The following is a 112,790-nucleotide window of genomic DNA, read 5'->3' as shown; positions in this document are numbered from 1 at the left end:
CGGTAACGACGACTCCAAGACCGTGACCAGCAACGCCGTGGTCGCCGGTCCGCCCGGACCGGTCCAGGACGCCAAGGCCGAGGCGATCGACGGTGGCAAGGTCAAGGTCTCCTGGAAGGCGCCGGCAAGCACCGCGCTCGCCATCACCAGCTACACGGTGAAGTCGAACCCGGCCGGCAACTCCTGCGAGATCCTGGCATCCGCCACGCCGCTCGAGTGCACCTTCGACTCCGCTGCGACGGGGACGAAGTACACGATCTGGGCGAACACCGCGGCTGCCGGTAGCTCCGAGGTGACCACGGACGGCGTCGGCGTCGTCCCGGGCACCAAGCCCGCCATCCCGGCGGACGTCTCGGTGATGAACGTTGCGCAGGGCCTCCGGGTCATGTGGAACGGCGTCGCCGGTGCCACCAAGTACCAGGCGATGGCCGTCGCCGGTGGCAAGTCGTTCTGGTGCGCCGCGATCGGTGCCGAGAACAAGGTCTGCACGATCCGTGGCCTGACCGGTGGCACGCAGTACACCGTGACGGTCCGGGCGGTCAAGGATGCGATCAACGGTGACTGGTCCGCCGGTGTCACAGGCACGCCTGACGCCGCGCTGCCGACCATCGTGTGGCCGGTGACCTCGCCCGCCGGTGGCGGTCTGTCGAGCAGTGGCGGCTACAACCTGTACCGCACCTCGTGGACCACCATCACCGGCTACGGCTGGAAGCCGGGCGAGTCGGTAGTCGTCTACTTCTACTCCGGCACCATGAAGGTGCGGGTGGGCGGCGCGACCGCCAAGGCGGACGGCACGTTCGCCGCGGCGATCCAGATCCCGGCCAACGCGCCCAAGGGCGGCAGTCGCGCCCTGGTCGGCGGCTGGGGCACGGACAACAAGGTCCGCTGGCAGAACGCATACATCAAGATCTGGTAATCGCACGACAGCACGGAAGCACCCCGCGGGCCTTCGGGCCGGCGGGGTGTTTCCCTGTATCCGGGTGAGTGAACAGCAAGTGGTCTTCCGTTGAGCCACCGATGGTGCCAGCCTGCTGGGAGCGTTCCACGGGTGTGCTGAGGAGAGATCGTCTTGTTGGTGTCAGGTGTTCTGCGCGCGGCCGCGGCCGTCTCGATCGCGGTGCTGGCCACCGTCCTGCCCGGCGCGCCCGCGTCCGCGGCGGCACCGCCCACAGTGGACTTCGTGGCGCTCGGCGACTCGTACGCCGCCGGGGTGGGCGCCGGGACACCGCTCGACTCCTGCCGGAACACGGCCGGGGCGTACCCGCGGCTCTGGACCGCCACCGACGCGAGCCTGGTGCGGCTCACCACTGCCACCTGCAGCGGCGGCAAGACCTCCGACGTGCTTGCCGCGGCCGCCGCGCTGACCGCGGAGACCGACCTGGTAAGCATTACGGCCGGTGCCAACGACCTGGGCGTGACCGGCGCGTTCGCCGCCTGCCTGGACCCGAACCGGGCGGCGGACTGTGCGGCGGCTCAGGCCGCGATCGAGGCGGCGCTGCAGTCCACGTTGCCGTCCGCGGTCGGTGCCGTGCTGACCGCAGTGAAGGAGCGCGCCCCGAAGGCGAAGGTGGTGCTCACCGGCTATCCGCAGCCGTTCTCGGCGACCGGGGACTGTGGCACGCCTGACATCCCGGCGGAGGTCCGCGCGCTCGGAAACCGGGTGATGGGCGGGCTGAACACGGTGCTTGCCGCGCAGGCGACGCTTGCCGGCATCGCCTACGTGGACGTCGAACCCGCGTTCGCCGGGCACGAGATCTGCGGGGCGGCGCCCTGGGTGATCGGCTTCGAGGGCCAGGCGGACGGCACGATCCTGCACCCCGGCGCGGCCGGCCAGGCCGAGGGCTATCTGCCGCTGTTCACCAGGGCGGTCGGCACGCCGCAGGACGTGTCGCAGTGGATCACGGAGCGGGACGCGCCGACGGCCTCACCGACGGCCTCGCCGGCCGGCACCGCGACGCCGCTACCGTCCGGGTCCGCGATCGCGGCGCCGCCCGCGTCAGGTGGCGGCGGTGGTGGCACGCTGCCGATCACCGGGCCGGACGTGTGGATGGCGATCCTGACCGGTGTGGCGCTTGTGTCGGCCGGCGCGGCGATCTACCTGCTGGCCCGGCGGGTGCTGGCGACAGCCAAGTAGGTCCACGGAGCCCCGGCGTGTCGCGCCGGGGCTTTTTCCGGCCACAAGACATCGATGATTACAACTTGACTTCGTTTAAACGCCAAACTAACGTGGGTACGGTCGCGCGGCATTTGTCGAGCTAGTCCGTTTACTGTCGGAGGTGCAACCGTGCTGCGTACCGCACGTCTCCTGGTCATCGCGCTGATCAGTGCACTGACCCTCGCCGTCGCCGCGCCCGCCAACGCCGCGGTCTGGTCGTCCACCGACCGCTGGGGCACCTGGACCAACGGCGGCTACACGCTCTACAACAACATCTGGGGCTCCGGGTACGGGCCGCAGACCATCTGGGCGAACTCGTACAGCAACTGGGGCGTCTGGGCCAACCACCCGAACACCGGCGGCATCAAGTCGTACCCGAACGCCACGAAATGGATCGGCAAGCCGGTCAGCCAGCTCGGGGCCACCACGAGCAGCTTCAACGTCACGGTCCCGACCAGCGGCGTCGCGTTCACCACGGCGTACGACATCTGGTCCTCGGACAACGCCCACGAGATCATGCTGTGGATGAACAAGTACGGCGCGGTCGGCCCGCTCGGCACCCTGCAGACCACCACCTCGGTCGGCGGCCACACCTGGCAGATCTACCGCGGGTCGAACGGGGCGAACAACGTCTACTCGTTCGTCCGCACCAGTAACACCAGCTCCGGCACCGTCGACATCCGGGCGATCGCCCAGTGGCTGCGCACGAACGGCTGGTGGGGCGACGTGACAGTGGGGAACGTCCAGTTCGGCTACGAGATCACCAGCTCGCCCGGCGGTAGGGACTTCACCACCAACTCGTTCTCCGTCACCGCGTCCTGAGTGACCGCCGCGCGCCCCACCCGCGCGGCGGCCCGTCCTTCGCTAGACGATGTCCCAGGTCAGCGGCGTGCCCTTCGGGTAAGCAGAGCGGAACGTGCGGCCCAGCACCAGGTCGATGTCGCCCGGCGGGAGCCCACCGGCCGGCCGGATCGACCTGACGTTGTCCCGGGTCACCGCCTCGCCAGCCGCCACGTCCTCGACCACGTAGAGCGACCGGCGGAAGCGCAGGCCCTCCTCCTCGGACTGGTCCGCGCCGATCCGCGGCGAACCGAGCGCCGCGTGCGCCCGCCGCGCCTCGACCACAAGCATGGCCAGCTCGGCCGGCTCCAGCGAGAACTCCGCGTCCACGCCGCCCTCGGCACGGTCGAGCGTCACGTGCTTCTCGATCACGGCCGCGCCCATCGCCACCGACGCCACCGCCACGCCGATGCCGGGCGTGTGGTCGGACAGCCCGGCCACCGTGTCGAACGCGTCCGCAAGCACCGGGATCCGCCGCAGGTTCGCCGCTTCGACCGGCGCCGGATAGGTGGCGGTGCAGCTGAGCAGGATCGGGTTGGCACAGCCGGCGCCGCGCGCGGCCCGGACCGCGGCGTCGATCTCGGCAACGCTCGCCATCCCGGTCGACATGATCAGCGGCTTGCCGGTGGACGCGGCCAGCCGGATCAGCGGCAGGTCCACCAGCTCGGACGAGGCGATCTTGTACGCCGGCGCGTTCAACTTCTCAAGCAGGTCGATCGCGGTCGGGTCGAACGGGCTGGAGAACACGGTCAGTCCCCGCTCCCGCGCCCGGTCGAAGATCGGCTCGTGCCACTCCCAGGGGGTGTGTGCGCGCTCGTACAGCCGGTAGAGGTTCTCGCCGCCCCACAGCTCATGGCCGTCGCTGATCCGGAAACGCGGCCCGTCCACGTCGATGGTGAGCGTGTCCGCCCGATACGTCTGGATCTTCAGCGCGCTCGCGCCGGCGTCCGCGATCGCGTCCACGATCCGCAGCGCGCGGTCCAGGTCGCCGTTGTGATTCCCGGACATCTCCGCGATCACGAACGGGGGGTACGCCGTGCCGATGTTCTGCTTGTCGATGCGAGTCTGGCGGACCGTCATGCGGGGTCTTCCTTTCGATAGGAGGTGGCCGTGAGCGCGTACCGCTGGACCGTCTCCGGCTCGCCGTCCACGTCACGCTGGTACTCGCTGGTGACGGTGAAGCCGAAGCGTTCGTGCAGCCTGATCACGGCCGAGTTCTTCGCCAGCGCCTCGCCGCGCAGCTCCCGGTACCCGGCGGGCCCGAACGCGTGGTCAAGCGTGGCGACCTCGGTGGCGATCCAGGTGGGCAGCAGCGCGCGACGCGCCTCCAGGCCGTCCACGTCCAGGTAGAAGCTCCAGTCCGCGCCGCCGTCCCGCTCGGCGAAGATGACCACGCCGACAGGTGTCTCCCCGGCGTGGGCGACGAGGACGTGCCGGGTGTCGTCCGCCGATACGCGCGACCACCAGGCCGCGTGCTCGTGCGGGGCGATCACGTGCGTGGTGAAGCTGGCCTTGCGGACCACGTCGTGGTTGCGCCAGGCGAGGATCATGTCCCGGTCGGCGTCCTTGGCCGGCCGGAGCGAGATGACGGGGACAGCACTCATTCATCGCCTCCAGCGCTTGTCTTCATGTGTCGCCTCCGGCGCTGCCCTCATGTGTCGCTTCCGGTGCTGGTCTCATGTGTCGCCTCCGGTGCTGGCCTCACTTGTCGCTCCCGGTGCTGGTCTCATTTGTCGCTTCCGGCGCTCGCCTCATTTGTCGCCTCCGGCGCTCGCCTCATCTGTCGCCTCCGGCGCTAGCCTCATCTGTCGCCTCCGGCGCTAGCCTCATCTGTCGCCTCCGGCGACGCGTCTAACGGTCTGGCGGGCCAGCCGGAGCGGCGCGGTGACCGCGCGGCCGACCAGGAAACTGCGCGAGCTGCGGTACCGGTGCAGGTGGCGCTCGTGCTCCCGGGTGGAGGTGCGGACCCGCTCCTCCCACCAGGCGATCTCGTCTCGCGCCTCGGCCAGCTCGCCGGCCAGCCGGTCCATCGCGCCGGTCATCGCCCGCCAGTCGCGGGCGGCAAGCGCGGTGTGCCGGGCGGTGACAGTGCCCAGCTCGCAGCGCAGCTCCTGCTCGGCCTGCTCCGGGAGCAGCCAGCGCGCGGCCTGGATCTCGCACTCGAGCGCCACGGCCGCGCGTGCGGCCTCCCGGGTCACCCGCCCGCCCGCGGCCGCGGCCAGCGACACGGTAAGGCTCTCCACGTCAAGGCTCGTCGGCCACGGGTGCGGCAGCCCGGAGGTGAGCAGCGTGACCGCGAACCCGCGCAGCGCCCGGGCCAGCGCCTCGTCCACCCCGATCGGCGTGGACAGGTGCCAGGACGGGTCAAGCAGCTCGTGCCGGGTGCCGTCGGTGAGCACGTTGTCGCAGGTGGCGAAGGCGAGCTGGCCACTTGGCGGCGAATCGGCAAGCCAGCCGGCGTACCCCCGCAGCAGTTCCCGCACCGCGGGCAGGTCGTGCGCCGCGCACGCGGCCAGCAGCAGCTCCTCAAGCAGCCGGTCCGGCGCGACCGTGCCGGTGAGCAGCTCCGGCGTGCGGGCCACCCGGCCGACCATCCGCAGTGTGGCGCCGGAGTCGGCGAACAGCCGGCGTGTCCAGCGGCCGTCCTCGGCGCGCTCGTAGGCAACAGCGGTGTCCCAGTGCGCCGCGTGCGCACCCCCGGCGATGAACGCGGACGGCAGCGGCTCGTGCGGGCGGACCGGCGCGCGCCCGGCCGCGACCACCCAGAGCGGTGCCAGCTGCGCGCCCATCCCGGAACGGAGCGCGGCCCCGGCCAGGCGGCGCGGGTCGTCGAGCAGCGGGCGGCGGCGGGTGACGGCGGAGAACGCGGCGGCGGCCTCCGCGGCCAGCAGCGGCACCGTACCGGAGGCGGCGTCCAGCTCCGGGGTGCGCGCCAGCACTGTCGGCCGGGCCGGATCCGCGAACGCCGCATAGCTCGGCGCCACGTGCAGTCCCGCCTCGCGCAGCCAGGCGACAAGCGCGGTGTGCCCGACCGGCTCGGCCGGATCCGGCGCGGGCAGCCCGCCGGCCGTGGCCAGCCGGTGCACGCCGAGCGGGTTCTCCACGCCGAGCAGCAGCGTGCCCTCGTCCGCTGTCGCGCCGATCAGCCGGTCCAGCGCGGCCTGCCAGGAGAGCGAGGTGCCGTCCGGGCTGTGCAGCAGGCCCAGTCCGCCGAGCGCGAGCACCAGGTCGTGGTCGCCGGCCGGCCGGAACGAGTCAAGACTGCCGCAGAGCACTCGGAAGCGGGAGTTGCGCTCGTGCCGCCGGGCCAGCGCCTGCGCGTCGACGAGCGAGCGGACCAGGCAGGTCACGGCCGCGCACCTGTCGGCGAGCGCGTCGACCAGCTCGGTGGTGTGCGGGCCGGCCAGCAGCACCCGGGTCGCCGGGCCGGCATAGGCGCCGGCCAGCAGGCCGAGAGCGGCGCCACCGGCGGCTCGGCCGGCATCGGAGTGCGCCATGGTCTCGCCGCCGATCAACGTCATCGTCGGCGATGGATCAAGATCTGACACGTGTCGGCCTCGGATCCGGAACGGCGTGTACGGGAACGGGGGACGCGGGCCAGCCGAGCAGCTCGCGCAGCTCGTCCGGACCGGCCAGGTGGTCGAGTCCGAGCTCGGCGCGCGCGGCCTCCCTGGCTATGCGCGGGTCGATCCGCTCGCCGTGCAGCGCGGACCACTGGCGGCGCACCCGGGCGTGACCGCCGTACCTGGGGTCCTCGCCGGTGAGTGACATCGGGTCGCCGTAGACGGCCGCCTCACACCCGGCCGCGATGCCGTGGAAGATCGCGGTGGAGAGCCGGTTGGACGCGACCCGGCGGTGTCCGCGCAGCTCGGCGAGCTGGCGGTCGAGGAACTGCGGGTCGGTGCCGCGCCACTTGAGACCGCGACGGCCGTGGCAGATGACCCGGAAGCCGGCCCGCTCGTACCGGCCGCGTACCCGCCGGTCGTCGTGGTCCTGCCAGTAGAGGCAGATCGTGACCGGCTCCGTCTCCACCGCCTTGATCGTGGCGATCAGCGCGTCGTGGTCACCGCGGACCTTCTGCTTCTCCCAGCCGTGGAACGGGTACCAGATCGTGCCGGTCCGCCGCATGTCCTGCCGGGGGACCGCCAGGGCCGGTGGCGCCAGCCGGGGCCGGCCGTCCGCGAGCACGCGCTCCGCGTGCGCGATCAGGTACGCGAACGGCGCCCCGATCACCACCGCGGGCCGCCCGGCCAGCCGCGCCCGCGCCGCAGTGGCAGTGGACCAGGCGAACGTGGGCCGGCCGGCGACCAGCCGGGTGCCCTCGCCCAGCCCGTCGCCGATGTTCCAGCCGTGCTGCAGATAGCCGGCGATCCGCGGCGGGTCCGCGTCGTCGAGCCCGCAGTACCGGGCCAGGACATGCGCGTGCCCGTAGAAGTGGTTCGCGTGGTGCACGTCAGCCCAGGACGGCCCGCAGTGCCTCGACGGCCCGCTCCTGGTCGGCGTCCGTGAGGTCGGCGAAGAGCGGGAGCGAGAGCTCCTCGCTGTAGAACCGCTCCGCGACCGGGCACATGCCGGCGCGGTAGCCGAGATCCTGGAACACCGGGTGCAGGTGGACCGGCACGTAGTTGACCTGCACGCCGACGCCGGCCGCGCGCATCCGGTCGTAGACCTCGCGCCGGCGGCCGTCCGCGATCCGTACCGGGTAGAGGTGCCACATCGGGTCGGTCCAGGCGCGCTGTACCGGCACGGTCAGGCCTGGCACGTCCGCGAGCATCTCGTTGTAGCGCGCGACGAGCCGGGCGCGCGCGGCCTTGAACTGGCCGAGCCGCCGCAGCTGGCTCAGGCCGAGCGCGCAGAGCACGTCCGGCAGCCGGTAGTTCAGGCCGAACGAGTGCACCTCGTAGTGCCAGCCGCCCTCGTCCGGCGCGCGCATTAGCTCCCGCTCGCGGACCGTGCCCTGGTTCGCGAACCGCCGGGCCCGGTCCAGTACCGCCGGGTCGGTGGCAGCGACCGCGCCGCCCTCGCAGGTGGTCAGGTTCTTGGTCGGGAAGAACGACAGCGTGGTGACGTCTGCGAGCGCGCCGACCGGCACACCCCGGTAGGACGAGCCGATCGAGTGGGCCGCGTCGCCGATCAGTGTGGCGTCCGCGCGCCGGGCGACCTTGGTCAGCGCCTCGTACTCGGCCGGGTGGCCGGCGAAGTCGACGGCGGTCACCGCCCTGGTCCGGGTGGTGACAAGCGCGTCCACCGCGGCCGCGTCCAGGTTCGCGGTCTCCTCCTCCACGTCCGCGAAGACGACAGTGGCGCCGTGAAGTGCGGCAGCGGCAGCGGTGGCGACGAACGTGATCGGCGTGGTGATCACCTCGTCGCCGGGCCGGAGACCGATGCCCGCGTACGCCACGTGCAGCGCCGCCGTGCCGGACGTGACAGCCACGCAGCCGGTGCCGCCGAGCCGCGCGCTGAGCGCCGCCTCGAACGCGCCGACCGTCGGGCCGGTGGTCAGGAAGTCGCCGCGGAGCGCGGCCGTGACGGAGGCGATGTCCTCGTCGTCGATGGACTGACGGCCGTAGGGGAGCATCACGCGCCGGCGCCGATCATGTCGCGCAGCTCGTCGATGGAGAGCCACAGGTCGTTGCTGTCGGAGCGGTAGACGAAGTCGTCCGGGACCGGCAGGCCGTCCGCAGGTGGCGTGTAACCCCAGGTGGCGATGGTCGGCTGGACCACGTACCGGTCGGGCAGGCGCAGCGTCCGGGAGGCGTCGTCCGGGGAGATCATCTCCTCGTGCAGCTTCTCGCCGGGGCGGATGCCGATCTCGTAGGTGGAGACGTCCGGCGCGACCGCGTTGGCCAGGTCGAGGATGCGCATCGACGGGATCCGCGGTACGTACAGCTCGCCGCCGTTCATCATGTCGAACGAGGTGGCGACGAACCGGACCGCCTGGTCAAGCGTGATCCAGAAGCGGGTCATCCGCTTGTCCGTGATCGGCAGGCTCCGGCCCTCCGCGTGCAGCTTCCGGAAGAACGGGACCACCGAGCCGCGGCTGCCGACCACGTTGCCGTAGCGGACCACGGCGAACCGGGTCGGGTGGCCGGCCGCGTAGTGGTTCGCGGAGATGAAGATCTTGTCGGCGGTGAGCTTGGTGGCGCCGTACATGTTGATCGGGCTGGACGCCTTGTCCGTGGAGAGCGCGACGACGCGCTTGACGCCGGTGTCGATCGCGGCCTCGACCACGTTCTGCGAGCCGTACACATTGGTGCGGACGAACTCGAACGGGTTGTACTCCGCGGTGTCCACCTGCTTCAGCGCCGCCGCGTGCACCACGTAGTCGACGCCGTGCATCGCGCGGGTGAGCCGCTCCCGGTCGCGCACGTCGCCGATGAACCAGCGCAGTCGTGGGTCGTCGCCCATCAGCTGGCGCGTCTCGTACTGCTTGAGCTCGTCGCGGGAGAACACCACGAGCCGCTTCGGGTCGAGGTGATCGAGGGCATAGCGCAGGAACGCCTTGCCCAGCGAGCCCGTACCCCCGGTGATCAGGATTGCCGACCCGGTCAGCACGCTCACGGTGAAAACCCCCTGGTACCTCGACTTTGCGGCGCTTTGCCACTCGACCTAACGACCAAGCATCTTGATCGTTCGTTGGACAGACGGAAGAAAAGCAGCAGATCCCGAAAAATCGCCGCAAAGGAGTCTTCCTTGCCACCCCTGGACCGCCTGCGTGAGGTGTTTCGCGCGTCGCTCGAGCTCCCCGCCGGCACGCCCGTCGACGACCTCGAGTACCGCGGCATCCCGACGTGGGACTCGCTGGCCCACATGGCGCTGGTCGCCGCGCTTGAGCAGGCCTTCGACGTCATGATCGACACCGAGGACGTGCTGGCGATCAGCTCGTTCGCCCAGGCCCGCAAGGTGCTGGAACGCCAGGGGGTCGACTTTGACTAGCCGGGTCGCGCTTGTCACAGGCGCCTCCCGCGGCATCGGCCGCGCCGTCGCGGACCGCCTGGCCGCGAGCGGTCACACGCTCTGCCTGCACGCCAGCCGGGCCGAGCACGTGGCCTTTCCCGGCGCGCTCGCACTCGGCGGCGACGTCGCCGACGCGGACGCCATGAAGGCGCTGGCCCGGGAGGTCTTCACCGCCCACCGCCGCCTGGACGCGCTTGTCATCAACGCGGGCACGCACGACGCCGGCATGCTCGGCGCGATGCCTGCCGCATCAGTCGAACGTCTCTTCGCCGTCAACGCGACAGGCGCCGCGCACACGCTGCAGGCCTGCCTCAGCCTGCTCCGCCGCGGCGACCGCCCGGCAGTCGTGCTGGTCTCTTCCATCATGGGTACGGCCGGTGCGGCCGGGCAGGCCGTCTACGGCGCCACCAAGGCCGCCGTCGCCGGGCTGGCCCGCGCCGCCGCCAAGGAACTCGGCCCGCTCGGCATCCGGGTCAACGCGGTCGCGCCCGGCTTCGTCGACACCGACATGCTCGCCACGCTTGACGAGGCGCAGCGCAAGGAACGGATCGCGGCCACCGCGCTCGGCCGGCTCGGCACCGCGAACGACGTCGCCGCGGCCGTCACGTTCCTGCTCGGCCCGGACGCGGACTTCATCACCGGCCAGGTGCTCGGCGTGGACGGCGGGCTGTCGGTATGAAGCTGACCGACTCCGAGCGGCGTACCGTGCCGGCCCAGGCCGCCGGCTCGGCCGCCACCGGGCTCTCCGACGCGGACGCGGTCACGCTGCCGCACCCGGGCGCCGCGCTTGTCGACCCGATCGCCGGCCGGGAACTGAGCGGCGCCGCGCTGCTCGCCGCCGTCGACGCGGCCGCCGACAGGTACGCGGACCTGCCCGCCGGGCCGGTGCTCGCGCTCACCGCCACCGACATCGACTCGGTGGTCCGCTACCTCGGCGCGGTGCAGGCCCGCCGGCCGGTCGCGCTGATCGACGCCGGGCTGCCCGCGGAGACGATCGGGGACCTGGTCGACCGCTACCGGCCCGGCGTGGTGACCGGAATCGGCGACCGGGATCAGGACCGGCTCACGGCGTACCAGCGAAAAGACTGTGATGTTCTGGGGCCGCTGTGGGCGGGACCCGGCGGCGCCGAGACCCACCCGGACCTGGCCCTGCTGCTGGCCACGTCCGGCTCGACAGGCAACCCGCGGCTGGTACGGCTCTCCCGGGCGGCGCTGTTCCGCAACGTCGCGTCGGTGGTCGCGGCGCTCGGCATCGACGCCACCGAGACCACTGTCACGAGCCTGCCGCTGTTCTACACCTACGGCCTGATGGTGCTCAACACGCACCTCGCGGCCGGCGGAACCGTGCTGCTCGACCCGCGCGGGCTGCTCGACGCCGGGTTCTGGCGCACCGCGGCCGACCGGCGGATCACGTCGCTGGCCACCGTGCCCTACCAGTGCGAGATGCTGCGCCGGATCGGGTTCGACCCGCAGACCGTGCCCACGCTTCGCACGCTCACCCAGGCCGGGGGACGGCTGCGAAGCGACCTGGTGGTCGACTTCAGCGCCCGGATGCGGACCGCCGGCGGCGAACTGATCGTCATGTACGGCCAGACCGAGGCCGGGCGGATGGCGGTGCTCCCGCCCGGGTGCCTGCCCGACGCGGCCGAGTCGGCCGGCGCCGCCATCCCCGGCGGCGCGTTCCTTGTCGACTCGCCGGACGCGGACGGAACCGGTGAGATCGTCTACACCGGCCCCAACGTGATGATGGGGTACGCGGACTCCGCGGCCGACCTGGTGCGGGGCGACGACCTGGCCGGCGTGCTCTCCACCGGCGACGTCGGCCGCGTCGACGATCGCGGGCTGCTGTTCCTCAGCGGCCGGATCAAGCGGTTCAGCAAGGTCTTCGGCGTCCGCCTCAACCTCGACGACGTGGAGCGGATGCTCGCCGGCCGCGGCCCGGTCGCAGCCGTCAGCGGCGACGATCGCGTCGTCGTCTACGCCGAGGCCGCCGACGACGACCTGCGCACAGTCATCCGCCACGACCTGGTCAAGCGAACCGGCCTGCACTCCACGGGTTTCGACATCCGCGCCATCGACGCGCTCCCGCTCCTGCCGAACGGGAAGATCGACTATCGGTCGCTGAGCGGGCTCGAACGCTGAGGCCCGGCCGTCTGGCGGATCTCGCCGGGGATCCGCCAGGCAGGACCGCTTGGCTTCTGACTCTGCTGGCCTTTCGCGTACGGCGGTCCGGGCCTGACGATGGGCTGAGATAAAGGCCAGGAGTGTGGCGGATCGGTCCGGTCGGTCGGCGGTCTCGTGGCCTGCGGGGCAGCACGGCCATCGTCTGAGCGGTGGCTGGTCAGGGCTGCTGTGGCCTGGGTGGTCGCAAGGGCCGGCATCGAAGCAGCGAGCGTGGTGGGAGGGCCGGGCGGTCTCGGCCCGACTGGTCTCGAGGCTGGCACCGAAGCCCGAAGCGTGCCGGAGGCCAGTCGACTGTGGCTGTCGTGCGTCGCCGTGCCAGGGCACGGCGGTTCGGGTGCTCTACGCCGAGATCGGTTCATCGTTCGGGATGAGGCGTCCATCTGACGGGATGCAAGATCCTTGCGGCCCTGGTGGCCCTTATTGCGCTCGGATAAGGGCCACCAGCGCCGCAAGGATCTTGACGTGGGTCTTACCGGCGCTTCGGCCCCAGAATGAACGTGCTGGGCAGTGCCTATATGGGGAAATATCGGGCGTCAGTGCCTGCTGTCAGCGCGAGTCGCAGGCTCTCAACAGCTGAACCCGGAGGGCGGCACCCGTTCGGGAACCTACTGCTCACCGCATAGCACCAGGTCGATCCTTCAGGGTTTGCGACGGCCCGCCGAACTTGATTGGCGTAACGCTGAGCCACACCGCACAGCGAACGCCAACCGAGAGGCACGCATCTTGCGCAACCTGGTCCGCTCCGCCGCCCTGACCGCCGTCGCCGCCGTGATCGTGATCGGTGGCACCGCCACCGCCGCGACCGCCGCCGTGACCCCGGCCACCACGCTGGAGACCCAGGTCGTCGCACACACCAACGCCGAGCGCGCCAAGGCCGGCTGCAAGACGCTGGTCGTCTCCCCTGGCCTGACCAAGGCCGCCCGCGGCCACTCCAGCGACATGGCCAAGTTCAACTACTTCTCCCACACCGGCCGCAACGGCTCCACCTTCACCCAGCGCGTCAAGTCCGCCGGCTACGCCCCCGCCGTGGGCGAGAACATCGCCTGGGGCTACGCGGGCACCACCGGTGTGATGACCGGCTGGATGAACAGCCCCGGCCACCGCAAGAACATCCTCAACTGCAAGGCCGCCAAGATCGGCGTCGGCGTCGCCCGCGACGCCAAGGGCACCATCTACTGGACCCAGGAATTCGGCGGCAAGTAAAGACTTCCCTCACCCCCCGTTGAGCTAGGGATCGGCGTCCTCGGACACCGATCCCTAGCTCTGTTTCCGGGTCAGAGCAGCGCGGCGATCTCCGCGCGCAACGAGGCGAGCCGGCCGGCTGCGCGCTCGCGGGCCGCGGGGACCGGGGCGTCGCCGACCGGCTCGACGACCTCCAGGTACGCCTTGAGCTTCGGCTCGGTGCCGGAGGGGCGGACCACCACGCGGCTCGAGGCGGTACGGAGGATCAGCACGTCCGAGGCCGGGAGCAGGTCCTCCGCGCTGGTCAGCGGCTCGCCGAGCAGGCCGGCCGGGGTGTCGGCACGCAGGGCGGCCATCATGGCGGCGATCTCCGAGAGGTCCTCGACGCGGACCGAGTGCTGGTCGGTGGCGTAGACGCCGAACTCGGCGGCCAGCTCGTCGAGGCGGTCGGCCAGGGTGCGGCCCTCGCGCTTGAGCTGAAGCGCCAGGCCGGCGGTGAGCAGCGCGGCGGTGATGCCGTCCTTGTCGCGGACCAGGCTCGGCGCCACGCAGTAGCCGAGCGCCTCCTCGTAGCCGAAGGACAGGTCGCCGCCTGTCGCCCGGACGATCCATTTGAAGCCGGTAAGCGTCTCGTCGTAGGCGCGTCCGCGGGCCGCGCAGAGCGCCCTGAGCAGCGACGACGAGACGATCGTGGTGGCGAACAGGCCGTCGGTTCCGGCCCGGATGAGCGCGTCCGCGAGCAGGACGCCCAGCTCATCACCGCGCAGCATGCGCCACTCGCCGCCGGCCGGGATCGCGACGGCGCACCGGTCCGCGTCCGGGTCGTTCGCGATCGCCAGGTCGGCGCCGATTGAGCCGGCCAGTGCGAGCAGCAGGTCGGTGGCGCCCGGCTCCTCCGGGTTCGGGAAGGCGACGGTCGGGAAGTCCGGATCCGGGGCGGCCTGCTCGGCCACGACGGCGGGGGCGGCGAAACCGGCGGCCCGGAACGCGGCGGCCAGCACCGTGCCGCCGACGCCGTGCATCGGGGTGTAGGCGACAGTCAGCTCGGGTGAGCCGGCGGCCACCTGGGCTGCCGCGGCCACGTAGGCGTCGACGATCTCGCTGCCGAGCACCGAGCCGGCCGGGCCGAGCGGGACCTCCCGGAGTGGGCCGACCGCCCGGATCGCCGCCGAGATCTCCTCGTCCGCGGGCGGCACGATCTGCGCGCCGCCGCCGAGCGGGCCGCCCAGCTCCTCACCCAGGTAGACCTTGTAGCCGTTGTCCTGCGGCGGGTTGTGGCTGGCGGTGACCATCACGCCGGCACAGGCGCCGAGGGTACGGACCGCGAACGCGAGCACCGGCGTGGGCAGCGGTTCGGGCAGCAGGAACGCGGTGAGGCCGGCACCGGTGGCGACCTGCGCGGTGCGTTCGGCGAACGCCCGGGAGCCGTGCCGCGCGTCGTACCCGATGACGAGTGGGCCTGTGGGGTTCTGTGCGGTGAGCCAGCGGACCAGGCCGGCGGCGGCGCCTGTGACGACCGCGAGGTTCATCCCGTTCGGCCCGGCGCGCAGGGGGCCGCGCAGGCCGGCGGTACCGAACGTGAGCGGGCCGGAGAAGCGGCCGGCCAGCTCGGCGGGGTCGTCGAGCACGCGGCGCAGCTCATCCTGGGAGACCGGGTCCGGGTCGTCCGCGATCCATGCCTCGGCCTGTGCGATCAGTGACTCCGCGTGCGTGCTCATTGAGTCTTGATAGCACGACGCCGGGACCTGATGATCAGGTCCCGGCGTCGGAGGAGGCCGGTCCTAGGACTCGGTGACCTTGAAGCTGGGCACCAGCTGGTCGAAGATCGGCCGGCTCTCGGCGAACTGCGAGTCGAGCGTGGTCAGGTTGAACGAGTAGGCCTTGCCGCTGACCACCACGAAACGCCGTATGCCGTGCCGGGCGGTCTCGCCGGTCCCGCAGGTGTATTCGACGTCGATCGCCTCCTGGCCGGAGACCTCCGCCGGGCCGCGCGCGATCTGCGTGTACGGCGCGGCGCAGGCGCTCGGCGTGTTCTGCAGATAGTTCTCGGAGGCGTCGACGTACTTCACCAGGCCGTTCTTCGCGCCCTCGATGAGGATGCGCAGCCGGCGACCCTTGTCGTCAGGGTCGGTGAAGTCGACGTAGGCCTTCGCGGAGTCGGCCGTGTCCCAGCCCGCGGGGAACTGCACGCTGACGCCGCGATCCGAGTACGGCTCGGACGAGACGGTCGGCACCGGCGGCGCGGTGGTGGGCGGCGGGGCCTCCGCGGTCGGCGTCTCCGCCTTCTTCTCGCCACCACCCAGGTTGAACAGCACCACGACAAGGATCAGCACGGCTGCGGTGCCGGCCGCGGCCAGCGCCTGCGTGCGGCGCGGCCACGACTTGACCGTGTCCACCGCCTGGTTGCCGACCCGCTTGGCCGAGCCGAGCGCGCCGCCGCCGGCGCTACCCGCGGGCGCGCCGTACGAGGTGCCGTAGGACCCGGACTGCGCGCCGCCGTACTGGCCGGGCTGCTGCTGACCACCGAAGACCCGGCCGCCCGGCATCGACGGCATCGGGCCGGTCGGCGCCATGCCGGGGTTGCCCTGGTGCCCCGGATGTCCGCCGTGCGGCGGGATTGGCGCGGTGTTGTCGTTCTGCGGCTGCCAGGGCGCGCCCATCGGCGGCGGCCCGAACCCGGCCGGTGAGACCGGGGCCGCGCCGGGCTGCTCGCCGGACTGGATCTGCCGGAGTCGGTCGGTAAGCGACTCGCCTGGCGCAAGCATGGCCGGGCCGCCGATCGCGCCGCTCGGCATCGGCTTCGGCGGCAGCGTCGCGGCGGGCGGCTGCGGTGCGCCGGGCGTCTGCCGGGGGCGCTGGGCCGGTACCACCGAGTACGGATCGGTACCCATGTGCGGCGGCACGTTGCTTGCCAGCGGACCGGACAGCAGCTCACGCAGCAGACGGCGGGCGGTGGCGACGTCCATCCGCCGGTCCGGGTCCTTTTCCAGGAGCCCGAGAAGCACGTTCGCCAGGGAGCCGGCGCGGACCGGCTGGAGCGGCGGGTCCTCGACGACCGAGTGCATGGTCTCGATCGGGTCGCCCTTGTCGAACGGCGGCCGGCCCTCGACAGCGGTGAAGAGCGTCACACCGAGCGAGAACAGGTCGCTCGGCGGGCCGAACGCCTGGCCCATCGCGCGCTCCGGCGAGATGAAGTGCGGCGAGCCGAGCACCATGCCGGGCGTGGTGAGCTGCACGTCCGTGGGCATCCGGGCGACGCCGAAGTCGGTGAGCACGCAGCGGCCGTCCGCGGCGATCAGCACGTTCGCCGGCTTCACGTCGCGGTGCAGCACGCCGGCCGCGTGTGCGACCTCGAGCGCGCCGAGCAGCGCGATGCCGATCTTGGCGACCGCGCGCGGCGCCAGCGGGCCGTCCTCGATGATCATGTCGGCCAGGCTGCGCGCGTCGAGCAGCTCCATCACGATCCACGGGCGGCCGCCCTCGTGGACGACGTCGTAGACCTGGACGACCGCGGGGTGCTGGAGGGCCGCGGCCGCGCGTGCCTCGCGCAGCGTCCGCTCGTACATCTGGTCCCGGTCGCTCGGGGCGAGCCCCGGCGGCAGGATGACCTCCTTGACCGCGACGTCGCGGCGCAGCAGCGTGTCGGCCGCGCGCCACACTGTGCCCATGCCGCCGTGGCCCACCGCGGTGCGCAGGCTGTACCTGCCGCCGATTGTCGCGCCGGGCACGGCGCGGCCTCCGGTCGGGCCGACAGAAGGGCTGTTCCACGTCGGAATCTGTGTCACTGGAAATGCCGCCCGGGGGAGTCGAGGGCTGGAACCAACCCCCCTATCTTGCGGGGTGGCTCGCCGTGAGGAAAGGTGCGGGGTACCAACTCTGTGCCAACTCGACCGAGTGTGTCCGTCGGGTGGCGTTCGGTCTATATTTTGTCGCGCTCGGGCAACGATGCCGAAACATCCTGAGCGATTTTCCGTACCCATCGATGGTGTTCCGGGTCATACGATCCTTTGATGAGGGATCGTTCAGGAGAGTCGGGTTTTCCGATCAAGCCGGTGTACGACGAGGGCGACCTCCCGCCCGCTCTGGCCGACCGCCTCGGCGCTCCCGGAGCGTATCCGTACACCCGCGGTGTGTATCCGACCATGTACACACAGCGACCGTGGACCATGCGCCAGTACGCCGGGTTCGGCACCGCCGCGGAGTCCAACGCCCGCTACCACCAGCTGCTCAAGGCCGGGACGATGGGCCTGTCGGTGGCATTCGACCTGCCCACCCAGATGGGGTACGACTCCGACGAGCCGATCGCGCACGGCGAGGTCGGCAAGGTCGGCGTGGCCATCGACTCGATCGACGACATGCGACTCCTCTTCGACGGCATTCCGCTGGACAAGGTCTCCACGTCCATGACGATCAACGCGCCGGGCTCCGTCCTGCTACTGCTGTATCAGCTGGTGGCGGAGGAGAACGGGATTCCCGGCGCGGCGCTCGGCGGCACGATCCAGAACGACATCCTGAAGGAGTACATCGCCCGCGGCACCTACATCTACCCGCCGAAACCCTCGTTGCGCCTGGTCGCGGACACGTTCGCGTATTGCCGCAAGGAGACGCCGCGGTGGAACACCATCTCCATCTCCGGCTACCACATGGCGGAGGCGGGCGCGACTCCCGTGCAGGAGGTCGCGTTCACGCTTGCGAACGGCGTGGAGTACGTCCGGGTCGCGATCGAGGCAGGCCTGGCCGTCGACGACTTCGCACCCCGGCTGTCGTTCTTCTTCGTGGCCCGCACCACGCTGCTTGAGGAGGTGGCGAAGTTCCGCGCGGCCCGGAAGATCTGGGCCGGCCTGATGCGGGACGAATTCGGCGCCACCGATCCCAAATCGCTGATGCTTCGCTTCCACACCCAGACCGCGGGCGTGCAGCTCACCGCGCAGCAGCCGGAGGTGAACCTGGTCCGGGTGGCGGTGCAGGCGCTCGGCGCGGTGCTCGGCGGCACCCAGTCGCTGCACACCAACTCGTACGACGAGGCGATCGCGCTGCCCACCGAGAAGGCGGCCCGGCTCGCGCTGCGGACCCAGCAGGTGCTCGCCTACGAGACCGACCTGACCGCGACCGTGGACCCGTTCGCCGGCTCGTACGTGGTGGAGGCGATGACCGACGAGGTGGAGCGCGGCGCCCGCGAGCTGATCGACAGGGTCTTCGCGTTCGGCTCCGCCACCCAGGCGATCGAGGCCGGCTTCCAGAAGCGGGAGATCGAGACGTCCGCGTACCGGAACGCCCAGGAGATCGACTCGGGCGAGCGCGTGGTGGTCGGCGTGAACAGGTTCGCGATCGACGTCGAGGAGCCGTACGAGCCGCTGCGGGTCGACCCCGCGATCGAGGACGGCCAGGTGGCGCGACTGGCACGGCTCAAGGCGGAGCGGGACGGCGACGCGGTTACCGCAGCGCTGGCCACGCTGCGTGACGCCGCGGCCGGGACGGAGAACGTGCTCTACCCGATGCGGGAGGCGCTGCGCGCCCGCGCGACAGTGGGTGAGGTCTGCCATGCGCTGCGCGACGTCTGGGGCACGTACCGCCCGTCCGAGACGTTCTGACCGAGATTCGATCACTCGATCGAGTGGAGCTCGCCGATCGCGGTCCACCGTGTGGGCTTGTCCGCATGGGGTACCAAGGAACGGGCGCCAATCCATCGGCAAACCCCGGTAATGACCCCTTGACCAGGGGTAACTTTGATCCCAACAACCGCAGGCCGTCCGGTGTATGCGGGAACCGCCCGAAGTGCACTCGTGTCCCGCAACGTCGTTACGCGTTGTAGAAAGGGAGGTGGCGAGTGCCTGCTCATGACCATGACGCAGACGGCGCCCCACCGACCCTTAAGCGTCATTACCAGCGCTTTCGTGACGCACCGCGACTCGACTACTACCGTAACGAGGTTGCGCAGCGTCACCACGAGAGGTCTAGGCTGTCCGAATCAACATCCATCCCCATCAACAGTGATCGAGAATCCGACGTGACGAGTGCGTTGACGCTGCCGAGCGGCGAAATGACGTCGTCCTGGCCCGATACTCCACCCGGGGCCGACCCCCTGCCCGGTCAACTCGACCGGTGGCTCGCGTCGCGCGGGGCCGAACTGGTAGCCGTACGTAGGCACATCCACGCCCACCCGGAACTGTCCTACAACGAGTTCGAGACCGCGGCGCTCATCGCGCGCGAACTCGCCGGGGCCGGCCTGAAGCCGCGGTTCCTGCCCAAGGGCAACGGCGTGATCTGTGACATCGGCACCGGCGACCGGGTGATCGCGTTCCGGGCCGACCTCGACGCGCTGCCGATCCAGGACACGAAGGACGTGTCGTACCGGTCCACGGTCGACGGCGTGATGCACGCCTGCGGCCACGACGTGCACACCACGATCCTGCTCGGCCTCGGCCTCGCGCTGGCCAAGCTGGACGAGGAGGGCCAGCTGCCCGGCCGCGTCCGGCTGCTGTTCCAGCCCGCCGAGGAGCAGATCCCGTCCGGCGCGCCGCACGTGATCGCGGCCGGCGGACTCAAGGACGTGGCCGCGGTCTTCGCGTTGCACTGCTACCCGCAGCTCCCGGCCGGCCTGGTCGGCGTCCGCTCCGGCCCGTTCACGGCCGCCGCGGACACGATCGAGGTGCAGCTGCGCGGCGCCGGCGGGCACACCGCCCGCCCGCACCTGACCACGGACCTGGTGCACGCGCTGGGCCGGGTCATCGTGGACGTGCCCGCGCTTCTCGACCGGCGGATGGACGCGCGGGCCGGCGTCTCGATGGTCTGGGGCACCGTGCGCGCCGGCGAGGCGTACAACGCGATCCCGGCCGAGGGCTACGCCAAGGGCACCATCCGCATCCTCAGCCGTGAGGCCTGGCGGGAGGCGCCCGAGCTGGTCACCGCCCTGATCAAGAGCGTGGTGGCGGCGACCGGCGCGGAGGCCGACGTGGTCTACACCCGCGGCGTGCCCCCGGTGATCAACGACCGGATGACGTCCGCGGTCATCGCGGCCGCGGCCGCCGCCGCACTCGGCCCGGACCGGGTCGTCGAGGCCGAGATCAGCATGGGCGGCGAGGACTTCGCGTTCTACCTGGAACAGGTCCCCGGCACCATGATCCGCCTCGGCACCAGCACCCCCGGCTCCGAGGTCCGCCGCGACATCCACCAGGCCGGCTTCGACGTGGACGAGCGCGCCATCGGATACGGCATCCGGGTGATGGCGCACACGGCCCTTGCCGCGCTGGCCAGCGCCGCCTTCTAAATCAAGATCATTTGAGGGTACGACAGCGGCCTTCCACCCCCAGGGCGGAGGGCCGCTGCCCGGTGCGTTCCTCTCCGGCCGTGCTCGCGTGCCGTGCCGTGCTCGCGTGCCGTGCTCGCGTGCCGCGCTCCCGTGCCGCGCTCCCGTGCCGTGCCGTGCTCGCCTGCTGTGCTCGCCGGCGGTGGCGGTGGCGCTGCCGGTGGCCGGCCGCCACCGTCCACCGTCTCGCGGTGGACGCGGTTACGGTGCCGACGCCGGAGGTGCTGTGGTGACCGGGACTGACGCGCGGCGGCGGCGCAGACGACGCCAGAACAGCACCAGCGCCGTCACCGGGAGGCCGAGCACGACCACCCAGGGCAGCAGCACGCCGACCACGGTCAGCAGCACCACCCCGAACGCCAGGAACGCGTCCCAGCCGTTGCGCAGGCCGGCCAGGAAGCCGGTGCCGTCCTCGCGCTCGGGGGCCGGCGCGCTGTCCTGCAGCAGCTCGACCGTGAGAGTGGAGAGTGCGGCCAGGTCCTTCAGCCGGTCCCGCTTCGCCTCAAGCGAGGCCAGGTCGGCCTCCCGGCGGGCCAGCTCGTTCTCAAGCGAGACCAGGTCGTTGAGCGTCTTCGCCTGCTCAAGCAGCTTTCGGGCGCTCTCCACCTGTGCGCGCTGGCCGGTGATCCGCGAGTCCAGGTCGATGACCTCCTCGGTCACGTCCTGCGCGTCGATCTTCCGGCTCTCCTGCTCGCCGAGCGCGGCGACCTTGTCCACTGTGGCGGCGAACGCGTCCCGCGGGATCCGCAGCGTGATGGTGGCCCGCTGGTAGGGCACATCGTCGTAGTTGACGTCGCTGGAGCGGGCGTCCGACCCGACGAACCCGCCCGCGGCCTCGGCCAGCCGGATCGTCTCCTCGGCGCGCGCGTCCACGTCCGCGACGCGGACCGTCAGCGAGCCGGTGTAGATCACCTCCCGGTTGATCACCGGGGCCCCGCCACCCGTGCCGGTCGCGGGCTGAGCGGTATCGACGCCGGCGCCGGCGTCCTTCGCGGCCTTTCCCTCCGGCAGCGCCGGGGCCACCGCGGGTGCACCGCCGGCGCTGCTGGCCGGGCTGTCGGAGCTGTCCGCACCGCACCCGGTGAGGACCAGGGTGAGCGCCAGACCGGTGACGCCGAGAGTGGCGAGCGCGCGTTGTCGTCGTACCGTGGCCATGGTCTTCCGGTCCCCTCGTGAAGTCGCACCGCGCGGCGCGTCGGTGACCGGTCAGACGCATCGGGCGGATCAACCGGTTCCACCGGGGAACGTTCGGTAGCGTCACGGTTCGGCCACGACGCCACAGGAGGCGCTCATGCGGATCACCAAGTTCACCCACGCGTGCGTGCGGCTGGAACGGGACGAGTCGGTCCTGGTCATCGATCCGGGTTCGTTCAGTGAACGCGGTGCGCTGGACGGTGCGGACGCGATCCTGCTCACCCACGAGCACATCGACCACGCGGAGCCGGAGCGGATCGCGGAGATCGTCAAGGAGCGCGGCATCCCGGTCTTCGCGCACCCCGGCGTGGCGGCCGCGCTGCCGGAGATCACCAGCCTGATCACCACGGTGCAGCCCGGCGAGTCGATCGAGGCGGCTGGCTTCGCGGTGAGCGCGCACGGCGGCGCGCACCAGATCATCCACCCGGACATCCCGCGCGTGCCGAACCTGGCCTGGCTGGTCACCGCGGACGACACGAACGTCTACCACCCGGGCGACTCGTTCGCGATCCCGGACGGCGTCGACGTCGACACGCTCTTCCTGCCGATCTCCGGCCCGTGGATGCGGATGGCCGAGGCCGTCGACTTCGCCCGTGAGATCAACCCGAGGCGCGCGTTCGCGCTTCATGAGGCGCTGCTCAGTGACATCGGCATCGCCGTCGTCGGCCGGAACATGGAGCGGCTGCTCGACTGCGAGTACACCCGGCTGCAGCCCGGGACGACCGTGTCGTGACGGTCGGCGCGGCGCTGCTCCGGCAGCTGTACTGCGCGCCCCCGGACGGCTTCACGGCCGCCCGGGACGCGGCCGTGGCGGAGGCACGCGCCCGGGGCGACGCGGCCGCGGCAAAGGAGATCGCCGCACTACGCAAGCCCACGATCGCGGCCTGGCTTGTCAACCTGCTGGCCATCCGCCGCCCGGAGCTGCTGGCCGACCTGGCCGCGCTGGCCGGCGAGATGCGCGTGGCCCAGCGGGAACTGCGCGGCGCCGAGCTGCGGGAGCTGTCCGCGCAACGCCGCCGGGTGGTGGCGTCGCTCGTCGCCGAGGCGCGGGCACTTGCCGCCGCGTCCGGCGCCGAGGCCGCGAAGCTGCCGCTCGGCGAGGTGGAGGACACGCTCAACGCGGCGCTCTCGGACGAGGGGATCGCGACGTCGGTGCGGTCCGGGCGGCTGCTGCGGCCGGTGACGTACGCGGGCTTCGGCGAGGTACCCCGCCCTCGCCTGCGCCTGGTCACGGCGGACGCCGATGACACCGAGGAGCGCCCTGCGAAGCCGGGCCGTGCGACACGGCCGGGTGCGGGTGAGGCTCGCCCCCCACAGAGGGCGGAGCTCAGCCGTCGCGCGGAGGACGCGGAGCCCACTCGTCGCGCGGGGGATGGGGAGCCCAGCCGTCGCGCCGAGGGCGGGGAGCCCACTCGTCGCGCGGGGGATGGGGAGCCCACTCGTCGCGCCGAGGACGCGGAGCCCAGCCGTCGCGCCGAGGACGCGGAGCCCAGCCGTCGCGCCGAGGACGCGGAGCCCAGCCGTCGCGCCGAGGACGCGGAGCCCACCCGTCGCGCCGAGGATGCGGAGCCCACCCGTAGCGCCGAGGACGCGGAGATCACCCGCCTGGCACGGGAGGCGGAACGTGCCCGCCGCGGGCTGGAACGCGCCGAACGGGAGGCGTTCCGCGACCGCGAGCGGGCGGGCGGGGACCTCACCGCCGCCGAGGAGGACGAGCGGGCAGCTGTCGCCGCGGTCGCGGACCTGTCCGCGCGGATCGCCGCGCTCCAGGCCGAGCGCGGCGAGGCGGAGCAGGAGGCCGGTCGCCGCAAGCTCGCCCGCAAGGCCGCGGAACGGGCCGCGGTCGCCGCCCGGCGCCGGCACGGTGATGCCGCAGCCGCGTTGGAAGCGCTCCCACCTGCGCGGAAGCGGAGCCCGGGGGAGGGCGGCACTGCCGAGAATGGACCGTTCGTCGAGCCTGCGGCGCCGTTCGCCGAAACCGTGACGCGGAAAGGTGCGGCGCGCCGGGGCAGGGCTGACCGTGACGGCGTGCCCAAGGCAGAATCGGGCGCGTGACCCCCGACCAGGCGGCGGCAGCCGCGAAGGCGCATGTGCTGCGTCTCGGCGGGGCGTTCGCGGAGGATCCGCTGACGTTGCAGCGTGCACGGCGGCTGGGACTGTCCGGCTGGGCCTATTACGTGGCCGCGCGCGGCGGCGCGCTCGGCGACGTCCGGGCGGACACGGTCGCGGCCGCGCTGGGCTTCATAGCGCCGGACGCGGTCTCGGACGGGTGGGATGCCGCAGTGATGGTGCTGCCGCCGTCCAGGATCGCGGCGGAGCACCTGATCGAGTGCGCGCGGTGGGGTGCGGAGCGGCTGTCCACGTTTCCCCGCCTGGCCCGGCTGACCGAGCTGTGTCAGCGGGTGGTGCTTGCGGCGGAGCCGGCGGGGCTGCCGCTGTTCGCCGCGTGGCGGGCGATGCCGCTGCCTGAGCACGCGCCGGGCGGGCGGGCGGCGATCCTGCTGCACCTGCTGCGCGAGCACCGGAACGCGGCACACCTACTGGCGGCCCGGGTCAGCGGCCTGAGCCCGCTGGAGGCGGTGATCGCCGGGCCGGAGGGCGAGGCGGGCGCGGTGGCCTACGGGTGGCAGCCGCCGTACCCGAAGGTGCCGCCGCTGGTCAGGCGGCGGCTGTGGGCGGACTCGGTGACCGACCGAATAGCCGGCCAGGCCTACGAGGTGCTCACGCTTACGGAGCGGGCCGAGCTGCTCGGCCTGCTGACCTCCGTCACCGCCCTCGTCTGGCCCGAGGACTGAGCCGGACGCGCCCAGGGACCGAGCCGGACCAGCCCAAGGACCGAGCCGGACCAGCCCAGAGGACTGAGCCGAGGACCAGCCCGGATCAGCCCGAGGACTGACCCGAGCTGACACGGGCCGCTACTCCGGTTTGGCCGTACGCGTCGGCCGGGCCCGGAGGTCGTCGACGTAGTCGTCCGGGGCGCCGGCGGCCTGGGCCGCGTTGGCGATCTCGGTGAGGTACCACGAGGTCGGGAGGCCGCCCTCGTATCCGTTGAGGACGTAGACCCACGCGGTCACCTCGCCCTCGAGCGTGGCGACGCGCACGGTCAGCTTCCGGTATGTGCCGGAGTTCACCCCCTCGACCTCATCGAGTTGGGCGGCGTCGAACTCGTCGACGTCGTAGAGGGCCACGAACACGCGGTCGCCTGGCGACTCCACTACCGTGGTGACGGCCCCCTCCCAACCGAGGACGTCCTCCCCGGCAAAGGTCAGCCGCCACCCCTCCAGCCACCCGACCCCGATCATGGGCGAGTGCGGAGCGTAAGCATGCATGCGGGCTGGGTCGAGGTTTGAGCCATACGCGGCGTAATGACGCACGGCGATGACGATAGCCGGACCGACGGTTGGGGGAGAATATGACCGAGCGTGTCGTATCTGGTTTACGGGGAAAAATCAGATCGTGTTTGGGAGGAAAGGCATGAACGTAGGGGCTGGGGCGGGGCGAATCGTCATCATCGGTGGCGGTCCGGCCGGATATGAGGCGGCACTTGTCGCTGCGCAGCTGGGCGCCGAGGTGACGGTGGTCGAGCAGGACGGTGCGGGCGGGGCCTGCGTGCTGTTCGACTGCGTGCCGTCGAAGACCTTCATCGCCAGCTCGGGGGTGGTCACGGCGTTCCGGGACACCGAGGAGTTCGGCATCGACTCGGACGGCCTGGAGGCGGTCACCGTCGACGCGCCCGCGGTGCACGGCCGGGTGAAGCGGCTGGCGCTTGCGCAGTCGTCTGACATCCACGAAAAGCTGATCAAGGCGGGTGTGACAATGGTGTCCGGCCGCGCGCGTCTCGGCGACGACACGCTGGGTCACACCCACCGCGTGCTGATCACGCCGGATACTGGTGACGCTGAGTATTCAATTGACGCCAGAACTGTGCTGATCGCGACGGGTGCGACGCCGCGTCAGCTCGAGTCCGCGATGCCGGACGGCGAGCGCATCCTGACCTGGCGGGAGATCTACGACCTGCCGGAGCTGCCGGAGCACCTGGTCGTGATCGGCTCCGGCGTGACCGGCGCGGAGTTCGCAAGCGCCTACCTGGCGATGGGGGTCACCGTGACGCTTGTCTCCAGCCGGGACCGGGTGATGCCGCACGAGGACGCGGACGCGGCGATGGCGATCGAGCGGGTGTTCCGTTCCCGTGGCATGAACATCCTGAACAACTCGCGCGCCGAGTCGGTGGTCCGCGGCGGCGACGGCGTGAAGGTGACGCTTGCCGACGGCCGGGAGGTCTTCGGCTCGCACGCGCTGATGGCGGTCGGCTCGATCCCGAACACCCAGGAGCTTGGCCTGGCCGAGTACGGCGTCGAGGTGTCCAAGGGCGGCTACGTCACGGTGGACCGCACGTCCCGCACCAACGTCCCCGGCATCTACGCGGCCGGCGACTGCACAGGCGTGCTGCCGCTTGCGAGCGTGGCCGCCATGCAGGGCCGGATCGCGATGTGGCACGCGCTCGGCGACGCGGTCCGCCCGCTGCGCCTGCGTACCGTCGCGGCGAACGTGTTCACCGATCCGGAGCTGGCCACGGTCGGCATCTCGCAGGACGAGGCGGATTCCGGCAAGGTCTCGGTCCGCCAGGTGATGCTGCCGCTGAACGGCAACGCGCGCGCCAAGATGGACGATCTGCACGACGGCTTCGTGAAGATGTTCTGCCGGCCGAGCGGGCACATCATCGGCGGCGTGGTGGTGGCGCCGAAGGCAAGCGAGCTGATCCAGCAGATCGCGGTGGCGGTGGAGAACAACCTGACCGTGGACCAGATCGCGCAGACGATCACGATCTACCCGTCGCTGTCCGGTTCGGTGGCGGAGGCCGCGCGCCAGCTCATGCTTCACGATCTGGAGTAGTTGATCTATGCGATGACTCACCGGGGCGAATCGTCCACATTTGGCGTTCAGGTCGCCGTGTGGCGCGTACCGTGGAGGGGCCTTTGACATCGGGTCCCCCGTTCTCGATGTCGGGCGTCGGTGTCACCCGCCGGCCGAAGCGATGCAGGTCGGCGGCGCGTGGCGCCGGGGCCGCCGGCAGGTCCCGTGCCGGCGGCCCGCGCATGCGCCGCACGCTGCGAGAAAGCGGACGCCGATCCAAGATCCGTAATGCGTACGCAATGAGATCGGCGTAATTTTCACCCCATGGCGGACCTGTTCGAGGACTACCGACTCGGACCCGGGTGGGACGAGATGTTCGGCGCGCCCGGTCTGGCCCGGGAGATCTACGAGGCGCTGCACGGCACGCTGCAGCCGCTGTCCAGCGCCGAACTGGGCATTCGCGCCGACGTGCTCGCGCGCGCGTTCCTCGACCAGGGCATCACGTTCGCGCTGAAGGGCGTGGAGCGGCCGTTCCCGCTCGACATCGTGCCGCGGATCATCGCGAACGCGGAGTGGACCGCGGTCTCGGCCGGTGTGGCCCAGCGCATCCGCGCGCTCGAGGCGTTCCTGGCCGACGTCTACGGACCCGGCCAGGTCCTGAAGGACGGCGTGGTGCCGCGCCGGGTCGTGATGACCTCCGGCAACTTCCACCGGGCCGCCTTCGGGATCACCCCGCACAACGGGGTACGCATCCACGTCGCCGGCGTCGATCTGATCCGCGACGAGCAGGGCACGTTCCGGGTGCTCGAGGACAACGTCCGCATCCCGTCCGGCGTGAGTTACGTGATGGAGAACCGGCGTGCGATGGCGCACGTGCTGCCGGAGGTGTTCGCGGCCACCCGGGTCTGCCCTGTCGACTCGTACCCCGGACAGCTCTTGAAGGCTCTTCGGGCCGCCGCCCCGGTCGGGATCAACGATCCGACTGTGGTGGTGCTGACGCCCGGCGTGCACAACTCGGCGTATTTCGAGCACACGCTGCTGGCCCGGGAGATGGGCGTCGAACTTGTCGAGGGCCGGGACCTGATCTGCGTCGGCAACGAGGTCGCGATGCGGACCACCGCCGGTGAGCAGCGGGTCGACGTGATCTACCGCCGGGTCGACGACGAGTTCCTGGACCCGGTGCAGTTCCGGGCCGACTCGGTGCTGGGCGTGGCCGGGCTGATCAACGCGGCCCGCGCCGGCCGGGTCACCATCGCGAACGCGGTCGGCAACGGCGTGGCGGACGACAAGCTGCTCTACACCTACGTCCCGGAGCTGATCCGCTACTACCTGAACGAGGAGCCGCTGCTCCCCAACGTGGACACCTACCGGCTTGAGGAGCCGGACGCGCTCGCCCACGTGATCGACCGCCTCGACCAGCTGGTGATCAAGCCGGTCGACGGCGCGGGTGGCGCGGGCATCGTGATCGGCTCGCAGGCCACGGACGAGGAGCTGGCCGCGGTCCGGGAACGGATCCTGGCCGACCCGCGCGGCTGGATCGCGCAGCGCGAGGTGAAGCTCTCCATGGTCCCCACGCTCGTCGGCAACCGGCTGCGCGGCCGGCACGTGGACCTACGCCCGTTCGCGGTCAACGACGGCGACAAGATCTGGGTGCTGCCCGGCGGCCTGACCCGGGTGGCGCTGCCGGAGGGCGCGCTTGTGGTCAACTCCAGCCAGGGCGGCGGCTCGAAGGACACCTGGATCCTGGCCGCGGAGCAGTCTCCGCCGGCGGCTCCGCCGGTGCTTGAGCCCGTCGCCCCGGAGCCCGAGCTGGCGGAGCTGCACGACGGCATCGCGCCCGACCCCGGGCCCGGCGCGGACCTCACAAGCGTGCAGGCCCAGCAGGAGCAGCAGCAACAGCAGGGGAGCAGTGCCGGATGCTGAGCCGGATCGCCGAGTCGCTCTACTGGATCGGCCGGTACGTCGAGCGCGCCGAGGACACGGCCCGCATCCTCGACGTCCACCTGCACCGCATGCTCGCCGACCCGTGGATCGACGAGCAGACCGCCTGCCGGTCGCTGCTCACCGTGATGGGCCTGCCCGGCGTCGAGCCGCCCTACTCGTCCGCCCGGATGGTCGGCCTGCTCGGCCTGGACCAGCGCAATCCCAGCGCGGTCACCGGCGCGCTCGCCGCCGCCCGGGAGAACGCGCGCGGCGCCCGCGAGGCGATCTCCGCCGAGATGTGGGAGTGCCTGAACGCGACCTGGCACGGCCTGCCGGACGCGCGCCGCCGGGTCGAGCAGCAGGGCGTGCACGCGTTCTTCCGCTGGGTCCGCGAGCGCTGTTCGGTGATGGCCGGCCTGACCGACGCGACAATGAGCCGCGACGAGGGCTGGCTGTTCCTGGTGCTGGGCCGCAGCGTGGAGCGGGTCGACATGACGTCCCGGCTGCTCTCCACGCACGTCGGTGCCGGCGGCAGCATCCCGTCCTGGCTGACGCTGCTGCGGTCGTGCGGCGCGTGGGAGACGTTCCTGCGCACCTACCGCGGCTCGCTCGACGACCGTCACGCCGCCGAGTTCCTGCTGCTGGACCGGCTCTTCCCGCGGTCGGTCTTCGCGGCGCTGGCCACCGCGGAGTCCTGCCTGCGCGACCTGGAGCCGGAGCCGGGGCGGGCCGGCGTCGCCACTGACGCGCAGCGCATCGTCGGCCGGGCCCGCACCAACCTTGAGTTCCGCGGGCCGGACGAGCTGCTCGGCGACCTCGGCACCGTGCTGGCCGGGCTGCAGCGCACCTGCTCGCAGGTGAACGGCGCGGTCTCCACCAGGTACTTCCGCCAGACCAGCGCGGTCAGCTGGGTCAGCGAGGTGACGGTCTGATGGTCGACTCCTGGCGACTCAAGATCAAGCACCGGACCGGCTTCACGTACGCCGGGAAGGTCCGTTCCTCGTACAACGAGGCCCGGATGTCCCCGCGGAACGAGGCCCGCCAAGCCGTGCTCGACGCGCGCGTGGAGGTGTGGCCGCCGGCCCGCACGCACCGCTACGAGGACTACTGGGGCACTGTCGTCACCGCGTTCGACGTGCACTCCCCGCACGACAACCTGCAGGTTACGGCGACCGCCACGGTCGAGACGCTGCCGGCCGGCGACCTGCTGGCCACGCACGAGGGCCTCTCCTGGGACGACCTGGCCGTGCCGGACACTGTGGACCGCTGGCACGAGCTGCTGGTGGCCACGCCGCGTACCGCGCTCGACGAGGAGCTGACCGCGCTGGCGAAGGAGATCGGCGGCACGCACGCCACCCCGCACGCGGCCGCGCTCGCGCTCTGCGAGCGGATCCGGCAGGACGTCACCTACGAGACCGGCGCGACAGGCGTGCAGACCGACGCGATCCAGGCGTGGCAGCAGCGCAAGGGCGTCTGCCAGGACATCAGCCACCTGGTCGTGGGCCTGCTCCGGGCGACCGGCACACCCGCGCGGTACGTCTCCGGCTACCTGCACCCGGCGCCGAACGCGGGCATCGGGGAGAGCGTCGCGGGTCAGAGCCACGCCTGGGTGGAGTGGTGGGTGGGGCGCTGGACCGCGTTCGACCCGACAAACGGCGTCCCGGTCGGGGAACGGCACGTGGTGGTCGGGCGCGGGCGGGACTACGGCGACGTGTCACCGCTGAAGGGGATCTTCTCCGGGCCGGCGAACACCGGCCAGGAGGTCGAGGTCACGCTAACCCGGCTGCGGTAGGACATCGGAGAGGGTACGATCGACGCCATGCGACACAGCCAGCTGACGACGACGCCGGGTTCTCCCCGGCGGCGACCGTCTCTGCGCTGACCGCAGTTCGACGCACGCAAGCCCCGGGGCGGTTCGCTCCGGGGCTTCGTTTGTCTCTCCCTCGGAAGCGGGCGGTCCCATCCGTACCCCCGAAGGAGATGTTGTGATGTCGGATCACCGCAAGCTGGGCCGTGAGCTGGAGTTCTTCGCCACCGACCCGATGGCCGGCGCCGGTCTGCCGCTGTGGCTGCCGGACGGCGCGGCCGCACGCCACGCGGTCGAGGAGTACCTGCGCGAGGAGGAGCGCCGCGCCGGGTACAAGCATGTGCACTCGCCGCCCGTCGGTAAGAAGGAGATGTACCTGACCAGCGGGCATCTGCCGCACTACGCGGACGACATGTTCCCGGTGATGGCGCTCTCCTCCTCGCCTGACGACGAGTTCGTGCTGAGACCGTCGGCCTGTCCACACCACGCGCTGATCTACAGGTCGCGCGGCCGGTCCTACCGGGAGTTGCCGCTGCGGATCGCGGAGCTGGGCGGCATGTACCGGTCCGAGCGGTCCGGCGTGCTCGGCGGGCTGAGCCGGGTACGCGGCATGCAGCTCAACGACGCACACGTCTTCGTGCCGCTGGAGCTGGTGGCGCACGAGATCGATCTGGTGCTGCGCATGATCGACAGGGCGCACGCGGCGCTCGGCGTGAAACCGGCGGGCTTCCGGCTGTCGCTGCGCGGCTCCGGCCCGAAGTACGTCGGCGACGCCGCGATGTGGGACCGGGCCGAGGGCATCCTGCGCGACGTGCTGCTCTCGTCCGGCCGCGCGTTCGTGGAGGAGCCGGGCGAGGCCGCGTTCTACGGACCGAAGATCGACATCCAGGTGCAGGACGCGGGCGGCCGGGAGATGACCCTCTCCACCGTGCAGGTCGACTTCCATCAGCCCGCCCGGTTCAATCTGGACTATGTGGACTCGGCAGGCGAACGCCAGCGGCCCGTGATGATCCACCGGAGCCTGGTGGGGAGCATGGAACGGTTGTTCGCCTACCTGATCGAGGTGCACGACGGCGCGTTCCCGTTCTGGTACGCGCCGCGTCAGCTGGAGGTGCTGCCGATCTCGGCCGGGCAGGAGGACGCGGCGCACGAGTTCGCCCGCGCGGCAGTCCTCGCCGGGCTGCGCGCCGAGGTGGTGTCCGAGGGCTCGGTGGGCTCCCGGGTACGCCGGGCCGCGCAGCACCGGGTCTCCTACGCCGCGATCATCGGACCGGCGGAGGCGGAGTCCGGCCAGGTCTCACTGCGCCCGCGCAACGCACCGGGCCTCGCCCCGATGCCTGCGGACGCGGCGCTGCGCCGTCTCCGCGACGAGGCCGACCCGCATCGATACGGCGTGTAGGCCCTCGGCCGGTGCCGCGCGGGAGTGGAAGGGAGGAGCCCTGGGCGACGACCGGTGCCCGCGGGAGCATGCGGGCCGCAACCACCCGCAGAGCGGGAAAGTCCGCTCCTGAGCTCTTGCTTGTCGCCTGCCAAGGGTTGCCGGAGGGGGATCTGATCCCCCTCCGGCAGTGCTCAGGTGACGGCGCGGCGGGCGAAGCCGACCAGGCCGGTGGTGGTGAAGAGCGCGCCGAAGCCGAGCAGCGCCAGCAGCGAGATCCACGGCGCGATGTGCGGCACCTCCGGCACCGCCGCCGCCCGGACCCCCTCGGACAGGTAGGTCAGCGGGTTGAACAGCGTCACCACCTGGAACCAGGCCATCGAGTCGAGCGACTTCCACGGGTACTGGGTCGCGCCGGTGAACATCAACGGCGTCAGGATCACCGCGAACATGATGCTGATCCGGGACGGCTGCACCACGGTCCCGAGCGTGAGCCCGATCGCCGCACCCACCCAGGAGCCGAGAAGCAGAGCAACGACCATCAGCGGTACGCCGTCGGCGTTCCAGGACACCGTGCCGAGTACCAGGAACCCGATCGGGAACATGATCACGACGGAGACCAGCGACCGCAGCACCGCGAGCACCATCTTCTCCACCGCGACCGCCCAGGTCGGCAGCGGCGCGAGCAGCCGGTCCTCGATCTCCTTGGTGAACGAGAACTCCATCACCAGCGGCAGCGCCACTGTCTGCAACGCGGTGAGGAACGCGGTGAGCGCCACGATGCCGGGCAGCAGCAGGTGGGAGTACTCCTCCGAGACGAAGCCGCCGGCGTTGAGCACCTTCGCGAAGACGAAGAGCATGAAGAGCGGCTGCAACGCGGTCTGGGCCAGGAACACCCAGATCTCCTTGCCGGTGACGAACAGGTCCCGCCAGAGGATCGCGGTAAACGCGCTGATCGCGGACGGGCGCGGCGGGGCGGATTCCAGGGTCGCGGTCATCGCAGCCCCCTTCCGGTCAGGTCGATGAACACGTCTTCCAGGCTCGGGTCGCCGAGCTGCACGTTCGCAAGCGTGGCGCCGCGCGCGTCGAGCACGGAGACCACCGGGCCGAGCAGCGCGGCGGCGGCGCGGTCCAGGTAGAGGCGGACCGTCACCTCGGCGCCGTCGGCCGCGGGCATCGCCGGCATTGTCGGGGGCGGGCCGCCGCGGGCCGCCATCATCGCCAGCGCGGCCGCCGGGATCGCCGGCCCGGCGCTGCTGACCCGCTCGCCGCGGGCCACGCCGTCCACGTCGGTGAGCGCCGCGATCAGCTTGTCCGCGTCGTCGCCGGGCGCGGGCGTGACTGTCAGCTCCAGCACGGCCTGGCCGGAGAGCCGCCGGGTCAGCGCGCCCGGCGTGTCGAGCGCGAGCAGCTTGCCGTGGTCGACGATGCCGACCCGGTCCGACATCTCCGCGGCCTCGTCCATGTCGTGCGTGGTCAGCACGATTGTCACGCCGCGGTCGCGCATCTCCCGCACCCGCTCCCACAGGAAGATCCGGGACTGCGGGTCGAGGCCTGTGGTCGGCTCGTCAAGGAACAGCACCGTCGGCTCGTGCATCATCGACCGCGCGATCATGAGCCGTTGCGTCATGCCGCCCGAGTAGAAGTCGATCTTCTTGTCCGCGGCCTCGGTCAGCCCGAACTGGTCGAGCAGCTCGTCCGCGCGCGCGTTCCGGTACGCCCTGGAGAACCCGTGGTACGCCGCGTGGAACCGCAGGTTCTGCCGGGGGGTGAGCGACCGGTCCAGGTTGCTGCGCTGCGGCACCACCGCGAACGCGCTGCGCGCCCGGACGCCGTCCCGGATCACGTCGCGGCCGGCCACTGTGGCGCTGCCGCTGGTCGCCTTGACCCGGGTGGTCAGGACGCCGATCGTCGTCGACTTGCCGGCACCGTTCGGCCCGAGCAGGCCGAAGATCTCGCCGGGCGCCACCTCGAAGCTGAGCCCGTCGACCGCGTTGACCGGCGCCTTCGGGTACCGCTTGACGAGCTCTTTCACCTCAACTGCTGGTGAGTTCACGTGGATCCTCCATGGTGGAGATCAGCTCCATCAGAAATTGTCGGACGATGGCGGCCTTCGCCGGATCGGCGTCGACCGAGGTGAGCGGCTGGGTGAGCGTGCGGACCTCCTGCACCTTCGCGATCGCCGCCTGGCCGGACTCGGTGATGACCAGCCGGATCGCACGACGGTCAGCCGGGTCCGGCTGCCGCCGCACGTGGCCCGACTTCTCAAGCGTGTCGACGATGCCGGTGAGCGTGGCCGGCTTGAAGAAGCACCGCTCCGCCAACTCCCGGTGGCCGAGATCGCCGTTCGCGTCGAGCACCGTCAGCACGGCGACGCCCGCGGGCGTCAGGTTGTGGTGGGTGGCCAGGTAGTTGCCCCACCGCTGCTGGGCGAGCCGTCCGGAGAGGACGAGCAGGCTGCCGAGCGGGGCCTCGTGCAGTCGTGAGGTGTCCACGCCATGACGTTAGCTCCCTGATAGTTAGGTGCCAAATGAATTAGCGAACTTGTCAGTGACAAGATGCTCGCCGCTGTGCATCTTGTCAACGTCAAGTTAGGGTGTCGGGGTGAAGGCCTACCACCATGGAGACCTACGGCGGGCGCTGCTCGACGCCGCGGTCGACGTGCTCGGCGAGTCCGGCCCGGCCGCGCTCAGCCTGCGGGAACTGGCCCGCCGGGCCGGGGTCTCGCACGCCGCGCCGGCGCATCACTTCCGGGACAGGGCGGGGCTGCTGACGGCGGTGGCGATCGACGGATACCGGCTGCTGGCGACCGAGCTGGCGGAGACGCGCGTCCGGACCGGATCGTTCCGGGAGATGGTGGTGGCCTATGTCGAGTTCGCGGTCCGGCACCGGGCGCACTTCGAGGTGATGTTCAGCCCGGACGTACTGCGGTCGGACGATGCCGAGCTGGCCACGGTACGCGCAAAGCTGGCGAACGCGTTCGACGCGGCGGCGCGCGACCTGCCGGACGCTCCTGCGGTGCGTGACCTGCCGGAGGCTTCCGCTGCGGACGGAGGGCTGGCCGGCTGGTCCACTGCACAGGGGGTCGCCACCCTCTGGTTGGCCGGTGCGCTTCCGCGCGGCTCGGGCCGCGCCCCCGGGGCCATCGCCCGCGCCGTGCTGTCGGCTCTTGATACCCGTTGAGCGGTCTTCCGGCCCGCGTTCTCGGCTCGCTGAGTCGTTCCTCAGTGTGCTGAGTCCTCCCTCAGGCTCCTGAGCTAAACCTCAGCAGTAGCTGAATCTGTACTCAGCCGTGACGCTGATCGGCCCCTCAGCTCGCGCTGAGTCCTCCCTCAACCGCGGCGTCGCGGCCCGCCGAGGCCGGCCGACGCCGTGCCGCTGAGCCTCCCGGCCCGTGCCGAGCGGTCTCCCTGTCCGCGCCGCAGAGCCTCCCTGCCCGTGCCGAGAGGGCCTCCTGCCCGTGCCCGAGCGGTACAAGACTCAGTCCTTGATCGTGCAGACCACTCCGCCGGCCGCGACAGTCCCGCCGACGGTGGCCGTCATGTCAGTGATGGTGCCTGATTTGTGGGCGTTGAGCGGCTGCTCCATCTTCATCGCTTCAAGCACCACAATCAGGTCGCCCTCCGACACGGTGTCGCCCTCGTTCGCCACGATCTTGACGATCGTGCCCTGCATCGGCGACACCAGCGCGTCCCCACCGGCGGCCGTCGCGGCGCCCCGTCCCCCGGTGCGGCGGGTGGACGAACGGCTGTTCCGGGCGCCACCGTCGCCCGAGGCGCCGAGCCCGCCGGGGGAGCCGAATCCACCGGAAGCACCGAGCCCGCCGGGCAGGCTGACCTCCAGCCGTTTGCCGCCCACCTCGACCACGATCGTCTCGCGCGGCGTCTCCGCCTCCGCGGCCCCGCCGCCGGTGAACGCGGGCACCTCACCTGACCACTCGGTCTCGATCCATCGGGTGTGGACGGTGAACGGCTCGGCGGTGAACGCGGGATCGCGGACCACCAGCCTGTGGAACGGCAGCGCCGTCGCCATCCCCTCGACGATCATCTCGTCGAGCGCGCGCCGGGCCCGTTCCAGCGCCTCGGCCCGGGTCTCGCCGACGATGATCACCTTGGCCAGCAGCGAGTCGAAGGCGCCGCCGACCACTGTTCCCGACGAGATTCCGGCGTCCACCCGGACACCCGGGCCGGCCGGCAGGACCAGCGTGGTGACGGTGCCGGGCGCGGGCAGGAAGCCGCGGCCCGGGTCCTCACCGTTGATCCGGAACTCTATGGCGTGGCCGCGCGGGACCGGGTCCGCGGTGAAGCGCAGCCGCTCGCCGTCAGCGATCCGGAACTGCTCGCGCACCAGGTCGATGCCGGACGTCTCCTCGGTCACCGGGTGCTCGACCTGGAGGCGCGTGTTGACCTCAAGGAACGAGACCGTGCCGTCCTGGCCGACCAGGTATTCAACAGTGCCCGCGCCGTGGTAGCCGGCCTCGCGGCAGATCGCCTTGGCGGACTCGTGGATCTGGGTGCGCTGCGCGTCGGTGAGGAACGGTGCCGGCGCCTCCTCGACGAGTTTCTGGTGGCGGCGCTGCAGCGAGCAGTCCCGGGTGCCGACCACGACGACGTTCCCGTGCGTGTCCGCGAGGACCTGCGCCTCGACGTGCCGCGGCTGGTCCAGGTACCGCTCGACGAAGCACTCGCCCCGGCCGAACGCGGCGATCGCCTCCCGGGTGGCGGACTCGAACAGCGCCGGGATCTCCTCCCGGGTGCGGGCGACCTTGAGTCCGCGCCCGCCGCCGCCGAACGCCGCCTTGATCGCGACCGGCAGCCCGTGCTCGTCGGCGAACGCGATGACCTCGTCCGGCCCGGCGACCGGATCGGGGGTGCCGGGCACGAGCGGCGCGCCGGCCCGCTGTGCGAGGTGCCGGGCGGTGACCTTGTCGCCGAGGTCGCGGATCGCCTGCGGGGTCGGGCCGATCCAGGTGAGGCCCGCGTCGAGCACCGCCTGGGCGAAGTCCGCGTTCTCGGACAGGAACCCGTATCCGGGGTGTACCGCGTCCGCGCCGGACCGCGCCGCCTGGTCCAGCAGCTTGCCGATGTGCAGGTAGGTGTCCGCCGGGGTGTCGCCGCCGAGCGCGTAGGCCTCGTCCGCCAGCCGGGCGTGCGGCGCGTCCCGGTCGGAGTCCGCGTAGACCGCGACGCTTGCCAGGCCCGCGTCCCGGCAGGCGCGGACGACCCGGACGGCGATCTCGCCGCGATTGGCGATCAGAACCTTTCGCACGGCACGCTCCTGCTCACCCCGCCGGTAAGTTACTGACCGGGAGTTTAGCGTCCACGGGATCGATCCTGTGGACTAGTCAAACTTGTTTATTACGCTTCTTGGTGTGTCTACCACCCGCCTGATGATCCTCGGCCTGGTCCGCTGGGCCCAGCCCGTCCACGGGTACGACGTCCGCCGCGAGCTTCTCAGCTGGAGCGCCGACCGATGGGCGAACGTGCAGCCCGGCTCGATCTACCACGCGCTTCGCAAGCTGACCGAGGAAGGCCTGCTCCGCGAGGTGGCGACGGAGCAGGTCGGCGCGCGGCCGGCCCGCACCACCTACGAGATCACGCCGAAGGGCGAGGAGGAGTTCCAGGGCCTGCTGCGCGGTGCCTGGTGGTCGGTGGAGGGCTCGGTCGACCCGTTCTTCGCCGCGTTCTCCTTCCTGCCCGCGCTGCCCCGCGACGAGGCGGCCGCCGCGCTGCGCAACCGGGCCCGGATGCTGCGCGCGAACACCGAGAGCCTGCAGGCCGCGATGGACTCCGGCTGGATGAGCGAGACCTCCGGCAAGCCACCGCACGTGGCCTGGATGTGGCAGTTGCAGATGGCCCGCGCGGAGGGGGAGATCGCCTGGTGCGAGCGGATCGCGGCGCTTGTGGAGAGTGGCAGCAGCTATCTGCCGGCGTCCATGCCGTGGCCGGAGGGATGGCAGGGGTTCGCCGAGGACATTGAGTAATAATCAAGCTTGATTAGCCAAGCTATATCGCGTTAGCCTGAGCGCGCGCCCGACCGGGGCGCGCGCTCGTACCGATGCTGCTTGGGGGAGTTGAGCGGGGACATGATCGAGACAAAGGGCTTGCGGAAGTCGTTCCGCAGCCGCCGGGGAACTGTGGACGCCGTGCGCGGCGTCGACCTCTACGTGGAGGCCGGCGAGATCTACGGCTTCCTGGGCCCGAACGGGGCCGGCAAGACCACGATGCTGCGCATGCTTGCCACGCTGATCACGCCGGACGGGGGACAGGCGACGATCGCCGGCGCGGACCTGATCAAGTCTCCGGGCGACGTCCGCAGGCGGATCGGATACGTGGCCCAGGGCGGCAGCACGAGCGACGGCAGCATCGCCCGCCAGGAGCTGGTGCTCCAGTCCCGGTTCTACGGCGTCGGCAAGGCCGAGTCCCGCCGCCGCGCCGACGCTGCGGTCGACGCGTTCCAGCTGGGCGAGTTCGCCGACCGGACCTGCGGGACCTACTCCGGCGGTCAGCGCCGCCGGGTCGACATCGCGCTCGGCATCATCCACCAGCCCCGGGTGGTGTTCCTCGACGAGCCGACCACCGGCCTCGACCCGCAGAGCCGCGTGCACATGTGGGACGAGATCCGCCGGCTCCGCGACCAGGGCATGACCGTGTTCGTCACCACGCACTACCTCGACGAGGCCGACGCGCTCTGCGACCGGATCTCCATCATGGACCACGGCATGCTCGTCGCCGAGGGCACGCCCGCGGAGCTGAAGCGCGAGATCGCCGGTGACGTGATCACCGTGGGCGTCGGCGGTGCCACCGAGGAGGCGGCCAAGCTGCTGACCGGTGCCCCCTACGTGACGCGGCTTGAGGAGACCGGCGACGGCCTGCGCCTCTACGTCGACGCGGGCGGCACCGCCATCCCGCAGATCATGCGCGCGCTGGACGGCGCCGGTCTCCCGCTCGGCACGATCGAGCTGCACCGGCCCAGCCTCGACGACGTGTTCCTGGAGAAGACCGGCCGATCGCTGCGGGAGAGCTGACAATGAAATTTTTCCGGGACATCTGGCTCGTCTTCCAGAACCAGCTCCGCATGCTGCTCCGCCAGCCGGTGTGGATCTTCATCAACCTGTTCCAGCCGCTCATGTTCCTGCTGCTCTTCGCGCCGCTGCTCAAGCCCGCGCTGTCCGGCGGCGGCACGATAAGCGACGCCGAGGTCTACCGCACCTTCGTGCCCGGCCTGCTCGTCATGCTTGCCATCTTCGGCGGGCTCTTCCAGGGCTTCGGCCTCATCTCCGAGCTGCGCGCCGGCGTGATCGAGCGGTCCCGGGTCACGCCGGTCAGCCGCACCGCGCTGCTGCTCGGCCGGTCCCTGCAGGACGTGGTGAGCCTGCTGGTCCAAGCCGTGATCATCACGTTGCTGGCGATGCCGTTCGGACTCCGCGTGGAGATCGGCGACCTGCTCCTGGCGTACCTCATGCTGGCTCTGATCGCCCTGATGACGTCCGCGCTCTCCTACGGCGTGGCGCTGCTGCTCAAGAGCGAGGACGCGCTGGCCCCGGTGATGAACACGCTGTCCCAGCCGCTGCTGCTGCTCTCCGGCATCCTGCTGCCGCTCACGTTCGCTCCGGTCTGGCTGCAACGCGTCGCCGACTGGAACCCGTTCTCCTGGGCCGTCGACGGCACCCGCGCGCTCTTCGCCGGCGATCCCGGCGCGCCCGAGGTCTGGCAAGGCCTGGTGATTACGCTGGTCCTGGCCGTGGCCGCCACGGTGTGGGCCGCGCGGATGTTCGCCCGCAGCATCCGCTGACCTCCTCGTACCGTGGTCCGGTGCCCCGACTCGTGCGTGACCGGACCACCTGGCTCCTCTACGTCCAGCTCGGCCTCTGGGGTTTCTTCCTCTACGGCTTCGGCCCGGTGGTGCCCCTGCTCCGCGACGAGCAGGGCACCACCGCCGCCGTGGCCGGCCTGCACAGCACCGCGCTCGCGGTCGGCGGCCTGCTCGGTGGCGCGCTCATCCCACAGCTCACCCGTCGCCTCGGCCGTCCCCGCACCATGTGGCTGGCGCTCGGCGGCCTCGCCCTCGCCACCGCAATGCTTGTCTCGTCGACCTCGCTGCCCGCCACGCTCACCGCCGCCGCCCTGGCCTCCACCGCCGGCTGGACCGCGGTCAGCTGCGCCGTAAGCGAACTCACCTCGCACCACGGCCCGGTCGCCCCCACCGCGATCACCGAGGCGAACGCGGCCGCGGTCGGTTTCGGCATGCTCGCCCCGCTGCTCATCGGCCTGAGCACCCGCCTCTGGGACACGTGGCGCCCCGGCTTCGCCACCCTGATCCTGCTGATCGCGGCAACCGCCACAGTCACGGGGGTACGCCGCCGGCCTCGCACCCCATCCCGTCACGTCCCCGACCCGGGAGCCGGCACGTCGCCCGGATCGCCGGCATCGCCAGGTCCAGCGGTCCCGTCCGGGTATGCCGTGCCGGTCGGCCCGGTGGCGTCGCCCGGGAGCGGCGGATCACCGGGCTCCGGTGTGGGCGGCGAGGCGAAGGGACCACTGCCCCGGGCGTACTGGATGGCCTGGTCGCTGCTCGGCGTCACCGGGTCGATCGAGGTGTGCCTGTCGCTGTGGGCCGCCGACGTGCTGCGCGACCACGCCGGCATGTCACCCGGCGGCGCCTCCGCCACCGTCGCCGCGATCGTCGGCGGCATGCTCGCCGGCCGGCTGGCGGGCGCCCGGATCGCGCTTCGCGTACGGCCGGTCCCGCTGCTGCTCGCCGCCCTCGGCGTCTCCGCGGCCGGTCTCGTGCTGTTCTGGAGCTCCCCGGTCGGCTGGCTCGCCGCCGCTGGCCTGATCGTGCTCGGCCTCGGCAACGCCATGCACTACCCGCTTGTCATCTCGCTCGCCATGGCCGGTGCCCCCGGCCGGTCCGACCGGGCGGCCGCCACCGCCAGCTACTCGGTCGCGATCGGCTTCGGCGCCGCCCCGCTGCTGCTCGGCTGGGTCGCTGACCAGACCGGCCCGCACCTCGCCTTTCTCCTGCTGCCCGCGCTGATCCTGGCCGCGGTGCTGATAGTGATCCGCCTGGGACGGACACTTCCGGAGCCCGTGACCTGATCGCCCTCCGCCCATCTGGCGCGCTCTCGGCGTACCCATGTGCGGTCGTGGGTTGATGTGTTCCGGTCAGCGGCGGCGGGCCAGGGTGATGCCGTCGGCCAGGGGCAGGAGCACGGCCTCGACGCGGTCGTCGGCGGCCACGATGTCGTTGAAGGCGGCGATCGCGCGGTCGGCCTCGTTGCGGGGCTCCAGCACGTAGCCGTGGCGGAGAACGTTGTCGACGATCAGGAGGCCGCCGGGACGCATGCGTGGGACCAACTCGGCCCAGTAGGCCGGGTAGCCGACCTTGTCCGCGTCGATGAAGACCAGGTCGAGGTGGGGTTCGGCCGGGAGCGTGCGCAGATTCTCCGCGGCCGGGCCGATGCGCAACTCGATCTGCTTGTCGACGCCGGCGCGCTCCCAGTAGCGGCGCGCCACAGACGTGTACTCCTCGGAGATGTCGAAGCAGATCAGCCGCCCGTCCGCCGGGAGGCCGCGCGCGATCGACAGCGACGACAGGCCGGTGAACGTGCCCACCTCCACCGCGGTGCGCGCCCCCACAAGCTTCGTCAGCAGCGTCAACAGGCTCGCCTGCTCCGGCGACACCTGCATGGTCACCTCGCCCGGGCCGAGCGCCTCGTGCGTCTCCCGGACCAGGTCACGGGAGATATCGTCGAGCGGCAGGCTGTGCGTGAGCGCGTATTCGTACAACTCGGGCGAATGTGGCAGTGTTTTGAACTCCATGCCGCCCACGCTAGAACGTATCGACGCCGGGCGCGCCTCTCAGGCCCCGTTCGGGGCGGTCCAGAAGTCGGTGATCGAGTAGCCCAGCTGCGCGAACAGGCGGCGGAGCATCGGCAGGGAGAGCCCCACCACGGTCCCGTGATCGCCCTCGATCCGCTCCACGAACGCGCCACCAAGCCCGTCGATCGTGAACGACCCGGCGACCTGGAGCGGCTCACCCGTACCCACGTAGGTCGTGATCTCCTCATCGGACAGGTCCGCGAAGTGCACCACGGTCGCCGCGACGCCCTCGGCCTCCCGCTCACCGAAAACGTCGACCAGGCTGTGACCTGTGTAAAGAGTCCCGCTGCGCCCGCGCATCGCCCGCCACCGGCGCACCGCGTCATCCGCGTCGTCCGGCTTGCCGAGGATCTCCCCGCCGAACGCCAACACCGAGTCACACCCCAGCACAAGCGTTCCCGGCTCGGTGCCCGGCAGCGTCGCATCCTCCGTCTGACGTACCCGATCCGCGACCGCCGCAGCCTTCAGCCGCGCCAGCACCAGGCACAACGCGTCCGCACTGACCGCCTCCACCGCCGACTCGTCCACCCCGCTCACGATCACCTCAGGATCGATCCCGGCGGCACGGAGGAGGGAACGGCGGGCGGGGCTCGCGGAGCCCAGCACCAGGCGGGGCCGGTTCTCGGTCAACACGGATCCATACGCTACCGGTAGTCGTCACCGCCCCCACGGACCGGGCGGGTCAGGCATAAATCGGGCAAAAGTTAAACCGGGCCGTAACGGAGCGGAATCAGACTCGCAAGATTCGCTTCGTACCGTGCTGAAGTCGGGAGGGGCTAAGTCGCCACCACCCGCCGGCCGCTGCCGGGCGCCTGGTTCAGGTCCTCGTCGAGCAGCGCCGCTTGATGTCCCGTGCTGTGGCCGTGGTGGTCGCCCGGGGTTCGCGATTCGCGGGTCCCGGGCGCAGCCGCCTTTTCGTTGGCCGTGCTTCTGTCAGCCGTATTTCTGTCAGCCGTATTTCTGTCAGGTGTCGGCGTCGCTGTGGACGCCGGGCTCGTTTCTGCGGTGTTGGCCACGCAGGCGAAAGACCAGGAGCGCGACGACCAGGGCCACGCCCAGCAGGCTGGCGACCACTGCCACCAGAATGACGGCGACCTGGCCCATGGTGTTCGGCTCCTGCGGCGGAGGATTCGGCGTGTCGCTCCCGGCCGGCTCCGCCGAAGATCCCAGCGGGGGTACGTCAGCGGTCAGCGCCGCCACTGGATCCACAATTCCGAAGCCATATTCGGGGTCGCGCCCAGGTGCCCCTTTGTCAACGGCCGTGGCCGTCATCCGGTGCACCACCTCGGCCGCCGAAAGCCCCGGATACCGACTCCACACCAAAGCCGCCACCCCAGAAACAATCGCCGCAGACCCCGACGTGCCAGTCCCGGACTGATATTTCTGACCGATCCAAGTGCTTATTAAATCGACGCCCGGGGCCGTGAGTGACAGTTTGTCTCCGGTAATAGATACGTCGGCTATTCCGCCGTTCTTGTCCGTGGCGCCTACGGCGATTACGCCGTCTAGGTAGGCCGGGAAAGCGATGATGTTTTGGGTCGGTTTATTCCCGGGGCTTGCCACGATGATGATACCTGCTGCTAATGCCTCTTCTACGGCTCTCCGGATTTCGGCATTCGGTCCGCCGCTGTTGGATAGGTTAATAACCTTGGCGCCATGCGTGACTGCCCATCTGATGCCCTTGGCAATATTGTCGGTACTTCCTTTCCCTTCCGAATCGAAAACCCTTATGGGTAGGATCTTGGCGTCCGGAGCAATTCCGGCCGCACTCTGTGTGCTGGCTCGCCCAGCGATGAGGCCCGCAATCGCTGTTCCATGTCCTTGTTCATCCTTTTGGCCATTTGATCCATCGCCGGGAAGGAAGGACGTACCTGGCAGAATGGCATCTGCAAGGTCGTGGTGTATCTCGACTCCTGAGTCGATCACCGCGACCGTGACTCCGCGGCCCGTTGCGATTTTTTGCGCTTCGTCTGCATTGAGATAGGTTAGGTGCCATTGTTGTGCGCCTCGAACTGCCTGTGGCTGAATTTGTGGTACTGCGACGAGGGTGAGCGCAATGGCGATGTGCGCTGCGCGTTTCCTCATGATTCTAGGCCGATGGCCGGACCCGGATCGATCTTGGCTGCTGGTGGATCGGTACGGATAACGGGCACCACTCCCGATTCTGCATTCCAAGGACTGTCGGCATCGCTGCCATCTTTCTTCGTAGGCCTGCCTGGCTGTGCTGCGTGCGCGGGGAAGCCGATTGGGCCGCTCGGAGTCGCTCCGGTAATGGCATTGCTAGATGCGCCGCGGATCGCGTTGACGTTGGATACTGCGCGGTTTTTCGGGGGGATGCCAAGGATTGGACCGATGTGGCCATCGTTTGAGTTTTGTGGGGCTGAGCTGAATCCATTCCCGCGTTCCGGCCGCTTGCCAATAATTGTGGGGTTTGGTACTAGGGGGTGAGGCGTGGCGGTGTCGATCGCGATTATGGGCGATCCATCAATGCCGGCCGGGCTGCTGGCGGAAACATTTTGTCCAGTCGTTCCCGCAAGAATTGGATTGACATGCTCTGTTTCAGGTCCCGGATTAGGAACTTCCGCCGGAAGTTCAATATTGACTGAGTGTGCCGGCGATGGGATCGTTGAACTTATGGCTGGAATCGAGGGAGGTCGAATGCCGGGATTGGATGGTGCGAAATCCAATCCTGACTCGTTTTACTTGGGTGGCACCTGAAGTGCTGCCGTTGCCTCAATTAGTTCCTGGCTGGTTCGGTACATCACGGCCTGTGCCAGTCGTGTCAACTCCCGCTGTCGTGCGTCCACGTCCGGCGCGCTCATCGCTATTGCCGCTCCGCCTCGGTATCCCGTGCCGCCTACCGTCTGCCGGTGGGCTTCCTCGGCTGCGATGTTCGCGGCGTATTCGGCCTGGAGGGGGTGGAGGGTGTTCTGTGCGTCGGTGACCACGCTCATCGCGGCGGAGTAGGCCGCGTAGTTGGCCACGCTGGCGTCGAGGGTGCGTTGGGCGTTGTCGATGTCGGCGTCGAAGCGTGCCAGGTAGATCGCGGCGGCGGGGCTGTGGTCGGGGTTCCAGGCGGCGGCCAGGTTCTCGCGGTAGGTGAGCATCCGGGCGATGTGCTGGGAGAGGAGTTCTGCGGTGCGGCGCCAGCCCGCGAGATGTGCGGCGTAGGCGTCCGGCGTGTGGCCGGCCACGGCGGCCCAGATCTCGGGCACGTTCTTCGCGTGCCACGGCGTTCCTGACCAGTCCGGTTGTCCGTTGTCGAGCGCCATGGTCACAGCACCACCTGGTCGTCGGAGGCGTCGGTGCGGGTGCCGGCGCCGCTGGCCTCGAGTGCTTCGAGCACGTCGCGGGTCTGTGCGAGTGAGAAGGCGTCGGCGTCCGCGTAGCGGGAGCTGACGTCGGCGGCGGCGTTGCTGAGGCGGGTGCCGCCCTCGATGTACCAGTAGACGTTGTCGGTGGCGGCCTCCGAGGCGGTCTTGTGCGCCGTCAGGAAGTGCAGCAGCTCGTCGAACCCGGGCACCGGGTGTTCCGACTCCATGTCCGCGATCACCCGGGTCGCGTACGGCGTGTAGTTCTGCTGGATCTCGTCGATCAAGCTGTGGGCGAACTGGGACATCGCCTCGATGTCGGCGTCGATGCGGCCGTAGTCGTGCAGCCAGGCCGGTCCCTGATCGTCCGCGGGTATCCCCATGAGTCCCTCCCAGCGCCGCCCGCCCCAGGGATCGAGGTTAGCCAATCGAGGCTCACTCTTGGGGGCGTCGGCAATTTGTCCGGAGGATGCGATTTCTCACATGGGATCGTTACTGATGGCTCATCTAGGCAATGCGGAGTGTTGCCACGACGGGGTGAAGCCGGGACGGGCGGAGCGGGCCCACGTCGACTCCGGGGCGGCGGCCGGGGGAGCGGATATCCGTGCCACCGCGCGTAACGCGCCCACCAGCGCCGCGATCTCCTCCGCCGTGGGCGTACCCCGGAGGATGGTGAGGTCTGGGGCACGGTCGCCGGAGTGCATTAGGCCAGACTAAGGCCAGATGCCTTGATAACAAACTGATGTACGTCTTCCTCGACGCGGGTCAATTGGTGTGATGAGGGGCGGTGCGGGTACGTTCCTCTGGATGTCTGAGCCCGAACTTATCGCCTCCCGGTACCGGCTGCTCCGGCCGCTCGGTCAGGGCGGCATGGGCCGGGTCTGGCTGGCGCGTGACGAGGTGCTGCACCGGGACGTCGCGATCAAGGAACTCGTTCCGCCGCCCGGTCTGACCATGGATGAACGCCGCGAGATGCGGGAGCGCTCCCTGCGGGAGGCCCGCGCGATCGCCCGGCTCAACAACATCAACGTCGTGCGCGTCTTCGACGTGCTGCGTACGGACGGTGACCCCTGGATCGTCATGGAGTACGTGGCGTCCAGCTCGCTCCAGGACATTCTCTCCTCGGCCGGTCCGGTGCCGCCCACGCGCGGCATCGAGATAGGGCTGGGGATGCTCAACGCGCTCCGCGCCGCGCACCGCGCCGGGGTCGTGCACCGGGACGTGAAGCCGGGCAACGTGCTGATCGGCGAGGACGGCCGGGTCGTGCTCACCGACTTCGGCCTTGCCACCGTGCCCGGTGATCCGAACGTGACGCGTACCGGCCTGGTGCTGGGCTCTCCGGCCTACATCGCGCCGGAGCGCGCCCGGGACGGGACTGCAGGCCCGCAGGCGGACCTCTGGTCGCTCGGCGCCACGCTCTACGCCGCCGTGGAGGGCCAGTCGCCGTACGCGCGCCCGTCCGCGATCGGCACGCTCGCCGCGCTCGCCACCGAGCCGCCGCCTGCCGCACGCAACGCCGGGCCGCTGCGCCCGGTGCTGACCGGCCTGTTGCGCAAGGACCCGACTGAGCGTCTCTCGGCCGAGGAGGCCGAGCGGATGCTGATGCGCGCCGCCGGCCGGAAGTCGCGCGCCCCGCTGAACCTGTGGCAGACGCCACGCCGGGTGCCCGGCGCACCCGGCACCCGTCAGTCGGACACCCAGTCGACGCCGGCCGTGCCCGCGCCACGCCCGCCGCTGACGCCAGGCCAGCGGACCTCGATCGCGCCCGCGACCGGCTCGCACCCGCCGATCTTCTCCAAGGGCCGTGCCGCCGCGGCGGAGAACAAGGCGGAGAAGAAGAAGCCGCTTGACGCGACGCGTCTGGACGGCACGCCCGTCGCGGACCGGGATGCGACCACGCGGATCGACCCGCGCGCGCTCGCGGAGACGCCGCAGCAGGACACCACCACCCGGATCACCGGCGGTCACCTGCTCGGCGGCCGGGACGCGACCGCCCGCATCGACCTGCCGCCGAGCCGTCCGAAGGGCTCGGGAGCTGCGGGAACGCCGCTTGCGGCAACCCCGGGCGCCGACGCTTCGGGCAGCGGTTCACAATCAATGACATCCGGTGGTGCGCCTCGGGCGACCTCGCCGGACGAGACCACCGTCGTGCCGCCCGCTGTCCCGGGCGCCGACGCATCGAGGCCGGGCTCCTCCAAGCCGGGCTCCGCCGAGCCGGACGCGGCCGACCCGGGTGCAGCCGGAGTCGCCTCGTCCGGCTCGGCCACCTCCCCGAGCACGGGCACCAGGGACAACCCCAGGACCAATCTTCCGGGTACGGGTCCGGGCGCGACCGGTTCGTTCCCGGTGATCAGCGGCCTCGGCGCCGTGACCTCCGGCACTGCCATCGAGCCCGCCCCGGCACCCCGGCCCGCCCCGGACACGCCTACCGACGCGGACGCCCAGACCGTCACGGACGCCCCGGCCACCACGGATGCCCCGGCCACCACCGACGGCGATGCCACCACGGTCGTCCGGAGCGCGACGGCCGAGGCCGAGACCCCGGCGGAGCCCGAGGCGGCGACCGGCGGTGAGCAGGCCGCGGCCGAGACCGGCGACGTCGAGACGCCGGCGGCCCAGGAGGCCGACTCCTCCGGCGAGGACATCGACGGCACCACTGTGATCGCCCCGGCCACCCCGGTCGCGGGCGCCACCCGTACCCCCGATGCCTCTGATGGCTCTGAGAAGCTCGACGGCAGCGACTGGGCGCGCGACGCGTGGGCGCGCACGTCCCCCGACGAGTCCGACGCCACCGCGGTGGTGCCGCAGACCCCGGGCAACCGGGCCGCGAAGCCCGGTGGACGCAAGGCGCTTGGCGCGCCGCTGGCCCGGTTCGCCAGGTCCGCGCCGCGTGAGGACGACTACGAGGACCGCACCCAGGTGGTCGCGCCGGCGGCCAGCGGTGGGTACGACGACTACGACACGCCCAAGCCGAGGTCGAAGGGCGCGTCGGACCCGCGCATATGGCTGGTGGCGCTGCTGGTGATCGCTGTGGTCGTGGCCGCATTCCTGATCGTGCCAAGGCTGCTCGGCGACGACGGGAACGAGCAGGCGGCGCCCGGCCCGACGCCGTCGCAGTCCGCCTCGCCGAGCAGCGCGCCGCTGCCGCGCCCGAGCGGCACGCCGGGCCCGGGTGTGCCGGCGCTGACCATGCCGGCCGGCTGGCACACGTACACCAGTTCGGCGGGCTGGACCGTGCCGGTGCAGGACGACTGGTCGGTGTTCGACGGCGGGACCCACGTCGAGTTCCGGGAGAACGACGGCGGCGGGCGGCTGATGCTGATCACCGCGCTCAGCAACCCCGGGCAGGACGCGAAGGCGGCGATCACCCAGGCGGAGCAGTCGCGCCGCGGGGAGTGGGAGCAGTACAGCCTGCTCCGGCTCGAGAAGGTCGACTACTTCGATAGCGGGGCGGACTGGGAGTTCGCCTACGGGCCCGAGGGCAACTACCGCAACCACGTGCTGATCAGGAACTTTGTCACGACGAAGGACCTCGGCTACCAGATCTACTGGGGTACGCCGGACAACGTGTGGGAAGAGAATCTCGCGCAGTTCAACCTGATCGTGGCGCTGTTCAAGCCGACGAAGGACTGACTTCTCGCATTCTGCATGCGTAGATCTGCCACCTGGCGGGTATCTGCATCGCACGGAGAGAGGAGGACGACGTGGGCTACTACAAGCGGCACTGCACCCGAACCGCAGTCGCGATGTGGACGATCGCCGCCACTGTTCTGACAGTGGCGAGTGCGAGCACCGCATTGCTCATCGCGCTCTCAGCGATCGTCATTGTTTCCGTGGCCGCGGTCGGGTCATGGTTCCTGCTGCACCGCGCGGTGCCGCAGCGGGCGCGCACAGTCGTGCCCGTCGGCGCACGCCGTCAGGCCTGACCGACCCGAGACACTGAAACGGCGACAGCCGGACCGAGGTCCCGCTGTCGCCGTTCGCGTCGGTGTGTGTCAGCTGCCGATGCCGAGGTCCAGGCCCAGGTCCAGGCTCAGCGAGAGCTCCAGGTCCAGGTCGAGGTCCAGATCGGCGTCGCTGTCGTTGCTCCAGCCGTCGTGGTCCCAGTCATCGTTGCTGTCGTTGTCGTCGAGCGCGTTCGCGAGCGCGTCCACGTTGTCGTCGCTGCACTCGTAGTCGTGCGCCCAGAGCCACTTCGCGACGAGCCACTTGAGCTTGTCCTCGTCGTCGGAGGACTGCGAGTAGGAGCCGGCGTGCGCCTGGCCGTGCCCGCTGCCGTGGTGTCCGTGCCCGTGGCCCCCCGCGGTCGCGGCGGTGGCGGTGCCGATTGCGAAACCGGTGAACAGAACGGACCCGGCCGCCATCACGGCGAGGCGGCGAAGCTTGGTGTTACGCATGATTTCGATTCCCCCGTGGGTGTTGACATTGTGTGAGCGTCAGCGCGGTTCCGCGTGGCAACCGGTGACACCCGCCAGGCCCGACTATGCCGTCTGCACTCGCGTCGTTGAGAAGAACGAAGAACATTCGGTGGGTACGCGAGAAGTCCGCACCTTCTTCAGGCGAAGCACGGGGTTGTCTGAGCTAGGCTCGCGAGCTGTGCCGATCGACAGCCTGACCGACCTCGGGGACCAGCTCTTCGGAGCGCAGCCGGACCCGCCATTCCTGCTCGTGTCAATCACCGCCGCGCTCGCCCTGGCCGTGGTGCTGGTGCGCGTCACCTGGCGGGTGGGGCGCAACGCGATCACCATCGCGCACGAGGGCGGGCACGCGCTCGCGGCCGTGCTCACCGGCCGCCGGCTGACCGGAATCAAACTGCACTCGGACACGTCCGGGCTGACGCTCTCGGCGGGCCGCCCGACCGGGCCGGGCATGACGTTCACGCTGCTCGCGGGCTATGTGGCGCCGTCGCTTGTGGGTCTGCTCGGCGCCTGGCTGCTCGGCGGGAACCGGATCACGCTGCTGCTCTGGATCACGGTCGCGCTGCTGCTGGCGATGCTGATCATGATCCGCAACGTGTACGGCATCGTCTCGATCCTGATCACCGGCGCGGTCGTGTTCGGCGTGTCCTGGTACGCGGAGCCGGAGGTCCAGGCCGCGTTCGCGTACACAGGCGTCTGGTTCCTGCTGATCGGCGGCGTGCGCCCGGTCTTCGAGCTGCAGTCGATGCGCAAGTGGGGCCGGATGCCGCAGTCGGACGCGGACCAGCTGCACGGCATCAGCGGCGTCCCGGCCATCTTCTGGGTCGGCGTGTTCCTGGCGGTGAACCTGGCGGCGCTTGTCGGCGGCGTACTGCTCCTGGCCGGTGCCTATCTTCCCGCCATCCCCCTGAACTAGGCGCTGTATCGAAGTGGGATGCCGGGCTGCGGCGAGGCCCAGGCGCCGCCTGGCCGCACGTCGCAAACACCCACATACAACACCGGTATGAGGGCGTCCGCGCCGCGCACCCAGGCGACCCCTGGACCGCGCCTCGCTCCGACCCCCACGTCGATACAGCGCCTAGCAGCGGGCGTGGCGCCGGCACCCTGAACTACCTTCGGGCCCGGCGGTGGCGGGCCCGAAGGAGCTTCTACAGCGGGATGTTGCCGTGCTTCTTCGGCGGCAGCGTCTCGCGTTTGGTCCGCAGCGCGCGCAGCCCGCGGATCAGGTGCGCGCGCGTCTCGGACGGTCTGATCACCGCGTCCACATAGCCGCGCTCGGCCGCCACGTACGGATTCGCAAACGTGTCCTCGTAGTCGGCGACCAGCTCCGCGCGCAGCGCCGCCGGATCGTCCGCGTCGGCCAGCTCGGACCGGTAGAGGATGTTGACCGCGCCCTGTGCGCCCATCACCGCGATCTGTGCGGACGGCCACGCCAGGTTGAGGTCCGCGCCCAGGTGCTTGGAGCCCATCACGTCGTAGGCGCCGCCGTACGCCTTGCGCGTGATCACGGTCAGCTTCGGCACGGTGGCCTCCGCGTACGCGTAGAGCAGCTTCGCGCCGCGCCTGATGATCCCGTCCCACTCCTGGCCGGTGCCGGGCAGGAAGCCGGGCACGTCCACGAGCGTGAGCACCGGCACGTTGAACGCGTCGCAGGTGCGGACGAACCGGGCTGCCTTCTCCGACGCCGCGATGTCGAGGCAGCCGGCCAGGTGCATCGGCTGGTTCGCCACCACGCCGACCGGGCGGCCCTCGACCCGGCCGAAGCCGACCACGATGTTCTGCGCGTAGAGCGGCTGCACCTCAAGGAAGTCATCGACCAGGCGCTCGACGACCTCGCGCATGTCATAGGGCTGATTCGCCGAGTCGGGGATCAGTGAGTCGAGATCGTCGTCGCCGCCGAAGTCGACTGTGGTGTCAAAAATGGGCGGATTGTCCATATTATTGGACGGCAGATAGGAGAGCAGCGCCTTCACATAGTCGATCGCGTCCTCTTCGTCGGACGCCAGATAATGCGCGTTGCCGCTCTTCGTGTTGTGCGCCCGCGCGCCGCCCAACTCCTCCATGCCGACGTCCTCACCGGTCACCGTCTTGATCACGTCCGGCCCGGTGATGAACATGTGCGAGGTCTTGTCGACCATCACTGTGAAGTCGGTGACCGCGGGGGAGTAGACGGCGCCTCCCGCGCACGGGCCCATCACGAGCGAGATCTGCGGGATCACACCTGACGCGCGCACGTTCTTGAAGAAGATCTCGCCGTACAGGCCGAGGCTGACCACACCCTCCTGGATGCGTGCGCCGCCGGAGTCGTTGATGCCGATCACCGGGCAGCCGGTCTTCATCGCCAGATCCATCACCTTGACGATCTTCTCGCCGAACACCTCGCCGAGCGAGCCGCCGAAGACCGTGAAGTCCTGCGCGAACACGCACACCTGGCGGCCGTCGACCGTGCCGTAGCCGGTGACCACGCCGTCGCCGTACGGCCGATTCTCCTGCTGGCCGAAGTTCGTCGAACGATGCCGGGCCAGCGCGTCCAGCTCCACGAACGAACCCTCGTCCAGCAGCAGCGCGATCCGTTCGCGGGCCGTCTTCTTGCCGCGTGCATGTTGCTTCTCGACCGCGCGCGCCGAGCCCGCGTGCACGGTCTCGTCGAGGCGCCGATCCAGGTCGGCCAGCCGGCCCGCGGTGGTGTGCGGATTGACGTCGGTATCGGTCACACCACGGATCGTATGACCAAAGGGAATGAGGTGTGGAGCCGAAACCCGCTCAATCGTTTGGGGGCGTACCGCCGACATCGCCCATTTCGTTACATGTGGCGTGACGATAGGGACCCCGCGGTGACGTATGACGGCGTCGCCCTCATCGCCGGCGGCCTCGCCGCTCTCATCGCGCTCAGCCTGGCAATCCGCGCCGCGACCGGCGCCTCCCGCCGTCGCGCCGAGCTCGACGACTCCCTCGGCTCACTAAGCGATGACGAGCGCATCGAGCTGGCCCGCCGCGCCGCGCAGATCCCGGCCCGTGAGCTGCCGCACCTCGCCGCCGCCGAAGCCGCCCGCCGCGCGAACACCCCACCGCGCCGCCGTGGTGGCGACGTCAACCACCCCCGCGCCGAACAACGGCGCCGCATCACCGCACCCACAATCCTCATCCCGGTGGTCTCCGAGCTCACCCAGCTCCTCCCGGCCATCGGGCGCCGTCCCCAGGGCCGGCACACGGCCTCCCGGCCGAGAACATCCACCCGAAACCAGCAGCGGTACGACGAGACGCCGCCGCCCGCCACCCCGGAGCCCCCGCTGACGACTCCCTCGGATTTCGAGCCCGCCACCGGTTCCGTCGACGGCCGCTGGGGAGAGCGCGAGCAGCGCCCCTACCCGGACGCCGGCAGCTACGGACCCGGTTCCTACGCGGCCGCCGGCTACGGGCCCGAGCCCACCGGCACCGCGCCGCGTCCCGGCGTACCCACCGCCCGGCCCGCGCTTCCGGCCGTGCCCGCACCGCCGGTGCCGCCCTCGGACCTGCGCGTGCCCCGGCGGGTCGAGGCCGGCGACCAGCCGCCGCGTCGCCCGCGCCCCTCGCCGCGTCCCGCCCCCGACGCGGCCACCCTCTCCTACTGGCCGGACGCCGGCCGCGACGACTCCGGCGCGTTCGCCGCCGCTCTGCCGGGCGCACACCCCACCGACCAGGACCAATATCGCGGGTACGACGCGGCTGGCGGATACCCGGCGCCGACTGCGGACCGGGCCGCCGCGACCAGGGCGGGCTGGCCGGCCGGCACGCCGGAACCGGTGGCCTACGAGACCGACCGCCCCTTCGCCGACGGATACGGCGTCTCCCCACGCGGCTACGGGCCGGAGGAGGACGCGGGGCCGGAGGACACTGCCGCGGACGACCACGGCTACGACGACGCGCCCCGTCGCGGCTGGTCCGCCCCCCGCGACGGAGTGGACGACCCCGCGACCGGCCGCTATGGACGGGCGGGCGAGCCCTACCGCGACGAGAACGCCCGGGACTATGCGCACGGCGGCACGCCGCAGGGCCGTGGCGGCTACGACCCCGCCCCGCAGGGCAACACGACGCCGGGTAGCAGCAGCCCTTACGGCGACGACACACCTGGGATGCGCGGCAACGCCCCAGACCCGCGCGGCGAGGGGCCCGGCGCGGGCGGCGACGGCCCCGGCTTGCGTGGCGACGGGCCCGGAGTGCGTGGCGACGGGTCCGGAGTGCGCGGTGACGGGTCCGGCTTGCGCGGTGATGCGGTGGCCGGCTACCGCGAGGCTCCGGGCGAGGGCCACGGTCCGGGCGGTTACGCCGACTACGGCCTCCAGCCCCGCGGCGACGACGGCGGCGTGCGGGAGCACAGCGAGAACACCGGTGATCAGTGGCGGCGTGGTGCGGAAGGCTCCGGTAGCGCGGACGCGGTCACCGCGGTGCGGGCCCCCTCGTTCCGCGGGGCCTGGGACTCGCCGGAAACCCGTGCGGACGACGGACGCCGGGCGGCGGGCGGGTTCGACCCCGCCCATGACCACAACGACTTCGCGGATGCAGCCCGGTGGAACGGCTCCGGCCTCGTGGATGCGGGCCGCCGGAACGGCCCCGATGTTGCGGACCCGGACCGGTGGACCGGCCCCGACGCGGTCCGGCGGAGCAGCGACGGATTCGCGGACCCGAGCCGGTGGACCAGCCCCGACTTCGCGGACGCTGGACGGCGGAGCGCCCCCGGCCTCGTCCACACCGGACACGATGCCGCGACCACGCCTGACCCGCGCGGTGGCCGGGACACCCCTGGCTCCGGCGGCGCCACCGCCTTCACCCCGGACTCGCGTTACGGCACGGCCACCGCGTTCGCGCCGGATTCGCGGTCGATGAGCGCGGCTGCGGTCATGGAGCAACCGGCGCAGCGCGGCTACCTGACCGCAGACCGGAGCCTGACCTCGCGCGACGACCGGATCGGCAGCGCGGCCGAGCAGCGGTTCGCGACGGCAGGTGAGTCGACGCCGAGCCGGGCCTTCCCGGCCGAGCCCGGCCAGGACCGGGCCGCGGTCCGGACCGAGGTCGACCAAGAACGGGCCGTGGTCCGGGAGGCCGGAAACGCCGATGCCGTGGCGAGCCGCCGGTTCACCACACCCGCGGAGTCCGCGGCCGGCCGTGCATTCCTGACCGGAGAGGAGCGGGCTCCGGGTTCGGCGAACGCCGGCATGGCGTGGGACGGCTCCTCGACCTTCCCGGGATTCGCGGCGGCCTCGGACCGGAGGGCTGCGGAGAACACGGCGAACGCCGGTAGCGCGGTGCCAGACTTCGTGCCGGGCCGGCCCGCTGCGGCCCGGGAGTTTCCGGCTGACCGGGAGTTCTCGGCTGACCGGGAGTTTGCGGCCGACCGGGGATACGCGGCGGGTCAGGAACGTCCGGCGGTCCGGGACACGATGAACGCCGACGTCACCGCGGACCACCGGTCGTCGGCGGGGCGCGAGTTCGCGGTCCGCCAGGACTTCCCAGCCGTTCAGGACCGGGGCGCGGCAGCGGCTGATGACGTCTACGGCCGCACGGCAGTCCCGGCCCGCCCGATTCCGGTGGCCGGTTACGACCTCACGCCGAGCCGGGCTCTTCCCGCCGGTCGCGACCAGAACACGCGCGGTACCGCCGGGAACGGCGCCACCATGGGCCGCGACGGCAGAACAGCGTGGAACGGCCCGGCCGGCTGGGGTGGCCCAGACGGCTGGGACAGCTCCACGGTCCAGAACGGCGCGGCAGTTCAGAGCGGGGTAACAGCTCAGAGCGGTCCGGCTGGCCGGGGCGGCATGGCTGGCCAGGGCGGCATGGCTGGCCAGGGCGGTATGGCGGGCCAGATCGACATGGCGGGCCAGAGCAGCCCGCCCGGCCGGCCGGGCGCTGGCGGCAACCGCGGTCAGGTTCCGGGGCAGGCCGGCGCGCGCGACGGCGAGGGGTTCGGCATGCGCCCCACCAACAGCGGCATGCCTCGCGCCGAGCAGCAAGGCCTCGCCCGCACCGGCGGCGGGCAGCAGCCCGGAACCCGCGCCCCGCAGCCCGCCCTCCGCCGCGTCGGCGCCCCCGCCGCACCGCCCGCGGAGGTACCGGCCGCCATGCCCAGCCGGGCCGGCCGCAAGGGCTTCGCGAACCTCGGTGACCTCGCCGAACTGGCGCGGATCGCCGCGCTCGCCGAGCGTTCCGGTTCCCGGGACACCCGCCCGCGCGACATGCAGATCCGGCCCGCCGTCTCGCTGAGCCTGCCCCGCCCGGCCGCCGCCGCGGTGGCCGCGGCCCGGCAGGACCCGCCCGCGCCGACCCCGCGCTCGACGATCTACTCCAGTCGCCACGCGGCCGGCTGAGCGCACCACCTCCAGCCACGCGGCCTGGTCCCGGGTCCGAGCCCTGGGACCAGGCCGCGTGTGGTCTTCCCGCCGGATCCCCGGCGCCGCGGGCGTCGCTGCCCGAGCTGGCGGTAAGCGCCTCCGCCGCCGCCCTTCCTACCCTGACATCCGGCAGGCACCGGCCGGCGTGCCCGGACATCCGGCAGGCACCGGCAGGCGTGCCCGGCAGGCACCGGCCGGCGTGCCAGGCGGGCATCGTCCCGTGTGGCCAGGCAGGCATCGGCCCGTGTGCCCGGCAGGCGCCGTCCCGCGTGCCCGGCAGGGCGCCGGCGCCGCGGACCGGGACAGCGCGGGTCGTAGGCTGGGCGGATGTCGTTGCCTGGGCCCGGGGGCCCGTACTCGGATCTGGGTCGCCCGCCGTTGAACGAGCGGAACCTGCGTCGCGCCCTGCTCGTCCCGGGCGCGTTGTGGCGGCGGCTGGAGATCACGGCGGAGACCGGCTCCACGAACGCGGACGTGACCGCCGCGGCCCGGGACGGCGAGCCGGAGGGGCTGGTCATCGTGGCGGAGCGGCAGGTCGCCGGCCGGGGACGGCTGGGCCGCACCTGGGAGTCACCGGCTCGGGCGGGCTTGTCGTTGAGCGTGCTGCTGCGGCCCGGTACGCCGGACGAGGCACGTGGCTGGGCCGCTGTCCCGGCCACCGCGTACGGCTGGCTGCCGCTGTTGACAGGCGTGGCGCTGAACGAGAGCGTGCGCCGGGTGACCGGCCTGGAGACCTCGCTTAAGTGGCCGAACGACCTGCTGGTCCCGGTCGGCGAGGACGAGGGGAAGACCGCGGGCATCCTGGCCGAGGGGGTGTCCGGCGCGGTCGTGGTCGGCGTGGGGCTGAACGTGAGCCTGCGGGAGAACGAGTTGCCGGACCGGCCGACCGGGCCGCCGGCCACCTCGCTGGTGTTGGCCGGCGCGCCGGACGCGGACCGGGATTCGCTGCTCAAGGCGTTTCTGCGGAGCCTCGCGGACTGGTACGCCCGATGGCGGGACACGACCGGCGACCCGGAGGCGAGCGGGCTGCGGGCGGCCTACCGGGAGAGTTGCGGCACGATCGGCCGCCGGGTGCGGGTGCTGCTTCCGGACGGCGCCGAGGTGTCGGGCTTCGTGACCGGTGTGGACGATGACGCGCGGCTGCTGGTCAGGACGCCGGGCGGGGATCGGCCGCTGGCCGCGGGAGACGTCGTTCACCTGCGCTGACACCCGTACCCCCGGGTAATGATGACCCTGCGTCCGTGAGCTGGCACGGACGCGCTAGGTTGCTGGCCAAAACGCAAGCATGGAGGTTCCAGTGGCCTTTCCGGAGGACGTGCTCACAAGTGACGAGCACGTCGTGTTGCACCTGCACCCGCATTGGAAGGCGCTGATCGGGCCGGTGTTCGTCACCGTGCTCGCGGTCGCGGCGGTCGGGGCGAGTTTCCTTCTGCCCGAGGGCTGGCTTGTCGGTCAGCTGGCGATCGTGGTGGCGGCGATTCTGCTGGCCGGGTGGCTGGCGCTGTGGCCGTTCCTGGTCTGGCGGACCACGCACTACCTGTTCACGAACGAGCGGGTGCTGCTGCAGAAGGGCGTGCTGAACCGTGACCGGCGGGACATCCCGCTGTCCCGGGTGAACGACCACTCGATGACGCAGCGGTTCTTCGAGCGTCTGCTCGGCGCCGGCACGCTGACGATCGAGTCGGCGGGTGAGCGGGGGCAGTCGGTGTTGACCGACATTCCGCAGATCGAGCAGGTGCAGACGAAGCTGTACGAGCTGGTCGAGGCGGACCGGGACAAGCACAGCCTCGGCGACGACGAGCTGCGCGAGGCGCTCAAGGACGCGAACGGCCCGAAGCCGGCCGTCTAGGCCCCGGATCGCAGCCGGAACCAGCCGCGGAACCGGAGGCGGAGCACATCCTCCTCCGGGTACCCGGCGCCGTCGAGGCGGCTCATGGTCCCTTCGAGCGTGACGGTGCCCAGTCCGGGGCGGGCGGTGGAGGGCTTGCGGGTGAGCACTTCCAGCCGCGTGCCGAGTTGATCTCCGCCGCGCACCGGGGCGAGCCAGCGCAGCTCCTCGATCCCGGGTGAGGCGTCCGCGGCCGCGCGCTGGAGCACGTGCTCGACGTACGCGCGCATGAACAGGCTTGCGGTGAACCAGCCGCTCGCGATCAACCCGCCGTACGGGCTCCGGGCGGCCAGGTCCCCGTCGACGTGGTACCACTGCGGGTCGAACCGCTCCGCGAACGTGACCATCTCGATCTCGTCGACGGCCGTCACCCCGAGGTCGAACACGAGCCCCGGGGTGAGGTCCTCGAAGAACACGTCCGCGGGCTCACCCGTGCCGGACAGGATCACCGGCGTGGATCAGTGCGTCGGGTTGGGCACAACGGTGGGGGAGTTATCCGCGGTCCGCTGCTGGGGGGCGACCGCGGTCACGCCATTTGGGCTTTTGTCGGGGTCCTCGCCGGTCTCGTCCACCACGACGATCGGGTGCTCGTGCGTGGTGTGCTCGGCCAGCTCGGCGGTGAGGTCCAGGTTCGCCATCGCGTGCGGGTCGACGTTGTCGATGTGCATGTGGTCGACCTTGCCGGCCGGCACCTTGCGGAAGACGAACGTCCGGTACGACCAGAACCGGAATATCGTGCCGAGCACCTGGCCGCCGAACTTGGCGATGTTCAGGGCGAGCAGGGTCTCCAGGCCGAGGCCGTACTTGAAGCCGGCCAGCACGCCGAGCTCGATGCCGAGGCCGATGCCGTTGAAGAAGAAGAACAGCACGTACTCGCGGCGCATGCTCGACTTCGGCCGGTCGCGGTAGGTCCAGTGCCGGTTCATCAGGTACGACGTCGTGGTCGCGATCACCGTCGCGATGACGTTCGCCTTCAGCTGCCCGCCGGGCATCACGGTGAGGATCAGGCCGTTGAAGATGGCGAAGTTGATGGCGAAGTTGGCGCCGCCGACGATGCCGAACTTGGCCGCTTCACGGAACAGCTTCTGCCACCGTTCCGGCAGCAGACGGAGAAGACGCATTCGGCCACCTTACGACAGGTTGTAGGTCGTGAACCTGGGACCGGGCGGTAGCAGTTTGATTGCGGTGCCTTTAGTCACTGTCCGTACTTTCTGCAGGTACGGGCCGTGGTGGCGCGACGGGGAAGACGAACGTCCGATAGGACCAGAACCGCACCAGTGTCCCCAGCGCCGTACCCAGGAACTGCGCAGAAAGGTAGTCGGCGGCCTCGGTGCGGAAAACCGGCCACACCGAGCCGAGTCCGTAGTGGGTCAGCGCGAGTGTGCCGAGCGCCACACCAATTCCGACCAGATTGAAGAAGAAGTAGAGGCCGTACTCGCGGACCAGTCCGGACCGCTCCCGGTGCCGCCAGGTCCAGAAGCGGTTGCCGAAGAACGCGAGCGTCGCGGCGACGGACGCGGCGATCGTCTTGGCCGTCAGCGTCTCGATGCCGAGGCCCTGCAGGCAGAACGCGTAGATGGCGAAGTCGACGATGAAGGCGGCGCCACCCACCACACCGAACTTGCCGATCTCCCGGACGAGGTGGCCGAATCTCTCCCAGAGCATCCGGACAGCGTAGTCACGCCCGGGCGTGGAGGACCCGCACCCGGCACCGTCCGCCGTTGACCTCGCTCAACTCGCCCACTCGCAACGCGCACGGCCGGCAGCGGGCCAGGTGGTGCCCGACCTTGGTCCGTTCCCGGGTGGACAGCCGGGCGCGCAGATATCCGCCGAGCCGGTCGCTCGTCCACCGGCAGTCCGCGGACGCCACCCCGGCCAGGTGCTCGCGCAGGTATCCCTGGCGCAGGCCCTCGCGGGCCCGGTGGGCGAGGACCGCGGCCGCGTTCGGCGTGAGGCCGAGCAGCGGTGCGACCTGGCTGGGCGTGGCGCCCTCCACCTCGGTCCGCCACAGCACCTCCCGCCAGCGTGCGGGGAGCTTGCGGAACGCGCGGGCCGCGTAGGACTGCTCAAGTGCGGCGAGCGTGGGGTCGGGGAAGGGTTCGCTGACGTCGTACCGCGTGAGGTCGTCGGTGAACTGCAACCGCCGGTCGCGGCGCGTGCGGTGGTAGCAGACGTGCCGGAGGGTGGTGCTCAGGTAGGCGCGGAACGCGAGCTGGGGGCCCTGGCCGGCGCGGAGCTTCTCCAGCACCTTGGCGAACGTCTCGGCGACCAGGTCGTCGACGTCCGCGGGGTCGCGGACAAGCGTGCGGGCCAGCCCGCGCGCGGCGTCGGAGTGTCGTTCCCAGAGTGTGCCGTAGGCGTCGGGGTCGCCGGCGCGGACCGCATCGAGCAGGGCCGCGTCCTCCACCGCCGATTCGATGTCCAACGGGGGCTCCGCCGCCGCGGGTGAGACAGACGAGTGATCAGTGCCCATTGCTTGCCTCCTGAAGACGGGGTTGGGGAGGTACGCCTGGGATGTCGGATGACACCGAGCTTATGGCAAAAAGTCCGGATTGTGCAGACCCGGACCGCTCCCCGGAACTTCTTGCGCAGTACTGCACGTACCACCGGAGAAATGACCGTGAATGTGCAGCTGCGCCGCCGTTTGTGCACTTCTTGACCGTGAAGTGAAGTGATATTCGCCTTGCGCTGAGGAGAACTCCCGTGACCGGCCGCGGGCGTGTTCTACGCCCGGTCCGCCGTCACGCGAGCGGCCGGCGTCGACCTGAGGAGATTCGTGATGTCAGCCCCCACCGTCACCAGGCACCCCGCACTGCTTGCCTGGGTGGAGCCGGACGAGATGAAACAGGAGCTGTACCGCGGCCGTATGCGTGGTCGTGCCATGTACGTGATCCCTTTTTGGATGGGTCCCTTGGACGCTGAGGATCCCAAATTCGCTGTCGACATCACGGACAGCGCGTACGTCGTGGCCTCCATGCGCATCATCACGCGCATGGGTTCCGCGGTCCTCCGGGCGATGGGGACGGACGCGGAGTACGTCCGCCGCGCGAGGCGCGCCCGGCTTCCCGGACCTCCCCCGTGTGACCGGATTGTGACGTTTCCGAAGCCCTCAAATAGGGATGTAAAGCGCCTAACGCCTGTCTGATGGGCGACCAGCCCTGGCGCTACTTGCCATGGTGGCTAGGCTGCGTGGTGATGAATCTGCGGGACCTCGTCTACGGGCTCTACGAGCGGCGGCTTACCGGCAAACTGGTCGGCAAGCCGGTACCTCGTCACGTGGGCGTCATTGTCGACGGCAACCGCCGGTGGGCCAAGGAGATGGGGTTCATCGACCCCAACGACGGCCACCGCGTCGGCGCCGAGCGCATCAAGCACCTGCTCGACTGGTGTGACCAGGCCGGCATCGGGCACGTCACGCTCTACCTGCTCGCCACCGACAACCTGCTCCGCCCGGCCAAGGAACTCGACCCGCTCCTCAAGATCATCGAGGCGCTCGGCACCGAGCTGGCCGAGGACGGCAACCCGTGGCGCCTGCGCATGGTCGGCGCGATGGACATCCTGCCGAGCGAGTCCGCCACGGTTCTCAAGGCCGCGGAGCAGAAGACCCGCGACCGCAGCGGCGGCGTCGAGGTCAACTTCGCGGTCGGCTACGGCGGCCGGCGCGAGATCGCGGACGCGGTCCGGTCGCTGCTCTCCGAGCACGCGAGCGCCGGTGGCACGATCGAGGAGCTGGTCGAGGTCCTCGACGTGGACCACATCGCGGAGCATCTCTACACCCGCGGCCAGCCGGACCCCGACCTGATCATCCGCACCAGCGGTGAGCAGCGCCTCTCCGGCTTCCTGCTCTGGCAGTCCGCCCAGTCCGAGTTCTACTTCTGCGATGCGAACTGGCCTGATTTCCGCCGCACCGACTTCCTGCGCGCGCTGCGGGCCTACGGCGACCGCCAACGCCGCTTCGGTACCTAAAACCTTTTAAAGCGATATTCCCGCTTCCGCGGTGGTCCGGCCCGTTTGCTCCCGCGGGCTGACGGTTCCGCCGTGTTCAGGCCACACCCCACCGCTCGGCCCAGCGGTGCTCCCCGGGCGATGAGACGCCCGGGGACTCCCGGTGGAGCTGGACGGTCAGGCGTTGGCCTGGAGGATCTTCACGGCGTCGGCGAGGAAGGCGCCCACCGCGACAGGTGAGTCGATGGTGAAGTCGGCGGCGTCGGAGACCTCCTGGCCGGTCTCGTCGGAGCTGGCCACGGCCACGCACACGCCGAGGAAGCCGGGCTCGACCGCGGTACGGGCCCGCAGCGCGTCGAACGCCTTGATGTCGGAGACGTCGTCGCCGAAGTACCACGCGCAGCCGACGGAGAGGACGGCCTCGCTGATCACGAAGCCCTTGTCCCGGTCGACAGGCGGCTTCAGCTCGATGACCTTGCGGCCGAGCTGCACCTTCAGACCGCGGCGCTCGGCCTCGGCGTGCGCCCAGGCCTCGATCTCGGCGGCGTGTTCCGGCGTCTTGCGCCAGTGCAGGGCGACGGAGAGGCGCTTGAACTCGACGAAGGTCTTGTCGCCGAGCGCATCGGTGGCGGCGGCGGCGACCTCCTCCACGACCGGGACCCAGGGCAGCGCGGCCGGCTCGGTGACCGTCTCGCCCTTGCCGTGGCTGCGCTCCAGGCCGTACAGGCCGAAGAGGTCGACCTCGGAGAGCGTGCCGAAGCGTTCGCGCAGGAACCCGACCGGGCGGGCCGAGACGATGGCGACGCGGCGGACCAGGCGGGAGAGCGCGTCGAGCGCTTCCAGCACCTCGGGGACCGGCTGGGACGCGCCCGGGTCGTCAGTGATCGGCGACAGGACGCCGTCGAAGTCGAAGAAGAGGGCGCAGTCGGCCGCGCGACTCGCGGTGGCCTGCCAGGCCTCGGTGGGGGTTATCCGGTTCGACGACACGCCGGTCAGCGTACCCGGCGGATCGCACCCCGACCGAGTGAACAGGGGCTCATTCACTGCGCCGAAAATCAGTCTTGACAGTACGTGAATGTCTTCACTCATCGCTGGCCAGCACCTACGGGGCCCGAAAACGTAACCTTCCGCATCTGGTCGTAGTCGCATTGTGCAGTTAGCGTCTTACTCACGGCACGGGGTTTTCCCGGGCCGGCCGGCCGGCCCGGACCTGCGACGGAGTGCGCCACGGGGCCCGCATCCGACCCCGTGACCTCAAGGGCCACCGGTGGATTGGCGGATTGCGGGTGGGGTTCGGGTGCACGCCCGTTCGGAGCAGGCCTGTGACGATTCGTCCAACCACTTCTCGGGCTGATCACGGTCCGACCGCCCTCCCCGTGTCCGCGTCCGCAACCGGCGTTTCCGAGCACTCGGAGACGGCCGCGGGCAGCACGGACGGGGAGCCTCCTCAGGCCCGAGTGAATTCCCAGGTCTTCGTCCTGGACACCTCGGTGCTGCTGTCCGATCCCGCGGCGTTCCACCGCTTCGCCGACCACGAGGTGGTTCTGCCACTCGTCGTGATCACGGAGCTGGAGGGCAAGCGCAGCCACCCCGAGCTGGGCTGGTTCGCGCGGCAGTCCCTGCGGCTGCTCGACGACCTGCGGATCAAGCACGGCCGGCTCGACCAGCCCATCCCCGCCAATGAGGCAGGCGGCACGTTGCGGGTCGAGCTCAACCACTCGGACGACACGATCCTGCCCCAGGGCTTCCGGAACGAGTCGAACGATGCCCGGATCCTCTCCGTCGCGCTCAATCTCGCGGCCGAGGGTCGCGTGGTCACGCTTGTCAGTAAGGACATGCCGCTGCGGGTCAAGGCCGCGTCGGTGGGTCTGGTGGCGGACGAGTACCGCCACGGCCAGGCGATGGACGCGACGTGGACCGGCATGGCCGAGCTGGAGCTGGCCGAGGAGCAGGTGCAGCAGCTCTATTCGGGCGAGGCGCTGGATCTGGACGAGGCGGCGGGCCATCCGGTGCACACAGGTCTCGTCGTGCACTCGCCGCGCGGCTCCGCGCTGGCGCGCGTGATGCACGACAAGACGGTGCGGCTGGTCCGCGGCGACCGGGAGGCGTTCGGCCTGCGGGGCCGGTCGGCGGAGCAGCGGATCGCGCTCGACCTGCTGCTTGACGAGTCGATCGGCATCGTCTCGATGGGCGGCCGAGCTGGCACGGGCAAGTCGGCGCTGGCGCTCTGCGCGGGTCTGGAAGCGACGATGGAGCGGGGTCTGCACAAGAAGGTGGTGGTCTTCCGCCCGCTCTACGCGGTCGGTGGCCAGGAGCTGGGCTACCTGCCCGGCTCGGAGGCGGAGAAGATGTCGCCCTGGGCGCAGGCGGTCTTCGACACGCTCGGCGCGGTCGTGCACGGGAACGTCATGGACGAGGTGATCGCGCGCGGCATGCTCGAGGTGCTGCCGCTTACCCACATCCGCGGCCGGAGCCTGCACGACGCGTTCGTGATCGTCGACGAGGCACAGTCGCTTGAGCGGAACGTGTTGTTGACAGTGCTCTCCCGCATCGGGCAGAACTCACGCGTTGTGCTTACCCACGACGTCGCACAGCGTGACAACCTGCGAGTGGGTCGTCACGATGGGGTCACCGCGGTGATCGAGGCGCTGAAGGGTCACCCGATCTTCGCGCACGTCACGTTGACCCGATCCGAGCGGTCACCGATTGCTGAGGTGGTCACCGACCTGCTTGAGGACATCCCACGGTAGAGGTATGAGATCAACTGAGATATGTCCAGGTCTGAAGGCTTTCTGCCTGTGCTACATCTCACAAATATCGCTGGGGATTTCGCTTAGGCCTTGCGCTGGGTGAGGGTGGTCGACGAGCGTCCGTCGAGACCCTCGCTGCCGGAGATCATTTTCCGGCCCACCCGGACCACTGTGATCCGGGTGGCAGCGGGGCCGGCTCCCTGGAGTCGGGGGCGCTCGCGGTCTGGAGTCGTCACGCTCCGTCGCCGGTCGTACAGGCCGGGCGCCGGGGTGGTGGTACTTCCCGCCGCGTCCTTGCCCCCGACGAAGGGACCCCTTCGTGAGTCCGCTGTGGAGCCGTTACGGTGTCCGCTCGGCGTCAGTCGCACTCCTGCTCACAGGCGTTGCCGGCGGCGTGTATCTGAGCCAGGACCGTGAGATTCAGCAGCAGAGCGTCTCCGCACAGGCCGAGTTCAATGCCTCGCTCGCGGAGGAGCAGTACGTCAAGAGCCGGCACGCCGAGTACACCCGGGTGCACGCTCAGGAGGTCGAGTCCGAGCGGATCGCCGCCGACAAGGCCGCCGAGGCTGCCAAGGCCGCCGCCAAGCGCGCGGCCGCCGCCGAGGAGTCCGCAAGCCGCAAGGCCGAGCGGGTCAAGGCGGAGGCAGAGGCCAAGAAGGCCGCGGAAGAGGCCGAGGCGGCCGCCAACAAGCCCAAGAACTCGGGCACCGTGGCGTTCGACGGCCCGATCCCGGCGTCGTGCAGCGAGTTCAGCGGCAACCGGGCGACCGGGTGCGCGGTCATGCTGACCCAGGGCTTCGGGATCGACCAGTTCCCGTGCCTGAACAAGCTGTGGGCGAAGGAGTCCGGCTGGAGCCACACGGCGCTGAACTCCAGCTCCGGCGCCTACGGCATCCCGCAGGCGCTCCCGGGCGGCAAGATGGCCTCCGCGGGAAGTGACTGGGAGACCAACCCGGCCACGCAGATCGAGTGGGGTCTGGGCTACATAAAGGGTCGCTACGGCACCCCGTGTGAGGCCTGGGCGCACTCGCAGAGCGTCGGCTGGTACTAGAGAACGCGTGAACGAGGGTGCACGGGCGGTTCGCCCGTGCACCCTTTCGCGTTCCCCCGAAATACGGCAGACCCGGCGCAAGCGGACTTATGCTGCACGAGATGTCGAAAAACCCAGAAAGCCACCCTCCACGGTACGGCCGGCTGCGCGCGCTCGTCGTACCCGTGCTTGTCGCCGCAGTGGTGGTCCTGGCCTCAGTCGCGGTGACTCCGGCCCACGCCGTGCGCCACGATCCCGAGGTGGTCGGTGGTGACCTGGCGAAGAACGGCCAGTTCCCGTGGATCGTGCGGATCTCAAGCGGCTGTGCCGGGACGCTCGTCGCGCCCCGGGTGGTGCTCACGGCCGCGCACTGCGCCTACAACGTGCCGGTCGAGGGCCTGGCGGTGACGGCCGGGACCGTCGACCTGGACGACACGCGGACGGCCCGCGAGGCCCGGGTGACCCGCGCGATCATCGCGCCGCGCTTCACCCAGGTGGTGCAGGGCGACGACTGGGCGATGCTCCAGCTGGACCGGAAGCTGCCGCTGCCCACCATCCCGGTCAACACTGCGCCGGGGTACGACACCGGCCGCTTCACGGTCGTCGGCTGGGGCGCCACCGGCGAGGACGAGTCGCAGCAGCGCACGCTCCGGTTCGTCGACGTTCCGTTGGTCCCGGACCGCGCCTGCGTGGCCGCGTTCCGCAAGGAGGGGTACACCTACCTGCCCGACGAGATGCTGTGCGCCGGCTACATCACCGACGGCCGGCGCGACGCCTGCTACGGCGACTCCGGCGGGCCGCTGATCCGGCGTGACGCCTACGGCGGGTGGCTGCAGGTCGGCGTGGTGAGCTGGGGGATCGGCTGCGCCCGGCCCGGCCTGGCCGGTGTCTACACCCAGCTGTCCGCGCACGCCCGTGATCTGCGGGAGGCGTTGACCCGGCTGCGCTGAGGCGCGCGCACGGCGTACCCCCGTGGGTGCATTTGTAGTGAGATTTCGGGCGCGAAGCGGCCGTTTGACCTGCGCGGACTGTGACCTGAGCCGCCGGGGTGGCGGAGTCGGCGGGCGCCTGGTAGCTAGTTGAGGTGTGAGCGACTACGCGGAGCAGGAAGCCGCCGCCCGATTCGGTACCGACGCGTTCTACGCCTCGATCGGCCGCGCCTTCGTCGCGATGTGCGCGGTGGTGCCGCTGCTCTTCGTCATCGAGGCGCTCGACGTCTTCCTCCGGCTCGGCCTCGACTACTCCCTCGGCATCCTCCCGCACCACGTGGAGGGCCTGGACGGCATCGTCTTCGCCCACTTCCTGCACGCGGACTGGGACCACCTCTACGGCAACAGCATCCCGCTGATCCTGCTCGGCACGTTCGTGCTGGCCGCGGGCGGTAAGCGGTTCATCTGGTCGACCGCGTTCATCATGGCGGTCTCCGGCGCCGGCGTGTGGTTCACCGGCAGCGGCGACACGGTGGTGGTCGGCGCGAGCGGCGTGATCTTCGGCTACCTCGGCCTGCTCTTCACCCGCGGCATCGTCGAGCGCAGCTGGTGGAACCTCGGCGTCGTCCTGCTGATCGGCCTGCTCTACGGCTATTCGCTGCTCGGCATCCTCCCCACCACCAGCTCCATCTCCTGGCAGGGCCACCTCTTCGGCCTCCTCGGCGGCGCCACCGCCGCCATCCTCTTCCGCCGTCGCCCCGCCCCCTTAGCCCCTATCGCAGACTGACCCCACGCAGCGTGCCTCACCGCTCTTAGTCTGCAGTTTCTCCGGACCCGTCGCTTGCGTGACCACGTCGTGAGGGTCGTGGCGTCGAGCCCGGAGGAGCGAAGCGACGACCAGCTAGCAGGGCAGGCCGATTAGGTCGGCGACGGTGGCGATCTGGTGGGTGAAGAAGGTGCGGCGGTCGATGACGCTGTTCAGCAGGTGGCCGAAGAGGTCGAAGCTGATCAGGCCGTAGATCTGGACCCAGCCGAGCATGGTCAGCGCTACCACGGCCGGCGGGAGGTCCGCGTTCATCACGCGGGCCAGTGCCACCATCTCCACGTCGACCGGCGGTGGAACGTCGCGGACCGGCAGGCGCGGCGTCAGACGTCCGGCAGCCGCCGCGTCCCGGATGACCGCGACCAGGGCGAGCGGCTGCCGGCTGGCCGGGCCGATCGTGTCCTGCGGCGCGACGTAGCCGGGAACAGGGCTGCCGAAGATCAGCGCGTACTCGGCGGGGCTCGCCACCGCCCAGTCCCGGGCCGCGTGGGCGATCGCGAGCAGGCGGCCGCGGTAGTCGTCCCTGTCGACTGTCGCGTCCGCGGCCTCCACTGCCTCGCCCATCGCGTTGTACGCGTCGACGATCAGCGCGGTGAGTAGTTCGTCCCGGTTGGCGAAGTACCGGTACAGCGCGGACGACACCATGCCCAGGTCGCGGGCGACCGCGCGGAGCGAGAGGTTCGCCCCGTCCGCGGCGAGGTGGCGGCGGGCGACGGACTTGATCTCGCTGATCATCTCGGCGCGGACGCGCCGGCGCAGCGACGGTGCGGTCATGGGCTCACTCTAGCCGGATCGGATTGTTCTAGAACTCTGCCAAAAGATATGGCACACTCACACAAGAGTTCTAGAACTGTGGAGGTGCCCATGACCGTCATGAGCGAGCCCGCCGGGCTCGGCCGATTCGGCGACTACGGCGGACGTTTCGTCCCGGAAAGCCTGGTCCCCGCGTGCGAGCAGGTCGAGGCCGCGTTCCGTGCGGCGTGGGCCGATCCCGGCTTCCGTGCGGAGCTGCACGAGCTGCTCACGCTCTACGCGGGCCGGCCCACCCCGGTCACGCCGGTCCGCCGGCTCTCCGCCGAGCTGGGCCTGACGCTGCTGCTCAAGCGCGAGGACCTGGCGCACACCGGCAGTCACAAGATCAATAACGTGCTCGGCCAGGCGCTGCTCGCCCGGCGGATGGGCAAGCGGCGCCTGCTCGCGGAGACCGGGGCCGGCCAGCACGGCGTGGCCGCGGCCACCGCGTCCGCGCTGCTCGGGCTGGAGTGCGTGGTCTACATGGGCGAGCGCGACATTGAGCGCCAGGCGCCGAACGTGCGCCGCATGCGGATGCTCGGCGCCACAGTCGTGCCGGTCGCCAGCGGCAGCCGGACGCTCAAGGACGCCACGAACGAGGCCATGCGCGGCTGGGTGGCGGACACGGCCGACGCCTACTACTGCATCGGCTCGGTGATGGGCCCGCACCCGTACCCGTGGATGGTCAGGGAATTTCAGCGTGTCATCGGCGACGAGGCCCGTGCGCAGGTCGACGCCGTGCCGGACCTGGTGGTCGCGTGCGTGGGCGGCGGGTCGAACGCGGCGGGCACGTTCGCCGGTTTCGTCGACACGACCGCGCGCCTGGTGGGTGTGGAGGCGGCCGGCGGCGCCGCGATGACAAACGGGACGCCGGGCGTGCTGCACGGCTTCCGCTCGATGGTGCTGCAGGACGCGCACGGGCAGATCGCCGAGGCGGAATCGATCGCGGCCGGGCTCGACTACCCGGGCATCGGGCCGGAACACGCGCACCTCGGCACGATCGGCCGGGTCGATTACGCCACGGTCGGGGACGCGGAGGTGGTCGAGGCCGTGCACCGGCTGGCCCGGACCGAGGGGATCATCCCGGCCCTGGAGTCCGCGCACGCGCTCGCCTGGATCATCCGCTCGGCCGGTGAGCTGGCCGGACAGACCGTCCTGATGACGTTGTCCGGCCGCGGCGACAAGGACCTGGAGATCTTCGAATGATTTTCACCGATAAATCCACCAAAAAGCTGCTTCCGTATGTCACAGGCGGCATCACCGACGACTGGACCGACCATCTGCGCGCCTACGCGGACAACGGCGCGGACGCGATCGAGATCGGGCTGCCCTTCTCCGACCCGATGCTTGACGGGCCGACCATCCAGGAGGCCTCGGACCGCGCGCTCGCGAACGGCGCCACGCTTGACCGCATCCTGCGTGAGCTGTCGAAGGCCCCGGTGGACGTGCCGCTGATCGTGATGACCTACGCGAACCTGGCGATCCGCGCCGGCTTCTGCGACAGGCTCGCCGACGCCGGGATCCGCGGCCTGATCGTGCCGGACGCGCCGCTCGACGAGGTCGCCCCGATCCGCACCGCGGCGAACGCGGCAGGCCTGGACCTGATCCCACTGGCCGCGCCGTCCACCACACCGGACCGGCTGCGCGCCATCGCGGCCGGCGCACAGGGCTTCGTCTACGCGGTGTCAGTGCTCGGCACCACAGGCGAGCGGACCGAGCTCGACCCGGCCGCCGGCACGCTTGCCGCCTCGGTGCGCGCACTGACCGCGCTGCCGGTCCTGATCGGCTTCGGGATCTCCACGCCCGCGCACGCGGCCGCCGCCGTCCAGCACGCGGACGGCGTGGTGGTCGCGTCCGCGCTGATGCGGCGCCTGCTCGACGGCGCGGACCCGGCCGAGCTGGGCGCGATGGTCGCCGCCTTCCGCGAGGCGATCTAATGGCCTGGTGCCGAAATATGTGACCATCGCCGCCGACTTGGCCGCGAAGATCCGTGCGGGGGAGTACGCGCCGGGCGCCGCGCTGCCACCGCAACGGGAGCTCAGCGCGGCCTACGGCGTCACGCTCGCCACGCTCCGGGCGGCGCTGGCCCGCCTGGAGTCGGACGGGCTGCTCAGCCAGCAGGCGGGGCGGGGCACGTTCGTGGCGGAGCCGGCCGCGGCGTACCAGCTGGACTCGCTGCGAAGTCTCGCGGACGACCTTCGCGAGCAGGGCCACATCGTCGGCACCGACCTGATCGGCATCGGCGTGCGCAGGGCGCCGGCCTGGGTCACCGACGCGCTCGACCTGCCGGCCGGCGAGCGGGCCACCCGGGTGGAGCGGGTCCGGTTGATCGCCGGCCGGCCCGCCCTGCACCAGGTCTCCTGGGTCCGGGCGCCGTACGGCGCCGCGCTGCTCGACGTCGACTTCGCCCGGACCTCGCTCTACCACGCGCTCGCCGACCAGGGCGTGGTCGTGCACCGCGCCCGTGAGCGGCTGCGCCCGGCACTGCTGGAGACGCCGATCGCCACGCTGTTGCGTCAGCCGGCCGGCGCGCCGGTCTTCCTCAGCGACCGGGTCACGCTCGGCCTCGACGGCGTGCCTGTGGTGATGGACCGCGCGACGATCCTCGGCACGGTCATGGAGATCCGTGCCGAGCGCGCCGCGACCGGCCTATCCCTGCGCTGGCACGTCTAGCGGGATCTGCCCGTCAAAGTTGACGGAGGAGTAGTGCGCAAGCTTCTCCAGCCGGTGGAACGAGTCGATCGTCCGGATCGTGCCGCTCTTCGACCGCATCACGATCGACTGGGTGTAGGCGCCACCCGACCGGTACGTGACGCCCTTGAGCAGGTCGCTGCTTGTCACGCCGGTCGCCACGAAGAAGCAGTTGTCGCCCTTCACCAGCTCGTCGGTGGTCAGCACCCGGTCCAGGTCGTGGCCGGCGGCAAGCGCCTTCTCCCGCTCGGCCGCGTCCTGCGGCCACAGCTTCGCCTGGATCTCGCCGCCCATGCACTTCAGCGCGCAGGCGGCGGTGATGCCCTCGGGTGTGCCGCCGATGCCCATCAGCACGTCGACCTCGGCGTTCTCCCGGGCCGCCGCGATCGCACCCGCGATGTCGCCGTCCGAGATGAACTTGATCCGGGCGCCCGCGTCGCGGACCTCCTTGACCAGGTTCGCGTGGCGGGGGCGGTCCAGGATGCAGACCTCGACGTCGGAGACGCTGCCGCCCTTGACCTTGGCGATCCGGCGCAGGTTCTCCTGGACGCCGGCCTCGATGTCGATCACGGCGGCGTACTCCGGGCCGACCGCGAGCTTCTCCATGTAGAAGACCGCGCTCGGGTCGAACATCGCGCCGCGCTCCGCGACCGCAAGCACCGCGATCGAGCCGGGCATGCCCTTGGCCATCAGCGTGGTGCCGTCGATCGGGTCGACAGCGACGTCCACCTCCGCCCCGGTCTGGTCACCGACGATCTCGCCGTTGTAGAGCATCGGGGCGTTGTCCTTCTCGCCCTCGCCGATCACCACCACCCCGCGCATCGAGATGGAGTTGATCAGCTTTCGCATGGCGTCGACGGCCGCGCCGTCCCCGCCCTCCTTGTCACCCTTGCCCACCCACCGGCCGGCGGCCATGGCGGCGGCCTCGGTGACGCGGACCAGCTCTAGGGCCAGGTTGCGGTCGAGATCCTGCGGAATATTGGCGGTCATGCGGCCTCCTCGCTACGTTGCGGAGTCGGTCGGTCGCCGTACGCTGAGCGCAGGCGCTTTCCCCGATCCTGGCATGTGCTTCCGGGTTGGTGATAGGGGCCCGGCCAGTGGCGTCGGTCGCGCCTGGGCGTGCCGAATGACACCTCACTACCCCGATCGGTCAGGATGGAGTCGTGGACGCATCCCCGTCACCCGCCCCGGCCCCCTCCGCCGAGCCCGCCCCGCAGTCGCCGGTCCCCGCGCGGCGCGAGCGGAACTGGAAGGACATGGTGCTGTCGCTGCTGGCCATCATGGTCCCGGTGGCGCTGATGGTCGGGTTCTACCGCTACGCGCTGGACGGCGAGGAACCGAAGGTCGTCGACACCGCCCCGGCGATCGCGTCCGCCCGCTCGTCCGGCGCGTTCCCGGTGCTGGAACCGGCCGGTCTGCACGAGGACTGGCGGCCCACCACCGCGCAGTTCCGCACGGTCGAGGACGGAAAGACGCTCCGCATCGGATATGTCACCCCGGCCGGCGCCGCGGTCCTGCTGATCGAGAGCACGGTCCCGGCCGAGAAGCTGCTCCCGGCCGAGCTGACCACAAGCGCCCGTCCCGGCACGATGCTCACGGTCGACGGCAGGCAGTGGCAGTCCTACTCCGCGCGGGCCAACGAGACCGCGCTTGTGCAGCTCTCCCCGGAGCGCACAGTGGTCATCGTCGGCACCGGCGAGCAGGACGCGCTCCGTGAGCTGGCCGACAGCCTCGGCTGAGGCCGCTGTCCGGACCCGGTCCGAGCCGTAAATCGTTAAGAAATGTCGCACCGGTCTTGTACCTTCTCGCACAGCTCCTCTTGATCGTTCTTTGAGCGGTCTCCGAGAAAGCGATGACACGGGGTCCCTGAAGCCTGGCCGGTCCGGCCACGCTTCGGTGTGCCCATCCCTCTGGTTCGTGGATGGACATACATGCATAAGTCAGTCACCGTCCTGGCGGCCGCCGCCGCGTTGACGGTCACGCTCGCCGGTTGCGCCACAGTCGCCGGGCAGTCCGGCGGCGCCGGGCCCGCCCCGGTCGCGTCCTCCGCGCCCGCCGACCCGAAGGCCGCGTTCGCCGCCGCGTTCGCCGCGATGAACGTGGGAAACTTCGGCTACTCAATGGTCATCGACGAGACCATGAACGCGAAGGTGCTCGTCGACAACGACACGAAATCGACCCACGCCGCGGTCACCATCGTCGCGGAGGAGGCGTCGATGACTGTCGAGTCGTACAAGGCCGGCGAGTTCCTCTACACGAAGATGGACCTGAGCGACCTGGTCCACGGGATCAACCCCGGCGCCCCGATCCCCGAGGGCCTCGACGGCAAGAAGTGGCTGCGCCTCGACCCGTCCCGCTCCGAGCGGCTGGCCGGCAGCCTCGACCAGGTCGCGCTCGACCCCACGCTTGTCGAGCGCAGCGTCCTCACCATCCAGCAGCCGACCGCGCACACGTTCAACGGCACGCTTGACCTGACCCGGGCGACCCCGGCCCGCTTCGGCTCGCTCGACGAGTCCCCGTCGGACAAGGCCGCCCGCGAGGCCGCGAAGAACGTGCCGTTCCACGCGGAGACTGACGCCGACGGCCGCATCGCCTTCTTCTCGATCGACGTCACCGACGCCGGCGAGTCAGCCACCATGAAGATGACCTTCGGCCCGTGGGGAACCGTCACACTCCCGCCGGTCCCGGCCCCCGGCAGCTACATCGACGCCCCCGACGCCTTCTACGACATGGGCACCGTCACCACCTGACCCACCACGATCACCCACGCGGGCCGCCCGGATCTCTTCGGGCGGCCCGCGCCTTCTCCGCCGGGTCCCACCACGGCCACCGATACCTTCGAAGATCACATTCACGAACGCGGTCTTCCCACTCTGCGGGTGGTCGCGACCCGCACGCTCCCGCGGGCTCCAGTCCCGCCGCGGCCCGGCCCAGAGCAAAGACCCTCCGACAGTCCATCGTCCCCACAGGCAGCGACGCTGTCCGGGCCGCTTGAGGCGCCGGCGACGGACCATGTCGTCAGTAGTCCGGCTGGCGCGCAGAGACGTTCGCGGGGCGCGCAGGCGACCATGTCGTCCCTAGCCCGGCCGAGCTTGGGCGAGCGGGTCGAGGTCGTGGGCCGGTCCGGACCCGCGTAGGCGATCGTGGGCTGGCAGGCGGCCATGCGTCAGTAGTCGGGCTGAGGCACCGAGACGATCACGGGCCGGCATGCGAGTGCATTGCCGGCCCGTCATGTTTGCGTCGTTACTGGGTGCGGGCCTCGCGGGCGGCGTCGAGCTTGGCGCGGGCGCCGTCCAGCCAGCGCTGGCAGACCGCGGCCAGCTCCTCGCCGCGCTGCCAGAGCGCGAGCGACTCCTCAAGCGACGTGCCGCCGGCCTCCAGCCGCTCGACGACCCGCCCCAGCTCCTCGCGCGCCTGCTCGTAGCTCAGCTTCGGCTGCGCCTTCTGCTCCGTCGTCATGCACTGTCCTTCCGGGACTTCGCGGCCTTGGTCCGTTCCCGCTTCGCGGTGATCTCGTCCTTCGCGGTGGCCTCGTCGCCCGCCGGGCCGGCGTCGCCGTCGTTCGTCGCGCCGTCGTTCCCGCTGCCGGCGGTCACCTTCGCACCCGATGCCTTACGCGGCGCCCGAGCCTTGGGCGCCGACGCGCCACGAGCCGCCTCGCCACCGTCTGCGCGTGTCGCGCCGTCTGCGCGTGTCGCGCCGTTCTCGTGCGGCGCGTCGTGTGCGCGTGTCACGTCGGCCTCGCCGACTTCGCTTGTCGCGGGGCCGGCTGTCGTGTCGTGGCCGGGGGTGGAAGAGCCGGGATCGTGGACGGCCGGGGCGCCCTCGCCGGGCGGGGTGACCACCGCGGTCAAGGCGCCTGTCGACAGTCGGATGCTCAGCGCGGTCCCCGGCGCGGCCTCGTCGGCGGCGCGCACCACGTGGCCGTCCTCCGTGCGCTGCACGATCGCGTACCCCCGCTGCAGTGTCGCGGCCGGGGAGAGCGCGCGGAGGCGGGCGAGCGTGTGGGACAGCTCGTTGGCAGCGGTGCCCAGGCGGTGGCCGAGCGTGCGCTCGGCCCGGTCGCGGAGCGCCACCACCTCGGACGCGCGCTGGTCGATCATCACGTGCGGGCGGGCCATCACCGGGCGGGAGCGCCACGCCTCGATGCGCTGGGACTCGCGGTCCAGGCGGTGGGTGACCGCGCGGTCCAGCCGGTGCCGGGCCAGCGAGATCAGCCGCTGCTCCTCGGCCAGGTCGGGGACCAGGCGTTTCGCGGCGTCGGTAGGCGTCGAGGCGCGGACGTCGGCCACGTAGTCGAGCAGTGGCGTGTCCTCCTCGTGGCCGATCGCGCTCACCACAGGCGTGCGGCAGGCGAACACGGCCCGGCACAGCGCCTCGTCGGAGAACGGCAGCAGGTCCTCCACGCTGCCGCCGCCGCGCGCGATCACGATCACGTCGGTGCCGGGGTCGTCGTCGAGCACCTTCAGCGCGTCGAGGATCTGCGGCACGGCAGAGAGTCCCTGGGTGGCCACGTTGATCACCCGGAAGTCGACGGCGGGCCAGCGGCGCCGGGTGTTGGTCAGCACGTCCCGCTCGGCGGCGGACGCCCGGCCGGTGATCAGACCGATCCGCTGCGGCAGGAACGGCAGCCGCCGTTTCCGCTCGCGGGCGAACAGGCCCTCCGCGCCGAGCAGCCGCTTCAGCTTCTCCAGCCGGGCCAGCAGCTCACCGAGCCCGACCTGCCGGATCTCGTCGGCCCGAAGGCTCAGCGTGCCGCGGGCGGGGTAGAACTCAGGCTTCGCGTGGAGCACGACGCGCGCGCCCTCGGACAGCTCGGGCGCGCCGACCGCGAGCACCTCGTGGCTCGTGGTCACGGTGAGGCTCAGCTCGGCGGCCGGGTCGCGAAGCGTGATGAAGACCGTGCCGGCCCCGGGACGCCTGCTGATCTGCGCGACCTGCCCGTCCACCCAGACCCAGCCGAGCTTGGCGATCCAGGCGCTGACCTTCTGGCTGACCACGCGGACCGGCCAGGGCTCGTCCGCGGTGCTGGCGCCGGGCGCCGCTGCGCCGTTGCGCGCGGCCCCGGCCGTCGGTGGTGGCCCGGTCTGTGTCACCCCCACACCCTAGAACCACCCCCCGACATCTTCCGGGTACGCCCGCGCTCACGACCTGGCCAGCCGCACCAGCACTGTGACAAGCACCGCCACCGCCAGCCCGCAATACCCCCAGAACAGCAGGTCGGCGAGCGCGTACCCCCAGTCCGGCCGCCACGGCTGAGCTGCCAGGGCGGCCCGCGCCTCCGCGACCGATGCGCCCGCGCCGGTCCGGTGCATGGCGTGCAGTGGATAGCCGCGGCGCAGCGTGTAGGAGAACGCGATCAGCGAGCCCTCCTCCCGTACCCACAGGGAGAGAACGGTGCCGGTGAGCCCGCCGAGGACCGCGGCCGCCGTGGTCCACGCCGCCCGGACGGACAGGCGGGACACGGCGAGCAGCAGCGCGCCGCCGACCAGGTAGCCGGTGGCCAGGACGGTGACGCGCGTGCTGGCAAGCGTGGTGGTGGCCATGAAGAGCAGCCAGAGCGCGGCGAGCATGCTGAGCAGGGCGAGACTGCGGCGGAGCGCGATCGGCAGCGCCCGGCCCAGCTCGGCGAGTTTTCCCTGTTCGTCCGGCATGAGGCCATTTTGTGCCTGATCGGCGGTGGAACGGGGGAGAACGTGTGCGGTCGGTCGCACGATCACGGGACCCGGCGGCGGGGTGCGTACGATGGCTGCTGTGAGCGAGACGAGCCGTAAGCGGGTCCTGCTGGCCAAGCCGCGTGGCTACTGCGCGGGTGTGGATCGGGCGGTGCAGACCGTCGAAGAGTCGCTGAAACTCTACGGCGCGCCGATCTATGTCCGGAAGCAGATCGTGCACAACAAACACGTGGTGACCTCGCTTGAGGCGAAGGGCGCCATCTTCGTGGAGGAGAACGAGGAGGTGCCCGAGGGCGCCACTGTCATCTTCTCCGCGCACGGCGTGGCCCCCACCGTGCACGAGTCCGCCAAGCAGCGGAACCTGCGCGCCATCGACGCGACCTGCCCGCTTGTGACGAAGGTGCATCACGAGGCGCGCCGGTTCGCCGCGGAGGACTACGACATCCTGCTCATCGGCCACGAGGGCCATGAGGAGGTCATCGGTACGGCCGGCGAGGCGCCCGCGCACGTCCAGCTGGTCGACGGGCCGGACGGCGTGGACAAGATCACCGTTCGGGACCCGGAGAAGGTCGTCTGGCTGTCCCAGACCACGCTCTCGGTGGACGAGACGATGGAGACCGTGGCCCGGCTGAAGACGAAGCTGCCGCTGCTGGTATCGCCGCCGAGCGACGACATCTGCTATGCCACCTCCAACCGCCAGCACGTGGTCAAGGAGATCGCGCCGGACTGCGACGTGGTGATCGTGGTCGGCTCCACCAACTCGTCGAACTCGGTTCGGCTGGTCGAGGTCGCGCTGCAGTACGGCGCGCGCGCCGGCCACCTTGTCGACTTCGCGCACGAGATCAAGGACGAGTGGCTTGAGGGTGCGACCACCGTCGGCCTGACCTCCGGCGCAAGCGTCCCGGACGACCTGGTCATGGACGTGCTGACGCACCTGGCCGCACGCGGCTACAACGACGTCGAGGAGATCCTCACGGCGGAGGAGCGGCTGACGTTCTCGCTGCCGCAGGAGCTTAAGCGGGATATGAAGAAGGCCCTCGCCTCTCAGCCAGCTCAGTAGGGTTCGTGACCAGCTCGGGGGCCTGCGGCTGACGCGGCGCCACCTCGATCTGCGCGGGCGTGTCCAGCACCGACCGGGACACGCCCAGGTCGGCCAGCTTGCGCGCGCTCACAAGCACCCGTGACTCGAGCGACCCGACAGCCCTGTTGTACGCGGTGACCGCCCCCTCAAGCGACGACCCGAGCTTTGTCACGTGGTCGCCGAGCGTGGACAGCCGCCCGTAGAGCTCCCGCGCCACGCCGTGCACGATCGTCGCGTTCCGGGTCAGCTCGGAGTGCCGCCAGCCGTGCGCGATCGTCCGCAGCAGCGCCATCAGCGTCGCAGGTGTGGCCAGCACCACGTTCTTGGCGAACGCGTGCTCGAGCAGCATCGGGTCGCGCTGTAACGCCGCGTCCAGGAACGTGTCGGCAGGCATGAAGAGCACCACGAAGTCCGGCGTGTCGTCGAACGCGGTCCAGTACGCCTTCGCGGCAAGTGCGTCCACATGTCCGCGCAGGTGGCGGGCGTGCGCGTCCAGGTGCGTGTCCCGGGTGCGCTCGTCCCGGGCCTCCATCGCGGACAGGTAGCCGTCGAACGGCGCCTTGGCGTCCACCACCACGGTCCGGCCGCCGTGCAGCCGCACCACCAGGTCCGGCCGGACCACGCCGTCGTCGGTGGCCGTGGTGACCTGCTCCGCGAAGTCGCAGTGCTCGAGCATCCCGGCCGCCTCGACCACCCGGCGCAGCTGGTGCTCGCCCCACCGCCCGCGCACCTGGGGTGCCCGCAGCGCGGCGACAAGCTGTTTCGTCTCGGTCTGCAGCCCGCCCGCTACCGCGTTCATGGCCCGGACCTGTTCGCGCAGCTCCGCGTAGGCGTCGACGCGGTCGTGCTCCAGGTCGGCGACGCGCTGCTCGTACCTGCGGAGCGCGTCGTGCAGCGGCGCGACGGCACGGGCGACCGCCTCCTGGGACTGCGCTGTCGACTCGAACGACAGCGCACGAAGCGAGGCCTCCAGCCGCTGCTCGCCGTCCCGGGTGGCGTCAAGCGTGGCCTCCAGCCGGGCCAGGTCCGTGGCCGCGCGGGACCGGGCCAGCAGCCAGCCGAGCGCGCCGCCCGTGCCGAGACAGACGATCACCACGATCACCGTCGAGAGCTCCATCCACCGACAATGCCTCAGCGCGGGCGGCGGGAGCGGCACCGCCACGGCCCGAACCCGAAAAGTGATCAGTTTCAGCAGACTCACAGCCCCCGCGACCTGAGCGGGCGACGGGTGACAGAGCTACCGTTCACCCTATGGAGTACGTGTTGTTCCTGGCGCTGGCCGTGATGATCATCGGTTTCCTCGCCTATTGGCGCGTGTCGAGCGGTTCCCGTAAGGAACGTGAGCTGGCGGACGCCCGCGCCGACGCCCAGCGGTGGTACGAGCGGCTCGGCGGCCAGGTGATGAACCTGCACGGCGACGAGGCCGCCGCCCGGCAGGCGCTGGCCGACGCGTCCGAGCGCTACAACGCGGCCGGCGGCCAACTTGACCAGGCGAAGTCGACCCGGCAGTTCGAGCTGGCCCGGGAGACCGCGCTGGAGGGCCTGGCCTACATCCGGGCGGCCCGGGTGGCGATGGGTCTCGACCCGGGCCCCGAGGTTCCGCAGCTCGCGGCCGCGCGCGGCGCCGGCACGCTTACCAAGGAGCGTGAGGTGAGCGTGCAGGGCCAGACGTTCAAGGCGGGTCCGCAGTCCGGCCCGCAGACGCCGTACTACTACCCGGGCGGCCGGGTGAACGGCCGGCCGGTGCCCCAGGGGTGGTACTCGACGCCTGTGTGGAAGACCGCGCTGGCGACCGGCGCCGGCGTGGTCGGCGGCATGCTGATCTTCGACGCGCTGTTCTCGCCCGCGTTCGCGGACCCGGGCATGGGCGGCTTCGGCGAGGGCTACTCCGACGGTTACCAGGAGGGCCTGGAAGACGGCGGCGGCTTCGACGGCGGTGACTCCGGCGGCGACTACGGTGGCGGCGACTACGGCGGTGGCGGCGATTTCGGTGGCGGTGACTTCGGCGGCGGCGATTTCGGCGGGGGTGACTTCTAGACGCGCCGGTTGACAGTCCCACCCCCGCTCGCCAGGGTTGGGCAGGTGAAACACGGGATCGAGGTCGGCCGGGTGGCCGCGTTGTGGCGCTACCCGGTCAAGTCGATGGCCGCCGAGCCGCTTGAGCGCGCCGACCTGTCCTGGCACGGCCTGGCCGGCGACCGCCGCTGGGCGTTCCTCCGCGACCTGCCCGCCCGCAACGGCTTCCCGTGGCTGACCATCCGCGAGCGGCCGGACCTGTTGCACTACCGCCCGTGGCTTGCCGAGCCGGACCGGCCGGACGCCTCGCCGGTGCTCGTCACCACGCCGTCCGGCGAGAAGCTCGACGTCGCCGACCCCGCGCTCGCCGCGGAGCTCGGCGACGGCGTGCGCGTCCTGAAGCTCAACCGCGGCCTGTTCGACTCGGCGCCGCTAAGCGTGCTGAGCACCCGGTCGGTCGACGGCCTGTCCCGGCTGCTCGGCGACGCGGAGGTGGACCCGCTGCGCTTCCGGCCGAACGTGTTGATCGAGGCCGTTGACACCGCGCCCGCGTACCCGGAGGAGGCCTGGATCGGTGCCACGCTGTCGATCGGCGGCGCCCGCCTGCACCTTGACCGCCGCGACAAGCGCTGCATGATCGTGAACGTGGATCCGGTGACCGCGCGCCGCGACCCCGGCATCCTGCGCACGATCGCCCGGCAGCGGGACGTGTGCTTCGGCGTCTACGCCTCACCTGTCGCGCCCGGCCCGGTGGCGGTCGGCGACCCGGTGGTGTTGACCTCCGCGGAGAGGTAGTGCTAGCCGGATGGCTCCGGCCCGCGGGACTTGGCAGAGTTCAACCGTGACCAACACCCTGCCCGCCCGGTACGTCGCCGCGCTCACCCTCGGCGTCGGTCTCGCAGTCGTCCTGGCGCTCAATCTCGTCTGGGGCGACACCGGCCGTTCCTGGGCGAACGCGATCCTGCTCCCGGCCGCGCTCATCATCACGGCCGGCACGGTGGTGATGACCCGCGGCCGTGCCTACCAGTTCCTCGGCTACCTGCTCCTCTGCGCCGGCCTGATCGTGCTCACCGTCGGCGCGCTGCTCATCGGCAAGCACATGACCTGGGGCTGGCCGCTGCTTGTCACGCTGCCCTGCCTCGCGGTGGCCGGCACGTTCCTCTGGGCGCCCGCGCATCCGGTGGCCCGCGCGCTGCACCGGACCGTGACCGGCGGCGCGCTGCTCGGCGCGACAGTGGGCCCGGTCTTCTTCCTCCGGCGTGCGGATCTGTTCGCCTGGCCCGCGCACTGGTGGGCGCTGTACATGATCGCGGCCGGCGCCGTGGTGCTCGGCAACGCGCTTGAGCTGACCCGCCACCGGATCACCTACCGCCTCCAGGGCGCGACGCTGCTGGCCGGCCCCGCGCTTGTCACCATGCTGCTCGGCTACCGGTTCCTGACCGGGGCGCTGCCGCTCTGACAGCGCCCCGGTCACGACCGTCTAGAAAGCACAGGCGATGACCAGGCCGGGGGTACGGTCCGGAAGCCGGTCCAGCTTCGCGATGTGCGCCGCCGCCTTCAGGTCGCCCTCGACAAGCGCGAGCCGGTCCAGCACCTCGGCCGGCCCGAGCACCTCGGCGAGCGGCACCTCCGCCTTCATCGACAGCTTCCGCTCCGACTTCGCCCGCCGCACCTGGGACAGCGCCTCCCCGGCCAGCGTGAGCAGTGACGGGTCGCCCGGGTGGGCCAGCTCGTGCACGGTCGGCCAGGTGGCCCGGTGCACCGAGCCGTACCGCCACCAGGACCAGGCCTCAGCGGTGGCGTACGGCAGGAACGGCGCGAACAGCCGCAGCTGCACCTCGAGCGCGGTGGCGAGCGCGGCCCGGGCCGAGACCGCGGCCGGCCCTTCGCCGTACGCCCGCTCCTTGACCAGCTCGATGTAGTCGTCGCAGAACGTCCAGAAGAAGCTCTCCGCCGCCTGCAGCGCACCCGTGTGGTCGTAGGAGGCCAGCGCGTCCGTCGCGGTGCGGACCACGCCGGCCAGCGCGGCAAGCATCGCCAGGTCAAGCGGCTCGGTCGGCTCCTCGCGCAGCGCCCCGGCCGCGCCCAGCCCGAGCACGAACTTGGACGCGTTAAGGAGCTTCGTCGCGAGCCGCCGCCCGACCTTGATCTGCCCGGGGTCGAACGCCAGGTCGGTGCCGGGCCGCCCGCTTGCCGCCCAGTACCTGACCGCGTCCGCGCCGTGCTGTTCCAGCAGCGCGATCGGCGTGACCACATTGCCCTTGGACTTGGACATCTTCTTGCGGTCCGGGTCCAGGATCCAGCCGGACAGCACTGTGTCCTTCCAGGGCAGCACGCCGTGCTCCAGGTGGGCGCGGACGACCGAGGAGAACAGCCAGGTGCGGATGATCTCCTGACCCTGGGGCCGCAGGTCCATCGGGAAGACGCGGCCGAACAGATCCTCGTCCCGCATCCACCCGCCGACGATCTGTGGCGTCAGCGACGAGGTCGCCCAGGTGTCCATCACGTCCGGATCCGCTATGAAGCCGCCGGGTCGTCCACGGTGAACTTCGACATAACCGGGCGGACACTCGGAAGAGGGATCAATCGGCAACGCGGACTCGTCCGGTGTGAGAGGGTTGTCGTAATCCGGCTCGCCAGCGCTGTCGAGCCGGTACCAGACGGGAACGGGCACGCCGAAGAACCGCTGACGGCTGATCAGCCAGTCCCCGGCGAGGCCACTCACCCAGTGTTCGTACCGGTGATGCATGTGGCCCGGCACCCAGTTCAGCTCCCGGCCCCGGCTCAGCAGCTCGTCGCGCAGACCCGCGTCCCGGCCGCCGTTGCGGATGTACCACTGCCGGGTCGCGACGATCTCCAGCGGCGACTCGCCGTTCTCGTAGAACTTGACCTGGTGCGTGATCGGCCGTGGCTCCCCGACCAGGTCACCCGCCTCGGTAAGCAGCCGGACGGTCTCCCGCCGGGCCGCGTTGACTGTCAGGCCGGCGAGGCTGTCGTACGGTCCACGGTCGACCGCCCCGGGCAGCAGCCGGCCGTCCCGCCCGATCACCACGCGGGTGTCCAGCTGCAGCTCACGCCACCAGATGACGTCCGTCAGATCGCCGAACGTGCAGACCATCGCTATACCTGTGCCCTTGTCCGGCGCGGCCAGCGGGTGCGCGTGCACCGGGACCTCGACGTCGAACAGCGGCGTCCGGACCGTACCCCCGACAAGGTGTTGATATCGCTCGTCAGACGGGTGGCAGACGAGCGCGACGCACGCCGGGAGCAGCTCCGGGCGAGTCGTGTCGATCAGGACGTCCTCGCCGGCCGGGCCGGTGAACCGCAGCCGGTGGTAGGCGCCGGGCCGTTCCCGGTCCTCAAGCTCCGCCTGCGCGACAGCGGTCCGGAAGCCGACGTCCCACAGCGTCGGGGCGTCCGCCGAGTACGCCTCGCCGCGCGCGAGATTGCGCAGGAACGCCCGCTGCGACGCGACCCGGGCGGACTCGCCGATCGTGGTGTAGGTCAGCGACCAGTCCACTGACAGTCCGAGACGCCGCCACAGCGCCTCGAACTCCTGCTCGTCCTCGCCGGTCAGCGACGCGCACAGCTCGACAAAGTTGCGCCGCGAGATGGAGACCGGGCTCTTCCGCGCCTCCGCGGAGATCGGCCGCTCCGGCGGCGTCCAAGCCGGATCGTAGGGCAGCGACGGGTCGCAGCGGACACCGAACACGTTCTGGACCCGCCGCTCCGTGGGCAGGCCGTTGTCGTCCCAGCCCATCGGGTAGAAGACGGTCTTGCCGCGCATGCGCTGGAACCGGGCGACCGTGTCCGTGTGCGTGTACGAGAAGACGTGTCCCATGTGCAGCTCGCCGGATACGGTCGGCGGAGGCGTGTCGATGGCGTACACGTCGGCGCGGTCCTTCGACCTGTCGAACGCGTACGTTCCCTCCTCCTGCCAGCGGCGCGACCAGGTGTCCTCGAGCCCGTCCAACGCCGGGCGCTCGGGGACACCGGCGCGCGCGAAACGCTCCGTATCCGTCATGCGCCAAGCCTACGGCGACCCGCCAGCGGATTACCCGTCCGAATGCCGCGGCCATGACGAGTGACGCCCGCAAAAGGTTGCCGACGTCGGCGCTCAACTTTCCCGTCCGGCCGACCGTCGTTCGATCAGCACGACAAACAGCGACGGGAGCAACTCAGGTGTGGAGAAAAGTGCTGGTCACAGCGCTCTGTGCGGCATCGGTGACCGGCTGTGCGCAGGCAGGCGCCCGCCCGGCGGCAACGGCCGCTTCAACCCCGGCTTCAGCCCCCGCGTCGGCCCCCGCTTCGGACCCCGTGGGCGCCTCGCCGAGCCCGGCCGCCCCTGAGATCACCTTCCCCACGGAAGGTGACATGCGCTGGAAGGTCGCGCCCGCCGAGCCCGGCACCGCCGGCCGGTCCGGCACGCTGCTGCGCTACCGGACCGTGGTCGAGGAGGGCATCGAGGGCGTGACGCCGCTCGACTTTGCCGACGAGGTCACCGCCGTACTCTCCGACGACCGGAGCTGGACCACCGGCGGCCGGTGGCGCCTGCACCGCGCCGGCCCCGGCGAGCAGTACGACTTCACCATCTACCTGGCCACCCCCGGCACCCGCGACGCACTCTGCGCGATGGGCACCGACCGCTACACCTCCTGCCGCAACGCCGACAGCGTGGTGCTCAACGTGGCCCGCTGGGCCGACGGCGTCCCGCACTGGCGCAAACCACTTGCCGAGTACCGCGCCTACATGATCAATCACGAGGTCGGCCACCGCCTCTTCCAGGGCCACGAACTGTGCCCCGCCCCCGGCGGCCCCGCCCCCGTCATGCAGCAGCAGACCCTCGGCCTGCACGGCTGCACCCCGAACCCCTGGCCCTACCCGAACGGCCGCGACCGCCTGGCCGGCCCTTCCGGCGCCTACGACGACCCACTGCCCGCCTGACCACTTTTTTTCCCGCTCTCGAGGTGCTCCGGCCCGTCGCTCCTATGGGCGCTTGAGCGTGCCGCAGACTAGATGCCGGCCAGGTCTTTCCGCTCTCACGGTGGTCCGGTCCGGCCGTTCCTGCGGGCACTTGAGCGTGCCTGGGGCGACGACCCCAGACCCCAATCCAGATCTTCCCGCTCTCGCGGTGGTCCGGCCCGTTTGCTCCCGCGGGCAAACCTCGCCGCCCACCAAGACTCCGCTGGCGCTCCGCTTGCCGGGCGGCTCGGAGCCGGTGCCGCGGTGGCCGGGCAAGAGCGCGGCCGCCGCCGTGCGACCGGCAGCGGCGCGCGCGACGTCCGCAGCCGCTCCCGGCGTCCGTTTGCCGGGCGGGTCGGAGCCGGTGCCGCGGGGGCCGGAGAAGAGCGCGGCCGCCGCCGTGCGACCCGCAGCGGCGCGCGGGACGTCCGCAGCCGCTCCCGGCGTCCGTGCCGGTATGCGTGCCGGTGCCGCATCGGTGGTGGTGGGGCGGTTTCGCATTTTCAAGGGCCGGCGAGGGCTCGCGGTGGTTGCGGTGACTCCGGCCGTGGCTGTTCGTGGCGGCCTGCGCGGGGTGTCGCGTGGGCCCCGGTCCAATGCCACTTACTGGGGTTTCGTGGTCGGGGTGCGAGTCGGGCACTCCGCGCCCGAAATTTCGTTATATAGAAGCCTCTGAGGCGCGCCCACCCTGACCGCGGAAGGTCAGTAGCTTATTTTGACCTTGAAGTGGACCCGGTCGGGCCGCGAGCCTCTAGCCGGTGCGGATGCCTTCATGTCCGGTTTGGCAGGTAGGCGCAGAGGCGGCCGGGTGCTTTGTGGAAGCACAGGTCAGAGCCCATGATCAACTTATGCTAAGTGGCATTGGGCCCTGGCCGGGTGGCGCGGGGTGTCACGTGGGCTTCGGTCGCGTGGCGCGGCTGCTGTCGGGCGGCCGCAAGGGCCGGCAGCGAAGCTGAGTATCGCGGCGGTCCGGTTCTTGCCGGCCGCGTGCGTTTAGGGTGGGCCGGGCTTCGGGCGCGGCCGGTTTCGCGTCAGCGGCAGATGAGCAGCGCGCGCGAGTACCGCTAGGTGGACGCCAGTGCCATGGCCAGGTGTACTACCCCGACGGCCCGGCTGATCTCAGCTCCTTCACCCACCCTTGCCTGCGGCCCGGCGGGCAGAGTGTCATCGGCCCTATTTTTCCGATTTTGCCGCCCCTGCGGCTGTCCTCTGTCTGTACTGAAGATCCTTGCGGCTCTGGTGGCCCTTATGGCGCCTAAATAAGGGTCACCACAGTCGCAAGGATCTTTTATCTCACCAGGTGGAGGTGCCTCCCGCATTTTGAGCACGCATAGCGCGCGCGGCTGACACCGCAAGCACAGTTGCGCCCGAAATACCCTCTTGACGCCCAATTGCGTCATGATCGCGTCAGCGCCTGTGCCGCGCCCCGCGCCCCGCGCCCCACGCGGCGCCCCACGCCGCGCCCCACTCCGCGCGCCACGCCCCACGCCGCGCCCCACTCTGCGCGCCGCGCGCCGCGCCCCACGTCGCGCGCCGCGCCCCACGTCGCGCGCCGCGCCCCACGTCGCGCGCCGCGCGTCGTGCCTGTGCCGCGCGTCGTGCCTGTGCCGCGCGTCGTGCCTGCCAACGCGAGCGCGAACACGCGCAGTAAGGCTTTGTCTCGGTGCTGGTGGTCAACGGTGGGAGGCGGTTCTGCTGGGGAGTGGCTAGATGAGCGAGTCGCGCCACTGCTGGTGCAGGGCGGCGTACCGGCCGCCGGAGTGGATCAGTTCGGCTGGTGGCCCGTCCTCGACGACCTGCCCGGCGTCGAGCACAAGCACCCGGTCGGCGATCTCCACGGTGGAGAGGCGGTGGGCGATGACCAGTGCGGTCCGGTCCGCGAGGATCGTCCGCAGCGCGCGTTGGACAAGCCGTTCGCTCGGCACGTCGAGCGAGGAGGTGGCCTCGTCCAGGATGAGGACGGCCGGGTCTGCGAGGAACGCCCTGGCGAAGGCGACCAGCTGGCGTTGACCTGCGGAGAGGCGGCCACCGCGCTTGTGGACGTCGGTGTCGTACCCGTCCGGCAGGCGGGAGATGAAGTCGTCGGCGCCGATTGTGGCGGCGGCCGCGCGTACCTCCTCGTCGGTGGCGTCCGGGCGGCCGAAGCGGATGTTGTCCGCGACCGTACCGGAGAAGATGTGGTTCTCCTGGGTGACCATGACGACCGCGCCGCGCAGCTGGTCGTCCGTGAGATCGCGGAGGTCGACGCCGTCCAGCCGGACCGTGCCGGACGTCGGGTCGTAGAAGCGGCCGACAAGTTTCGCGATCGTGGACTTCCCGGCGCCGGTCGCGCCGACAAGTGCCACGGTCTGCCCGGCCGTGACGTCCACGTCCAGCGCGGGAAGCACCACCTGCCCCGGCCGGTAGGCGAACTCCACGTTCCGCAGCGTGAGGCGGCCGGGCGGGCGTCCGGGCGGCATCGGGTACGCGTGCTCCGGCTCCGGCACGGACGGCTTCTCGTCAAGCACTGCCGCGAGCTTCTCAAGCGCCGCGGTCGCGGACTGCAGCGCGTTGTAGAACTGGCTGAGTTCCTGCATCGGCTCGAAGAACCGGCGCAGGTAGAGCAGGAACGCGGCAAGCACGCCCAGCTCGGTACGCCCGTGCATGACCTGCCAGCCGCCGTAGGTGAGCACCACCGCGACAGTCACGTTCCCGATCAGCTTGATCGCGGGGGAGTAGATCGCGATCAGCCGGTACGCGTGAAGCGTGGCCCGCCGGTTGTCGTCGTTGATCCCGGCGAAGATCTCCTGGTTGCGCGGCTCCCGGCGGAACGCGTGCACCGCCCGGATGCCGCCGAGCGACTCGCCGAAGTAGACGATCAGCAGTGCCACCGCTTCCCGCCCACGCCGGTAGGCACGTGCGGACGCGCGTGCGAACCACCGGGACAGCAGCAGCAGGAACGGGAACGACAGCAGTGTGACAAGCGCAAGCGGCAGGTCCAGCCAGAGCAGGATGCCGGCCACCGAGAGTACGGAGAGCCCGGCCAGCACCAGGTCGTCGATGCCGCCGTCGAACAGTTCCGCGATCGAGTCCATGTCGCTTGTCAGCCGCGCCACCATCCGGCCCGACGTGTAGCGCTCGTGGAACCCGACGCTGAGCCGCTGGAACGTGTCGTAGACGCGCTGCCGCAGGTCGACCAGGACGGACTGGCCGATCTGCGCGGAGAGCAGCAGGAACCCGCGCTTCGTGGCGTACTCGGTGACCGCGGCCGCCAGGAACAGGCCGCCGAGTGCCAGCAGCAGCGTGGCGTCCCCGCGCGCGGCCAGCGGCGGGATGCCCCGGTCGATGATCAGCATGACCAGGAACGGCCCGGCCATCCCGGCCGCGTTCTGCAGCAGCAGCAAGGCGACCGCGACGCCGAGCAGCCGCCGGTGCGGGCGCAGCAGGCCGGTCAGCAGACGCCGGCTGCGGGCGCGCAGCCGTAGCATCGCCCGCTCGTCCGGCACCTCGGCCGCGGCCCGCTCCGCGTCCTCCTCGACGGCCCGCCCCCGCCACGCCTTCCGGTCGGCAGTGGTCATTCCGGGTCCTCCCGTGGCCTGCCGCGTGGGTGAGTCGCTCGCACTGTCGCTCATGAGCCGTGCGCCGGTGCGGTCTCGGCGGCCAGCACCGCGCGGTAGGCAGGCATGGTCGCCATCAGATCGGAGTGGGTGCCGACGGCAGCGATCCGCCCGTTCTCGATCAGCGCCACCCGGTCGGCAAGCGCGATCGTCGACGGCCGGTGCACCACGAGCAGTGCGGTAGTGCCCTTCAGCACCCTGGCCAGCGCCTCGTCGACAAGCGCCTCGGTGTGCACGTCGAGCGCGGAGAGCGGGTCGTCGAGCACAAGCACCCGCGGGCGGGCGAGTACGGCGCGGGCCAGCGCGAGCCGCTGCCGCTGCCCGCCGGAGAGGGACAGCCCCTGCTCGCCGACCCGGGTCTCCAGGCCCCACGGCAGGTCGTACACGAAGTCGGCCTGGGCGACCGCGAGCGCCTCCGCGATCTGTGCGTCGGTGGCTCCCGGCGCGCCGAGCGTGATGTTCTCCCGCACCGACATGGAGAAGAGCACCGGTTCCTCGAACGCCACCCCGACCAGCCCGCGCAGGCAGTCCAGCCGGATGTCGCGCAGGTCGACACCGTCCAGCGTGACGTGCCCGGAGGTCGCGTCGTGGAGCCGGGGGACCAGGGAGACCAGCGAGGTCTTGCCGGAGCCGGTCAGGCCGACGATCGCCAGCGTCTCGCCGGGCCGCACCTCCAGGTCCACGCCGCGCAGCACCGGCTGGGTGGTGCCGGGGTAGCGGAAGTGCACGTCGTGGAAGACGATCCGGCCGGGGCCGGGCTCCACGGTCCGGGCGTGCGGCCGGTCCTCGACCGCGGGCACCGTGTCCATCACCTCGTAGACCCGGTCGGCCGCGGTCATCGACTCCTGCCCGTTCGCGATGATCCAGCCGAGTGACTCGATCGGCCAGACCAGCATCAGCTGCAGCGACGCGAACGCGACAAGCCGGCCGATTGTCAACTCGCCGTCCGCGACCGCGACCGAGCCGGCCACCAGCACCACGGCCAGCGTCAGGTTCGGCACCAGGTCGAACTTGGCGGACGCCCGGGACAGCAGCGCGGCCTTGTCGATCGCGATGTCCCGCAGCTCGCCGATCTCGGCGGCGAACCGGCCGGCCATGAAGCGGCTGCGCCCGAACGAGCGGATGGTGCGCAGCCCGAGCGCGGTCTCCTCGGCAAGCGTGGCCACGTCGCCCTGCTGCTCCTGCAACGCGCGCGAGCACTGCAGGTAGCCGCGTGCGAACTGCCGGGCGAAGATGAAGAGGGGCACCGCGCTGGCCGCTGCGACCAGGCCGAGCGGCCAGTAGAGCCGGATCAGCATCGCGATCACCGTGACGTAGGTGATCGTGTTGACCACCAGGTAGATCAGCCCGAACGACAGGAACCGCCGGATCACGCCGAGGTCGCTTGTGGCGCGGGAGAGCAGCTGGCCGGACTGCCATCGGTCGTGGAACGAGACCGGCAGCCGCTGCAGGTGGGCGTAGAGGTCGTCGCGGATCGCCGCCTCCAGCCCGACTGCGGCGGTCGCGTGCGTCCACCGCCGAATGAAGATCAGCAGCACCTCGACCACGCCGAACAACAGCGCCAGCGCGCCGAGCAGCAGCAGCCCACGCGTGTCGCCGCGCACGACAGGCCCGTCCACGACCCGCTGCACCACGAGCGGGACTGCCAGGCTCGCGCCCGTTCCGCCCAGACCAGTGACCAACAACAGGAACATCTGCCATCGGTACGGGCGGAGATAGCGCCTAATTCGCCATAAATTTCGCGCTGGCTGGCGGCGCGGGCCGCCACTCACGGTCCAGTGGCGATCACGCTGCACACAGTGACGGTAGCAACTGCGTCGATATCTATCTCGGTGAGAAAGTGCTCATTGCCGACTCATCCCTGTGCCTCGTGATCCAGCAGCCAGCGCTTCACGTCCAGACCCCACCGGTAGCCGCCCAGCGTGCCGTCGTTGCGCAGCACCCGGTGGCAGGGCACGAAGAATGCCACCGCGTTCGACGCGCAGGCCGACGCGGCCGCCCGGATCGCCGCCGGGCGCCCTGACCGCACCGCGAACTGCGTGTAGCTCACCGGTTGACCTGCCTTGATGCCGCGCATCACCACCCACGCGTGCGCCATGAACTCGCCGCCGGTGTGCTGCTGTACCGGCACGTCGTCGATCGCGGTCAGATCGCCGTCCAGGTAGGACATGACCTTCGCCGTGGTCTCGCCGAGATCGGCACGTTCCCGCAGCTCACCGCCGCGCAGAGTGGGGTGGATCAACGCCACCAGGCCGGGTGCGTCATAGGTGAAGCCGGTCGCGCGCACCCGCCCGTCCGGCCCGGCCACGATTGTCAGCGGCCCGGCCGGCGTCGGCACGACCGCGTACTCAAGCGTCGTCGTCATCTCTCTCGTCTCCTCGAATCTCAGAGGTGGTAAGCGGGCCTGCGGATCTCAGGGGTGTTCGCGGACCGCAGTGCGGCCGCGAATGTCAGCCGATCGATGACGCGGAGGTGCGTTTTCCGGGCATGGCCACGTGCGTTTCCGGGATGACCGCGACCGCCGCCGCGCGCCAGAGACGGATCAGCGCGTAGGAGCGCCAGGGTCGCCACCGCTCCGCGTGCGCGGCCAGTGCGGCGGGCGTGTGCGGCAGTCCGAGCGCCCGCGCACCCTTCCGCACCGCGAGATCGGTAGGGAGGAAAACGTCTGGGTCGCCGAGCGCGCGCAGCGCCACGTAGCCGGCGGTCCACGGCCCGATGCCGGGCACCGCGGTCAGCTGCGCCGTGATCTCCTCCCGGTCCGCCCCCGGATCCAACGTCAGCCCGCCCGCCACGGCCCGGGCCAGCGCCCGAAGCGTCTCCCGGCGCGCCGCCGGCATCCCGAACGCCGCCTCCGGCAGCTCCAGCAGCTCCTCCGGCCCGGGGAACGGCATCAGACCCCCGGCGGCCGGACCCTGGGAAGGCGGCCCGCCGGTCTCCGCTTCGACGGCGACCAGGCCGCCGCCGCTCTCCTCGTCGTCCGCCGTCCAGCACCCGGCTACCCGGCCCGCCCGTCGGCCGGCGTCCACCGTCGAGGCCGCGATCAGGCCGGCGTCCGCTGACTCGTCGCCGCCCGCTGCACGGTGGACGGCCGCTGCACGGTGGACGGCCGCTGCACGGTGGGCGGCCGCGGCGCGGACCAGGCGGCTCAGCACGGAGCGGGCGGACGCGACCGAGACCTGCTGGCCGACCACCGCGCGCACCGCCATCTCGAAGCCGTCGACCGCACGCGGCACGCGCACGCCCGGCTCGTCCTCCACCGCGTGGGAGAGCGCCGGGTCGGCTTCAAGCGTGCCGTCGATCGCGTCCGGGTCCGCGTCCAGGTCGAGCAGGCGGCGGCAGCGGGCCACGGCGGGCGCCAGGTCGCGCATGTCCGCCACCTGGAGCATCGCGGCCACGAAACCGTCCTGCGGCGTCAGCGTGGCCGTGGCCGGGCCGTGCGGCAGCGACAGCGCCCGGCGGTAGGTAAGCGCGTCCGCCTCCTCCACGCCGGGGATCGCGCGGGCGGCCAGGAAGCCGAGCAGCGCGGGCACGTGCAGCGGTGCCCGGTAGGCCAGCCGGAGGTGCACCACGCCCGGACCCGCGGTCACCACCGGGCCGGGCAGCAGCCAGCCGCCCGGCTGCCGGCGCACGTCGCGCAGCTGGGACGGGCTGGCGCCGAAGACCTGCTGGATCGTCACGTTGAACTGCCTGATGCTTCCGAACCCGGCCGCGAACGCGATCTCCGCCAAACCGAGCGCGGTCGTCTCGATCAGGATCCGCGCGGTCTGCGCCCGTTGCGCGCGGGCCAGCGCCAGCGGCCCGGCGCCCACCTCGGCCGCGAGCATGCGGTGCAGGTGGCGCTCCGTGTAGCCGAGGCGCCGGGCCAGGCCGGGAACGCCCTCGCGGTCGACCACGCCGTCGCCGATCAAGCGCATCGCGCGGCCCACCGCGTCGGCCCGGGCGTCCCAGTCCGGCGAGCCGGGCGCGGCGTCCGGTCGACAGCGCCGGCAGGCCCGGAAGCCGCCGCCCTGCGCGGCGGCGGCGGACGGGTAGAAGCGCACGTTCTCCCGGCGGGGCGTGGTGGCCGGGCAGGACGGCCGGCAGTAGATGCCGGTCGAGGTGACGGCCGTGAAGAACCACCCGTCGAACCGCTGGTCGCGGCTGTCCACGGCGCGGTAGCAGCGTTCGAAGTCCAGATCCACGCTGTCGATCCTGCCCCCGCCGACCGGCAGCTGGCTCGCGGGTTTCGGACATCAGCGTGACCGTTCAGGCTGCCGGTACGGTGAGGGGCATGCATGTCGGACTGGGTCTCCCGGTGGCCGGCGCGTGGGCCTCGCCGGATCGGCTCGCCCACGTGGCCACCCGCGCTGAGCAGCTCGGATACCACTCACTCTGGACGTTTCAGCGGCTCTTCGTGCCCGTCGACCCGCAGCCGGAGCCGGTCTACCGCAGCGTGCTGGACCCGCTGATCGCGCTTACCTACGCGGCCGCGCGCACCACCCGCATCCGGCTCGGCGTCGCGATCGTGAACCTGCCCTTCCTTCCCCCGGTGTACCTGGCCAAGCAGGCCGCCTCGCTCGACGTGCTCTCCGGCGGGCGCCTCGACCTGGGGCTGGGCAGCGGCTGGTCCGAGCCCGAGTTCATCGCGTCCGGCGCGGACATGGCCCGGCGCGGCCCGCGCACCGCGGAGTACGTGCAAGTCCTGAGAGTGCTCTGGTCCGGCTCCGGCGCGCCGCACCACGGCGAGTTCTACCGGCTCCCGGAGGGCTACCAGCACCCGCTGCCGGTGCAGCGCCCCGGCCCGCCGATCCTGCTCGGCGGCTCCGCACCCGCGGCCTTGCGCCGGGCCGGCCGCCTCGCCGATGGCTGGATCAGCCGCAGCAAGGCGAACCTGGCGGAGATCGGCGACAGCGTGGCGATCGTCCGCGCGGCGGCGGCCGAGGCAGGCCGTGACCCGGACGCGGTCCGTGTGGTCAGCCGCGGCCCGGTGCGGGCCGGCGACGCGCTCCCGGAGGCCGGCCGTGCGCCGCTGACCGGCTCCTACGCGCAGATCCGGGCGGACGTGGACCGGCTGGCCGAGGCCGGCGTCACCGAGGTCTTCCACGACCTCAACTGGGACCCGCTGATCGGCGCGCCGGACGCGGACCCGCGGACCGCCGCCCGCCGCGCCGACGAGATCATCGACGCCCTCGCCCCCTGACCACATCCGGCAGCACCCGGCAGCACCCGGCGCCCGCACCCCGACAGCGGTGCAGGCGCCGAAGTGCCCTACGACGTCCAGGACAGCGCCGCCGCCTGGATCTCCTCCACCGGCACGTCCCGGTCGTGCCGGCAGATCGCCCAGCGCACGCCGAACGGGCAGCGCAGCACGCCCATCCGGTCCCCGGAGAACACGTCCGCCACCTCGGAGAGCGGCGTCGCGCCGGCCTCCACCGCGCGGGCGAACACCCCGTCCGGGTCCGCCGTCCACAGCGTGACGGTGAACGCGTTCCCCTCCGCTGGCGGCGCCGCGATCCCGTAGGCCGGCATCGCGTCGCTGAGCTGGAACCGCACCCCGTTGAGCGACAGCTCGGAGTGCATGATCGAGCCGTCCGGCGCCTCCATCCGCACCAGCACCTCCGCGCCGAACACGTCGCGGTAGAAGTCAAGCGCCTTGGCCGCCTCGTTCACCGCGAAGAAGAGGCTGAGCTGCGCATATCCGTCCGGGGTCACGTTGTTGTCAGACATGGGGTCCATGCTTGTCCGAATGACGATGACCGCGCTTGGAGAAACGCGACAGGGACCGGTGACCACAAGCACCCGCGGGCTGATCGGCGCGCGGGACTACACGGTCACCCGGCTGGCCCCCTCCGAGGCCGTGTCCGCGCTTGTGGAGCGGCATTGGATGGTCTCCTGGGAGCTGCCGCCCGGCAAGGTCTCACAGGCCACGTTGCTGCCGCACCCGTGCGTGAACCTGACCTGGCTCCCCGGCACGGCCGTCATGGTCAACGGCGTGGGCCGCGGCCGTTTCACGTACCCGCTGAGGGGTGCGGGTTTCGTCTTCGGGGTGAAGTTCCGGCCCGGCGGCTTCGCGCCGTTCTGGCCGGGTGAGGTGGTGGAGCTGACCGACCGGGTCCGGCCGCTCAAAGATCTGATCAAGAGCGATCCGGGGGTACGACTGGAGGCCGCGACCGGGATCGAGGAGATGGCCGCCGAGGCCGAGCGGTGTCTGCTGGCGCACTGGCCCGCGCCCGATCCCGCGGTCGCGCTTGTCGGCCGGATCGTCGCCGCGCTGCTCGCCGACCCGGACGTGCGCCGGGTGGAGGACGTGTCGGCCCGGTTCGGCCTGTCCGCGCGTTCGCTGCAGCGGCTCTTCCGGGCATATGTGGGCGTGACGCCGAAATGGGTGCTGTCCCGGTACCGGTTGCACGAGGCGGCCGAGCGGCTGGCTGATCCGTCGTCCGGCGGGTTGTCGCAGGTCGCGGCGGACCTCGGCTACTTCGACCAGTCGCACTTCACCCGCGACTTCACCCGCGTGGTCGGTGCGACGCCGGGCAATTTTGAGTATCGACACTCAGGGCCGTGACCGCGTCCGGCGGCAGGATCGTCGCATGATGCGCAAGCAGGTGTTCCTCGGAACCGTCGGCGGCGCCGCGATCTTCGCGCTGTCGTGGTTCCTCATGGTCGGCGTGATCGCGCTGCTCGGCGCGACGCTGTGGGCTGGCGCTGCGGATGCGAACATCGGCGCCGGCCTGCTGCTGCTCGCGGTCCCGGCCGCGGTGGTCCCGCTGGCTCTCTGGGCCCTGCTCCGCCGCCTGGACGTCCCGGGCGCCGCCGCGATCGGCGCCGGCGGCATCGTGATCTACGTCCTGACCGTCACCTTCTCGACCGAGCAGATCACCGCCGACCCGCTCTACCTAACCGGCGCGGTCGGCAGCGCCGCCTTCGCCCTCTACGCCGGCCTCGCCGCCACCCTCGCCACCGCGATCACCCGACGACGCAGGTGGTAGCCCGGCCACCGCGATCACCCGACGACGCAGGTGGTAGCCCGGCCACCGCGATCACCCGACAACGCAGGTGGTAGCCCGGCCACGGCGGAACCGCGGCCCGCGGGAGCGTGCGGGCGTGACCACCCGCAGAGTGGGAAAATCCGTTGTTGATCTTAAAGTTCGAAGAGGTCGCGGAGGGCCTCGCTGAGCCGGGCCAGGCTGGCGCCGGTGATCATGCCGACCTTCTCCGCGCCGGCGCTGGCCGGCAACCGGCGCATCCGGTTGACCACGACCACACCGGAGAGCGGGTCCGCCTCGGCGAGTGGCACCGCGAACGGCGGGAGTTCGGTGCTGCCGCGCTGGCGGACGATCGGCGCGACGAACGGCGCGGCGCTTGGTCGTTCGTTGTGCGAGTCTCCGGACAGGACCACGACCCGGTAGCGCAGATCGCTGCGGCCGCCGATGGTCCAGATCTCGCCCCGGTTCACGCGGCGTCGGAGAGGTCGTTCCAGTTGGTCTCGAGCTTCTCCGCCAGGCGGTCGAAGCCGTCCAGCTCGTCACGGACGTCGGGGTTGGCGGTCAGCCACTCCTCGTGGCGCCGGGCCGCCTGCCGCAGCGCCTCGCGCCGGGCCGCACGGTCCAGCCAGGCCGAGAGCGTGAGCCCTTCCTCGGCCGCGGCCGTCCGCGCCCGGGCCAGGGTGTCCGCCCTCAGCCCGAGGGTCACCTTTTCCGCCATAGGGCGATCGTACGCGCGCCCGGGCCTCCCGCGAACGCAGCACGTCGCGGGAGACCCGGGCAAACGGTTCAGGAGATGGTCAGCGAGGTGTCGTCGATGACGAAGGACGTCTGCAGCGTGGTGTCCTCCGTGCCGTAGAAGCGGATCCTGACGGTCTGGCCCGCGTACGCGGACAGGCTGAGCGACCGGGCCGTGTAGCCGGTCGCCTTGTTCAGGTTGGAGTAGGTGGCAAGCGTGCCGAGCACGGTGCCGCTTGTGTTCAGCACCTGGATGGCGAGCTTGTCGTAGGCGGTGCTGGTCGTGGTCTCCGCCGAGTCGATGTGCGTGTAGAAGCCGAGCGTGTAGGAGGAGCAACCGGCAGGCAGCGCCACCTGCTGGTAAACGTACTGCGTGCTTGTCGACCCGTTCCCGTTCAGGAACGCGGAGTAGCTGCCGGTGCGGGCCGGCTGGTCGCTGTGGATCCCGATCACGCCGGTCGGGCTCTGCGTCCAGGAGGTGGCGCCCGATTCGAAGCCGCCGTTCGCGAGCAGCTGCGAGGAGCAGCTCCCGCCGCCGGACCCGACTGTGAGCGTGTAGGTAGCGGTCCGGGTGACCGAGGTGCCGGTCCCGGTGACCGTGATCGAGTACGTCCCGGCCGGCGTCGACGAGGTCGTCGCGATCGTCAGCGTGGAGGAGTTGCCCGAGGTGACCGAACTGGGGTTGAACGTGGCGGTCGCGCCGGACGGCAGCCCGGACGCGGTGAACGCCACCGTCTGCGCGGTGCCGGAGTTGACAGTGGCGACGGTTGTCGACGCGGACGAGCCGGCCGCCACCGAGCCGGAGGTGGAGGAGAGCGACATGGTGAACGAGTTGCCGGTGCCGGAGCAGACCGCGTCGTTGCCGGCCACGTTCACGGACGTCCACGCGGCCTGGACGGCCTTGTACTCAGTGCTGCACGAGCCGTAGAGGTCGGTCGCGGCGGAGAGCGTGTGCGCGCGGGCCGTGGTGCTCAGGCTGCTGGCCAGGTAGTAGCGCGTGCTCGTGGTGAAGTAGGTGCTCAGCGCGCGGTACCAGATGGCGGCGGCCTTGGCCCGGCCGATGCCGGTGACCGCGGGGGCGGAGCCGCAGACCGGCGACGTGCCGTACGCGGTGGAGCCGCTGCCCTCGGCCAGGTTGAAGAAGAAGTGGTTGCCCACGCCGGAGGAGTAGTGCACGTCGACGCCGTTGGTCGAGGACGACCAGCAGCCGTGTGAGCTGCCGTCAAGCGTCGGGTTGTACATGTACCGCAACGGCGTCCCGTTGCCGTTGATGTTGATCTCCTCGCCGATCTGGTAGTCACCCGGGTCGGACGAGTTGTTCGCGGAGAACTCGACCATCGTGCCGAAGATGTCGCTCGTCGCCTCGTTGAGCCCGCCGGACTCGCCCGTGTAGTTCAGGTTCGCCGTGTTCTCGGTGACGCCGTGCGACATCTCGTGCCCGGCCACGTCAAGCGAGACCAGCGGCTTGGTGTTGCCGGAGCCGTCGCCGTAGGTCATCTGGGCGCCGTCCCAGAACGCGTTGACGTAGCTGCTGCCGTAGTGCACGCGGGACGGCACGCCGGAGCCGTTGCCGAAGATGCCGTTCCGGTTGTGGTTGTTCTTGAAGTAGTCGAACGTCAGCGCGGCGCCGTAGTGCGCGTCCACCGCGGCCGACTGCCGGCTGGAGGTGGTGCCGGTGCCCCAGACGTTGTCCGCGTCGGTGAACGTGGTGCAGGTGCCGCTTGTGCTGTTGTTCATGTCGCAGGTGCGGCCGCTGCCGTGCGTCGGGTCGACCAGGCTGTAGCTGCTTGTCGAGGCCTGGGTGGTGCTGAGCGTGACGGTGCCGACGTAGATGCCGGAGCCGGTGCCGTTGACGTTCTCGATCTCGTCCCAGGAGTCGCGCACCGCGCCGGTGACCGCGTCCACCACGACCTGGAACCGGGACGGCGTCTGCCCGTCCACAGCCCAGCCGGTGATCTCGGTCTGGTAGGCGAGGGCCGGCGTCTCAGTGGTCGCGTCCACGATCAGCTCGGGGGTGCCGACCTTCTCGAGCGTGCCGGTGAAGGCCTTGCGGGAGGCGTCCGCCGCCGCGGAGGGGGAAACCGCGGCGACGACCGGGAGCGAGAGCGGCGCGGCGAGACCTACCGACGCCTTGGCGAAGCTGCCGTTCGCCGTGGTGTGCACGATCAGGTCACCGCCGCGGACGCGCAGGCCACGGTAGGTGCGGTCGTACCGCACGTGTGCGGCACCGTCCGCGTCGACGGCGGTGTTCCGGGCGGTGAACGCGTCCGCGTCGCTGGCCTGCAGCGCCGGCCGGTGCTGGGTGAGCGCGAGAGAGGCCGCGGAGAGCGGGGAGACGCCGGGGCCCGGCGCCGGGGTGGCCGCGACGGCGGTGGCCGCCGGGCCGACGCCCACCAGCAGACCGCCCATCAACAGGGCGGCGCCGGCAGCCGACAGGGTTCGTTTCACAGGGTCCTCCTGATCGCTGAACACGTCGTAGCGGTAGCTACTCATGCACATATAGCGATCGATTTACCCGGCGGCCTCATCCCAAAAGGCTCATAAGATCAAAGTGCACATGACCAGCGGGTACGCTGACCTGCACTTACATGTTGTAGGACGCTACCGGCCGGTACGAAGGCGGACCAGAAGATCGTGCACCGCGTCCTCCGCGCCCGGCCGTTCCGGCAGCCGGGTCGCCTCCCGCGCCTCGTCAAGCGCGCGCTCAAGCACGGCCAGATCCGCGTCGATCACTGCGGTGGGCGGCGCGAGCCCGGCCGACGCCCGGTGCTCCCCGGCCGCCTTCGCCTCGATCAGCTCGGCGAGGTAGCCCGGCGCTTCCGGCACCAGCCCGGTCAGCGTGGGCAGGTGCGCGCTCAGCTCGCCGGACCGCATCAGGTGGATGCCGGTCAGGAACGCCCGGAACGTGTAGAGCAGCGGCTTCAGCTCGCCGGTCTTCCCGTGCAGCCGGCGTTGCGTGTGCGCGAAGCCGCGGTAGTGGTGCGCGTGGTGCCGGGTCACCGTCTCCGGGCCGAGCGCGACCAGCTCCTCGTGCGCGGCGGAGCTGCTCACCACGATCGGCGAGAGGAGCTGCTCAAGCACGTACCCGTTGCGGCTCAGCAGCAGCCGGAAGAACTTGAACGCATCGTGCGTGACCAGGTCGATCTCCACGCCGTCCGACAGCCAGTCCGCGTCGATCGTGGCCCGGCCGGTTCGCAGCCCGACCACCTCCTCGATCGGCAGCAGGTGCGCGCCGCGCAGGTCGACGTCCGAGTCCCGGCTCGGGAAGCCGTAAAGGTGCGCGCCGGAGACGGTCACGAACAGCAGCGGGTACGGCTGGTCCACGGTCACGGCGCGCAGCTCGTCCAGGTCGAGCGTGGTCAGGTCGCGGGTCATCGCAGATACTCCGTCGCGCTGCGGGCGCGCACCGAGCGCAGCCAGGAATCGACCCGGGCCACGTCCGGGGCCGCGGGCAGCGGGGTGTGGTCAAGCGCGTCGTCGATCTGGGCGTGCAGCGCCAGCCGCCACACCTCCACCTCGGGCCATCGGCGCTCGCCGCGGCGTACCCGGAGCAGCTCTTCCCGGTTCTCGCCCGCGTCCGTGCGGAACGCGCCGGTCAGGAGCACGTCGCGGCAGGCCAGCAGCAGCCGCAGCAGGTGCATCACGTGCTTCCAGCGGGGCTCGCCGTCCCGGCGGAGGTCCGCCTCGATCTTCTTGAACTGGCTGAGTGCATAACCGGAGTAGGTCTGGTACACCAGCTGGGACAGGAACGCGCCGCGCAGCTCGAGCAACTCCTCACCGAGCGGCGTGACAGTCCGGGCAAGCGGCGAGTGCAGCACCTCGAGCAGGTTCGGGTTCGCCTTCAGGGCCAGCTCGCAGAAGCGCTCCACCTCCCAGGAGAACTGCTCCGGCTCCGGCCCGTCCACGTGCGGCGGCGGCTTCCGCAGCGACCAGAACGCCTCCGCAGGCGCCGCGTAGACCCCGCGGACATCCGTGTCCGAATCCGCCGTCTCCAGCCCGAACGCCCGCGAACCCACCACCGCCGCGTAGATTGTGTGATCGGTGACGAAACGGTGCTCGTCCGCGGCCGATCCACCCCGGGTGCGCTCACCGACGCCGACGTCTTGCTGGTGCGCCTTCCGCAGTGCCAGATCGCCGCGCGCGACGGTCAGCTGGCGGCCGTCGGTGAGCCGGATCAGATAACCGCCGGACTCGGCGTCGCCGACCACGCGGCCGGTCGCGCCGCGCTGCACCCGCGCGCCGGCGTGATCCACGGAGGCCTCCCGTAACACCACCTGGGTGCCGCCGGGCAGGCGAGGAGAGTTGGTCATGGCTAGGCGATCGTACGGTCACCCCGCCGGGTTTTCACGGCGAGCGAGTCCTCACCGTCCCCTTCAGTCCCGCAGGAGGAGTGCGCCGCCGAGCGCGCCGGCCGCCGCGTACACGCCCGCGGCCGCGAGGAGGAGACCGTCAGGTCCGGCGCCGGCCGCGTACCCGGCCAGCGCGGCGCCGAGCGCGGACGCGGTCACCTTCAGCCCGGCGCCGAGCGTGAACACCTGCGTGTGCACGGCCGGCGGCGCGTGCCGGTCCCGGCTGGCGAACAGCGCGGCCGACTGCGGGCCGACGAAGAACCCGGCCGCGGCGAAGAGCAGCAGCGCCGGGAGCACGCCAGGCACGAACGGCACCGCGGCAAGCGGCAGCGCGGAGGCCAGCAGGCAGATCATCACGGTACGTTCCGGACGGCGTGCCCCGACCGGGTGGCGCGCGTAGAGCAGTGAGCCGGTGAGCCCGCCGATCGCGGCCGCGGACAGCAGCGCGCCGGCGGCGTACCCCGCATGATATTGAATTGCCAACAACGTCGTGACCAGTGGAAACGCGCCGTATGCGCCCGCGCCCAGCCCGGTTGCCACGGTCACCGCGCGCAGCGGCCGGATCCGCCAGATCGCACCGAACCCGGCGGTCAGCGCGGTGCCCCCGGTGAATTCGCGCCTCCTCAGGGGCAGGCTGAGCACCAGCAGCCCGGCCGTGACCGCCCCCGCGCCGAGCGCCACCGTGGCGAGCCGGGCTCCGGCCAGTTGCGCGACGCCGGCCACCACGGCCGGGCCGCAGATGCCGGCCAGGTTGTAGGTCATCACGTCCAGGCCGTAGACCCGGTCCCGGCGCTCCGGCCGGAACAGCTCCTTGATCAGGCTGGACAGGCCGCCGGTGCCGAGCGGTGCGCAACAGCCGCCGAGCACCGCGATGACAAGCACGACCGCGTGCGGTGCCACGCCGGCCAGCAACCCGCACAGCGCGATCGCCACGCCGTTGCCGCCGATCAGCAGCGCGTAGACCGGCGCGCGGCGGCGGGCCCGGTCCGCGAGCGCGCCCACGGCCGGCCCGGCCAGCACGTGCGGCACCATGAACGCGCCCGCAAGCACGCCCCCGAAGAGCGCGCTCCCGGTCGCGTCCAGCGCCACCAGGACCAGCGCGACCCGGGCGCCTTCGTCCGCGAACCGGGCCAGCGCCGCCACCGTCAGGTACCGATAGATCATCACCAGGAACAATACGTTTCCGCCCGGGGCACTATCCTGATGCGTTGTGAGTCTCAGCATCGGGATCGTCGGCCTGCCCAACGTCGGCAAGAGCACCCTCTTCAACGCCCTGACCAAGAACGACGTGCTCGCGGCGAACTACCCGTTCGCCACGATCGAGCCCAACGTCGGCGTGGTCGGGCTGCCGGACGAGCGGCTGAACAAGCTGGCCGAGATCTTCGAGTCGCAGAAGATCATTCCGGCGCCGGTCTCGTTCGTCGACATCGCCGGCCTGGTCCGCGGCGCGTCCAAGGGTCAGGGCCGCGGCAACGCCTTCCTGGCGAACATCCGCGACTCCCAGGCGATCTGCCAGGTCGTCCGCGCGTTCTCCGACCCGAACGTGGTGCACGTCGACGGCAAGGTCTCGCCGAAGGACGACATCGAGACGATCAACACCGAGCTGATCCTCGCCGACCTGCAGACGCTCGAGAAGGCCATCCCGCGCCTGGAGAAGGAGGCGAAGCTCAAGAAGGACCGGGCCTCCGTCGCCGCCGCCGCGAAGGCCGCCGCCGAGCTGCTCGACGGCGGCACCACGCTCTACGCCGGCGCCACCAAGGCCGGCATCGAGATCGACGAGCTGCGCGAGCTGCACCTGCTCACCGCCAAGCCGTTCCTCTACGTCTTCAACGTCGACGAGGAGGAGCTGGCCAACGCGGAGTTCCTGGACTCGCTGCGCGCGCTGGTCGCCCCGGCCGAGGCCGTCTTCATGGACGCCAAGATCGAGTCCGAGCTGATCGACCTCCCCGAGGACGAGGCCCGTGAGCTGCTCGAGTCAATCGGCCAGACCGAGCCCGGCCTCAACCAGCTCATCCGCGTCGGCTTCCGCACCCTGGGCCTGCAGACCTATCTGACCGCCGGCCCGAAGGAAGCCCGCGCCTGGACCGTCCCGATCGGCGCCACCGCCCCCGAGGCCGCCGGCGTCATCCACAGCGACTTCCAGCGCGGCTTCATCAAGGCCGAGATCGTCTCCTTCGACGACCTGGTCGCCGCCGGCAGCATGTCCGCGGGCAAGGCCGCCGGCAAGGTCCGCATCGAGGGCAAGGAATACATCATGCAGGACGGCGACGTGGTGGAGTTCCGCTTCAACGTCTGATCCGCGCTCCCGCACGAAGGGCCGGCACCACTCTGGTGCCGGTCCTTCTATGGTTACGTCAGCCGCATCACCAGGGAGGAGAACAGCCATGGCGGTGACCGCGAGCGAGGCTCGACGAACTCTTGGACCATCTTGATCAGCTGAGACGCGAGCACGCCGCATGATCGGACCGGTCGTCATGCCAATTGTCTGGCCGGGTAGCAGTTTTCCTACTCGTTTGACACACTCGTGACTATGGGCGATATCTACAGCATCGGTGAAGGGCCGGCGACGCGGGTAAGCCTGTCGCTGCCGGAGGGAACCGCCGAGGCGATCCGGGCGCGGGTAGGCAAGCGGGAGTTCTCGGCGTTCATCGCCGAGGCGGTCGAGCGAGAACTGCGCGGTCAGATCCTTGACGAATACCTGGCGGACTACGAAAGCCGCAAGGGGCCGGTGTCCGAGCAGGCCCGTCAGCAGGCGCGACAGGTGTTCGACGAGGTGTTCGCGGAGGAGGCCGCATGGCCCGCCGCAGGCTGAGTCACGAGGGGACGTTGGTCCTCGACAGCGAAGGATTGTCGAAGCTGCTCGCCGACGACGAGCGGGTGGCGGCGCTGGTGAGCGAGGCGCGTTCGCGCGGTATGGAGGTGGTGATCAGCGCACTCACCATCATCGAGGCCGTTCATGCCCGTACCAACATGGCTCGTCTGAACTGGTTGCTCTCTGGGTTGCGGGTGGTCCCGGTGGGCGACGAGGAGGCGAGAGGTGCATCGAAACTGCTGATCGGCGCCGGTCTGCACGGGCACAAGTACGCGATCGACGCGACCGTGGCCGAGGCCGCGCTGCGCCAGCACCGCCCGGTCGTCATGCTGACCAGCGACATCGACGACATGGCCAAGCTCTGCGTCGACCGCGTCCGGCTCGTGGCGGTCTGAGGCGACTCCCGATTCGACGGGTGCCGGGCTCATTTCCTGCGAACGGGCAGCAAATTGTCCAGGTCGAGCGTGATCGGGAACGGCGCGGGCGAGCGGAGCTGGTGGCGGAAGATTCCGGTCGGGGCGTAGGACCTGCAGATCCGGTTCGGGACGGTTTCGCTCGTCGAGCCGGATCGTCATCTCCCGCTCCACCTCGATGCCGGGCAGCGCCTGTTCCGAAAGAGCCACTACCAATGCGGTCAGGAGCCGGCCGTTCCAGGCCCGCTGAGGAGACATCATGAAGACGAGCGCTCCATCGATGAGTTCGGTATGGCGCGGTGCTTGGGGCAGCTCGTCGAGGTCGTCGGCATACCACCCCTCTGGGCGGGGCGGGCGCATCCATTCGGGCACCGCAGTCACGCGGCCACCGTAACATTCCGCGATGACGATCCGGCTGTTCCGAAAGGGTGTGCGCATGGCGGCGGACGAGCCGACGATTCTGGCGACCAGCATGGTGTTCCGCGGCTCCGGCGCCGGTCCCTACGACTGGGCGGCCGGTCCGGTCTACCGCTACGCCGCGGAGCTGGCCAAGACCGGCGGCCGGCGCCCCAAACTCTGCTTCCTCGGCCAGGCCGACGGCGACAACCTCAGCACCCGCGCCGCCTTCTACGCCGCGATCACCGCCGAAGGGTTCGAGGTCTCGCACCTCGCGCTCTTCCCGATGCCGAACCACCGCGACGTCCGCAAGCACCTCCTCGGCCAGGACGTCATCTGGGTCGGCGGCGGCAGCGTGGCGAACATGGTGGCGGTCTGGCGGGTGCACGATCTGCCGGAGATCCTGCACGAGGCGTGGCAGGCCGGCGTCGTGATGGGTGGCGTCTCGGCGGGCAGCATCTGCTGGACGCGCGGCGGCACCACCGACAGTTACGGCCGTGACCTGCGTGCCTTCACCGACGGCCTCGGCTGGCTGCCCTACGCGAACGGCGTCCATTACGACGCGGAGGAGCAGCGCCGCCCGCTCATGCATCGCCTGATGCGCGAGGGTGTCCTGGCCCCGCACGGCTACGCCACCGACAACGGCGCCGGGCTGGTCTTCCGCGGCACCACTCTGGCCGAGGCGATCGTCGATCGCGAGGGCGCCGGCGCCTACGAACTGCGCCGCACCGACACCGGCGACGTGACCGAGACCCCGCTCCCGGTCACCAGGATCTGACCCACCAGGACCAGGAAGATCCAAAAGCAGAAGAACGTGATCTTCCCGCTCCCGCGGTGGTGCAGTTCCGCGTGCTCCCGCGGGCACCGGTCGTCGCCCAGGGGCTCCTCCCTTCGGCGTCCGCGGGTGGTCGCGTTCAGAACGCACACCCCGCCGGGCGCTGGTCGCGCCCGGCAACGCGACCAGCGGCGGGACTCGCGTGCTCGCCGACCACGGCGGGACCGGCTCCGATGCGGAGGGGAAAGCGGAGCGCCAGCGGAGTCTTTGCCCGCAGCGAGGTTGGCCCGCGGGAGCATGCGGGCCGCACCCCGCCGGAAGCGGGAAGATCAGGAACGTGACCTTGACCTTGGTGCCGTGGACGTGACGTCACCACGCCGGCAGCGGGAAGAGCCGGTCCGGCTGCTACGAGATGTAGAACAGGATGACGTTGTGTACGTGGTGGGCCTTGTGGTCGCCGCGGAACTCGACCTCGTACGTGTGCGTGCCGACGTTGACCGCGATGGTGCTGGAGCCGAAGAACGTGCCGGCCCAGGACTTGTTGCTCACCACGCTGACGCTTGTCACCCGGGCGTACGGGATGCTGGTGATTGCGAACTTCTTGCCGACGAACGACTTGTCCTGGATGATCACGCGGCGGTTGGTCAGGCCGATGAACCCGGTGCCCACACCGATCGCGTCGTAGACGGCGATGACGTTCTCGCCCTCCAGGAGGCCGCTCTCGATCTGCTTCAGTTGCTCTTTGCGGTCATAGGTCGCTTCTGCCATGCCTGCGAGGTTAGTCTGACCGTGCAGTGGCGAGGATCACTATGCTGCGGTGACCGTGCGGTAGGCGTCTTCGATGCGCGCAGCCAGCGCGACCTGACCCTCCGTTATGGTCTCGGCCCCGGCCGCGGCCACCCGGATCTGGGTCTGGCCGTCGCGGCGCCGGATGTCCGGCCGCAGATGAAGCGCGTCGGCGGCGACCTTGATCCGCTCGGTCAGGTCCGCATGCTGGGCTTCGTCGAGCGCCAGGGTGCGGCTCAGCTGCTGGCCGTCGCGGGTCCAACCGGTAAGTAAGGTCAGGGCGTCACTTAGATAGTCACGATTCGCGGTGCGTCCGCTGTTGCTCCAGAGAGCACGCATCGTTACGCCTCCCCCAGGGCGTCGTTGCCGGCTTGTGGCCAAATCGTCGCCGTGTCGTCATGGTGTCGCCCCTAGTCTTCCCGTTGACCGGCTGGCATGTCCATGGCTACTGGACTACCTCTTTCTCGTCCGAAGGGGTGGAGCCGTCCACCCGAAATACCGATTGATCTGGCACTCTGGTTGCCCGTGAAGACGGATCAGGCCAGGTCGAAGGTTGTCGTCGGTGCCGCCATTCTTTCCGGCGGACGTGTCCTGGCCTGTGCGCGCTCGGCGCCGCCGGAGGTCGCGGGCCGCTTCGAGTTCCCCGGCGGCAAAGTGGAGCCGCGCGAGTCCGAGACCGACGCGGTGGCGCGCGAGTGCGCCGAGGAGCTGGGCATCACCGTCCGTGTCGGTGCGCGCGTCGGCGGCGACGTGACGCTCGGCAACGGCTGGGCGGTGCTGCGGGTCTACCTCGCGGAGCTGGTCGGCGACGCCGAGCCGGTCGCGCTTGAGCACCGCGAGCTGCGCTGGCTGGGCGCGGACGAGCTCGACTCGGTGTCGTGGCTGCCCGCCGACGAGCCGATCGTCAAGGCGCTCCGCGAGCACCTGACACACAGTTGACGCCATCCGCGGGTACGCGGTCATCAGCGCGACGGCTCGTCCCGCGTCACCTCCGCCGATGAGCCGCTCGTCGGCAGCACGCCCTGACGTGGATCGCGTGCCACCTCCGAAGCGGGAAGCTGATCCCGGCGGAAGATTGTGCGGCCCAGCCACACCAGCGGGTCGTAGCGCCGGTCGACCACCCGCTCCTTCAGCGGAATGATCGCGTTGTCAGTGATCTTGATGTGCTCCGGGCACACCTCAGTGCAGCACTTCGTGATGTTGCACATGCCCAGGCCCATCGACGCCTGCGCGTACTCCTTGCGGTCCGGAAGCGTGTCAAGCGGGTGCATGTCCAGCTCGGCCGCGCGGATGAAGAAGCGCGGCCCGGAGAACGGCGGCTTGTTCTCCTCGTGGTCGCGGATCACGTGGCAGGTGTTCTGGCAGAGGAAGCACTCGATGCACTTGCGGAACTCCTGCGAGCGCTCCACGTCCACCTGCTGCATCCGGTACTCGCCAGGTGCCAGGTCCGCGGGCGGCGTGAACGCGGGCGTCTCGCGCGCCTTCTCGTAGTTGAAGGACACGTCGGTGACCAGGTCACGGATCACCGGGAACGTCCGCAGCGGCGTGATGGTGACGGTCTCGTCCTCGGTGAACGTCGACATCCGGGTCATGCAGCCCAGCCGCGGCATGCCGTTGATCTCCATCGAGCAGGAGCCGCACTTGCCGGCCTTGCAGTTCCACCGGCAGGCGAGATCGGGCGTCTGGGTGGCCTGCAGCCGGTGGATGATGTCCAGCACCACCTCGCCCTCGTTCACCTCGATCTGGAAGTCGTGCAGCTCGCCGCCGTCCGCGTCGCCGCGCCAGACCTTGAAGTTGCGCTTGGTGCCCATCTGCTCATGCCTCCGGCAGCGCGTCGAACTCGGCCAGTTCCTCGTCGGTCAGATATTTGGACATCTCGGTGCGTTCGAAGAGGCCGAGCAGCTCCGGCCGCATCCTCGGCAGCGCCTTGTGGGTCAGCCGCACGTCGTTGCCGTCAAGCGCGCAGACCAGGTTGACCTGCCGCCACTGCGGGTCCATCGCGGGGAAGTCCTCCCGGGTGTGGCCGCCGCGCGACTCGGTGCGTTCAAGCGCCGCCTTCGCCGTGCACTCGGAGACGACGAGCATGTTGCGCAGGTCGAGCGCGAGGTGCCAGCCCGGGTTGTAGCGCCGCCCGCCTGATGCGCTCACCGTGGCGACCCGCGCGCGCAGCTCGTGCAGCCGCTTCAGCGCCTCGGCCAGCTCCGCCTCCCGCCGGATGATGCCGACCAGGTCGCCCATCACCGACTGAAGCTCCTGCTGCAGGTGGTAGGGGTTGTCGCCCCCGGTGCGCTCAAGCGGCCCGAGCGCGGTCGCCACGGCCAATTCAAGATCCTTCGCTGGTACGCGTGGGCGCGCCGCCTCATCGCAGTAGGCCGCCGCGTGCTCACCCGCCCGCTTCCCGAAGACCAGCAGGTCGGAGAGGGAGTTGCCGCCCAGCCGGTTGGACCCGTGCATGCCGCCGGAGACCTCGCCGGCCGCGAACAGCCCTCGCACCCCACCGAGCGCGGCGGTGGTGTCCGGGTCGACCTCCACGCCGCCCATCACGTAGTGGCAGGTCGGGCCGACCTCCATCGGCTGGGCCGTGATGTCGACGTCGGCCAGCTCCTTGAACTGGTGGTACATCGAGGGCAGCCGCTTGCGGATGGTCTCGGCCGGCATACGTGTGCTGACGTCCAGGTAGACGCCGCCGGCCGGGGTGCCGCGCCCCTCCTTGACCTCGGTGTTGATCGCGCGGGCCACCTCGTCGCGGGGCAGCAGCTCGGGCGGGCGGCGGTTGTTGTCCGGGTCGGTGTACCAGCGGTCCGCCTCCTCCTCGGTCTCCGCGTACTGCTTGCGGAAGACGTCCGGGACGTACCCGAACATGAAGCGTTTGCCGTCGGAGTTCTTGAGCACGCCGCCGTCGCCGCGGACCGACTCGGTGACCAGGATGCCCTTCACCGACGGCGGCCAGACCATGCCGGTCGGGTGGAACTGCAGGAACTCCATGTTGATCAACGTCGCGCCGGCCCGGAGCGCGAGCGCGTGCCCGTCCCCGGTGTACTCCCAGCTGTTCGACGTGACCTTGTAGGACTTCCCGACCCCGCCGGTGGCCAGCACCACGGCGGGCGCCTCGAAGAGCACCAGCTCGCCGGACTCGCGGTAGTAGCCGAACGCGCCGGCGATCCGGTCGCCGTCGAGCATCAGCTCGGTGATCGTGGTCTCGGAGAACACCCTGATCCGCGCGTCGTAGTCGCCGAACTCGCGGAAGTCCTCCTGCTGGAGCGCCACGATCCGCTGCTGCAGCGTGCGGATCATCTCCAGGCCGGTGCGGTCGCCGACGTGCGCCAGCCGCGGGTACTCGTGGCCGCCGAAGTTGCGCTGCGAGATCCGCCCGTCCTTGGTCCGGTCGAAGAGCGCGCCGTAGGACTCCAGCTCCCAGATCCGGGACGGGGCCTCCTTGGCGTGCAGCTCCGCCATCCGGACGTTGTTGAGGAACTTGCCGCCGCGCATGGTGTCCCGGAAGTGGACCATCCAGTTGTCGCGCGAGTTCACGTTCCCCATCGCGGCCGCGGCGCCGCCCTCGGCCATCACCGTGTGCGCCTTGCCGAACAGCGACTTCGAGATGATCGCGGTCTTCTTCCCCGCGCTCCGCGCCTCGATCGCGGCCCGCAGCCCGGCGCCGCCCGCGCCGATGACCACCACGTCGTACAGGTGCCGTTCCACTCGCGTCGTCATGCCACGCCCTCAGTTGATGATGCGCAGGTCGGAGAACCAGCCGGCGGCGAGCGCCATGATGTACGCGTCGGTAAGCGCGAGCGTGCCGAGCGTGATCCAGGCGAGCTGCATGTGCCGGACGTTCAGCTTCGAGACGAACGTCCAGAACCGGTACCGGACCGGGTGCTTGGAGAAGTGCTTGAGCCGCCCGCCCGCGATGTGCCGGCAGGAGTGGCAGGACAACGTGTACGCCCAGAGCGCGACCACGTTCACCCAGAGGATCACGTTGCCCAGGCCGAGCCCGGTGGCCTGGGCCAGCGCCGCGTCATAGGTGTTGATCACCGAGATGGCCGCGGCGGCGTAGAACGCGTACCGATGCACGTTCTGGAAGACGAGCGGGAAGCGCGTCTCGCCGGTGTAGCGCTTGTGCCCGTCCGGCACCGCGCAGGCCGGCGGCGACAGCCAGAACGCCCGGTAGTACGCCTTCCGGTAGTAGTAGCAGGTCAGCCGGAAGAGCAGCAGGAACGGCAGGGTGAGCGCCGCGTCCGGGATGACCCACCAGCCGGGCAGGAACCGTCCGAAGTGGGACGCGGCCTCGACGCACCGCTCCGTCACGCACGGCGAGTAGAACGGCGTGAGGTAGTGGTACTGCTCGACCCAGTAGTTGCTGTGCAGGAACACCCGGACCGTGGCGTAGGTGACCCAGGCGCCCAGCCCGACAAACGTGACAAGCGGCGCGAACCACCACCGGTCTGTGCGCAACGTTCTCGCCGTGATCGCGGCCCGGCCCGGCCTCGACGCCGTCGTAGTCATTCAGGCTCCCCTGACGCTGTAGACGCGGCCCCGTCTGTGACACACGTTACGCGCCGTGTGACGTGGGCCATGCCGTAGAGAGTCTGGGTGTTACGAGCCGGTTACGCATCCCCGTGTGGGTAGTTGTGGCACATTGTGTTCAAGGTCACTGATCACGATGGACGGTTGATCTTGCATAGAGCTAGAGCGATGGGTCGGTCAGTCTCCGCAGTGCGCCGTCGCAGCCGTCCGGGCCGTCCGCGATCAGCCGGTCCGCCACCGAGTTCGCGTCCTCGTCGCGCGGGGCCAGGTAGAACGCCGGCTCGCCACCGGTGGCCGACCTGTCAAGCGAGTCCGCGAAGACGGCCCGCGCCTCGATCACCTGCCGCCAGCCGTCCGGCCAGGTCTGGGCCAGGTACTCCTCGCCGAGCGGGTCGCCGCCGCGCGCGGTCCGGATCCGCTCCAACTCGAGCAGGAACGGGCGGGCCGCCACGTTCTCGTCCCGGATCGCCTTCGCACGGGCGGCCGGCCCGGTGGTGGCGCCGGGCGGCGTGAGCCGGTTCAGCCGCTGCTCCAGGTCGAGGCAGGCGGCCTCCACATCGGTGCGCGCCTCCGCCTCCACGGCCCGGTCGTGCCGCCCGTCGTCCACCGCACCGCGGAAGGCCGCGGCGATCGCCACGAACGCGCCGCAGACCAGCACCAGGATCACGGCCAGGCTGCCGGCCTCGATCCAGGTCCAGCCACGCCGCCCGAGGCCGGCGAAGTACTGACGACTGCTCGGCGGCGTGAAGCGCGGCGGTCGCGCCGATCCGGAGGCGAACCGCGCCGGCCCGGGATCGGCCCGCGTGGAGGAGGAGTCCGACGCCGAACCGGTCCCAGGCTCCGGCGTAGACCCGGTCAGCGGCTCGGAACGACGTTCGGGGTCGGGCTCGGACACCGGCTCGGGGGAAGAATCCGTCACGCGTCCCAGTACAGCACCCGGGCGCGAGAAAGCCAGACCCCCGACTACACCGGAGGCAGGTGCCGGCGGACGAAGTCCAGCTCCAGCGGCAGCAGCCGTTCCGCCACGCCGTGCCCGGCCAGCCGCGCCACGCCGGAGAGCGGAAGCACCGCGTGCGGGCGCCCGGCCGCCACCATCGAGGCGGACAGCCGCAGCGTGTGCGCCGCGATGATCGAGTCGTCAGCCATGCCGTGCACGAGCAGCAGCGGCCGCGCGTCCTCCGGCCGGACCGGCGGCTCGGCCGCGATCTCCACCAGGTTGTGGTGCGGGTAGATCTCGTCGTCCGGCAGGCCCAGGTAGCGCTCCGCGAACGCGGTGTTGTGCAGCGACCAGTCGGTGAGCGGCGTCCGGGCCACGCCGCAGGCGAACACGTCCGGGCGGCGCAGCACGGCGAGCGCGGCCAGCCAGCCGCCGAGCGCCCAGCCGCGTACCGCGACGCGGTGCAGGTCGAGGTCCGGGTGCTTCTCGCCGAGCGCGGCCAGTGCGTCGGTCTGGTCGGTGAGCGCGATGTCGGCCAGCCGACGGTGCACCACCTTCTCGAAGCTTGGCGCGACGCCTGGCGTACCCCTGTTGTCGATCGTCACGACTGCGAAGCCGGCATCCGCCCACCACTGCCGCTCCAGCCACCAGGAGCGCGCGGCCAGCACCTCCTGCCGGCCGGGCCCGCCGTAGACGTCAAGCAGCACCGGAAGCCGCCGGCCGCTCACCTGGTGGCGCGGGTAGACCACCGCGGCCGGCAGCCGGCGGTCGGTGACCCGCTCCAGCGCGGGGCGCGGCGCGAACGGCGGCGGCGACGCGTACGAGGCCAGCTCGCCGATGACCGTGTCGCCGCGCCGGACCGACCACTGGGTGCCGGCGTGGTCGAGCGACAGCCGCCCGATCGCCAGCAGCCCGCCACCTGTCGCGGCGACGTGCCAGCCCGGCTCGGTGGTGATCCGCTTCGCCTCCATGCCGCCGGCCCCGAGCGCGCCCCGGATCCGGTAGAGGTGCTGCTCGGACGGCTCGCCGTCGGTCCCCTCGACAAGCAGGTCCGCGCCGCCGGTGACCGGGCCCACCACCCGGCGCACGTAGAGCGAGGGCGGCGTGAGCAGGCTGCCGTCCGCGAACAGGCAGCGGGCGTCGTACCCGTCGTGGGCAAGCTCGCCGCCGACGAGCACCCGCCCGTCCGGGAGGTGGCAGGGCGTGCCGTCGATCGGCTCGACCCAGCGTGGGTCGGTCAGCTCCGCGTGCACCTGCGTCTCGCCGGTGCGCGGGTCGACGGAGAGCACCAGGCCGTGCTGCTGCAGGCGGCGCAGCACCGCGATCAGCGGGCCGCCGTCCGCCCAGCGGACCGAGACCAGATAGGGGTACGTCTCCCGGTCCCAGTGCACGTCCACCCACTGGCCGTCCAGGTCCAGCAGGTGCAGGCTGACCTGCGGGTTCGGCCCACCGGCGCGCGGGTACGCCAGACTCGGTGCCGGCTCGCCCGGATCGACCGGATCATGCAGGTAGAGGCGGGGGAGGCGGGACGTGTCCACCCGCGCGGCGAGCACGCTCCGCCCGTCCGGCGCCCACCAGTAGCCGCGCCCCCTGTCGAACGCCTCGCCGGCCAGGTAGTCGATCGCGCCCCAGGCGACCGTGCCGTTGCTGTCCCGCTCACCGGCGAGCATCACGTCGGTGCCGTCCGGCTCCACGATGTGCAGTGCGGTGGTGGCGACCGGCTCGCCGCGGTCGGTAAGCCCCGGGTGCGCGGTCAGATAGGCGATCCGCTCACCTGCCGGATCGGGCCGGGGATCGACGGCCGGGCCGGCGGTGGCGACCTCGACCACGTCGCCGTTGATCAGGTCGGCGCGGAACAGCCGCCCCGCGATGGTGAACGCGGCGATCCGCCCGTTGCGGTCAAGCGCGTACGACGTGATGCCCTCGTGCCGGCCGCCGGTGAGCTGGACCGGCTCCGCTACCAGACGCTCCTCGCCGGTGGCCGCGTCAAGCATCCAGAGGCAGCCGGCCGGGTCCTCCGCGCCGGCCGAGCGCACGAAGACGACCCGGCCGCCGTCACCCGCGACGCTTACCGAGAGCGGGCTTCCGTTGGTGAACCGGCGGGTCCGGGCGGCGAGCTCTGGATAGTCCACTGTCCGATCATCCTCCAGAAACCGCAG

100 protein-coding genes and 6 pseudogenes (1 of these 106 cut by a window edge) are annotated in these 112,790 nt (G+C 71.0%); 52 read left to right on the top strand and 54 right to left on the bottom strand.

Going from position 1 to position 112,790, the window contains the following annotated elements:
• From ACIA8K_RS28650 to ACIA8K_RS28640, 3 genes are all read left to right on the top strand, one after another.
• On the top strand, window positions 1–916 hold the final stretch of the coding sequence (locus ACIA8K_RS28650; protein WP_396064655.1) for a fibronectin type III domain-containing protein. 1,679 nt of this gene lie to the left of the window's left edge; the window shows 916 of its 2,595 coding nt (coding positions 1,680–2,595); the start codon falls outside the window, past its left edge; it ends in the stop codon at window positions 914–916.
• A 159-nt stretch (window positions 917–1,075) separates the two neighbouring features.
• The gene (locus ACIA8K_RS28645; RefSeq protein WP_396064653.1) at window positions 1,076–2,134 is read left to right on the top strand and encodes an SGNH/GDSL hydrolase family protein; all 1,059 of its coding nucleotides are present in this window, start codon (window positions 1,076–1,078) and stop codon (window positions 2,132–2,134) included.
• Between the two features lie 150 nt (window positions 2,135–2,284).
• Entirely contained in the window at window positions 2,285–2,977 is a 693-nt protein-coding gene (locus ACIA8K_RS28640; protein WP_396064651.1) for a hypothetical protein, read from the top strand.
• 42 nt (window positions 2,978–3,019) lie between these two features.
• Here the strand turns inward: ACIA8K_RS28640 and pseI are convergent, their stop codons facing one another.
• The 6 genes from pseI to pseB form a co-directional block, all read right to left on the bottom strand.
• A complete protein-coding gene (gene pseI / locus ACIA8K_RS28635) occupies window positions 3,020–4,075 on the bottom strand; it encodes a pseudaminic acid synthase (RefSeq protein ID WP_396064649.1) in 1,056 nt (351 codons plus the stop codon).
• Window positions 4,072–4,599 (bottom strand): GNAT family N-acetyltransferase, encoded by a 528-nt coding sequence (locus ACIA8K_RS28630; protein ID WP_396064647.1) that lies wholly within the window; start codon window positions 4,597–4,599, stop codon window positions 4,072–4,074. Before ACIA8K_RS28630 ends, pseI begins: the two co-directional genes overlap by 4 nt.
• Before the next feature lie 222 nt (window positions 4,600–4,821).
• A complete protein-coding gene (locus tag ACIA8K_RS28625) occupies window positions 4,822–6,516 on the bottom strand; it encodes a hypothetical protein (RefSeq protein ID WP_396064645.1) in 1,695 nt (564 codons plus the stop codon).
• 13 nt (window positions 6,517–6,529) lie between these two features.
• Entirely contained in the window at window positions 6,530–7,447 is a 918-nt protein-coding gene (locus ACIA8K_RS28620) for a hypothetical protein (protein ID WP_396064643.1), read from the bottom strand.
• A 1-nt stretch (window position 7,448) separates the two neighbouring features.
• Entirely contained in the window at window positions 7,449–8,573 is a 1,125-nt protein-coding gene (locus ACIA8K_RS28615; protein ID WP_396064717.1) for a DegT/DnrJ/EryC1/StrS family aminotransferase, read from the bottom strand.
• Complete coding sequence (gene pseB / locus ACIA8K_RS28610; RefSeq protein WP_396064715.1) at window positions 8,573–9,550, bottom strand: UDP-N-acetylglucosamine 4,6-dehydratase (inverting); 978 nt, start codon at window positions 9,548–9,550, stop codon at window positions 8,573–8,575. Before pseB ends, ACIA8K_RS28615 begins: the two co-directional genes overlap by 1 nt.
• Window positions 9,551–9,688: 138 nt before the next feature.
• Here pseB and ACIA8K_RS28605 point away from each other — a divergent pair, with 138 nt between their 5' ends.
• The 4 genes from ACIA8K_RS28605 to ACIA8K_RS28590 all read left to right on the top strand — a co-directional run bounded on the left by ACIA8K_RS28605 (window position 9,689) and on the right by ACIA8K_RS28590 (window position 13,339).
• Window positions 9,689–9,931, top strand: coding sequence for an acyl carrier protein (locus ACIA8K_RS28605; protein WP_033343757.1), 243 nt, complete (start codon window positions 9,689–9,691; stop codon window positions 9,929–9,931).
• Window positions 9,924–10,631 carry an SDR family NAD(P)-dependent oxidoreductase gene (locus tag ACIA8K_RS28600; protein WP_396064641.1) on the top strand — a complete coding sequence of 236 codons (708 nt, stop codon included), beginning with the start codon at window positions 9,924–9,926 and terminating at the stop codon, window positions 10,629–10,631. Before ACIA8K_RS28605 ends, ACIA8K_RS28600 begins: the two co-directional genes overlap by 8 nt.
• The gene (locus ACIA8K_RS28595) at window positions 10,628–12,094 is read left to right on the top strand and encodes an AMP-binding protein (RefSeq protein ID WP_396064638.1); all 1,467 of its coding nucleotides are present in this window, start codon (window positions 10,628–10,630) and stop codon (window positions 12,092–12,094) included. The genes ACIA8K_RS28600 and ACIA8K_RS28595 overlap by 4 nt, the downstream gene beginning before the upstream one ends.
• A gap of 765 nt (window positions 12,095–12,859) precedes the next feature.
• Window positions 12,860–13,339 carry a CAP domain-containing protein gene (locus ACIA8K_RS28590; protein WP_396054980.1) on the top strand — a complete coding sequence of 160 codons (480 nt, stop codon included), beginning with the start codon at window positions 12,860–12,862 and terminating at the stop codon, window positions 13,337–13,339.
• 71 nt (window positions 13,340–13,410) lie between these two features.
• Here ACIA8K_RS28590 and ACIA8K_RS28585 read toward each other — a convergent pair whose 3' ends face one another.
• Together ACIA8K_RS28585 and ACIA8K_RS28580 are read right to left on the bottom strand one after the other, a co-directional pair.
• Complete coding sequence (locus ACIA8K_RS28585; protein WP_396064636.1) at window positions 13,411–15,036, bottom strand: phospho-sugar mutase; 1,626 nt, start codon at window positions 15,034–15,036, stop codon at window positions 13,411–13,413.
• A gap of 63 nt (window positions 15,037–15,099) precedes the next feature.
• Complete coding sequence (locus tag ACIA8K_RS28580) at window positions 15,100–17,103, bottom strand: protein kinase (protein WP_396064634.1); 2,004 nt, start codon at window positions 17,101–17,103, stop codon at window positions 15,100–15,102.
• Window positions 17,104–17,328: 225 nt separating this feature from the next.
• On the opposite strand from ACIA8K_RS28580, the gene ACIA8K_RS28575 reads away from it, so the two are divergent.
• Together ACIA8K_RS28575 and ACIA8K_RS28570 are read left to right on the top strand one after the other, a co-directional pair.
• Window positions 17,329–18,909 (top strand): methylmalonyl-CoA mutase, encoded by a 1,581-nt coding sequence (locus tag ACIA8K_RS28575; protein WP_396064632.1) that lies wholly within the window; start codon window positions 17,329–17,331, stop codon window positions 18,907–18,909.
• Between the two features lie 416 nt (window positions 18,910–19,325).
• On the top strand, window positions 19,326–20,585 hold the full coding sequence (locus ACIA8K_RS28570) for an amidohydrolase (RefSeq protein WP_396064630.1): 1,260 nt from the start codon (window positions 19,326–19,328) through the stop codon (window positions 20,583–20,585).
• A gap of 240 nt (window positions 20,586–20,825) precedes the next feature.
• On the opposite strand, the gene ACIA8K_RS28565 is transcribed toward ACIA8K_RS28570, so the two are convergent.
• A complete protein-coding gene (locus tag ACIA8K_RS28565) occupies window positions 20,826–21,779 on the bottom strand; it encodes a DUF4349 domain-containing protein (protein ID WP_396064628.1) in 954 nt (317 codons plus the stop codon).
• 136 nt (window positions 21,780–21,915) lie between these two features.
• On the opposite strand from ACIA8K_RS28565, the gene ACIA8K_RS28560 reads away from it, so the two are divergent.
• The 3 genes and pseudogenes from ACIA8K_RS28560 (at window position 21,916) to ACIA8K_RS28550 (ending at window position 24,613) form a co-directional block, all read left to right on the top strand.
• Window positions 21,916–22,551, top strand: coding sequence for an MBL fold metallo-hydrolase (locus ACIA8K_RS28560; protein WP_396064626.1), 636 nt, complete (start codon window positions 21,916–21,918; stop codon window positions 22,549–22,551).
• A pseudogene (locus ACIA8K_RS28555) lies at window positions 22,548–23,501 on the top strand (hypothetical protein); the annotation flags it as partial. The gene ACIA8K_RS28560 and the pseudogene ACIA8K_RS28555, both read left to right, overlap by 4 nt.
• A 368-nt stretch (window positions 23,502–23,869) precedes the next feature.
• Complete coding sequence (locus tag ACIA8K_RS28550) at window positions 23,870–24,613, top strand: hypothetical protein (protein WP_396064624.1); 744 nt, start codon at window positions 23,870–23,872, stop codon at window positions 24,611–24,613.
• Between the two features lie 120 nt (window positions 24,614–24,733).
• On the opposite strand, the gene ACIA8K_RS28545 is transcribed toward ACIA8K_RS28550, so the two are convergent.
• Window positions 24,734–25,192, bottom strand: a complete 459-nt coding sequence (locus ACIA8K_RS28545) for a gamma-glutamylcyclotransferase family protein (RefSeq protein ID WP_396064621.1) — start codon at window positions 25,190–25,192, stop codon at window positions 24,734–24,736.
• A gap of 100 nt (window positions 25,193–25,292) precedes the next feature.
• On the opposite strand from ACIA8K_RS28545, the gene ACIA8K_RS28540 reads away from it, so the two are divergent.
• The 5 genes from ACIA8K_RS28540 to thrS all read left to right on the top strand — a co-directional run bounded on the left by ACIA8K_RS28540 (window position 25,293) and on the right by thrS (window position 31,801).
• Entirely contained in the window at window positions 25,293–26,711 is a 1,419-nt protein-coding gene (locus ACIA8K_RS28540; RefSeq protein ID WP_396064619.1) for an NAD(P)H-quinone dehydrogenase, read from the top strand.
• Between the two features lie 285 nt (window positions 26,712–26,996).
• Window positions 26,997–28,595: a circularly permuted type 2 ATP-grasp protein gene (locus ACIA8K_RS28535; RefSeq protein ID WP_396064617.1), complete on the top strand. Its 1,599-nt coding sequence runs from the start codon at window positions 26,997–26,999 to the stop codon at window positions 28,593–28,595.
• Window positions 28,589–29,527, top strand: coding sequence for an alpha-E domain-containing protein (locus ACIA8K_RS28530; RefSeq protein WP_396064615.1), 939 nt, complete (start codon window positions 28,589–28,591; stop codon window positions 29,525–29,527). Before ACIA8K_RS28535 ends, ACIA8K_RS28530 begins: the two co-directional genes overlap by 7 nt.
• Window positions 29,527–30,387 (top strand): transglutaminase domain-containing protein, encoded by an 861-nt coding sequence (locus tag ACIA8K_RS28525; RefSeq protein WP_396064613.1) that lies wholly within the window; start codon window positions 29,527–29,529, stop codon window positions 30,385–30,387. The genes ACIA8K_RS28530 and ACIA8K_RS28525 overlap by 1 nt, the downstream gene beginning before the upstream one ends.
• A gap of 196 nt (window positions 30,388–30,583) precedes the next feature.
• Window positions 30,584–31,801 carry a threonine--tRNA ligase gene (gene thrS, locus ACIA8K_RS28520; RefSeq protein WP_396064611.1) on the top strand — a complete coding sequence of 406 codons (1,218 nt, stop codon included), beginning with the start codon at window positions 30,584–30,586 and terminating at the stop codon, window positions 31,799–31,801.
• A gap of 173 nt (window positions 31,802–31,974) precedes the next feature.
• Here the strand turns inward: thrS and ACIA8K_RS28515 are convergent, their stop codons facing one another.
• Genes ACIA8K_RS28515 through ACIA8K_RS28505 form a run of 3 tightly spaced genes read right to left on the bottom strand, consistent with a single transcriptional unit; the run spans window position 31,975 to window position 34,275 of the window.
• Entirely contained in the window at window positions 31,975–32,778 is an 804-nt protein-coding gene (locus ACIA8K_RS28515) for an ABC transporter permease (protein WP_396064609.1), read from the bottom strand.
• The gene (locus ACIA8K_RS28510) at window positions 32,775–33,815 is read right to left on the bottom strand and encodes an ABC transporter ATP-binding protein (RefSeq protein WP_396064607.1); all 1,041 of its coding nucleotides are present in this window, start codon (window positions 33,813–33,815) and stop codon (window positions 32,775–32,777) included. Before ACIA8K_RS28510 ends, ACIA8K_RS28515 begins: the two co-directional genes overlap by 4 nt.
• A 1-nt stretch (window position 33,816) precedes the next feature.
• Entirely contained in the window at window positions 33,817–34,275 is a 459-nt protein-coding gene (locus ACIA8K_RS28505; protein WP_396064605.1) for a MarR family winged helix-turn-helix transcriptional regulator, read from the bottom strand.
• Between the two features lie 109 nt (window positions 34,276–34,384).
• Here ACIA8K_RS28505 and ACIA8K_RS28500 point away from each other — a divergent pair, with 109 nt between their 5' ends.
• Window positions 34,385–34,963 (top strand): TetR/AcrR family transcriptional regulator, encoded by a 579-nt coding sequence (locus ACIA8K_RS28500; RefSeq protein WP_396064603.1) that lies wholly within the window; start codon window positions 34,385–34,387, stop codon window positions 34,961–34,963.
• 297 nt (window positions 34,964–35,260) lie between these two features.
• Here the strand turns inward: ACIA8K_RS28500 and ACIA8K_RS28495 are convergent, their stop codons facing one another.
• Window positions 35,261–37,048: an acetyl/propionyl/methylcrotonyl-CoA carboxylase subunit alpha gene (locus ACIA8K_RS28495; RefSeq protein WP_396064601.1), complete on the bottom strand. Its 1,788-nt coding sequence runs from the start codon at window positions 37,046–37,048 to the stop codon at window positions 35,261–35,263.
• Window positions 37,049–37,151: 103 nt separating this feature from the next.
• Between ACIA8K_RS28495 and ACIA8K_RS28490 the strand changes: the two genes are divergently transcribed.
• The 4 genes from ACIA8K_RS28490 to ACIA8K_RS28475 all read left to right on the top strand — a co-directional run bounded on the left by ACIA8K_RS28490 (window position 37,152) and on the right by ACIA8K_RS28475 (window position 40,881).
• Complete coding sequence (locus tag ACIA8K_RS28490; RefSeq protein WP_396064599.1) at window positions 37,152–37,763, top strand: PadR family transcriptional regulator; 612 nt, start codon at window positions 37,152–37,154, stop codon at window positions 37,761–37,763.
• Window positions 37,764–37,865: 102 nt separating this feature from the next.
• Complete coding sequence (locus tag ACIA8K_RS28485) at window positions 37,866–38,807, top strand: ATP-binding cassette domain-containing protein (RefSeq protein WP_396064597.1); 942 nt, start codon at window positions 37,866–37,868, stop codon at window positions 38,805–38,807.
• A 2-nt stretch (window positions 38,808–38,809) separates the two neighbouring features.
• Entirely contained in the window at window positions 38,810–39,574 is a 765-nt protein-coding gene (locus ACIA8K_RS28480) for an ABC transporter permease (RefSeq protein ID WP_396064595.1), read from the top strand.
• Window positions 39,575–39,594: 20 nt separating this feature from the next.
• Entirely contained in the window at window positions 39,595–40,881 is a 1,287-nt protein-coding gene (locus ACIA8K_RS28475; protein WP_396064592.1) for an MFS transporter, read from the top strand.
• Between the two features lie 66 nt (window positions 40,882–40,947).
• On the opposite strand, the gene ACIA8K_RS28470 is transcribed toward ACIA8K_RS28475, so the two are convergent.
• The 6 genes from ACIA8K_RS28470 to ACIA8K_RS28445 all read right to left on the bottom strand — a co-directional run bounded on the left by ACIA8K_RS28470 (window position 40,948) and on the right by ACIA8K_RS28445 (window position 45,679).
• Window positions 40,948–41,604, bottom strand: a complete 657-nt coding sequence (locus ACIA8K_RS28470) for an O-methyltransferase (protein WP_396064589.1) — start codon at window positions 41,602–41,604, stop codon at window positions 40,948–40,950.
• A gap of 39 nt (window positions 41,605–41,643) precedes the next feature.
• A complete protein-coding gene (locus tag ACIA8K_RS28465; RefSeq protein ID WP_396064587.1) occupies window positions 41,644–42,297 on the bottom strand; it encodes a Maf family protein in 654 nt (217 codons plus the stop codon).
• A gap of 330 nt (window positions 42,298–42,627) precedes the next feature.
• Complete coding sequence (gene mycP, locus ACIA8K_RS28460; protein ID WP_396064585.1) at window positions 42,628–43,749, bottom strand: type VII secretion-associated serine protease mycosin; 1,122 nt, start codon at window positions 43,747–43,749, stop codon at window positions 42,628–42,630.
• Window positions 43,750–44,363: 614 nt separating this feature from the next.
• A complete protein-coding gene (locus ACIA8K_RS28455; protein WP_396064583.1) occupies window positions 44,364–44,942 on the bottom strand; it encodes a hypothetical protein in 579 nt (192 codons plus the stop codon).
• The gene (locus tag ACIA8K_RS28450; RefSeq protein WP_396064581.1) at window positions 44,939–45,358 is read right to left on the bottom strand and encodes a hypothetical protein; all 420 of its coding nucleotides are present in this window, start codon (window positions 45,356–45,358) and stop codon (window positions 44,939–44,941) included. The genes ACIA8K_RS28455 and ACIA8K_RS28450 overlap by 4 nt, the downstream gene beginning before the upstream one ends.
• 120 nt (window positions 45,359–45,478) lie before the next feature.
• On the bottom strand, window positions 45,479–45,679 hold the full coding sequence (locus tag ACIA8K_RS28445; protein ID WP_396064579.1) for an acyl-CoA carboxylase subunit epsilon: 201 nt from the start codon (window positions 45,677–45,679) through the stop codon (window positions 45,479–45,481).
• Window positions 45,680–45,782: 103 nt separating this feature from the next.
• On the opposite strand from ACIA8K_RS28445, the pseudogene ACIA8K_RS28440 reads away from it, so the two are divergent.
• Together ACIA8K_RS28440 and ACIA8K_RS28435 are read left to right on the top strand one after the other, a co-directional pair.
• Window positions 45,783–46,596, top strand: a pseudogene (locus ACIA8K_RS28440) (serine/threonine-protein kinase); the annotation flags it as partial.
• 2,083 nt (window positions 46,597–48,679) lie between these two features.
• Window positions 48,680–48,901, top strand: coding sequence for a hypothetical protein (locus ACIA8K_RS28435; RefSeq protein WP_396064577.1), 222 nt, complete (start codon window positions 48,680–48,682; stop codon window positions 48,899–48,901).
• Between the two features lie 69 nt (window positions 48,902–48,970).
• Here the strand turns inward: ACIA8K_RS28435 and ACIA8K_RS28430 are convergent, their stop codons facing one another.
• Window positions 48,971–49,372, bottom strand: coding sequence for a hypothetical protein (locus ACIA8K_RS28430; RefSeq protein WP_396064575.1), 402 nt, complete (start codon window positions 49,370–49,372; stop codon window positions 48,971–48,973).
• Between the two features lie 199 nt (window positions 49,373–49,571).
• On the opposite strand from ACIA8K_RS28430, the gene ACIA8K_RS28425 reads away from it, so the two are divergent.
• Window positions 49,572–50,309 carry a M50 family metallopeptidase gene (locus ACIA8K_RS28425; protein WP_396064573.1) on the top strand — a complete coding sequence of 246 codons (738 nt, stop codon included), beginning with the start codon at window positions 49,572–49,574 and terminating at the stop codon, window positions 50,307–50,309.
• A 232-nt stretch (window positions 50,310–50,541) separates the two neighbouring features.
• Here ACIA8K_RS28425 and ACIA8K_RS28420 read toward each other — a convergent pair whose 3' ends face one another.
• A complete protein-coding gene (locus ACIA8K_RS28420) occupies window positions 50,542–52,107 on the bottom strand; it encodes an acyl-CoA carboxylase subunit beta (RefSeq protein WP_396064571.1) in 1,566 nt (521 codons plus the stop codon).
• 120 nt (window positions 52,108–52,227) lie between these two features.
• Here ACIA8K_RS28420 and ACIA8K_RS28415 point away from each other — a divergent pair, with 120 nt between their 5' ends.
• The 3 genes from ACIA8K_RS28415 (at window position 52,228) to ACIA8K_RS28405 (ending at window position 57,607) form a co-directional block, all read left to right on the top strand.
• On the top strand, window positions 52,228–55,734 hold the full coding sequence (locus ACIA8K_RS28415) for a hypothetical protein (RefSeq protein WP_396064569.1): 3,507 nt from the start codon (window positions 52,228–52,230) through the stop codon (window positions 55,732–55,734).
• A gap of 351 nt (window positions 55,735–56,085) precedes the next feature.
• Window positions 56,086–56,964, top strand: a complete 879-nt coding sequence (locus ACIA8K_RS28410; RefSeq protein WP_396064567.1) for a biotin--[acetyl-CoA-carboxylase] ligase — start codon at window positions 56,086–56,088, stop codon at window positions 56,962–56,964.
• A 79-nt stretch (window positions 56,965–57,043) separates the two neighbouring features.
• Window positions 57,044–57,607: a PH domain-containing protein gene (locus tag ACIA8K_RS28405; RefSeq protein WP_396064565.1), complete on the top strand. Its 564-nt coding sequence runs from the start codon at window positions 57,044–57,046 to the stop codon at window positions 57,605–57,607.
• Here the strand turns inward: ACIA8K_RS28405 and ACIA8K_RS28400 are convergent.
• From ACIA8K_RS28400 to ACIA8K_RS28385, 4 genes are all read right to left on the bottom strand, one after another.
• The gene (locus ACIA8K_RS28400; protein WP_396064563.1) at window positions 57,604–58,095 is read right to left on the bottom strand and encodes a MaoC/PaaZ C-terminal domain-containing protein; all 492 of its coding nucleotides are present in this window, start codon (window positions 58,093–58,095) and stop codon (window positions 57,604–57,606) included. The genes ACIA8K_RS28405 and ACIA8K_RS28400 overlap by 4 nt on opposite strands.
• 9 nt (window positions 58,096–58,104) lie before the next feature.
• Window positions 58,105–58,767 (bottom strand): GtrA family protein, encoded by a 663-nt coding sequence (locus tag ACIA8K_RS28395; RefSeq protein ID WP_396064561.1) that lies wholly within the window; start codon window positions 58,765–58,767, stop codon window positions 58,105–58,107.
• A 70-nt stretch (window positions 58,768–58,837) separates the two neighbouring features.
• Window positions 58,838–59,311 (bottom strand): GtrA family protein, encoded by a 474-nt coding sequence (locus ACIA8K_RS28390; protein ID WP_396064559.1) that lies wholly within the window; start codon window positions 59,309–59,311, stop codon window positions 58,838–58,840.
• Between the two features lie 13 nt (window positions 59,312–59,324).
• A complete protein-coding gene (locus ACIA8K_RS28385; protein WP_396064556.1) occupies window positions 59,325–60,071 on the bottom strand; it encodes a sigma-70 family RNA polymerase sigma factor in 747 nt (248 codons plus the stop codon).
• Between the two features lie 294 nt (window positions 60,072–60,365).
• Here ACIA8K_RS28385 and ACIA8K_RS28380 point away from each other — a divergent pair, with 294 nt between their 5' ends.
• Both ACIA8K_RS28380 and ACIA8K_RS28375 read left to right on the top strand, forming a co-directional pair.
• Window positions 60,366–60,791 (top strand): hypothetical protein, encoded by a 426-nt coding sequence (locus tag ACIA8K_RS28380; protein WP_396064553.1) that lies wholly within the window; start codon window positions 60,366–60,368, stop codon window positions 60,789–60,791.
• Window positions 60,792–60,841: 50 nt separating this feature from the next.
• Entirely contained in the window at window positions 60,842–61,612 is a 771-nt protein-coding gene (locus ACIA8K_RS28375) for an isoprenyl transferase (RefSeq protein ID WP_396064551.1), read from the top strand.
• 156 nt (window positions 61,613–61,768) lie between these two features.
• Here ACIA8K_RS28375 and otsB read toward each other — a convergent pair whose 3' ends face one another.
• Window positions 61,769–62,578 carry a trehalose-phosphatase gene (gene otsB, locus ACIA8K_RS28370; protein WP_396064549.1) on the bottom strand — a complete coding sequence of 270 codons (810 nt, stop codon included), beginning with the start codon at window positions 62,576–62,578 and terminating at the stop codon, window positions 61,769–61,771.
• 470 nt (window positions 62,579–63,048) lie between these two features.
• Here otsB and ACIA8K_RS28365 point away from each other — a divergent pair, with 470 nt between their 5' ends.
• The gene (locus ACIA8K_RS28365; protein WP_396064547.1) at window positions 63,049–64,341 is read left to right on the top strand and encodes a PhoH family protein; all 1,293 of its coding nucleotides are present in this window, start codon (window positions 63,049–63,051) and stop codon (window positions 64,339–64,341) included.
• Between the two features lie 83 nt (window positions 64,342–64,424).
• Here the strand turns inward: ACIA8K_RS28365 and ACIA8K_RS28360 are convergent, their stop codons facing one another.
• Window positions 64,425–64,577 (bottom strand): hypothetical protein, encoded by a 153-nt coding sequence (locus tag ACIA8K_RS28360; RefSeq protein ID WP_396064545.1) that lies wholly within the window; start codon window positions 64,575–64,577, stop codon window positions 64,425–64,427.
• A gap of 83 nt (window positions 64,578–64,660) precedes the next feature.
• Between ACIA8K_RS28360 and ACIA8K_RS28355 the strand changes: the two genes are divergently transcribed.
• The 3 genes from ACIA8K_RS28355 (at window position 64,661) to ACIA8K_RS28345 (ending at window position 67,087) form a co-directional block, all read left to right on the top strand.
• Window positions 64,661–65,392 carry a lytic transglycosylase domain-containing protein gene (locus ACIA8K_RS28355; RefSeq protein WP_396064543.1) on the top strand — a complete coding sequence of 244 codons (732 nt, stop codon included), beginning with the start codon at window positions 64,661–64,663 and terminating at the stop codon, window positions 65,390–65,392.
• Window positions 65,393–65,493: 101 nt separating this feature from the next.
• Complete coding sequence (locus ACIA8K_RS28350) at window positions 65,494–66,321, top strand: S1 family peptidase (protein WP_396064541.1); 828 nt, start codon at window positions 65,494–65,496, stop codon at window positions 66,319–66,321.
• Between the two features lie 136 nt (window positions 66,322–66,457).
• A complete protein-coding gene (locus ACIA8K_RS28345) occupies window positions 66,458–67,087 on the top strand; it encodes a rhomboid family intramembrane serine protease (protein ID WP_396064539.1) in 630 nt (209 codons plus the stop codon).
• Between the two features lie 114 nt (window positions 67,088–67,201).
• On the opposite strand, the gene ACIA8K_RS28340 is transcribed toward ACIA8K_RS28345, so the two are convergent.
• The gene (locus tag ACIA8K_RS28340) at window positions 67,202–67,897 is read right to left on the bottom strand and encodes a TetR/AcrR family transcriptional regulator (RefSeq protein ID WP_396064537.1); all 696 of its coding nucleotides are present in this window, start codon (window positions 67,895–67,897) and stop codon (window positions 67,202–67,204) included.
• 90 nt (window positions 67,898–67,987) lie between these two features.
• Here ACIA8K_RS28340 and trpB point away from each other — a divergent pair, with 90 nt between their 5' ends.
• From trpB to ACIA8K_RS28325, 3 genes are read left to right on the top strand one after another with little or no spacing between them, the layout of a single operon-like run.
• The gene (gene trpB / locus ACIA8K_RS28335) at window positions 67,988–69,121 is read left to right on the top strand and encodes a tryptophan synthase subunit beta (protein ID WP_396064535.1); all 1,134 of its coding nucleotides are present in this window, start codon (window positions 67,988–67,990) and stop codon (window positions 69,119–69,121) included.
• Entirely contained in the window at window positions 69,118–69,852 is a 735-nt protein-coding gene (gene trpA / locus ACIA8K_RS28330) for a tryptophan synthase subunit alpha (protein ID WP_396064533.1), read from the top strand. The genes trpB and trpA overlap by 4 nt, the downstream gene beginning before the upstream one ends.
• Before the next feature lie 7 nt (window positions 69,853–69,859).
• Window positions 69,860–70,588: a GntR family transcriptional regulator gene (locus ACIA8K_RS28325; RefSeq protein ID WP_396064531.1), complete on the top strand. Its 729-nt coding sequence runs from the start codon at window positions 69,860–69,862 to the stop codon at window positions 70,586–70,588.
• Here the strand turns inward: ACIA8K_RS28325 and glpX are convergent.
• On the bottom strand, window positions 70,565–71,596 hold the full coding sequence (gene glpX / locus ACIA8K_RS28320) for a class II fructose-bisphosphatase (protein ID WP_396064529.1): 1,032 nt from the start codon (window positions 71,594–71,596) through the stop codon (window positions 70,565–70,567). The two genes, ACIA8K_RS28325 and glpX, sit on opposite strands and share 24 nt — an antisense overlap.
• A 173-nt stretch (window positions 71,597–71,769) precedes the next feature.
• On the opposite strand from glpX, the gene ACIA8K_RS28315 reads away from it, so the two are divergent.
• Together ACIA8K_RS28315 and ACIA8K_RS28310 are read left to right on the top strand one after the other, a co-directional pair.
• On the top strand, window positions 71,770–72,345 hold the full coding sequence (locus ACIA8K_RS28315; protein WP_396064527.1) for a DUF4245 domain-containing protein: 576 nt from the start codon (window positions 71,770–71,772) through the stop codon (window positions 72,343–72,345).
• Between the two features lie 192 nt (window positions 72,346–72,537).
• Window positions 72,538–73,356, top strand: coding sequence for a hypothetical protein (locus ACIA8K_RS28310; RefSeq protein WP_396064525.1), 819 nt, complete (start codon window positions 72,538–72,540; stop codon window positions 73,354–73,356).
• Between the two features lie 493 nt (window positions 73,357–73,849).
• Here the strand turns inward: ACIA8K_RS28310 and ACIA8K_RS28305 are convergent, their stop codons facing one another.
• The 3 genes and pseudogenes from ACIA8K_RS28305 to ACIA8K_RS28295 form a co-directional block, all read right to left on the bottom strand.
• Window positions 73,850–74,065 (bottom strand): exodeoxyribonuclease VII small subunit, encoded by a 216-nt coding sequence (locus ACIA8K_RS28305; protein WP_396064523.1) that lies wholly within the window; start codon window positions 74,063–74,065, stop codon window positions 73,850–73,852.
• Between the two features lie 380 nt (window positions 74,066–74,445).
• Window positions 74,446–75,721, bottom strand: a pseudogene (xseA, locus tag ACIA8K_RS28300) (exodeoxyribonuclease VII large subunit); the annotation flags it as partial.
• A 29-nt stretch (window positions 75,722–75,750) separates the two neighbouring features.
• Window positions 75,751–76,260 (bottom strand): hypothetical protein, encoded by a 510-nt coding sequence (locus ACIA8K_RS28295; protein ID WP_396064521.1) that lies wholly within the window; start codon window positions 76,258–76,260, stop codon window positions 75,751–75,753.
• A gap of 91 nt (window positions 76,261–76,351) precedes the next feature.
• On the opposite strand from ACIA8K_RS28295, the gene ACIA8K_RS28290 reads away from it, so the two are divergent.
• Window positions 76,352–77,341 (top strand): 4-hydroxy-3-methylbut-2-enyl diphosphate reductase, encoded by a 990-nt coding sequence (locus ACIA8K_RS28290; protein ID WP_396064519.1) that lies wholly within the window; start codon window positions 76,352–76,354, stop codon window positions 77,339–77,341.
• Here the strand turns inward: ACIA8K_RS28290 and ACIA8K_RS28285 are convergent.
• Window positions 77,295–78,479 (bottom strand): DNA recombination protein RmuC, encoded by a 1,185-nt coding sequence (locus ACIA8K_RS28285; protein ID WP_396064517.1) that lies wholly within the window; start codon window positions 78,477–78,479, stop codon window positions 77,295–77,297. The genes ACIA8K_RS28290 and ACIA8K_RS28285 overlap by 47 nt on opposite strands.
• Before the next feature lie 134 nt (window positions 78,480–78,613).
• Between ACIA8K_RS28285 and ACIA8K_RS28280 the strand changes: the two genes are divergently transcribed.
• From ACIA8K_RS28280 to ACIA8K_RS28270, 3 genes are read left to right on the top strand one after another with little or no spacing between them, the layout of a single operon-like run.
• Window positions 78,614–79,399, top strand: coding sequence for a hypothetical protein (locus tag ACIA8K_RS28280; RefSeq protein WP_396064514.1), 786 nt, complete (start codon window positions 78,614–78,616; stop codon window positions 79,397–79,399).
• 45 nt (window positions 79,400–79,444) lie between these two features.
• Window positions 79,445–80,173: an MOSC domain-containing protein gene (locus ACIA8K_RS28275; protein ID WP_396064511.1), complete on the top strand. Its 729-nt coding sequence runs from the start codon at window positions 79,445–79,447 to the stop codon at window positions 80,171–80,173.
• Between the two features lie 46 nt (window positions 80,174–80,219).
• The gene (locus ACIA8K_RS28270) at window positions 80,220–80,837 is read left to right on the top strand and encodes a hypothetical protein (RefSeq protein ID WP_396064509.1); all 618 of its coding nucleotides are present in this window, start codon (window positions 80,220–80,222) and stop codon (window positions 80,835–80,837) included.
• Window positions 80,838–80,858: 21 nt separating this feature from the next.
• Here ACIA8K_RS28270 and valS read toward each other — a convergent pair whose 3' ends face one another.
• Window positions 80,859–83,402 carry a valine--tRNA ligase gene (gene valS, locus ACIA8K_RS28265; protein ID WP_396064507.1) on the bottom strand — a complete coding sequence of 848 codons (2,544 nt, stop codon included), beginning with the start codon at window positions 83,400–83,402 and terminating at the stop codon, window positions 80,859–80,861.
• Between the two features lie 293 nt (window positions 83,403–83,695).
• Between valS and ACIA8K_RS28260 the strand changes: the two genes are divergently transcribed.
• Window positions 83,696–84,322 carry a DUF3152 domain-containing protein gene (locus tag ACIA8K_RS28260; RefSeq protein ID WP_396064505.1) on the top strand — a complete coding sequence of 209 codons (627 nt, stop codon included), beginning with the start codon at window positions 83,696–83,698 and terminating at the stop codon, window positions 84,320–84,322.
• A 1,724-nt stretch (window positions 84,323–86,046) separates the two neighbouring features.
• Here the strand turns inward: ACIA8K_RS28260 and ACIA8K_RS28255 are convergent.
• The 4 genes and pseudogenes from ACIA8K_RS28255 to ACIA8K_RS28240 all read right to left on the bottom strand — a co-directional run.
• Complete coding sequence (locus tag ACIA8K_RS28255) at window positions 86,047–87,897, bottom strand: ABC transporter ATP-binding protein (protein ID WP_396064503.1); 1,851 nt, start codon at window positions 87,895–87,897, stop codon at window positions 86,047–86,049.
• Window positions 87,898–87,947: 50 nt separating this feature from the next.
• Window positions 87,948–89,630: an ABC transporter ATP-binding protein gene (locus ACIA8K_RS28250; protein ID WP_396064500.1), complete on the bottom strand. Its 1,683-nt coding sequence runs from the start codon at window positions 89,628–89,630 to the stop codon at window positions 87,948–87,950.
• A gap of 161 nt (window positions 89,631–89,791) precedes the next feature.
• The gene (locus ACIA8K_RS28245; RefSeq protein WP_396064498.1) at window positions 89,792–90,301 is read right to left on the bottom strand and encodes a methylated-DNA--[protein]-cysteine S-methyltransferase; all 510 of its coding nucleotides are present in this window, start codon (window positions 90,299–90,301) and stop codon (window positions 89,792–89,794) included.
• Between the two features lie 301 nt (window positions 90,302–90,602).
• A pseudogene (locus ACIA8K_RS28240) lies at window positions 90,603–92,117 on the bottom strand (AlkA N-terminal domain-containing protein); the annotation flags it as partial.
• A gap of 89 nt (window positions 92,118–92,206) precedes the next feature.
• Between ACIA8K_RS28240 and ACIA8K_RS28235 the strand changes: the two are divergent.
• On the top strand, window positions 92,207–93,115 hold the full coding sequence (locus tag ACIA8K_RS28235; protein ID WP_396064496.1) for a TIGR03619 family F420-dependent LLM class oxidoreductase: 909 nt from the start codon (window positions 92,207–92,209) through the stop codon (window positions 93,113–93,115).
• 68 nt (window positions 93,116–93,183) lie between these two features.
• On the opposite strand, the gene ACIA8K_RS28230 is transcribed toward ACIA8K_RS28235, so the two are convergent.
• Window positions 93,184–93,642: a VOC family protein gene (locus tag ACIA8K_RS28230; protein WP_396064494.1), complete on the bottom strand. Its 459-nt coding sequence runs from the start codon at window positions 93,640–93,642 to the stop codon at window positions 93,184–93,186.
• Window positions 93,643–93,700: 58 nt separating this feature from the next.
• Here ACIA8K_RS28230 and ACIA8K_RS28225 point away from each other — a divergent pair, with 58 nt between their 5' ends.
• Entirely contained in the window at window positions 93,701–94,480 is a 780-nt protein-coding gene (locus ACIA8K_RS28225; RefSeq protein WP_396064492.1) for a helix-turn-helix domain-containing protein, read from the top strand.
• Between the two features lie 25 nt (window positions 94,481–94,505).
• Window positions 94,506–94,904, top strand: a complete 399-nt coding sequence (locus ACIA8K_RS28220) for a hypothetical protein (RefSeq protein WP_396064490.1) — start codon at window positions 94,506–94,508, stop codon at window positions 94,902–94,904.
• A 152-nt stretch (window positions 94,905–95,056) separates the two neighbouring features.
• On the opposite strand, the gene ACIA8K_RS28215 is transcribed toward ACIA8K_RS28220, so the two are convergent.
• From ACIA8K_RS28215 to ACIA8K_RS28190, 6 genes are all read right to left on the bottom strand, one after another.
• Entirely contained in the window at window positions 95,057–95,371 is a 315-nt protein-coding gene (locus ACIA8K_RS28215; RefSeq protein WP_033340795.1) for a type II toxin-antitoxin system PemK/MazF family toxin, read from the bottom strand.
• Window positions 95,368–95,619, bottom strand: a complete 252-nt coding sequence (locus ACIA8K_RS28210) for a hypothetical protein (protein ID WP_396064488.1) — start codon at window positions 95,617–95,619, stop codon at window positions 95,368–95,370. The genes ACIA8K_RS28215 and ACIA8K_RS28210 overlap by 4 nt, the downstream gene beginning before the upstream one ends.
• Window positions 95,620–95,687: 68 nt before the next feature.
• On the bottom strand, window positions 95,688–98,084 hold the full coding sequence (locus ACIA8K_RS28205) for a M4 family metallopeptidase (RefSeq protein WP_396064486.1): 2,397 nt from the start codon (window positions 98,082–98,084) through the stop codon (window positions 95,688–95,690).
• A 153-nt stretch (window positions 98,085–98,237) separates the two neighbouring features.
• Window positions 98,238–99,011, bottom strand: a complete 774-nt coding sequence (locus ACIA8K_RS28200) for a DNA polymerase beta superfamily protein (protein ID WP_396064484.1) — start codon at window positions 99,009–99,011, stop codon at window positions 98,238–98,240.
• The gene (locus ACIA8K_RS28195) at window positions 99,008–99,946 is read right to left on the bottom strand and encodes a DNA polymerase beta superfamily protein (RefSeq protein ID WP_396064482.1); all 939 of its coding nucleotides are present in this window, start codon (window positions 99,944–99,946) and stop codon (window positions 99,008–99,010) included. Before ACIA8K_RS28195 ends, ACIA8K_RS28200 begins: the two co-directional genes overlap by 4 nt.
• A 63-nt stretch (window positions 99,947–100,009) precedes the next feature.
• Complete coding sequence (locus ACIA8K_RS28190) at window positions 100,010–101,149, bottom strand: MFS transporter (RefSeq protein ID WP_396064480.1); 1,140 nt, start codon at window positions 101,147–101,149, stop codon at window positions 100,010–100,012.
• Window positions 101,150–101,195: 46 nt separating this feature from the next.
• Between ACIA8K_RS28190 and ychF the strand changes: the two genes are divergently transcribed.
• The 3 genes from ychF (at window position 101,196) to ACIA8K_RS28175 (ending at window position 103,192) form a co-directional block, all read left to right on the top strand.
• Complete coding sequence (ychF, locus tag ACIA8K_RS28185) at window positions 101,196–102,281, top strand: redox-regulated ATPase YchF (RefSeq protein ID WP_396064478.1); 1,086 nt, start codon at window positions 101,196–101,198, stop codon at window positions 102,279–102,281.
• 234 nt (window positions 102,282–102,515) lie between these two features.
• Window positions 102,516–102,797 (top strand): hypothetical protein, encoded by a 282-nt coding sequence (locus ACIA8K_RS28180; protein ID WP_396064476.1) that lies wholly within the window; start codon window positions 102,516–102,518, stop codon window positions 102,795–102,797.
• Window positions 102,779–103,192 (top strand): PIN domain-containing protein, encoded by a 414-nt coding sequence (locus ACIA8K_RS28175; protein WP_396064473.1) that lies wholly within the window; start codon window positions 102,779–102,781, stop codon window positions 103,190–103,192. Before ACIA8K_RS28180 ends, ACIA8K_RS28175 begins: the two co-directional genes overlap by 19 nt.
• Window positions 103,193–103,354: 162 nt before the next feature.
• Here the strand turns inward: ACIA8K_RS28175 and ACIA8K_RS28170 are convergent.
• Window positions 103,355–103,570, bottom strand: a pseudogene (locus ACIA8K_RS28170) (Uma2 family endonuclease); the annotation flags it as partial.
• A gap of 76 nt (window positions 103,571–103,646) precedes the next feature.
• Here ACIA8K_RS28170 and ACIA8K_RS28165 point away from each other — a divergent pair.
• On the top strand, window positions 103,647–104,384 hold the full coding sequence (locus ACIA8K_RS28165) for a Type 1 glutamine amidotransferase-like domain-containing protein (RefSeq protein ID WP_396064713.1): 738 nt from the start codon (window positions 103,647–103,649) through the stop codon (window positions 104,382–104,384).
• 402 nt (window positions 104,385–104,786) lie between these two features.
• Here the strand turns inward: ACIA8K_RS28165 and ACIA8K_RS28160 are convergent, their stop codons facing one another.
• Window positions 104,787–105,149: a PH domain-containing protein gene (locus ACIA8K_RS28160; protein WP_396064471.1), complete on the bottom strand. Its 363-nt coding sequence runs from the start codon at window positions 105,147–105,149 to the stop codon at window positions 104,787–104,789.
• 39 nt (window positions 105,150–105,188) lie between these two features.
• Entirely contained in the window at window positions 105,189–105,506 is a 318-nt protein-coding gene (locus ACIA8K_RS28155) for a 4a-hydroxytetrahydrobiopterin dehydratase (RefSeq protein ID WP_396064468.1), read from the bottom strand.
• 186 nt (window positions 105,507–105,692) lie between these two features.
• On the opposite strand from ACIA8K_RS28155, the gene ACIA8K_RS28150 reads away from it, so the two are divergent.
• Complete coding sequence (locus ACIA8K_RS28150; RefSeq protein ID WP_396064465.1) at window positions 105,693–106,106, top strand: (deoxy)nucleoside triphosphate pyrophosphohydrolase; 414 nt, start codon at window positions 105,693–105,695, stop codon at window positions 106,104–106,106.
• A 68-nt stretch (window positions 106,107–106,174) separates the two neighbouring features.
• Here ACIA8K_RS28150 and ACIA8K_RS28145 read toward each other — a convergent pair.
• From ACIA8K_RS28145 to ACIA8K_RS28125, 5 genes and pseudogenes are all read right to left on the bottom strand, one after another.
• A pseudogene (locus ACIA8K_RS28145) lies at window positions 106,175–106,978 on the bottom strand (succinate dehydrogenase/fumarate reductase iron-sulfur subunit); the annotation flags it as partial.
• A 4-nt stretch (window positions 106,979–106,982) separates the two neighbouring features.
• On the bottom strand, window positions 106,983–108,881 hold the full coding sequence (locus ACIA8K_RS28140) for a fumarate reductase/succinate dehydrogenase flavoprotein subunit (protein ID WP_396064463.1): 1,899 nt from the start codon (window positions 108,879–108,881) through the stop codon (window positions 106,983–106,985).
• A 9-nt stretch (window positions 108,882–108,890) separates the two neighbouring features.
• Window positions 108,891–109,673, bottom strand: coding sequence for a hypothetical protein (locus ACIA8K_RS28135; protein ID WP_396064461.1), 783 nt, complete (start codon window positions 109,671–109,673; stop codon window positions 108,891–108,893).
• A gap of 181 nt (window positions 109,674–109,854) precedes the next feature.
• Window positions 109,855–110,613, bottom strand: a complete 759-nt coding sequence (locus ACIA8K_RS28130; RefSeq protein ID WP_396064459.1) for a hypothetical protein — start codon at window positions 110,611–110,613, stop codon at window positions 109,855–109,857.
• A gap of 44 nt (window positions 110,614–110,657) precedes the next feature.
• Complete coding sequence (locus ACIA8K_RS28125) at window positions 110,658–112,763, bottom strand: prolyl oligopeptidase family serine peptidase (protein ID WP_396064457.1); 2,106 nt, start codon at window positions 112,761–112,763, stop codon at window positions 110,658–110,660.
• Between the last annotated feature and the right edge of the window lie 27 nt (window positions 112,764–112,790).

The sequence above is a fragment of the Catenuloplanes sp. NPDC051500 genome (genome assembly GCF_044454585.1).
In the GTDB taxonomy this organism is placed as follows: Bacteria; Actinomycetota; Actinomycetes; order Mycobacteriales; family Micromonosporaceae; genus Catenuloplanes.
Note: the sequence above shows the minus strand (reverse complement) of the source record. Positions and strands in the feature narration are given on the sequence as shown.

What these genes read in the sequence shown, in the direction of transcription:
- pseI (WP_396064649.1), bottom strand. Translation starts at nt 4,075, where the DNA reads ATGACGGTCCGCCAGACTCGCATCGACAAGCAGAACATCGGCACGGCG.
- ACIA8K_RS28630 (WP_396064647.1), bottom strand. Translation starts at nt 4,599, where the DNA reads ATGAGTGCTGTCCCCGTCATCTCGCTCCGGCCGGCCAAGGACGCCGAC.
- ACIA8K_RS28625 (WP_396064645.1), bottom strand. Translation starts at nt 6,516, where the DNA reads ATGACGTTGATCGGCGGCGAGACCATGGCGCACTCCGATGCCGGCCGA.
- ACIA8K_RS28615 (WP_396064717.1), bottom strand. Translation starts at nt 8,573, where the DNA reads ATGCTCCCCTACGGCCGTCAGTCCATCGACGACGAGGACATCGCCTCC.
- ACIA8K_RS28595 (WP_396064638.1), top strand. Translation starts at nt 10,628, where the DNA reads ATGAAGCTGACCGACTCCGAGCGGCGTACCGTGCCGGCCCAGGCCGCC.
- ACIA8K_RS28585 (WP_396064636.1), bottom strand. Translation starts at nt 15,036, where the DNA reads ATGAGCACGCACGCGGAGTCACTGATCGCACAGGCCGAGGCATGGATC.
- ACIA8K_RS28575 (WP_396064632.1), top strand. Translation starts at nt 17,329, where the DNA reads ATGAGGGATCGTTCAGGAGAGTCGGGTTTTCCGATCAAGCCGGTGTAC.
- ACIA8K_RS28565 (WP_396064628.1), bottom strand. Translation starts at nt 21,779, where the DNA reads ATGGCCACGGTACGACGACAACGCGCGCTCGCCACTCTCGGCGTCACC.
- ACIA8K_RS28560 (WP_396064626.1), top strand. Translation starts at nt 21,916, where the DNA reads ATGCGGATCACCAAGTTCACCCACGCGTGCGTGCGGCTGGAACGGGAC.
- ACIA8K_RS28540 (WP_396064619.1), top strand. Translation starts at nt 25,293, where the DNA reads ATGAACGTAGGGGCTGGGGCGGGGCGAATCGTCATCATCGGTGGCGGT.
- ACIA8K_RS28535 (WP_396064617.1), top strand. Translation starts at nt 26,997, where the DNA reads ATGGCGGACCTGTTCGAGGACTACCGACTCGGACCCGGGTGGGACGAG.
- ACIA8K_RS28530 (WP_396064615.1), top strand. Translation starts at nt 28,589, where the DNA reads ATGCTGAGCCGGATCGCCGAGTCGCTCTACTGGATCGGCCGGTACGTC.
- ACIA8K_RS28525 (WP_396064613.1), top strand. Translation starts at nt 29,527, where the DNA reads ATGGTCGACTCCTGGCGACTCAAGATCAAGCACCGGACCGGCTTCACG.
- thrS (WP_396064611.1), top strand. Translation starts at nt 30,584, where the DNA reads ATGTCGGATCACCGCAAGCTGGGCCGTGAGCTGGAGTTCTTCGCCACC.
- ACIA8K_RS28515 (WP_396064609.1), bottom strand. Translation starts at nt 32,778, where the DNA reads ATGACCGCGACCCTGGAATCCGCCCCGCCGCGCCCGTCCGCGATCAGC.
- ACIA8K_RS28485 (WP_396064597.1), top strand. Translation starts at nt 37,866, where the DNA reads ATGATCGAGACAAAGGGCTTGCGGAAGTCGTTCCGCAGCCGCCGGGGA.
- ACIA8K_RS28480 (WP_396064595.1), top strand. Translation starts at nt 38,810, where the DNA reads ATGAAATTTTTCCGGGACATCTGGCTCGTCTTCCAGAACCAGCTCCGC.
- ACIA8K_RS28470 (WP_396064589.1), bottom strand. Translation starts at nt 41,604, where the DNA reads ATGGAGTTCAAAACACTGCCACATTCGCCCGAGTTGTACGAATACGCG.
- mycP (WP_396064585.1), bottom strand. Translation starts at nt 43,749, where the DNA reads ATGAGGAAACGCGCAGCGCACATCGCCATTGCGCTCACCCTCGTCGCA.
- ACIA8K_RS28450 (WP_396064581.1), bottom strand. Translation starts at nt 45,358, where the DNA reads ATGGGGATACCCGCGGACGATCAGGGACCGGCCTGGCTGCACGACTAC.
- ACIA8K_RS28445 (WP_396064579.1), bottom strand. Translation starts at nt 45,679, where the DNA reads ATGCACTCCGGCGACCGTGCCCCAGACCTCACCATCCTCCGGGGTACG.
- ACIA8K_RS28430 (WP_396064575.1), bottom strand. Translation starts at nt 49,372, where the DNA reads ATGCGTAACACCAAGCTTCGCCGCCTCGCCGTGATGGCGGCCGGGTCC.
- ACIA8K_RS28410 (WP_396064567.1), top strand. Translation starts at nt 56,086, where the DNA reads ATGTCGTTGCCTGGGCCCGGGGGCCCGTACTCGGATCTGGGTCGCCCG.
- ACIA8K_RS28405 (WP_396064565.1), top strand. Translation starts at nt 57,044, where the DNA reads ATGGAGGTTCCAGTGGCCTTTCCGGAGGACGTGCTCACAAGTGACGAG.
- ACIA8K_RS28395 (WP_396064561.1), bottom strand. Translation starts at nt 58,767, where the DNA reads ATGCGTCTTCTCCGTCTGCTGCCGGAACGGTGGCAGAAGCTGTTCCGT.
- ACIA8K_RS28390 (WP_396064559.1), bottom strand. Translation starts at nt 59,311, where the DNA reads ATGCTCTGGGAGAGATTCGGCCACCTCGTCCGGGAGATCGGCAAGTTC.
- ACIA8K_RS28375 (WP_396064551.1), top strand. Translation starts at nt 60,842, where the DNA reads ATGAATCTGCGGGACCTCGTCTACGGGCTCTACGAGCGGCGGCTTACC.
- ACIA8K_RS28350 (WP_396064541.1), top strand. Translation starts at nt 65,494, where the DNA reads ATGTCGAAAAACCCAGAAAGCCACCCTCCACGGTACGGCCGGCTGCGC.
- ACIA8K_RS28340 (WP_396064537.1), bottom strand. Translation starts at nt 67,897, where the DNA reads ATGACCGCACCGTCGCTGCGCCGGCGCGTCCGCGCCGAGATGATCAGC.
- trpB (WP_396064535.1), top strand. Translation starts at nt 67,988, where the DNA reads ATGACCGTCATGAGCGAGCCCGCCGGGCTCGGCCGATTCGGCGACTAC.
- trpA (WP_396064533.1), top strand. Translation starts at nt 69,118, where the DNA reads ATGATTTTCACCGATAAATCCACCAAAAAGCTGCTTCCGTATGTCACA.
- glpX (WP_396064529.1), bottom strand. Translation starts at nt 71,596, where the DNA reads ATGACCGCCAATATTCCGCAGGATCTCGACCGCAACCTGGCCCTAGAG.
- ACIA8K_RS28310 (WP_396064525.1), top strand. Translation starts at nt 72,538, where the DNA reads ATGCATAAGTCAGTCACCGTCCTGGCGGCCGCCGCCGCGTTGACGGTC.
- ACIA8K_RS28305 (WP_396064523.1), bottom strand. Translation starts at nt 74,065, where the DNA reads ATGACGACGGAGCAGAAGGCGCAGCCGAAGCTGAGCTACGAGCAGGCG.
- ACIA8K_RS28295 (WP_396064521.1), bottom strand. Translation starts at nt 76,260, where the DNA reads ATGCCGGACGAACAGGGAAAACTCGCCGAGCTGGGCCGGGCGCTGCCG.
- ACIA8K_RS28290 (WP_396064519.1), top strand. Translation starts at nt 76,352, where the DNA reads ATGGCTGCTGTGAGCGAGACGAGCCGTAAGCGGGTCCTGCTGGCCAAG.
- ACIA8K_RS28285 (WP_396064517.1), bottom strand. Translation starts at nt 78,479, where the DNA reads ATGGAGCTCTCGACGGTGATCGTGGTGATCGTCTGTCTCGGCACGGGC.
- ACIA8K_RS28280 (WP_396064514.1), top strand. Translation starts at nt 78,614, where the DNA reads ATGGAGTACGTGTTGTTCCTGGCGCTGGCCGTGATGATCATCGGTTTC.
- valS (WP_396064507.1), bottom strand. Translation starts at nt 83,402, where the DNA reads ATGACGGATACGGAGCGTTTCGCGCGCGCCGGTGTCCCCGAGCGCCCG.
- ACIA8K_RS28255 (WP_396064503.1), bottom strand. Translation starts at nt 87,897, where the DNA reads ATGACCACTGCCGACCGGAAGGCGTGGCGGGGGCGGGCCGTCGAGGAG.
- ACIA8K_RS28250 (WP_396064500.1), bottom strand. Translation starts at nt 89,630, where the DNA reads ATGTTCCTGTTGTTGGTCACTGGTCTGGGCGGAACGGGCGCGAGCCTG.
- ACIA8K_RS28245 (WP_396064498.1), bottom strand. Translation starts at nt 90,301, where the DNA reads ATGACGACGACGCTTGAGTACGCGGTCGTGCCGACGCCGGCCGGGCCG.
- ACIA8K_RS28235 (WP_396064496.1), top strand. Translation starts at nt 92,207, where the DNA reads ATGCATGTCGGACTGGGTCTCCCGGTGGCCGGCGCGTGGGCCTCGCCG.
- ACIA8K_RS28230 (WP_396064494.1), bottom strand. Translation starts at nt 93,642, where the DNA reads ATGTCTGACAACAACGTGACCCCGGACGGATATGCGCAGCTCAGCCTC.
- ACIA8K_RS28220 (WP_396064490.1), top strand. Translation starts at nt 94,506, where the DNA reads ATGATGCGCAAGCAGGTGTTCCTCGGAACCGTCGGCGGCGCCGCGATC.
- ACIA8K_RS28210 (WP_396064488.1), bottom strand. Translation starts at nt 95,619, where the DNA reads ATGGCGGAAAAGGTGACCCTCGGGCTGAGGGCGGACACCCTGGCCCGG.
- ACIA8K_RS28200 (WP_396064484.1), bottom strand. Translation starts at nt 99,011, where the DNA reads ATGACCCGCGACCTGACCACGCTCGACCTGGACGAGCTGCGCGCCGTG.
- ACIA8K_RS28195 (WP_396064482.1), bottom strand. Translation starts at nt 99,946, where the DNA reads ATGACCAACTCTCCTCGCCTGCCCGGCGGCACCCAGGTGGTGTTACGG.
- ACIA8K_RS28190 (WP_396064480.1), bottom strand. Translation starts at nt 101,149, where the DNA reads ATGATCTATCGGTACCTGACGGTGGCGGCGCTGGCCCGGTTCGCGGAC.
- ACIA8K_RS28180 (WP_396064476.1), top strand. Translation starts at nt 102,516, where the DNA reads ATGGGCGATATCTACAGCATCGGTGAAGGGCCGGCGACGCGGGTAAGC.
- ACIA8K_RS28175 (WP_396064473.1), top strand. Translation starts at nt 102,779, where the DNA reads ATGGCCCGCCGCAGGCTGAGTCACGAGGGGACGTTGGTCCTCGACAGC.
- ACIA8K_RS28165 (WP_396064713.1), top strand. Translation starts at nt 103,647, where the DNA reads ATGGCGGCGGACGAGCCGACGATTCTGGCGACCAGCATGGTGTTCCGC.
- ACIA8K_RS28160 (WP_396064471.1), bottom strand. Translation starts at nt 105,149, where the DNA reads ATGGCAGAAGCGACCTATGACCGCAAAGAGCAACTGAAGCAGATCGAG.
- ACIA8K_RS28155 (WP_396064468.1), bottom strand. Translation starts at nt 105,506, where the DNA reads ATGCGTGCTCTCTGGAGCAACAGCGGACGCACCGCGAATCGTGACTAT.
- ACIA8K_RS28140 (WP_396064463.1), bottom strand. Translation starts at nt 108,881, where the DNA reads ATGACGACGCGAGTGGAACGGCACCTGTACGACGTGGTGGTCATCGGC.
- ACIA8K_RS28135 (WP_396064461.1), bottom strand. Translation starts at nt 109,673, where the DNA reads ATGACTACGACGGCGTCGAGGCCGGGCCGGGCCGCGATCACGGCGAGA.